Source organism: Shinella sp. GW835-FHT14H05 (genome assembly GCF_058793575.1).
In genome coordinates, this window is sequence record NZ_JBXAFY010000009.1 from 109120 (window position 1) to 220530 (window position 111411).

Consider the following 111411-nt stretch of genomic DNA (forward strand, 5'->3'; position numbering starts at 1 on the left):
TTATGATGAATCATTGGTTTCTGAGATTGGCCGGGTTTTATCGACGGGGTTTATCGGTTCAGGCGGGCGGACGAAGGATGGCCGTCCTCGATGAAGGACTGGCCGAGATAGTCGCGAACGCGCGCCTCCATGGCCTGCCACTGCGGCAAAAGTCTGCTCGAAAAACGATAAAGCACAGAAAGATCGCGACCGATGTGGATATCACGCTGGCAGTCGGCGCTCGTCGATTGCGACGGGTCGGCGGGCATCATGCAGCGCACCGCATAATCGGCGCCGTCCGGCAGCACGCCGGTGAAGAAGACTTCGCCGCCATAACCGGACGTGTCCTTCAGGGGCTGAAGGGTCAGGCCGGCCGGGCCGGGCTCGGGCCGGTCGTCGAAGAGGTGGCTGTATATCGGTTCCAGCCGACCGGACATGTCCTTCGACATTGTGCTTTGCGAAAGATTGAGGAAAATCAGGTTTTCGGGGCGGCTGGCATCGTTGAATTTTACGCGCTCGGCATTGGAATAGCCCTTCATTTCGGGCCAGGTCAGGTAGAGATCGACCCGTTCGGCGCGGCCGGTCTGGCGCTGTTCCTCGAAGCGGATCGTGTTTGCGGGAAGGCGAATCTGGTCCTGGCCGATGACGATATCCACCGGCTGTGCGCTTTCCGTATGGCCGGCAAGCGCGATGCGTTCGCCGAGCATGCGGCCGGCAATGCTGATGGCGACGGTCAGGCCGGCGAGAACCGCGACGGAAATCGTCAGGCGCGTCAGCAGGCGGTTGGAAAGCAGGGGGGCGTGTTCGTCACTGCCGGTCGCTGCCACTGTCATCTCGCATCCCTCGCTGTGCCTGGTCGGGGCCGGTTTCAAGGGACGGCGACCTTTGTCGGAGCGTCTGCCAACAGGGTTAATTTTCGGTTGAGATCGGGCAGGGGTGGGGTGCTGAAAAAGAAAGCGGCCGGTTCCGGGACAGCAGAACCGGCCGCAGGGCCATGGTCGGGACGGGGATTGGGGGACTGACCGGGCCCTTTATTGCCCGGCGGGGCCGCCGGGCAATCTCGTCATGCGGCGCCGCTCTGGCGCCGGGGATTACTTGACGCTACCGACGGCGTCGGCACGACCGTCTTGCAGCTTCACCCACTTGCCGGCATTCGCGGAGGACTGGCGCTTCAGGAAGCGGTATTCGGTCTGCGACCAGAGCAGGACCTTGTTGCGCATGTTGTCGAGCACGAAGTCGCCGCGGTCGGTGCGCACGGTCAGCACCGCATGGCCTTCGCCGTTCGGCTGGAGCACGACGGTGATCAGAAGGTTCGACGGCGAGATGCCGGCTTCGATCAGGCGCTTGCGCTTCAGGAGCACATAGTCCTCGCAGTCGCCGACGGTGTCCGGATAGGTCCACTGTTCCTCGACGCCGTAGATCTCCATGTCGGTCAGCGGCTGCACGTCCGTGTTGACCGTGTAGTTGACGTTGAGGATCGTCTTCCAGCTTTCCTGCGTCAGCGCCAAGGGTCCCTTGTCCTTGCCGGTCGGGCCGCATTCGTCGCTGTACTGCTTGCAGAATTCGTAGTGGCCGATGGGCTGGTTCGTGCTGCCCGCCAGCGGAATGTTGGCCGGCAGCGCCATCGCGGCGCCTGCGGCAGCCAGAGAGAAGAGAAAGGCAAACGTCCCTGTCTTGATCGTTTTTTTCATTGTGTGTGTCCCCGTTCGATGAGGTCACAATGACAGGGATGTTTTGAGCTTGCGCGAAAACCGGAAGTATAACTTAGTTCAAATCAAGATGGTATAAGTATAAAACAAGAATAAAATTCGAGATGAATTTGAGTTGTACTTGAAATGCATTTGATTAAAATCTGAATGAATTTTCGTTTGGACCGATCCCGGTGCGATCAGCGCAATATGTTGATTCCAAAGAAATTTCCGGCCGGGGTCAAAATGCCGTTCTGTGCGATAATGCGGAGCGATGCCGTTGGAGCACGTCTGACGAGGGCCGGCATTGCTATGGGCAATGGGGCTACAAAGGCCCTTTCGTCGTGCGAAGGGGGCCAAAGGCGCTTTTGGTGGCCAAAAATATTTTTGCGATTATTTTTGAGAAGGGCGCGCTGTCTCGTCCTGAAACAGCAAAGGGCCCCGCAGGGCCCTCATGGTACAATACGACCTGTGGCCGTCCCGAAATGCTACAGGAATGCGGTCAGCGCATCCTTCGACTGCACGGACGAAAACTCGATGGCGACGCCTTCCTGGAAATGGCGCACGACGCGGCCCTTCATGTGGCCGAGCTGCACGGGCGTGCCGAGCGCCGGCCGCACGTCGATATCGACCGCCGCGCCGGACATCGAAAGGTCGATGATGCGGCAGGGGTAGCGCCGGCCGTCGTCGAGCGTCAGGTCGGTGCTGGTGTTGCGCGGCGTCAGGCGGTTGTGGCGGCGGTCTTCCGGCAGGCCCAGCTCGTGTTTGTTCGCGATCCAGGTGAGCTGTGCCGCCAGCTTTTCGCGCTTGCGGTCCGTCGCATTGAGCAGAATAGCGAAGCCGGCGTCGCTGAGCGCGGCAACCGTGCCCTCGATACGGCCGAGATGATCGACATAGGCGATGATGCGTTCGCCCATGCGCGGACGACCCAGGCAGATGAAGCTGGCATCACCCGGCGACATGTCGAGCACGGTGCATTCATATTCTTCGTGATTGGCCAGCATCAGGCGGCCGGGCAGGTTCACCGAGACGCGCTGGAAGCTGCGCTGATCGGGCTGCGGTTTCCGGACGGCGGGCGATGCTTGCTGGAATGAATACATGTGCGCGCGTGCCTGATGATCTTATCTCTTTCCAACTCTTAATCTTTCGGGGTTAACAGAAGGTTTTCCCACACATTGAAAAGTCGTTACACGCGTGCATTTCGACAACTTAGAGGCGTTTCGGGTTGTAGTCCGGCGTTTCTGCCTTACCCATCGTCACCCTGGCGACCGCCCTCGAAGATCCTCAGATGCAGCACGCGGCTCATCGTCTGGCCGAGGCCGGCCGGCCGGACCGCCATGATCGAGGTTGGCATCGGCACAGCCGGCCGGTTGCCGCCGAGATTCTTCGCCCGGCTCGGATCGATGACCGAAAGCGCGCCCAACGTCGCATAGCGGAAGGCCGAAAGCGGCTGCCGCTGGCCGGGCAGGGGCGCGAAGGCACCGATGATGCGGTCTGCCGCCTTGCCCTTGGTGGCAAGCGGCAACAGCACGACTTCCGCCTCCGTCGTGTCCAGGCTGCCGTCGACCAGCGCGATCTGCATGACGGCAGGTGCCGAATGCGCCATCACATTTTCCGTGATCCGGGCGACGCGGTTGCGCAGGTCCGGCGCGAAAAGCTTGTCGAAACCGGACCCCTTGAGCTCGCGCCCGAACTGCGCACAGAGGCGCGTGCCGGCGAGGCGGAAGCGGGGATCGTCCAGCCTGTTGTGTTCCAGAATGAAGACATCGGGCAGGATGGGCGCGATGTCGGCGGGCTCTATGGCGCTGCGCAGCGGCACGGCGCGGTCGCCCCGCTGCCGTGTCCAGTAATCATAAAGTGCCGTGACGGCCTTCGTCTGCATGCGCGCTTCCAATCGATTCTGTTCCGTTCCGGCACGAAAGGCCGTGCGGACGGTGGTTTTTCGAAGAGAGGAGCGAGTTTCGTGCCAGAGCGCCGTTAAGGTTAACCAATGCTTTCGATTGCATCGTCGGCCGGCTTGGAGGAACATCCGGCCATCCCTCCACGAGGGAATGGTTTACTGCACATCATTTCAGCCCCGGGGATTGGGGGCACCGGCCGTCAGCGAAAGCTGCACGGCCTTTCTTTTCTCTGTATAAGCGCGACTCGTATTTTATGAATTTGGTGGATCGGTCATGACGGATGACGGCGGTGGAGTGCAGGGCGGCGGGATGGACCTCCGCAAGCGGGAGCCGGCATTCAATCTGCCGGGCAGCCTCGTCGCGATTCTGGCCCTGCTCACCGTCATCCATGTCGTACGCACCTATCTGATCTCCGCCCAGGCGGACGAGCTGGTGCTCCTGCATTTCGCCTTCATTCCCGGACGCTACTCCATTCCCTTTTCCGAGCAGGATCTTGGCTGGCTGTGGAGCCCGGTCACCTATTCGCTGCTGCATGGCAGCTGGGAACACCTGATCTTCAATGCCTTCTGGATGGTCGCCTTCGGCGCGCCGGTCGTGCGGCGCATCGGCCTTTGGCGCTTCTTTCTCTTCTGGTGTCTCTCGGCCATCGCCGCCGTTGCCTTTCACGCGGCGCTGCATTGGGGGGCGATGATTCTCGTCGTCGGCGCTTCCGGCGTGGTGTCCGGCCTGATGGGGGCGGCGGCCCGCTTCGTCTTCTCGCCGAGCGGCCGTATCAGCCGGCAGTTCGCCCATCTCAACCGCCGCCTTAGCATCCCCGAAGCGCTCTCCAACCGCTCCGTGCTGGTCTTTTCCGGCATCTGGTTCCTGACGAACTTTTTGATCGGCTTCGGCCAGATCTTCGGCTCTGTCGCCGGCGGCGCGATCGCCTGGGAGGCGCATATCGGCGGCTTCCTCTTCGGCTTCCTGTTCTTCCCGCTGTTCGACGTCGCAGTGGCCGAAAGCCGCCGGGATTAACGATAGTCCATTAGCGGTCTTGCAATCGCCTCTATCGTGGCGCACCATGGACGTGTTCCGGTTCGCACATGCACACCGGAACGGGAGCGGTATCACGCGGGAGGAAGCGGATGTCGCGCCGGTTACTGGCAGGGCATCCCTGCGCGGGTGTCCCGCCTCTCTGCGTTATGATGCACACGGGAGGTACGCATGTATGTAAAGACGATATTGGACGAAAAAGGCCGCAACGTCGTAACGGGCGGCCCGCAGCTCACAGTCAAGCAGGCTGCCGTCTATCTGCATGAAAACCATATCGGCGCCATCGTCATCGTCGATCGCAACGACCGCATCGCCGGCATCGTGACCGAGCGTGACATCGTCGCCGCCGTCGCCCGCAACGGGGCGGAATGCCTGGACAAACCCATTTCCTCCATCATGTGGGGCAACGTCCATCGCTGCGACGAGAACCAGACCGTCGAAGGTCTCATGGAAATGATGAGCAAGCTGCGTGCCCGCCATATCCCGGTGGAAAAGGAAGGGCGCCTTGTCGGCATCATCTCGATCGGCGACGTGGTGAAGTCCCATATAAGGGCGATCAAGCACGAAGCGGAGGCCATCAAGGCCTACATCTCCGGATAATCGCCAAACCCGGAACGATTTCGGGCGGACCGATGTCAATCGCTCCGCCCGCACGTGTCTTTGGCTGCTGAAAGCGCTCAGCGCATCAGCACGGCTTCCTGCATTCGCTTGATCTCGAAGATCCGCGCCTTGGCTTCGAGGTAACCGCGGTCGATCGCTTCGCCGGCGCGGTGGAATTCCGAAAGGCCGATATCCGACAGTTTGGGATGCAGCGAGAGATCCGGCGGGTCTCCGGCAAGGCGTGCACGGGAAATGCGGTCCTGGATGATGTTGAAGGACTGCACCATGACGCTCGTCAGCCCGAGGCGCGCAGCACTGTCTTCCTGCTTGTGATCGTCGATCTTCTGCTGGCTGGCGCTGTGCTTGATGACCGCCGAGCGGCCGTAGAGGTCGTAGTTGAGGTTGACGGCGACGACCAGCGGCTCCTCATGCGCGCGACAGACCGAAACCGGCACGGGATTGACCAGCGCGCCGTCGACCAGCGTGCGGTTGTTGCACTTGATCGGCTCGAAAATGCCGGGGAGCGCATAGGAGGCGCGGATGGCGGTGATCAGCGAGCCGCTGTTGATCCAGACCTCGTGACCGCTGTTGACTTCGGTCGCGACCGCCACGAAGGGCCGGTCGAGATCCTCGATCGACAGGTTTTCCAGATGCTCCTGCATGCGCTTCGTTAGCCGCATGCCGCCGAACAGGCCGGAACCGCGAATGGTGAAATCGAGCAGGCTCGCGATGCGCCGCATGGTGAGCGACCGGGCGAAGGCCTCCAGCTCGTCGAGCTTGCCGGCGAGGTAGCAGCCGCCGACGAGGGCACCGATCGAGGTGCCGGCGATCATGCCGACGGGGATGCCTTCCTCGTCGAGCGCCCGCAGCACGCCGATATGGGCCCAGCCTCGGGCGGCACCGCCGCCCAGCGCCAGAGCGATCTTGGGTTTGCGCGGCTGGGCCGGCGCGGGAATGTGAGACATGTCGTTCATGGAAGGGCCGCCCGGATCTGATGCATCCGCTGTTACGAGACTACGATTGAAACTCCAGTTCAGCATGCCGGGCCTCCGTTACGAAGAGGAATTCGCGCCGAAGCAATCAGTTCCAGAGCCTCGGGCCTATCCGCTACACAATAAATGACAGGATAGATGCAGACTGTGACGCGGGGAACTTTGGCGAGAAAAACCCGTCTGCGGAGTTTCCCGTGTGCGTCCTGTCGAAACGGAAGGCGGGCGCTTGCCCGTCGGATCGTCGTCCCCTGCGGGGCGGCGTTGGAAACCGGTCGTGACGCACTACAGCGATTGGGTTCCATGGTCCTGATCCGTGGCGGGGATAGAGGCCGCCATGGCGTGCATTAGGCGTCCCGACCGGTTGCCAATTGGTGAATGCGTGCCGGAACTGAACGGAATCCGCGCAGATGCTTAATTTTTACCGTAGATCGCCGCCGGATCGAACTGCGGTTCGCCGCCGGTAATGGTCAGCACCGCGCCCTCCGGGCCGGTCGAAACCGTGCGGTAGAAGCACGAGCGGCGCCCGGTGTGGCAGGTCGCGTCATGGCCGGCGACCGAGACTTTCAGCCACACGGCATCCTGGTCGCAATCGGTGCGCAGCTCCACGACCGTCTGGAGGTTGCCGGAGGTTTCGCCCTTCTTCCAGAGCGAGTTGCGCGAGCGGCTCCAGTAATGCGCGATGCCGGTCTCCACCGTGAGCGCCAGCGATTCGGCGTTCATGTGGGCGACCATCAGCAATTCGCCGTCCTTGGCGTCCGTGACCACGGCCGTCACCAGGCCGTGTTCGTCGAAGCGCGGCGTGAAATCCGGGCCGGTTTCGAGCTCGGCCTTGTCCTTGGACGGGGATTTGAAGGTGATCGGCATGGCTGTCGGCTCCGTCGCGCGGAGCCGGCTTGTCGCCTAGCTCCGGATCATCGTCATGAACCGCACCTGTTCGGTCGGTTCGGTCTTGAAGGCACCGGTAAAGGTGGTGGTGAGCGTTGTCGAGCCCTGTTTCTGGATGCCGCGCATCGCCATGCACATATGCTCGGCCTCGATCATCACGGCCACGCCGCGCGGGTTCAGCGTCTCGTCGATCGAGCGCGCGATCTGCGCCGTCATGGTTTCCTGCGTCTGCAACCGGCGGCCGAAGATTTCCACCACGCGGGCGATCTTCGACAGACCCAGCACCCGACCATTCGGCAGATAGGCGACATGCGCCTTGCCGATGATCGGCACCATATGGTGTTCGCAATGCGAGAAGAACGGAATGTCCTTCACCAGCACCATGTCGTCATAGCCGGCAACTTCCTCGAAGGTGCGGCCCAGCACATCCTCGGCGGCGAGGTCATAGCCGGAAAAAAGCTCGCGATAGGATTTTGCGACGCGCGCAGGGGTGTCGAGCAGCCCCTCGCGCTCCGGATCGTCGCCCGCCCAGCGAAGCAGGACGCGAACGGCATCCTCCGCCTCTTTCTGCGAGGGGCGGCCGGACGGATCGTCGACACGCGGAAAATTGGTGACTATGGCGTCCATGGACCCAATGACCTTTCTGCAGGCTACCTGACCTGTATATCGGACTCGCCACTGGCCATTCGCCTAACCCTGCAGGCTTGGGTTCCGTCGGCGGGCTCCGGGGCTTTCGGGTCTCGGCTTCTCAGTGCACTAGACCGTCCGGCACGGTTTCCCAAACAACAGGTGGTCGCCTCGCATCTTGCAAAACGCTCACCCCAATACGAGTTATCATATAGTATCGAAGGACGGCTGCGAAAGAGGCGCGATGCGACGCGGCATGCTTTTTTACCGACGACACCGGAATAATCTCCTCGGATCATTGAAGATTCCGCAAAAAATGCGAAAAACAGGGCCATGATGGACGATATCTACAACAGCCGCATCCTGGAATTCGCCGGCAATATCCCGCGCATCGGCACGCTGGCCGATGCGGATGCCGAGGCCGGCGCCCATTCCAAGCTCTGCGGCTCGCGCGTCAAGATCTACCTGAAGCTCGAGGGCGACCGCGTCACCGATTTCGCCCATGAGGTGAAGGCCTGCGCGCTCGGCCAGGCGTCCTCCTCGATCATGGCGCGCCACGTCATCGGGGCGACGACCGCGGAAATCCGCGACGCGCGCGAAAAAATGCTCGCCATGCTGAAGGCCGACGGCGAGGGGCCGGACGGCCGCTTCGAGGACATGCGCTTCCTGAAACCCGTCAAGGATTACAAGGCCCGCCACGCCTCCACCATGCTGACCTTCGATGCCGTGGTGGATGCCATCGGCCAGATCGAGGCGAAGCGGCTGGAAAAGGCGGGGTGAGGCGCGGTGTGCGACGCCCCAGATTGCCGGCATGCCGGCGCGCGGCTCGCCTATAGGGGCCGCAACTGGCCGGGGCCGTTCCGCCGCACGCCGGGCCGCCTTGCCGGCATGGGCTTCATCCGGCTCTACCAGCTCACACTCTCCGGCTTCATCGGCCATGGCTGCCGGCACCTGCCGACCTGCTCGGAATACGGCTACGAGGCGATCGCCCGCCACGGCCTGTGGCAGGGTGGGTTCCTCGCGCTGTTCCGCGTCGCCCGCTGCGGCCCCGGCGGCACGCATGGCTTCGATCCCGTGCCGGAAGCGCTGGAGAACCGCTTTCGCTGGTGGGCGCCGTGGCGGCTGTGGCGCGTTGCAAAAAGCCGGGAAGGGGCAAGGCCGTGACCGTGCCGATGGATTTTTGCCGCGCCGCGCACGCTGCCCCACGGGATGTCTGGCGCGCATGACGAGCCATGTCGCCCTCCTGCACTCGATCGTGCTTGGCCCCGGCCGCCGCGTCGTGATGGCGGAGCTGAAGGCGATGGCCGAGAGGCTCGGCTTTGCCAATCCCCGCACGCTGGTCGCGACCGGCAACCTCGTCTTCGATGCGCCGCAGGCGACCCTCTCGACGCTGGAAAACCGGCTGGAAACGGCGTTCCGCGAAACATTCGCCAAACATGTCGATATCATCCTGCGCCGGGCCGACGCCTGGAAACGGCTCGCCGCCGGGAATCCTTTTTCCGGGCCTTTCCCAGGCGACGACGGCGCCAATGTCTGCGTGCGCGTGATGCGCGAACCGCTCGGCCCCGCGGCCCTCGAAAAACTCCAAAAGCTGGCCGCCCCGGAACTGCGCCTCGCCCTCGTCGACGGCGACCTCTGGATCGACTTTCGCGGCAAGCCGAGCGAAACGAAACTGCTCTCGCACCTGACGACCAAAAAGCTCGGCATCGGCACGCTGCGCAACGCCAACACCGTCAACGGCCTCGCGGCGATGCTCGGCTGACGGGGCAGAGCGGATCGTCCGGCTCTCCCATCGCTTGGTACCCTTCTCCGAGATAATTAATTAGCTGGCTGGCAATGAGCACAAATATCAATAGTTCTCCAGTTGGTCTTCCCACATACTTCTGAGCCATGGCGAAAGCTCATCGTCGTAGTTTTCTTCACCCTCAAAATGGCTTTGCTTTAAATTCCATCCTTGAAAAGCACTTACTTCAAAATAATCTTGGTCAGTAATATAGAATTCAACTTGATGATTATTGATATTTTGATATAAATTGTCGTGGTCATCTTGAGTGCCAATCTTATTGAATGCTGCTGTCGCATCCCAACCGCGTCGTCCAATCTCATAAATAGGCAGCCAAGCTGTAGAGGAGAAATTACTACTTATATACCGGTTTCTCATGTCGGAAACTGAGAATATAAATAGATTTTTACTTCTTCCATGGTATAGCATCAAGTCTATTAATTCATTGGACATTCCTAAACACAAATTGCAGAGCATCGCTGAGAGGCGAATCTCCAGAAATATTGCCGCATACAAAAACCATATGAGACTGCCAACATCATTACGACGCACGCAGGTTTCGACTCCCCAACTGATTATGCGACGGACTTCGGCGTTGACGCCGTCAACGCGATAGATGCCGAGCAAAAGAGGTAAAATCCATTTAGCTTGCTGGGGCGCAGCAAAAATTAGCCTTTGAAAATATTCGCGAACTAGGCGATGCTCTTGGTTTCTAGCAAGAATTCGAGCAAAACGCTTAATAGCATAGCCCAAAACGTTTGTATTTGGGTGTAGCTGAATCTGAGTGTACAGTATTTCGAAAAAATGCTCTACAAATTTTTGTCCTGTTTGCTCCGATAAGCAATCAAAATTTCGTTGAAAATTCGAAGGGGAAAAAGAAATTCCATGATCTACTGATGTTTTAAAGTCGTTTAAACGTAGCTCGTAGCGACTTATTGTCCTAACAAACTGGCTTTGTGCGTCCTCAGACTCTCCTAGTCCCATGCACCCGATTTGGTAATCATCAATATTGTGGTAAATTTGCGACGATAATAGTTTTGATCCAGATAAGGTAAGCTCAGAGTCAATTCTTGATAGTATCAATTCGGAAATGATACGAGATGTATCGGGTCCAATTGGTATTCCTATAGTCTGTTGTTGATTGCAATTACGAACTAGCCTGTCGAGTGTGTCGCTCCAATGACCTCGTAAAGTCCCATTTTTATGCCTAAATTTTGCATCGCGCTTTCCTAGTGCCGCCCAAGGTATAGAGTGAGTGTAGATCGAGCCATAAAATCTGTTGATATCTAGGCCAAGAATCACCGGGTATACACTTGCCAAGTGTTGCTGACTTTTGCGTTTAACTGCGAGAGACCCAGTTTCAATAGCGCGACCTTCGGCATTTAAGGCTGGAAAAGTGGGGCGTGTGCCTGAAGAATTGCTAAGTCTAAATATTTTGGAAATATCTCCCCAAGCTTCCGCTATAAATTTGCTAAGTAAAAGGTAGTTAATTGGATTTATTACGCCAAATGTCCTTAGTGGACCGCGAAATGTAGCGCCATCAAAAAAAATTGTGCTACCGCTATAATTGTTTTGCGGCACCATATTATCTTTGATGGTAGAAAAATTTCGAGTTTTGAACGGTGGGGGAAGCTCCGCCGGATAAAACCCTTTATCTAGCAATCGTATCAATCGGGTCCGAGGTGAGGCCATGAATTAACTGCTTAATTATGTTTAACAAGGACTTGCCACTCACAATTCTAGATGATTTTTTCGAATCTTCAACGCCGCCGTGCAAATTCAGTTCGCATTTCGTAATAGGAGAATAAATTATAGAGATATCTCATTTTTACAAATAGAAGTTTGTTCTCTCTCAAGCTTAATTAATATTTAAGTGACGCTTGCGCCTAGCGAAAACGATCAAAAAAGTTGCAATTTGCTAACCTCTTCCAATCCACCTATTTTCCCCTTATACCGCGCGACGCACGCGCCGGCATTCCGGCTTTACCCTCGCATACCACCCGCATTCGTTGGCGGGACTGGATAGGAGATTTTTTGATGTCTGCACCCGTTTCCCTCACTTTTCCCGATGGTTCCGTCCGCGACTATCCCGCGGGCTCGACCGGGCGTGATGTTGCCGAGGCGATTTCCAAGTCGCTCGCCAAGAAGGCGATTGCGATTGCGCTCGATGGCGAGCTGCGCGATCTCTCCGAGACCGTTTCGAACGGCAGGATCGAGATCGTCACCCGCGAGGACGATCGCGCGCTGGAGCTGATCCGCCATGATGCCGCCCATGTGATGGCGGAGGCGGTGCAGGAGCTTTGGCCGGGCACGCAGGTGACCATCGGTCCGGTCATCGACAACGGCTTCTATTACGACTTTGCCAAGGACGAGCCTTTCACGCCGGACGATCTGCCGAAGATCGAAAAGCGCATGAAGGAGATTATCCAGCGCAACAAGCCGTTCACCCGGGAAGTGTGGTCGCGCGACAAGGCCAAGGACGTCTTTGCCGCCAAGGGCGAGAAGTACAAGGTCGAGCTGGTCGATGCGATCCCCGAGGGGCAGGACCTCAAGATCTATTACCAGGGCGACTGGTTCGACCTGTGTCGCGGTCCGCACATGGCCGCGACCGGCCAGATCGGCACGGCCTTCAAGCTGATGAAGGTCGCGGGCGCCTATTGGCGCGGCGACAGCAACAATCCGATGCTGACGCGCATCTACGGCACCGCCTGGCGCACGCAGGAGGAGCTCGACAGCTACCTGCACATCCTCGCCGAAGCGGAAAAGCGCGACCATCGCCGGCTCGGCCGCGAAATGGACCTGTTCCACTTCCAGGAGGAAGGGCCGGGCGTCGTCTTCTGGCACGGCAAGGGCTGGCGCATGTTCCAGACGCTCGTCGCCTATATGCGCCGTCGTCTCGCCGGGACCTATGAAGAAGTGAACGCGCCGCAGGTGCTCGACAAGTCGCTCTGGGAAACGTCCGGCCACTGGGGCTGGTATCGCGACAACATGTTCAAGGTGACCGTTGCCGGCGACGAGACCGACGACGAGCGCGTCTTCGCGCTGAAGCCGATGAACTGCCCCGGCCATGTGCAGATCTTCAAGCATGGCTTGAAGTCTTATCGCGAACTGCCTGTTCGCCTTGCGGAATTCGGCAATGTGCATCGCTATGAGCCCTCGGGCGCGCTGCACGGGCTGATGCGCGTGCGCGGCTTCACGCAGGACGACGCCCACGTCTTCTGCACCGACGAGCAGATGGCGGCGGAATGCCTGCGCATCAACGACCTCATCCTCTCCGTCTACAAGGACTTTGGGTTCGAGGAGGTCACGATCAAGCTCTCCACGCGTCCGGAAAAGCGCGTCGGCTCCGACGACTTGTGGGATCGTGCCGAGGGCGTGATGAAGCAGGTGCTGGACACGATCCAGCAGCAGTCGAACAACATCAAGACCGGCATCCTGCCGGGCGAGGGTGCGTTCTACGGGCCGAAGTTCGAATATACGCTGAAGGACGCCATCGGCCGCGAATGGCAGTGCGGCACCACGCAGGTCGACTTCAACCTGCCGGAACGGTTCGGCGCCTTCTATATCGACCAGAACTCCGACAAGAAGCAGCCGGTGATGATCCACCGCGCCATCTGCGGCTCGATGGAGCGCTTCCTCGGCATTCTCATCGAGAACTTTGCCGGCCACATGCCGCTGTGGATCGCGCCGATGCAGGTGGTGGTCGCGACCATCACCTCGGATGCCGACGACTATGGCCGCGAGGTGGCGGACCTGCTGCGCGAGGCGGGCCTGACGGTCGAGACCGACTTCCGCAACGAGAAGATCAACTACAAGGTCCGCGAGCACTCGGTCAGCAAGGTCCCGGTCATCGTGGTCTGCGGCAAGCGGGAGGCGGAGGAACGCTCCGTCAACATCCGCCGGCTTGGTTCGCAGAACCAGACGGCGATGTCGCTCGACGAGGCGATCGCTGCGCTGACGCTCGAAGCCATGGCCCCAGATCTGAAGCGCAAGCTCGGCAAGGCGTGAGCGTTTACGCCGATTGTCGGAAAACTGTAATGATCCCGTGCTAGCTAGTGCGGGATTATCTTTTTGGGGAATACCGTGCGGTTCAAGGAACTCTCCTACGCCAACGAAAACGATCCGCGCCTCAAACGATGGTTCATCCGCTCCATGGAAGGTCTCGCCGGTCGTAACCGCTACGCCCGGCTCTATGACATCTGGCGCAAATCCATCGTCGGGCACAGCGCGCGGGTCTTCGGCGACATGCTGGAACTCATCAATGTGCGGCTGCGCGTGCAGGGCTCCTGGCCGCCGCCGGACCTGCCGCAAGGCCCCGTCGTCATCGTCGCCAACCACCCGTTCGGCATCGGCGACGGCATCGCAGTGCTGGCGCTCGCCGAACAGCTCGGCCGGCCGTTCAAGGTGATGATCCACAACGATCTGCTCAAAGTGCCGGAAATGCAGCCCTATGCGCTGCCGGTTTCCTTCGAGGAAACCAAGGAGGCGCTTGCGCTCAACATGAAGACGCGGGCGGAAGCCGTGCGGCTCCTGAAGGAGGGCACCACGGTGATCGTGTTTCCGGCGGGCGGTGTGGCGACGGCGAAGAAGGTTTTCGGCCGCGCGGAAGACCTGCCGTGGAAGATGTTTCCGGCAAAGCTCATCCAGTCGGCGCAGGCAAACGTCATCCCCGTCTTCTTCGAGGGGCAGAACGGCCGGCTCTTCCACCTGGCGAGCAAGGTCTCGATGACACTGCGCCTGTCGCTCCTGATCCGCGAGTTCCAGAAACTCTCCGGCTCGACGATCGCCGCGCGCATCGGCGGCGTCATTCCCTGGGCGGAGCTCGATGCGGGCGACCGCAAGAACATCATGGCGCGGCTCTACGAAGCCGTCTTCGCGATGGCGCCGCTGCCGAAGCCAAAACCCTTCATGCGGCGGGCTGGTTAGTCCACAACATCTTCAGCGGCGGCCTTCTGCTCGTTGGCGTTTTCATCGAGCAGCACTTCCACATCGGTATTGACGCCGGCCTTCACCGCGAAATCGCGCTGGTAGATGCGGTTCTTGTTGCGGGCGACGGCGATGTAGCTGCCTTCCGCCAGAACCAGCGTCGGGAAGGCGCCCACACTTTCGCTGACCGTGTCGCCCGAAGAGGTGAGGATTGACCAGGCCGTGTCGGCGATCGCCTCGCCGCCGGGTTCGGAGACGAGTTTCAGCGTCAGTTTCGCAGCACGGTGCTGGATCGTCGCGCGCGTCAGCTTGCCGGCCTCCACCTGGATGTCCGCGCGGATCACGGCATTGACCGTGCCGTAGTCGGAGACGACGTGGTAGGTGCCGGCGTTGAGCCGCACCACGGAATTCGGCTTCACCTCGGCGACGACGAGGTTGCGCTCGCCATCCTCGCGGACTTCGGCGGCGAAGATGGAGAAGCTCAATTCCTTCGGCGGAATGCGCACGTCGGAGCCGGAGACGGCATTCAGCATGATGCCGCCGGCATCGAGCACCATGACCTGCTTGTCGACATCGCCGTCCGTGGGCACCAGCAGCTTCTTCGTCGCGCCGGCGCGGCCGAAGGCGACGTTGACGAAATATTCGCCGGGCACCAGCTGGAACGCGGCCGAGCCGCCCTCGGACGTGGCGAGCAGCGGCAGCTTGCCGTCGGCGCCCGGGATGGGCGAGAAGACGCGCCAGGTGAGGCCATGCTGCATGGGGCTGCCGTCCTTGGTCAGCAGCGCCTCGCAGGTCACGTCACGCAGGTTGTCCGGCGTTGCCTCGCCGGTGACGATCGGGTTGAACGAGGTGAGCTTGCCGCTCTTCAGCGGCGTGCCGATCTGGGAGAAACTGTCCAGCGCTTCCTGCGCGCGAGCCGGTGCGAACGACGAGAGAAGGGTCACGATTGCGACGCTCACGGCAATGCCGAAATGGGGGGCGGAATGGGGCGGCATGCGCATGGGGACGGTTGACTTCCTGACTGTAAGGCTCCACTTGAAGACCCGGCTAATGGCATTTTCAAGGCCGCATCCGCGGGCCAAGATATTGGAACTCCCTCCCGATGAAAACCGAAATCAAGCTGATCGATTATCTTTCGACCCGCCGGTCGATCCCTGCCTTCCAGATGGGCGAACCCGGCCCCTCGAAGGGCGAAGTGGAGGCGATGCTGACGCTCGCCTCGCGCGTGCCGGACCACGGCAAGCTCGCCCCCTGGCGCTTCATCGTCTATCGCGGCGAGGAGCGCCGGCGCATCAGCGAGGCGCTCGCCAAGATCGCGATCGGCGACAAGCCGGAGCTTTCCGAGGAGATGGTGAAGGTGGAAAACACGCGGCTGACCCGCGCGCCGGTCGTCGTTGCCGTCGTCAGCCGTGCCGCACCGCATTTCAAGATCCCGGAATGGGAGCAGCTCATGTCGGCGGGCGCCGTCTGCCTCAACCTGGTGATGTCGGCCAACGCGCATGGTTTCTCCTCGAACTGGCTGACCGAGTGGTATGCCTACGACCCGCGCGCCTATGCGATCCTCGGCGTCAACGAGGGCGAGAAGATCGCCGGCTTCATCCATATCGGCACGCCGACCGTACCGCCGACCGAACGGCCGCGGCCGGAACTGGCCGAGATCGTCACATGGGTGGGCGATGACACCTGACGCGCTGTTCTACGAGACGGCGGACAACGCCCACGGCCTGAAGCACGATCCCTTCAAGGCGATCGTTGCGCCGCGGCCGATTGGCTGGATCGGCACCAAGGCGGCGGATGGGCGGCTGAACCTCTCGCCCTATTCGTTCTTCAACGCGGTCAGCGACCGGCCGAAGCTCGTCATGTTCTCGTCGAGCGGCCACAAGGACAGCGTGACGAATATCGAAGGGACCGGCGTCTTCACCTGCTCGCTGGCAAGCCGGCATCTGGCCGAAGAGATGAATGCGAGCTCTGTTGCCGTTCCTTACGGCGTCGATGAATTCGACATCGCCAAGCTCACGCCGGTCACCGGCCGTCTCGTCGATGCGCCCTATGTCGGCGAGGCCTATGCGGCGCTCGAATGCCGCGCGACGCAGATCCTGCGGCCTGTCGATCTCGACGGGCGGGAATCGGACAACTGGGTGGTGTTCGGCCAGGTCGTCGGCATCCACATCAGCCCGGAAATCCTGCGCGACGGCAGGATCGACATGGCGGTTGCACGTCCGCTCGGCCGGATGGGCTATATGGACTATTGCGACGGCGGGGCGGATGTCTTCGCCATGGGGCGGCCGAAGGTCGGGTGAGGGTGGATCCTCGGGTCAAGCCCGAGGATGACGGGGGAGAGGTGGTGCCCTGTATCCGGGGAGCGCCGCGGCGCGGGGTAGTGCGTCTATCGATATACCCGACGCCCTTGATGAATCCCGCGCGACCGTGCTGTTTTGCCCGCTGTTCCCCCGCAATGCCGTCGTCCTCGCATGACGGTGCTGTTCGCCGGCCGTTCCCACACACTCCGTCATCCTCGGGCTTGACCCGAGGATCCACGGCCACCTGCGTACACTGTTTGGATGATGGCCATCTGTGCCGGGTCGCTTGTGAGCCGGCCGAAGAAGCCATCGGCCCGTGAGCGTTCGCAATCCGTCGCGAAAAGCTCTCCAGCGAGGTCCGAGGCCGAATCGTAGGCTGGGATGCCGGCGGCTGCGGCGGTGAGCAGGACGGCGGCGCGGGCTGCGGCGAAGGCGGTGGTCCATTCGTCGCTTTCGGTTCGGGTCGGTTCTACGGCGAGGGTTTTTACAAGGCCCCTCTGGTCCCAAACCAGACCGGCTAGCCGTGTGGTTTTGCCGGAAAAGCCTTGCGGCGACATGGGTGCCGGCAGGATGCCGTCGGTGATCGCGAGAATCGGGGCGCTGCCTTCGGCGAGGTTTTCCTCCGCTTCGGCTGCGGACAACAGGACGGCCAGCCGTTGGATGTCGGCACCCGTACGGCAGCCGGTGAGGGCGATGCCGGTGGCACCGCCTGCAATGGCTTGGCGAAGCGTTTCGAGGCTGGCGTCGGGGTGCACGACGACAAAACGACTCTCGATGCCTGAGTCGCCAATGCAGACCAGTGCGCCGCGTCCTGTGGGGGGCGGGGCGGTCTCAAGCAGGGCGTGGGGCAGCTTTTCCATGGCTTTTCATAAGGCTTTGCGGCCGGGTATGGCAACGACCATCCGGTTAACGGATATGGTGAACCAATCTTAAACACTTTGCCGCTAGCGTGTTTTCCGTAGCAGTTGTGGTGCAGGCGTTTGGGGCGTCCATTGATCGTTCATGCTTTCCTCCGTTGGGTCGAGACAGCCCGGGCCGCCGACAGGGCGAAGGCGGCCAGTGTGTTGGCGCGGGCTTACGCACGGTCGCGGATCTGTGCAGACGATCGCCGCGCCGCCGAGATGGCGATGATCTTCCTGCTCGACGATCCGGCGCCGAAAGTGCGGCTTGCACTGGCCGAAGCCTTGGCCGACTGCGAGGATGCGCCGCGCGCCGTGATCCTGCCGCTGGCGGAAGACCAGCCGGAAATCGCCGCCCATATCATTCTATGTTCGTCGCTGCTGACGGATGCCGATCTCGTCGATCTGGCCGCCAAGGGCAATGACGTGACGCGCATGCTGATCGCCAACCGCTCCTTCGTCTCGCGCGCCGTTTCGGCAGCGCTTGCGGAGATCGGCGAGGTGCCGGACGTGCTGGCCCTTTTGGAAAACGAAGGCGCGGTGGTTTCGCGGCGCAGCCTGACACGCATCGCCGACCGTCTCGGTGACGATGCGGAAATCCGCGCGCTGCTGCTCGACCGCGAGGACCTGCCGAGCGATGCGCGCCATGCGCTGGTCGAGAAGATCGGCACGGCGCTGGCCGGCTTCGGGCTCATCCAGGCCGCCGTCGGCACCGGCCGCGTCGAGCGCATCACGCGCGAAGCCTGCGACGTGGCGACGATCGGCATGGTGGGCGAGGTGGCCGCGGCCGAAATGCCGGCCCTGGTCGAGCACCTGCGCCTGACGGGGCGGCTGACGCCCGTCTTCCTCATGCATGCGCTCTGCACCGGCCGCGTCGAATTCTTCGCCTCGGCGATTACCAATCTTTCGGGGCAGGCGGAGCGGCGCGTCCGCTCCATCCTGTCGGATGGTCGCGAGGCGGCGGTGCGGGCGCTTTATGAAACGGCCGGGCTCGGCCGGGATATCAGCGCGCTCTTCGCCGAGGCGACCATGCTCTGGCGCCGCGAGGCGAAGGGCGAGGATGACGGGCTTTCGGTGTCCGAGCACCTGCTGTCGCGTGCGCGGGCGGCGGGCAATGCCTCCTGCCAGTCCATGCTGGAACTGGTCGAGCGGCTGGCAATCGCCGAGCAACGCCAGACGGCGCGCAGCTACGCGCTCATTGCGGCGCGCGAAGCGGCCTGATCAGTCCGCGAAGCGTTTTACGACCCAGGAATAACCGTCCTCCGCATAGCGCACCGGCGTTGTGACGGCGCTTTTCAGCGCGGCCTTGTCGGGGATGGCCTTTTTGACGAAATTCAGCGTGCGGGCGGCGAGGCCCTGCTTGGCCTCTGCGGTCTCGGCCGGTGTGGGCACTTCGGCCGTGGTCGCGGTTTCGGCGGGCTTGGCCTCGGGCGTCGGCTTTGCCACATCCGCGGTCATGCGGTCGCCGGAGCTTTCGCAGACGGCGACGATCACCGGATAGTTCTTGTCCTGGTGGCGGTTGATATAGGTCTCGGCCTGCGCGTCGCAGAGCGCCACGGTCTGCCAGCTCTTGCCGACCGTATCGATATAGTGGCACTGGGTCGCGCTGTCGTCGCAGCCCATGATCGTCATGACGATGAGCGCAGCTTTCATGGCCGTCCTTTCCGCCTTCGTTGCTGCCGGTTAGAGGCAGGCATTGCCGCGAAAATAAGGCGGCAATGCCTCAGATATCGAGGTTGTCGGCGAAGACCGCGCGCTCCTGGATGAAGCGGAAGCGGGCTTCCGGCTTGGTGCCCATCAGGTCGTCCACGGCGGTGCGGGTGCCTTCGAAGTCGACGTCGTCGATCGCGACCTTGAGCAGCGTGCGCTTCTTCGGGTCCATCGTTGTTTCCTTGAGCTGCGCCGGCAGCATCTCGCCGAGACCCTTGAATCGGCCGATTTCCACCTTGCCGTGGCCGTTGAACTCGGTGCGCATCAGCTCCTCGCGGTGCGGGTCGTCGCGGGCATAGAGTGTCTTGCCGCCCTGGCTGAGGCGGTAGAGCGGCGGCACGGCGAGGAAGAGGTGGCCGCCGCGCACGAGATCCGGCATCTCCTGATAGAAGAAGGTGATCAGCAGCGAGGCGATGTGCGCGCCGTCGACGTCGGCATCGGTCATGACGATGACGCGCTCGTAGCGCAGGTCCTCTTCGCGATATTTCGTGCGCGTGCCGCAGCCGAGCGCCTGCACCAGATCGGAGATCTGCTGGTTGGCGCCGAGCTTTTCACGGCCGGCGCTGGCGACGTTGAGGATTTTGCCGCGCAAGGGAAGGATGGCCTGGTTGGCGCGGTTGCGCGCCTGCTTGGCGGAGCCGCCGGCCGAATCGCCCTCGACGATGAAGAGTTCGGCGCCCTCGGCGGAATTCTGCGAGCAGTCGGCCAGTTTTCCCGGCAGGCGCAGCTTGCGCACCGCGGTCTTGCGGCTGACTTCCTTTTCCTTGCGGCGGCGCATGCGCTCTTCCGCGCGCTCGATCACCCATTCGAGCAGCTTGGCCGCTTCGCCCGGATTGTCGGCGAGGTAGTGGTCGAAGGGGTCGCGCAATGCGTTTTCAACGATGCGCTGGGCCTCGACGCTCGCGAGCTTGTCCTTCGTCTGCCCGACGAATTCCGGCTCGCGGATGAAGACGGACAGCATGCCGACCGCGGAAATCATCACATCGTCCGTGGTGATGTCCTTGGCGCGCTTGTTCTGCGTCAGGTCGGCATAGGCCTTGAGGCCCTTGGTGAGCGCGATGCGCAGTCCCGCCTCATGCGTGCCGCCGTCGGCCGTCGGGATGGTGTTGCAATAGGAGTGGATCAGCGAATCGCCGCCGTACCAAGTTACCGCCCATTCGAGCGAACCGTGACCGCCGGACTTTTCGCTTTTGCCGGCGAAGATTTCACGGGTGACGGTGTAGTCTTTGCCGAGCGTCGCCTGGAGATAATCCTTCAGGCCGCCGGGGAAATGGAAGACCGCCTTTTCCGGCGTTTCCGAACCTTCCAGCAGCAGCGACGGGTCGCAGCTCCAGCGGATTTCAACGCCGCCGAAGAGGTAGGCCTTGGAGCGGGCCATGCGGAAGACGCGGCCGGGATCGAAACGGGCGTGGGCACCAAAAATTTCCGGGTCGGGGTGGAAGCGTACCTTGGTGCCGCGGCGGTTGTGCACATCGCCGAGCTCTTCCAGGCCGCCGACCGGCTTGCCGCGCGAAAAGCGCTGGCGGTAGAGCTTCTTGTTGCGGGCGACCTCGACTTCGAGATGGTCGGACAGCGCGTTGACGACGGAAACGCCGACGCCGTGCAGACCGCCCGAGGTCTCGTAGGCCTTGCCGTCGAACTTGCCGCCGGCATGCAGCACGGTGAGGATGACTTCGAGCGTCGATTTTCCCGGCATCTGGGGATGGTTTTCCACCGGGATGCCGCGGCCGTTGTCGGTGACGGTCAGGTAGCCCTCGGCGTCGAGGTTGACGTCGATGAAGTTGGCGTGGCCGGCGACCGCTTCGTCCATCGAGTTGTCGATGACTTCGGCGAAGAGGTGGTGCAGCGCCTTCTCGTCCGTGCCGCCGATATACATGCCTGGCCGCATGCGCACGGGCTCCAGGCCCTCCAGCACGCGGATCGCCGAGGCATCATAGCCGCCGGAGCCCTCGCTGATGGGCTGGACGGCGCGCGCCTCGCGCGGCGGCGCGGCAGCCGGCTTTTCCGCCGGTGCGGGCGACGCGGCGGCGGGTTGAGGGGGAACGTTGGCGAAAAGGTCGTTGCTGTCGTCTTGCATGGGCCGTTCAGATTTTGTTCCGTTTGCCATTTTCTCCCGCCGATCCGGGAAGATCGGGGTTTGGCACAAATGAGGTCGCGGGCGAATCACTCGCGACTCTGCCAGATTCCGTGGGTTTTCGCGATGCCGGGCCGCGCCAACCGCTGGGCGAGGATTGCGTTGCGCGCAGGCGGATGGCAAGTATCGCCAGCCCCAGGGAACGACAGTTCATGCCTCAGTCCACAGTTCATTGCCTTCGCCGGCTGGTTTTCGCCGCGGTTTTCACCGCGCTTGCGGTTCAGGATGCGGCGGCGCTGACGCTGAACCCCTGGAAGGACGAGCTTTTCCGCTATGGCACGGTGATCGAGACGTCCGACGACGGCGCGCTCAGCGTCGTCGATTACCAGGAAATGCGCGATATCAACGGGCGCGACCAGGTGCCGGAGCGCCGGGCGAAATCGGCCTATGTCTCGACGGCGGTGAAGAAGGCGCAGAAGAATACGACGCTCGACACGCCGGCCGGGCCGATCGACGTGGCGATGACCGGCAAGGGCGAGGGGGCGGCCTTCACCGTCATCTTCATCCACGGTCGCGGCGGCGACCGGCGGCTCGGCAACAACGACTGGAATTTTGGCGGCAATTTCAACCGGCTGAAAAACCTCGCGGTGCGGGGTGGCGGGGTCTATTACGCGGCGAGCGTGCCCTCCTTCGACGACAAGGGGGCCGCGCGCATTTCCGGCCTCATCCTCACCGCCAAGGCGCTCTCGCCGGATGCGCCGGTCATCCTCGCCTGCGCCTCGATGGGCAGTTTCATCTGCGCCCGCGTCGCGCGCGATCCGGTGGCGGTGAAAAGCCTCTCGGGCATGGTGCTGATGGGCGGGGCGGCGGATGGCGATTATGCCAAGACCGCGGCCTTCAAGGCGAAGCTTCCGGTCTTCTTCACCCATGGCGACAGCGACAGCGTCTACCAGGCGAACGACCAGATCGCCGTCTTCCGCAAGCTCAGGAAGGCGGGCATCCCGGCGCGCTTCGTGCTGTTCCAGACCGGCGGCCACGGCACGCCGGTGCGCATGACCGATTGGCGCGAAACGCTCAACTGGCTGTTTGCGCAGTAGGCTTCGATTTGCTACGCCGCAAGCCAACAATCTTTAAGGACAGGGAGGCCTCATGACACCGGACGTAACCCCGCTCGTTGCCGGGAACTGGAAGATGAACGGCACGCGCGCGTCGCTCGACCAGATCAAGGCGATGGCCGAAGGCGTGAAGGGACCGCTTTCCGAAAAGGTCGAGACGCTGATCTGCCCGCCGGCAACGCTGCTGTATGTGGCGACGGCGCTTTGCGACGATAGCCCGCTGCTTATCGGCGCGCAGGATTGCCATGAAAAGGCTTCTGGCGCGCATACCGGCGATGTTTCCGCCGAAATGATCGCCGACTGCTTCGGCAGCCACGTCATCGTCGGCCATTCCGAGCGCCGCACGGACCACAAGGAAAGCGACGCGCTGGTGCGCGCCAAGGCCGAGATTGCGCATGCAAACGACCTCGTCGCCATCGTCTGCATCGGCGAGACCGGCGACGAGCGCAAATCCGGCAAAACGCTGGACGTGCTGAAGACGCAGCTTGCCGGCTCCGTGCCGGATGGTGCGACGGCGGAAAACACCGTGATCGCCTACGAGCCCGTCTGGGCGATTGGCACCGGGCTGACGCCGACGGCGGCCGACGTCGAGGAGGCGCATGCCTTCATGCGCGCGGAACTCACGGCGCGTTTTGCCGGCGAGGGCGCCACGATGCGCATTCTCTATGGCGGTTCGGTGAAGCCGGGCAATGCCAAGGAACTGATGGGTGTGACCAATGTCGATGGTGCGCTGATCGGCGGCGCGAGCTTGAAATCCGACGACTTCCTTGCCATCTACCGGGCATACGAAGAGCTCACGGCCTGAGGCGCCAATGGCCTGCCCGCAAAAGGGCGGGCGGATTGGCCGGTAAGGGCTTGGAATGGTGCGCGGCTTGGTATATTGAGCCGCAAACCTGAAATTTGGGCCGTCTGGCCGGGATCCTGAAACATGCAGACCATCTTGCTCGTCATCTATCTCATGGTCGTCGTCGCGCTGATCGGCGTCGTGCTGATCCAGCGGTCTGAAGGCGGCGGCCTCGGCATCGGCGGCGGCTCCGGCTTCATGTCGGCCCGCGGCACGGCCAATGCCCTGACGCGCACCACCGCGATCCTGGCCGCACTGTTCTTCGTGCTGGCGCTCGGCATGGGCATCCTCGCCCGTTACGAAACGCAGCCGACCGACATTCTCGACCGTATTCCGGGCACGACCGGCACGGGCGGCGTCCTCGACGCGCTCGGCGGGGCCGAGCAGAACCAGGGCACGCAGAACAACAACCAGACGCCTGCGACGACCGGCACCGACACCGTTCCGACCGAAGGCGGCGCTGCGACCGGTACGGGTACGGGTACGGGCAACACCACGACCGGCACGGGCAACACGACGACGGGCACCGGCACGACCGGTGGCGCAACGGGTACGGAGCAGAACTCCGGCGTCCCGAGCGGCCAGTAAGCCGCAGGGGCTGAAAAACAAACCGGCCGGTTGGCGAAATCCAACCGGCCTTCTTCTTGTGTAAAACGACGATTGCGTCTTCCGAAATCACGCCCAAGGTGATTTTTCGGTGGCGGAATCGATTTTGAAAAGGTATCCGGTGACTCCCATGGCGCGATATGTATTCATCACAGGCGGCGTGGTTTCTTCCCTCGGAAAAGGCATTGCCGCCGCTGCACTCGGAGCTCTCCTTCAGGCCCGCGGTTATCGCGTGCGCCTCAGGAAGCTGGACCCCTATCTGAACGTCGATCCGGGCACCATGAGCCCGACGCAGCACGGCGAGGTGTTCGTCACCGACGACGGTGCGGAAACCGACCTCGACCTCGGCCACTATGAGCGCTTCACCGGCCGCTCGGCCACCAAGACCGACAACATCACCACCGGTCGCATCTACAAGAACATCATCGACAAGGAACGCCGCGGCGACTATCTCGGCGCGACCGTGCAGGTCATTCCGCACGTCACCAACGAGATCAAGAACTTCGTCACCGAAGGCAATGACGACTACGACTTCGTGATCTGCGAGATCGGCGGCACGGTGGGCGACATCGAGGCCATGCCCTTCATGGAAGCGATCCGCCAGCTCGGCAACGACCTGCCGCGCGGCACGGCGGTCTATGTCCACCTGACGCTGATGCCCTACATTCCGGCCGCAGGCGAACTCAAGACCAAGCCGACGCAGCACTCCGTCAAGGAGTTGCAGGCGATGGGCATCCATCCGGATATCCTGCTGGTGCGCGCCGACCGCGAAATCCCGGAAGCCGAGCGCAAGAAGCTCTCGCTGTTCTGCAACGTTCGCGCGACCGCCGTCATCCAGGCGCTTGACGTCGCTTCGATCTACGACGTGCCGCTCGCCTACCATAAGGAAGGCCTGGACGACGAAGTGCTCGCCGCCTTCGGCATCGAGCCGGCGCCGAAGCCGCGGCTTGAAGCCTGGCAGACGGTTTCCGATCGCATCAAGACGCCGGAAGGCGAGGTGACGATCGCCATCGTCGGCAAATATACCGGCCTCAAGGATGCCTATAAGTCGCTGATCGAGGCGCTCTACCACGGCGGCATCGCCAACCACGTCAAGGTCAAGCTCGAATGGATCGAGTCGGAGGTCTTCGAGAAAGAAGACCCGGCGCCGTACCTTGAGAAGGTGCATGGCATCCTCGTTCCCGGCGGTTTTGGCGAGCGCGGCTCCGAGGGCAAGATCAATGCGGCGCGCTTTGCCCGCGAGCGCAAGGTGCCCTATTTCGGCATCTGCTTCGGCATGCAGATGGCGGTCGTGGAAGCGGCGCGCAACCTCGCCGGCATCGAGAAGGCCTCGTCCACCGAATTCGGCAAGACCGCCGATCCGGTCGTCGGCCTGATGACGGAATGGGTGAAGGGCAACGAGCTGGAAAAGCGCTCGGCCTCCGGCGATCTTGGCGGCACGATGCGCCTTGGCGCCTATCGCGCCTCGCTGAAGGGCGGCACGAAGATCGCCGACATCTACGGCTCGACGGATATTTCCGAACGCCACCGCCACCGCTACGAAGTGAACGTCGACTACAAGGACCGGCTGGAAGGCTGCGGCCTGGTGTTCTCCGGCATGTCGCCGGACGGCGTGCTGCCGGAGACGGTGGAATATCCGGATCACCCGTGGTTCATCGGCGTGCAGTATCACCCGGAACTGAAGAGCCGCCCGCTCGATCCGCACCCGCTTTTCGCGAGCTTCGTGGAAGCGGCGCTGGAGCAGAGCCGGCTCGTCTGACACCGGATATGGGAGAATGACAAAAGCCCGGCCTTGTGCCGGGCTTTTTGCGTCAGGCCGATTCCAGCGTGAGGCTGCGGGCTGTCTGGGTTTCCTGCGCCGGCGGCAGGCCGAACATGCGGCGGTATTCGCGCGTGAACTGCGGTACGCTCTCATAACCGACGGCATAGGCGGCGGTGCTGGCATTGGCGCCTTGCGACAGCATCAACCGCCGCGCCTCGATCAGCCGCAACTGCTTTTGGAATTGCAAGGGTGAGAGCGAAGTGACGTTGCGGAAATGCTGGTGGAAGGAGGACGGGCTCATGCCGGCAATGGCGGCGAGCTTGTCCACCGGCAGCGGCTGGGCGAACTCCGCCCGCAGCAGCGCGACGGCGCGGGCGACACGCTGTGCCTGTCCATCCGGATAGCCGAGCTGGCGGATGGCCGCGCCGTGGCGGCCTTCGAGCAGCCAGTAATGCAGTTCACGCACGAGCTGCGCATGCAGCACCGGCACGGCGGCCGGACGATCGAGCAAGCGCATCAGGCGCAGCGCCGCGTCACTTACCTCGCTGTCCGTCGGTGCGGAGCGTATCGCCAGCCCGCCGGGCGCGGCCGTTGCCTGCATCTCCACGCAGAGTTCGGCGATGACCGCTGGGTTCAGGTCCAGCACCAGGGAGAGGTAGGGCGCTTCGGGGCTTGCTTGCAGGATCTGGCTGACGGTCGGCACGTCCGCGGTAATCAGCAGCGAATCCCCGGCATGGAAGGTGAAGCTGTTCGCCCCCATCGTCACATGCTTGCTGCCCTGGAGCACGAGGCAGACCAGCGGGCGGGCAATCATATAGTCGAGGCCGGTGGGCTGCGTGGTGCGAATGGTGGTGAGGCCGGGCACGGGTGTGCGGGCGATGCCCGTGGCATCGGCATTGGCCTCGACATAGCGGCGGACGGTGGCAAGGAGCGTCTCTGTCATGCCGGCATCCTAGCGGCGTCCGGCGCCCGCGTAAATCGGTTTGGAGGATCAGGCAAGGATCGGCGAGCTTCCGGTAACGACCGGCGGCGGGGGCGCTTGGTATCAATCGGTCATTCCAACCGAAGGAGTTTCCCATGACCAAGATCGCTCTCGTCACCGGCGGCAGCCGCGGCCTCGGACGCAATACCGCCCTCAGCATCGCCCGCCGCGGCGGCGACGTCATCATCACCTACCGGAGCCGCGAGGAGGATGCGCGCATCGTCGTCGCCGAAATCGAGGCGCTGGGCCGCAAGGCCGTCGCGCTGCGGCTCGATACCGGCGTGGTTGCCGGATTTGCGGCTTTCGTCGAAGCGCTGCGCAAGGCGCTCGCCGAGACGTGGCAGCGCGAGAACTTCGACCATCTCGTCAACAATGCCGGCCACGGCGACATGGCGGCGATTGCCGAGACGACGGAGGCGCAGTTCGACAGCCTGGTCGACGTGCATTTCAAGGGCGTGTTCTTCCTGACGCAGGCGCTGTTGCCGCTGATTGCCGATGGCGGGCGCATCGTCAATCTGTCGACGGGTCTCACCCGCGTCTCCTATCCCGGCTTCTCGGCCTATGCCGCGGCCAAGGGGGCGGTGGAAATCCTCAGCGTCTATCTCGCGAAGGAGCTTGGCAGCCGTGGCATTGCGGTGAACACGGTGGCGCCGGGCGCCATCGAGACCGATTTCCTGGGCGGTGCGGTGCGCGACATGCCGGATCTCAACACGGTGTTCGCCGACATGACCGCGCTGGGCCGGGTCGGGGTGCCGGACGATATCGGCCCGATGATCGCGAGCCTTCTGTCGGAGGACAACCGCTGGATCACCGGCCAGCGCATCGAGGTGTCCGGCGGCCAGGTGATCTGACGCCATCGTCAAAACTGAAAAGCCCGGCGCAGGCCGGGCTTTTTGTGTTCAGGGGCGAGGGCTACTCGGCGGCCTGCACCAGCGGGCAGACGCTGTCGTCGCAATCCTCTCCGGCGAGCGTGCGCTGGCCGAGGCTGATGGTCAGCAGGGCGCCGATGCCGGCGGCGACGGAGACCCAGAAGCCGTTCTGTGCACCGAAATTATCGACCGCCCAGCCCGCGACGAAGGCGCCGAGTGCCATGCCGATGCCGATGCCGGTGGTGACCCAGGTGACGCCTTCCGTCAGCATGGCGCCAGGCACGCGGCGCTCGACCAGGCCGAAGGCGGTGATGAAGGTCGGCGAGATGGCGATGCCGCTGACGAAGACCGCGACGGCCAGCAGCGGCACCGAGCCGGCAAAGGGCAGCGGCAGGGCGGTCAGCGCCAGCACGGCGACGGCGATCAACAACTGCTTTTGCAGCGCCATCTTCGGGTTCAGCGCGCCGAGGACGAGGCCGACGACGAAGGAGCCGATGGCATAGACGCCGATGACGAGGCTTGCGGCATTCGGCTGGCCGAGTTCCTTGGTGATGGCGACCGCGCTCACTTCAGCCGTGGCGAAGGTGGAGCCGACGAAGATCAGCGCCAGCGTGATGATCTGCACCGGGCGCAGGCGGATCGCCGATTTCTGCGGCTTACTGCCGGCGACATAGTGTATGCGCGGTTCCGTGCCGCGTTGCAGCAGGAAGAAGAAGCTACCGACGGCGAGAAAGGCGGTGCTGATCAGCATGCCGGCTTCCGGAAACAGCGCGACGGCAAGGCCGACCGACAGCGAGGCGCCGGCGATGTAGACCAGCTCGTCCGCGGCCGATTCGAAGGCGAAGGCGGTGTTGAGCTCGGGCCGATCGCGAAAAATCTCGCTCCAGCGGGCGCGCAGCATGGCAGGGATGCTCGGCATGGCGGCGGCGAGGAAGGCGCTGGCGAAGAGCGTCCAGACCGGCCAGCCCTGGTTGGTGCCGGCAATCAGCAGCAGGAAGGCGACGACCGAGACGATGGTTGCCGGGGTGAGCACCGCCGCCTGGCCGTAGCGGTCGACGAGGCGGGAGACCTGCGGCGAGATGAGGGCGTTGGTCAGCGCGAAGGTGGCGGAGACGGCGCCGGCGAGCCAATATTCGCCGCGCGTCTGCGACAGCATGGCGACGATGCCGATCGGCGCCATGGCGATGGGAAGGCGTGCGAGGAAACCGGCGGCGGAGAAGCCCACGGTTCCTGGGACGCTGAAAATCTCTTTATACGGGTTGGCCATGGCCTGCTCCTCGCAAATGAATGGTCAGCCACTTACATACGTGGCGTATGTCGAAGAGATAGTTGCATACGCAGCGTATGTCAAATAAAATACGCGGCGTATGTAAAAAGGAGCTGCCATGCGCAAGCCGCGCGAGGAAATGATCGCCGAAACGAGAGCCAAGCTGATTGCCGCGGGGCGGTTTGCCTTTGGCACCGTCGGCTATGCGGAGGCGTCGATGGATGATTTCACCGCGGAGGCGGGGCTGACGCGCGGCGCGCTCTATCATCATTTCGGCGACAAGAAGGGGCTGCTCCAGGCGGTCATCCAGCAGATCGACGCGGAGATGACGGCGCGGCTGCACACGATTTCGGCCGGGGCACCGAGCCGATGGGACGGGTTCGTCGAGGAATGCGTCGCCTATATCGAGATGGCGCTGGAGCCGGAAATCCAGCGCATCATGTTTCGCGACGGGCCGGCGGTGCTCGGCGACGTCTCGCAATGGCCGACCAGCAATGGCTGCATTGCGGCGCTGAGCCACAGCATCGAGCAGTTGAAGGGCGACGGCGTGATGGCCGATATCGACACGGAAACGGCCGCCCGCCTGATCAACGGGGCGAGCAGCCATGCGGCACTGTGGATCGCCAAGTCCGAGACGCCGGAAGAGACGTCGAAGCGGGCGGTCCGCGGGTTCCGGACCTTGCTGGACGGTCTGCGGGTGAAAGGCTGACGGGTTACGAGCCCGCCGGCGCTTCCTTCAATTCGCAGGCGGTCGTGCCGATCGTCATCGTGTTGCCGCGCCAGTCGATATTGCCGCCGACCCAGCTTCGCAGCCAGACGGCCGGCATCATGCAATCGCGCACGATCATCGCCGGCACCGACCAGACGGAAAGCCGCCAGCCCTTGGCCAAGGCAAGGGCGACTTCCGGCAGGTAGATGGCGGCCAGCACCAGGAGGGCGGCGGGCGCGAGCGTTGCGTCGCCGATCAATGCCGCGACCAGCGCCAGCAGCAGCGGCGGCAGGGCGCCCAGAAGAATTTCCGGGGTGAAGAAGCCAGGGAAGGTGACGCGGCGCAGGCGCGACCAGCGGCATTGGCGCGACCAGATCTCCTGCCCGGTGCGCCGCCCAAGCGGCTGCTCGAAGGGCGAGGAGACGAGGTGCACTTTCAGGCCGAGACGGCTCACGAGCTTCGTCGAGGCGGCATCCTCGGCGATCTCGGCGTTCAGCGCATGGATGCCGCCGTTTGCGTCCAGCATCGGCTTGTACCAGAGCATGCTCTTGCCCTGCGCGAAGCCGAGGCCGATCGCCTCACCGGCATATTGCCAGCGCGCCTGCTGGGTGTTGAGAAACATGCATTCCACCTCCGCCCAGAACCCGTCCGGGCGCGAGCCGAGCGGCGTCGAGCAGACAAGGCCCGAATCGATCCGCCAGCCGCCCATCAGATGCTGGATATAGTCCGGCGGCATCAGCACGTTCGAATCGGCGAGCACCACCCAGTCGTGGCGCGCCGCCTGCCAGCCCTTGACGCAATTGTTGAGCTTCGGATTGGCGCTGATGCGGTCGTCGCCGATCAGGATGCGGGCAGCGACATGCGGATGCGCCGCCGCCGTCTTCTCGATTTCCGGGATGATCGGATCACCGGCATGCGCCACGCAGAACAGCAGTTCATAGTCCGGCCAGGTCAGGCGGAAGGCGCGGGCGAGCGTCTCGGCGGAAAAGTTCTCGATGCCGCGCACGGGAACGACGATCGATACCGGCGGCTTTTCCTCGATTTCCGGCGGAGCGGCATCGACGGCTTTCAGCCGCCTTCCGGCGATAAGGATGCTTGCGGCATTGGTGGCGACGAGAGCGCCCGAGGCAAGGGCGAAGGCCTGAGCCATGTCCATTCACGCGTACTCCGAAGGGCGCCGGGCCATGCTGGCGGCTGCCGGGTTCATTCACGCGGGAAGAAACACCATTGTCACATGACACGGGAATGACGGGCCGCCCTGGAGCGGCCTGAAGCGCGTCGGCGGACAGGCGGCAGCCACCCCCGCCGAGGGCGGAGGTGACGGTTTTCGTCCGGTTTTCCAGGCCTATGCGAGGAAATCTGCGGTCGTCGTGACCTTGCCGTAGCCGAATTCCAGCGCCGACATGATCGTGGCATGGACCTGGGCGGCCGGCACGACCGAATCACCAAAGGCCTTGTCGCGCGTGGCGCAGGCATCGTGCACGACGGTGAGGCCGTAGCCGAGATCGGCCGCCGCGCGCGCCGTCGCATCGATGCAGACGTCGCTCATCGCGCCGACGACCACCACCTCCTCGATGCCGTCCGCCTGCAAGGCCTGCTGCAGCGTCGTTTCGCGAAACGAGTTCGGATAGTTCTTGACGATGACGGTATCGCCATCCTGCGGCCTGATGGCCGGGATCGGATTGATGCCATCCGTGCCGGGGGCGAAGAGCGGCGAATCGGCGTCCTTGGCGATGTGGTGGACATGCACGATCCGGTCGCCCTTGCCGCGGGCCGCCTCGACGACGCGGGCCGCATTGGCGGCGGCGGCGTCGATGCCGGTCAGCGCGAAATTGCCGGTGGCGAGATAGTCCTTCTGGAGGTCGACGATGATGACGGCGCGTTTGCTCATGGGGTGTCCTTTCCCTGCTGCTTGATGTCATGGACATTGTGCCTCTGCCCTGCCATGTCTCGCCATTGGCGATACCGACATAATACAGGGTGAAAGTGACATGGCAGACGCGGCCGAGATCGGACTGGTGCTTTATCCCGGTGTGCAGATGGCCGCCGTGCTCGGCATGACCGATCTGTTCAATTCGGCGACGGAACTGGCGGGCGAGAAGGGCCGGGCGGGGCCGACGCTGGTGGTCAGCCATTGGCGGCTGGAGGACGGCGCGCCGGTGCGCATCGACGCCAGCGGCGCCATCGACGGGGCGTCGCGGCCCTGCGTGCTCGTGCTGCCGCCCGCACTTGGCGATCCGATCCGGCGGGAGGATGCAGCACCTTTCGCCGCCTGGCTGCGTGAATGCCACGCCTCCGGCATCCAGTTCGCCTCGATCTGCGCCGGCGCCTTCCTGCTCGGCGAGACCGGGCTTCTGGCCGGCCGCACGATCACCACCAACTGGGTGATCGCGGAGACGTTCGAGATGCGCTTTCCGGATGTCCACGTCGATACGGACCGCCTGCTCAACGACGACGGCGATATTTTCACGGCGGGCGGCGTCATGGCCTGGGTGGATCTGGGGCTGAAACTGATCGACCGTTTTCTCGGGCCGACGATCATGCTGGAGATCGCCCGGCAATTCGTCATCGACCCGCCGGGCCGCGAGCAACGCTACTACAGCACCTTCTCGCCGCGCCTGCTGCATGGCGACGCGGCAATCCTGAAGGTGCAGCACTGGTTGCAGGCGAGCGAGGCGAAGGAGATCGGCCTCGATGGGCTTGCCGCGCAGGCTGGGCTGGAGGCGCGCACGTTCCTGCGGCGTTTTCGCAAGGCGACGGGGCTGACGACGACCGATTATTGCCAGCGGCTGCGCGTGGCAAAGGCGCAGGAGATGCTGCAATTCACCACGCGTTCTGTCGAGAGCGTCGCCGTCGATGTCGGCTATGTCGATCCCGGCGCGTTCCGGAAGGTTTTCGCCCGCATCGTCGGGCTGACGCCCGGGGAATATCGCAAGCGCTTCCGCTCCTGACGATCAGTCCGGCCGCGGCCGGTTGCGCACCCAACCATTCGACGGAAGGGGAATATCGCGCCGGTGATCCTGCCGATCGTCAGGAATCGGCGTTGCGGATGGCGAAAAGGTCGGCATCCGCATCACCGTGGCCGGCAATTTCCGACGACACGATCTCGGCGGCGATCTGGCTGAAGGTGATGCCGTTGCCGCCGAACCCCATGACCGCAAAGACATTGTCCATGCCGGGGACGCGGCCGATGAGCGGCAGGCCGGTGCGGGTGGTGCCGAAGGGTGCGGCCCAGGAATAGTCGGGCTCCGGCAGCGAAAAGCCCAGCAGGGCTTCGGCCTTCTTGCGGATGATCTTGGCCTTGTTCTTCAGCTTCTGCGGCGAGGCGAAGGCCTCTTCGTCCTCCTCGTCCTCGCCGCCGGCGATCAGCCGGCCGTCGCGGGAGCGGCGAAGATAGAGATAGGGATCGGCGCCCTCCCAGACGATGCATTCCTTCAGCCAGTCGGGCAGGTCGATGGCCGGCGGGGTGGCGATCGCCCAGGTGGAGATGATGGCGTGGTCCTTGTGCGCGACGGCTTCCAGGAATTCATAACCGGAGCAGAAGACGGCATGGCCGGCGGAGACAATCTTGCCGTCGGCGGTGGCGAGGAAGACGCCTTGGGTTGTCGAGCGCACGTCGGTGATTTCCAGCGGGCTGACCACCTCGACGCCGCGCGACACGGCGGCGCGCAGGATGCCGGCGGCCATCTGGGCCGGGTTGGCGGAGGCGGAAATATCGCTGAGAATCGCGCCGGTGCGGTCTATGGCGAAGCCGTCCCGAAGTGCCGCGGTGTCGAGGAAATCCGCCTTGATGCCGGCGGCGTGCCGGGCGTCGAGCTCCGTGCGCAGGGCGCGGCTGCCATATTCGTCGCCAGCCAGAAACAGCGTCTTCTTGCGCTCGAAGCCGCAGGAAAAGTCGAGGTCCGCGACGATGCGCGTCAGTTGCTCGACGGCGCGTCCCGAGCGTTGCCAGGCGCGGCGCGCCTTCTCCTCGCCGATCATGCCGGTGAGCACATGCAGGGGAATGTCGATTTCGTGCTGGATCATCGCGGTGCTAGCGAGCGTGCTGCCATGCACCGGGCGGCGGCGGTCGACGACGAGCACGGAGCGGCGCCCGTCCGCCAGCGCATGCGCCATCAGCGCGCCGGAAATGCCGGCGCCGACGATGATGACGTCATAGGTGTCACGGGCGGGCTTCTTGCGGGTGCGGAGCGTAATGCGCGGCGAACCGGCCCAGACAGGGCGTGACTCGTGGAGATCGCGCTGCCGAGTAATCTCGTTGTTCTTGAGAATGGGAGTGCTCCGGTCAAGAGGGGTCTTCCGGAATGGCCGGGCGACGGAAAAGTTCCAGCGGCCCGCCGCGCGCGGCGCTGGTGCTTGCATTGCGGGCGGAAAGCAGGCAAAGCACGAGGCGCCTGAAACACGACCGGATTTTTACCCATGACCGTGAGTTCGAGAACGCCCCGCCCGATCGATCATCTGGTGCTGCCGGTGTCCGACCTCGGAATTGCCCGTGAACGCCTGACGGCGCTCGGCTTCACCGTCGCCAAGGATGCCCGCCACCCGTTCGGCACGGAAAACTGTTGCGTTTTCCTCGCCGACGGCAGCTATCTGGAGCCGCTCGGCATCGCCAATCGCGAGGAATGCGAAGAGGCCGCGCGCGGCGGCAATGTCTTCGTCGCGCGCGACCAGGCCTTTCGTTTCCGCCGCGGTATCGAAGGTTTTTCCGCCATCGCCATGGCCAGCGGCGATGCCTGGGAAGACGACCAGCGCTACACGTCGTCCGGCATTTCCGGCGGCGAGGTTCTGGAGTTTTCCCGCGATATGCTGCTGCCCGACGGCACGTCGGCGACCGGCAGCTTCCGCCTGGCCTTTGCTGCCGACCTGCGCAGCCCAGATTTCTTCTTCTTCGCCTCGCAGCGCATCCTGCCGCTGCCCTCCGACCGCAAGGCGCTGGAAAGCCATGAAAACGGCGTGATCGCCCTGTCTGAAGTCGTGCTCTCGGAGCAGAACCCGACCGATTTCCAGTATCTCGTGCAGGAAGCGGCCGACGAACGCGAGGTCGAGGCCCTGTCCTTCGGCATGTCCGTCGATACGCCGCGCGGCCGCATCACGGTGCTGAACGATGCGGGGCTCGAAGGGTTTTACGGTCTCTCGCCGCTTGCCGGCACGGATCGCGGACTCAAGGGACGCGCGGTCGTGTTCACTGTCGAGAATCTATCGGAATGTCACCGCCTGCTGACGGAGCGCGGTGTCACCTTCCATCAACGGGACAACCGCCTTCTGGCGCCACCGGCACCGGGGCAGGGCGTCCTTTTTGTCTTCGGAGAATGAGATGAAAGCCAATACCACAGTCGTCGTCGGCGAAGGCGCCAAGAAGGTCACCTTTGCCCAGGACAAGCGTTTTGCGCTGATCGCCGGCCCCTGCCAGATGGAGAGCCGCGACCATGCCTACATGATCGCCGGCACGCTCGTCGAACTCTGCGACAAGCTCGGCCTCGGCCTCGTATACAAGTCCTCCTTCGACAAGGCGAACCGCACCTCGCTGTCCGGCAAGCGCGGCATCGGGCTTGAAAAGGCCATGGAAATCTTCGCCGACCTCAAGAAGGATTACGGCTTTCCCGTGCTGACCGACATTCATACGGAAGAGCAGTGCGCGATCGTCGCCGAAACTGCCGACATCCTGCAGATCCCCGCTTTCCTGTCGCGCCAGACGGACCTGCTCATCGCTGCCGCCAAGACCGGCCGCACGATTAACGTCAAGAAGGGCCAGTTCCTGGCCCCCTGGGACATGAAAAACGTGCTGGCGAAATTCACCGAGAGCGGTAATCCGAACGTGCTGCTGTGCGAACGCGGCGCCTCCTTCGGCTACAACACGCTGGTCTCCGACATGCGCTCGCTGCCGATCATGGCCTCGCTCGGCGCGCCGGTCGTCTTCGATGCGACCCATTCGGTGCAGCAGCCGGGCGGGCAGGGTGGTTCTTCCGGCGGCCAGCGCGAATTCGTCGAGACTTTGGCCCGTGCAGCGGTCGCCGTCGGTGTTGCCGGCCTGTTCATCGAGACGCATGAGGACCCGGACAACGCGCCTTCGGACGGCCCGAACATGGTGCACCTGAAGGACATGCCGCGGCTTCTCGAAAAGCTCATCGCCTTCGACGACATCACCAAGGCGTGACGGCTTCAAACGGATGACACAGAGGCGTGTCATCCGTTGCCGCTCGTCGCGGCTCAGCCATTGTAATTTCCGCATCATCGATTAAGAGAGATTTTAATCGATTTATAAACCCAGAAACAGGACGATATCCATGACCGCTATCATCGACATCATCGGCCGCGAGATTCTCGACAGCCGCGGCAATCCCACCGTCGAAGTGGACGTGCATCTGGAAGATGGCAGCTTCGGCCGCGCCGCCGTTCCCTCGGGCGCCTCGACCGGCGCGCACGAAGCCGTCGAACTGCGTGACGGTGGCAAGCGCTACCTCGGCAAGGGTGTCGAAAATGCGGTCGCCGCCGTCAACGGCGAAATCTTCGAAGCGGTCGGCGGGCTCGAAGCCGAAGACCAGATCCTGATCGACCAGGCGCTGATCGAGCTCGACGGCACGCCGAACAAGGCCCGCCTCGGCGCCAACGCCATTCTCGGCGTGTCGCTCGCCGTCGCCAAGGCTGCCGCCGAAGCCGCCAACCTGCCGCTCTACCGCTATGTCGGCGGCCCGAACGCCCGCATCCTGCCAGTGCCGATGATGAACATCATCAACGGCGGCGCGCATGCTGACAACCCGATCGACTTCCAGGAATTCATGATCGTGCCCGTCGGCGCCGACAACATCCGCGACGCCGTGCGCATGGGTTCGGAAGTGTTCCACACGCTGAAGAAGCAGCTCGCTGCCGATGGCCATAACACCAATGTCGGTGACGAAGGCGGCTTCGCGCCGGGTCTCGCATCCGCGCCGGCCGCCCTCGATTTCATCATGAAGTCGATCGAGAAAGCCGGCTACAAGCCCGGCGAAGACATGTATATCGCGCTCGATTGCGCCTCGACCGAATTCTTCAAGGACGGCAAATACGTGCTCGAAGGCGAAGGCCGCACGCTGGAGCCGGAAGCCATGGCCGATTACCTGGCGGAACTTGCCGCAAAATACCCGATCTTCTCGATCGAGGACGGCATGGCGGAAGACGACTGGGACGGCTGGAAGTCGCTGACCGACAAGATCGGCAAGAAGGTCCAGCTCGTCGGCGACGACCTGTTCGTCACCAACTCGGCGCGCCTGCGCGACGGCATCAAGATGGGCGTTGCCAACTCGATCCTCGTCAAGGTCAACCAGATCGGCTCGCTCTCCGAAACGCTCGACGCCGTCGAGACCGCGCACAAGGCGAGCTATACCGCCGTCATGTCGCACCGTTCGGGCGAAACCGAGGACTCGACGATCGCCGACCTCGCGGTCGCCACGAACTGCGGCCAGATCAAGACCGGCTCGCTCGCCCGCTCCGACCGTACCGCCAAGTACAACCAGCTGATCCGCATCGAGGAGCAGCTCGGTCCGCAGGCGAAATTTGCCGGCCGAGGCATCCTGCGCGGCTGATCGACAAACAGTTTCTCCAAAATGGCAAAACCCGCATCGCAAGGTGCGGGTTTTGTTTTTTAAGCGCCCTGAGGGGTCTTTTTTCTCGTCGCGGGAGGGGTGTGGATCCTCGGGTCGAGCCCGAGGATGACGGAGGGGAGGGACTGTTTCCCCCCCCAGCGAACGGTGCGGCATGCGGCGCAGTGTTCCGTGCGCGCCTAGGTATCGCGGGCATCTGGAGATATCCTCTGGCCTCCTCAAGTCCGATCTCTCGACGAGTTCTCTCTCCTACTTCTTGTCCTCACCACCTCTCCTTCGTCATCCTCGGGCTTGACCCGAGGATCCATGCTGCGCGCACGACGCTGCCCGTCTCGCGCTGCGTGCCGCATGGCTTTTTCCGCGCCCCGCCCATCATGGTCAATGATCGGTTAACCCCTTGGCGCTAGTATGAAATCCGTATTGCGTATCGGGGCACTTGCATGTGGACCAAACATCATAAAAAGCGGAAATTCGGCCGGCTTACCCTGCCGGTAATTACGGTCGCATTCCTTTCCTACTTCGGCTATCATTCCGTGCACGGCGATTTCGGCCTCAGGGGGATGGAGGATTTCGAACGGCAGAGAGTGGAGCGTCAGGCGCGCCTGGACATACTCGTGCGTCAGCGCCAAATCCTGGAAAAAGAAGTGGCTCTGATGAGCGACGGCTCGCTGGAGCGCGACATGCTGGATGAAAAAGCACGCTCCTATCTCAACATGTCCAGAGCCGACGAAATCGTGATTTTCCACTAGGAGTGTGGATTAACTGAAATCAGGTTAATCGTAAATCTCCCTTACTAATCAGCGACTTACAAAGAATATAAGCCATGCATTTATGGCATTGCTGATGCGGAATTTCTCCCCTATGGTTTCCAACAAGAGGCAAACATAGGGAGGAACGCATGGCTCCGCGTAAAACCGCGTCCACGTCCAGCCGCAAGACAGCGGCTAAGCCTGTCAAAAAAGACTTCACCGGCGGCACCATCGCCGAATTCTCCAAGGAAGACGACCTCAAAGCCTACCGCGAGATGCTGTTGATCCGGCGTTTCGAGGAGAAGGCCGGCCAGCTCTACGGCATGGGCTTCATCGGCGGCTTCTGTCACCTCTATATCGGCCAGGAAGCTGTCGTCGTCGGCATGCAACTGGCGCTGAAGGAAGGTGACCAGGTCATCACCGGTTATCGTGACCACGGCCATATGCTCGCTTGCGGTATGAGCCCGCGCGGCGTGATGGCGGAACTGACCGGACGTCGCGGCGGCCTTTCCAAGGGCAAGGGCGGCTCCATGCACATGTTCTCCAAGGAAAAGAACTTTTACGGCGGCCACGGCATCGTCGGCGGACAGGTTTCGCTCGGCACGGGTCTCGCCTTCGCCAACCGCTACCGCGGCAACGACAATGTTTCGCTCGCCTATTTCGGCGACGGCGCTGCCAACCAGGGCCAGGTCTACGAGAGCTTCAACATGGCGGCTCTCTGGAAGCTGCCGGTCGTCTACGTGATCGAGAACAACCGCTACGCCATGGGCACGTCCGTTTCGCGCGCCTCCGCCCAGACCGATTTCTCGCATCGCGGCGCGTCCTTCAACATCCCCGGTTTCCAGGTGGATGGCATGGATGTGCGCGCGGTGAAGGCTGCCGCCGACGAGGCCGTGGAACATTGCCGCGCTGGCAAGGGTCCGGTCATCCTCGAAATGCAGACCTACCGCTATCGCGGCCACTCCATGTCCGACCCGGCGAAGTATCGCTCGAAGGACGAAGTGCAGAAGATGCGCTCCGAGCACGACCCGATCGAGCAGGTGCGCGCCCGTCTTCTGGAAAACAAGTGGGCAAGCGAAGACGATCTCAAGAAGATCGACAAGGACGTCCGTGACATCGTCGCCGACAGCGCCGATTTTGCGCAGGCCGATCCGGAGCCGGATGCATCCGAGCTCTACACCGACATCCTGCTGTAAATCCGGGGAGGGACGAAAAATGCCAATCGAGATTCTCATGCCCGCCCTGTCTCCGACCATGGAGGAGGGCACGCTCTCCAAGTGGGTCAAGAACGAGGGTGACACCGTCAAGTCCGGCGACGTGATCGCCGAAATCGAAACCGACAAGGCGACGATGGAAGTCGAAGCCGTCGATGAAGGCGTGATCGGCAAGATCCTGATCGCCGCCGGCACCGAGGGCGTCAAGGTCAACACGGCGATCGCCGTGCTGCTGCAGGACGGCGAAAGCGCCGATGCCGCTGCCGCACCGAAGGCCGCCGAAAAGCCGGCGGAAGCCGAGGCGCCCAAGGCTTCCGAGCCGGCACCGGCTGCCGCAGCACCCGTTCCGGCTGCGCCGAAGACCGAAGCTGCCGCCGATCCGGATATTCCGGCCGGCACCGAAATGGTGATGACGACGGTGCGCGAAGCGCTGCGTGACGCCATGGCGGAAGAAATGCGCCGCGACCAGGACGTCTTCGTCATGGGCGAGGAAGTGGCCGAATATCAGGGTGCCTACAAGATCACCCAGGGCCTTCTCCAGGAATTCGGCGACCGCCGCGTCATCGATACGCCGATCACCGAACACGGCTTTGCCGGCGTCGGCGTCGGTGCGGCGATGACAGGCCTGAAGCCGATCGTCGAGTTCATGACCTTCAACTTCGCCATGCAGGCGATCGATCAGATCATCAACTCCGCCGCCAAGACGCTCTACATGTCGGGCGGCCAGATGGGCGCGCCGATCGTCTTCCGCGGCCCGAATGGGGCAGCGGCGCGCGTCGCGGCCCAGCACTCGCAGTGCTATGCCGCCTGGTACAGCCACATTCCCGGCCTCAAGGTCGTCATGCCCTACACGGCTGCCGACGCCAAGGGCCTCTTGAAGGCGGCGATCCGCGATCCGAACCCGGTCATCTTCCTCGAAAACGAAATCCTCTACGGCCAGCAGTTCGAAGTGCCGAAGCTGGATGATTTCGTGCTGCCGATCGGCAAGGCGCGCATCCACAAGAAGGGCAGCGACGTCACCGTCGTCTCCTTCGGCATCGGCATGACCTATGCGCTGAAGGCGATTGCGGAACTCGAGAAGGACGGCATCGACGTCGAATTGATCGACCTTCGCACCATCCGCCCGATGGACCTGCCGACCGTAATCGAATCGGTCAAGAAGACCGGCCGTCTCGTCGTCGTCGAGGAAGGCTATCCGCAGTCCTCCGTCGGCACCGAGATCGCGACCCGCGTCATGCAGCAGGCCTTCGACTATCTCGATGCGCCGATCCTGACGATCGCCGGCAAGGACGTTCCGATGCCCTATGCCGCAAACCTCGAAAAGCTGGCGCTGCCGAATGTCGGCGAAGTCGTCCAGGCGGTCAAAACCGTCTGCTACAAATAAGGGGAGGGCGCATCCATGCCGATCAACATTACGATGCCCGCCCTCTCGCCCACCATGGAAGAGGGCAACCTCGCCAAGTGGCTCGTCAAGGAAGGCGACACCGTGAAATCCGGTGACGTCATCGCCGAGATCGAGACCGACAAGGCGACGATGGAAGTCGAAGCCGTCGACGAGGGCGTTGTCGCCAAGATCATCATTCCGGCGGGCACGGAAGGCGTGAAGGTCAATAGCCTGATCGCCATCCTCGCCGCCGACGGTGAAGATGTTTCGGCAGCCGCTGCCGGCGGTGGTTCGGCAAAGGCCGAGGCCCCGAAGGCGGAAGCCAAGGCCGAAGCGCCGAAGGAAGCGGAAAAGCCTGCCGCCGCCGCAGCGCCGGCCGCTGCTGCGGCGCCGGCTGCTGCTGCTTCGGCGCCTGCCAAGGACGGCAGCGGCCTGTTCTCGTCGCCGCTCGCCCGCCGCATCGCCAAGGATGCCGGCATCGACATCAAGGCGATCACCGGTTCCGGTCCGCATGGCCGCGTGGTGAAGAGCGACGTGGAAAAGGCGGTCGCCTCCGGCGGTGCAAAGCCTGCCGCTGCCGCAGCCCCGGCTGCTGGCGCCTCGGCCGCCCCTGCCGCAGCCCCCAAGGGCATGTCGGAAGAGGCCGTTCTCAAGCTGTTCGAGCAGGGCTCCTACGAACTCGTGCCGCATGACGGCATGCGCAAGACGATCGCCAAGCGCCTGCAGGAATCCAAGCAGACGATCCCGCACTTCTACGTCTCGGTCGATGTGGAACTCGACGCGCTGCTGGCGCTGCGCGCCCAGATCAACGATTCCGCACCGCGCAAGGACGACAAGCCGGCCTACAAGCTCTCGGTCAACGACATGGTGATCAAGGCCATAGCGCTTGCCCTGCGGGATGTTCCGGATGCCAACGTCTCCTGGACCGACACCAACATGGTCAAGCACAAGCACGCCGATGTCGGTGTTGCCGTGTCGATCCCGGGCGGCCTGATCACGCCGATCATCCGCAAGGCCGAGCTCAAAAGCCTGTCGGCCATCTCCAACGAGATGAAGGATCTCGGCAAGCGGGCCAAGGAACGCAAGCTGAAGCCGGAAGAGTACCAGGGCGGCACGACTGCGGTGTCCAACATGGGCATGATGGGCGTCTCGAATTTCGCCGCCGTCGTCAACCCGCCGCATGCGACGATCCTGGCGGTCGGCGCCGGCACGGAGCGGGTCGTGGTCAAGAAGGGCCAGATGGTCATCGTCAACGCGATGACGGTCACGCTCTCCACCGACCACCGCTGCGTCGACGGCGCGCTGGGTGCCGAACTGCTCGGCGCCTTCAAGCGCTACATCGAAAGCCCGATGGGGATGCTCGTCTGATAGCGGAGTGCGGCCATGAAAACGGTTCTCTGCTACGGCGACAGTCTCACCTGGGGCTACAGTGCGGAAACGCTCGACCGGCATTCCTTCGAGGATCGCTGGCCGAGCGTGCTCGCCAAGGCGCTGGGGCCGGAGGTCACCGTCATTGCCGAGGGCCTCAATGGCCGCACCACCGCCTATGACGATCACCTGGCGGATTGCGACCGCAATGGCGCGCGCATCCTGCCGACGATCCTGCACAGCCACGACCCGATCGACCTCGTGATCATCCTGCTCGGCGCCAATGACATGAAGCCGGTGATCTGCGGCACGGCCTTTGGCGCGGTGCAGGGCATGGAGCGGCTGGTGGATCTGGTGCGCCACCATGCTTGGTCGTTCGGCGGGCAGGAGGGGCCGGAGATCCTGCTCGTCTCGCCGCCGCCGATCTGCGAGACGGCGAACACCGCTTTCGCGGCGATGTTTGCCGGCGGCGTCGAGCAATCGGCGATGCTGGCGACGCTGTATGCGGACCTTGCGGACGAGACCGGCTGCGGCTTCTTCGATGCCGGTTCGGTGGCGCAGACGACGCCGCTCGACGGCGTGCATCTCGATGCGGAAAACACGCGGGCGATTGGCCGCGGGCTGGAGCCCGTCGTGCGCATGATGCTCGGACTGTAAACAAGAGAACATAGACGCGGTGTTTGTGCCCGCGCGAAAAAACAAGGCAGGAAACGACATGGCTCAGACTTACGACGTCATCGTTATCGGTTCGGGTCCGGGCGGCTATATCGCCGCGATCCGCGCCGCCCAGTTGGGCCTGAAGACGGCCATCGTTGAGCGCGAGCACCTCGCCGGCATCTGCTCCAACTGGGGCTGCATTCCGACCAAGGCGCTGCTGCGCTCCGCCGAGATTTTTCATTACGCCCAGCATCCGGGCGACTACGGCATCAAGATCGAAGGCTCCGTGACGCCGGATCTGAAGGCGATCGTCGCCCGCTCGCGCGGCATCGCCCAGCGCATGAATGGCGGCGTCGGCTTCCTGATGAAGAAGAACAAGGTCGACATCATCTGGGGTGAAGCAAAGATCACCAAGCCGGGCGAGATCGTCGTGTCCAAGACGACCAAGGCGATCCAGCAGCCGCAGGCGCCTTTGCCGAAAAACGTGCTGCCCGAGGGCACCTACACCGCAAAGCATATCGTCATCGCGACGGGTGCCCGTCCGCGCGCGCTGCCGGGCATCGAGCCGGATGGCAAGCTGATCTGGACCTATTTCGAAGCGATGAAGCCGGAAGAGATGCCGAAGTCGCTGCTCGTCATGGGCTCGGGCGCCATCGGCATCGAGTTCGCCTCCTTCTACCGCACGCTCGGTGTCGACGTGACGGTCGTCGAGGTGATGAAGACGGTGATGCCGGTCGAGGATGCGGAAATCTCCGCGCTCGCCAAGAAGCAGTTCGAAAAGCAGGGCATGAAGATCCATCTGGAGGCCAAGGTCACCAAGGTGGAGAAGGGTGCCAACTCGATCACCGCCCATGTCGAGATGAAGGACGGCAAGGTCGAGAAGATCACCGCCGACCGGATGATTTCCGCTGTCGGCGTGCAGGCCAATGTGGAAAATATCGGTCTTGAAGCGATCGGCGTGAAGACCGACCGCGGCTTCATCGCCATCGACGGCTACGGCACGACGAACGTGCCGGGCATCTACGCGATCGGCGACGTCGCCGGCCCGCCGATGCTCGCCCACAAGGCCGAGCATGAGGCTGTCATCTGCATCGAAAAGATCGCAGGTCTGCCGAACGTGCACCCGATGGACAAGTCGAAGATCCCGGGCTGCACCTATTGCCATCCGCAGGTCGCCTCCGTCGGTCTCACGGAAGCCAAGGCCAAGGAACAGGGCCGCGACATCCGCGTCGGCCGCTTCCCCTTCGTCGCCAACGGCAAGGCCATTGCGCTCGGCGAAGACCAGGGTCTCGTCAAGACGATCTTCGACAAGAAGACCGGCGAACTGCTCGGCGCGCATTTGGTCGGCGCGGAAGTCACCGAACTGATCCAGGGTTTCGTCATAGCCATGAACCTCGAAACCACCGAGGAAGAGCTGATGCACACGATCTTCCCGCATCCGACGATTTCCGAAACGCTGAAGGAAAGCGTGCTGGATGCCTATGGGCGTGCGCTGAACGCTTGAACGTGCTAAAGCCCGCCTCCACATGAGGCGGGCTCACTCTTTCAGGGTCCGCAGGGCAGGCGCTTGAGCCCGCCAGGAAAGTGGAAACGACATGGTCACGATTCTCGACCGCACCAATCCTTCGCCCGATGCCAAGCGGGTGCGCCATCCGGAAAAGGCCAACCGGCCGGACACGGAAGTGCTGCGCAAGCCGGAATGGATCCGCGTGCGCGCACCGGTCTCCAAGGGCTACCAGGAGACGCGCGATCTCGTGCGCTCCCACAAGCTGGTGACGGTGTGCGAGGAGGCGGGCTGCCCGAATATCGGCGAGTGCTGGGACAAGAAGCACGCCACCTTCATGATCATGGGCGAGATCTGTACCCGCGCCTGCGCCTTCTGCAACGTGGCGACAGGCAAGCCGAACGCCCTCGACATGGCGGAGCCGGAAAACGTCGCCAAGGCCGTCAAGCAGATGGGCCTTTCGCACGTCGTTATCACATCGGTGGACCGTGACGACCTCGCCGATGGCGGCGCCGAGCATTTCGAAAAGGTGATCTGGGCGATCCGTGCCGCTTCGCCGCTGACGACGATCGAAATCCTGACGCCCGACTTCCTGAAGAAGCCCGGTGCGCTGGAGCGCGTCGTCGCCGCCAAGCCGGACGTTTTCAACCACAATATGGAGACTGTGCCGGGCAACTACCTGACGGTTCGTCCGGGTGCGCGCTACTTCCATTCCGTTCGCCTGTTGCAGCGCGTGAAGGAACTGGACCCGACGATGTTCACCAAGTCGGGCATCATGGTGGGCCTCGGCGAAGAGCGCAACGAAGTGCTTCAGCTGATGGACGACCTGCGCACCGCCGATGTCGACTTCCTGACCATCGGTCAGTATCTCCAGCCGACCCGCAAGCACCACGCGGTCATGAGCTTTGTGACGCCGGAGGAGTTCAAGTCCTACGAGACGGTCGCCTATAGCAAGGGCTTCCTGATGGTCTCGTCGAGCCCGCTGACGCGCTCCTCGCACCATGCCGGCGATGATTTCGCCCGCCTTCGCGCCGCCCGCGAGCGCAAGGTTCTGGCCGCCGCGGAATAGACTTTTCCGCGAACCTCCTTTAAGCCCCGCCGTCGCAAGACGGCGGGGCTTTTCGTTTCGGGGGATGGCGATGACGGTTTACGTTTCGATCGAGGACGCAGCAGAGCGGCTGAAGTCTGCCCACCGTGTTCTGGTCATCGGCTGTTCGGGCGGCGGGAAAAGCACGCTGTCAAACCGCCTGTGCGAGCGTCTTGGCCTACCCTATGTTTCGATGGACCGTGATTTCTATTGGTTGCCGGGCTGGGTAAAGCGCGACAAGGCCGAAGAGAGGGTGCTGATCACGGAAACGGTCGCGCGAGCGCGCTGGCTCATGGATGGGACCGGACAATCGACGTTCGATTTGAGACTGCCGCGCACGAATATGGTGATCTGGGTCCGTCTTCCTCGCTGGAGGTGTCTGCTTGGCGTGACGAGGCGAGGTTTCCGGTATTCCGGAAAAACCCGACCGGAGATGGCCGAAGGTTGTCTCGAACAAATACCCGACAGAGAATTCCTGTCTTATATCTGGAATTTCGAGAAGCGCACGGTGCCACAAATTCTCCTGCAGTTGCAAAGGCGTGGGCCGGACGTTCCGGTTTTGCAGCTGAAAAGCCACGCGGAAATGCGCTGTCTTCTTGATCTTCTGGGCGCTCCCGCTTAATTGGCCCTCCATGCCTCAGTTCGAAACGCGCCGCCCGGTTCCCCATACGCCCGACCAGATGTTCGACCTCATCGCCGATGTCGAGCGCTATCCGGAATTCCTGCCGCTCTGCGAGGGGCTCGCCGTGCGCTCGCGCAGGGAGCGCGACGGCAAGGAACTGCTCGTCGCCGACATGACGGTTGGTTACAAGGCGATCCGCGAGACCTTTACCACGCAGGTGCTGCTCAACCGGGCGGAGCGCGCGATCGACGTGAAATATCTCGACGGGCCGTTCCGCTATCTCGACAACCGCTGGCGCTTCGAGCCGCTGCCGGATGGCGGCTGCAACGTGCATTTCTTCATCGACTACGAGTTCAAGAGCCGTATTCTGGGTGCCTTGATGGGCTCGATGTTCGACCGCGCCTTCCGCATGTTCACCGACGCTTTCGAAAAGCGGGCGGCGGCGATCTATACCGCCGGCTGAATTTTTCGATCGGCTCGCCCGTTACCGGGTCATGATCACCCGGTTCGCTCCCTTCGTCCTGATCGCCTTCATCTGCACGCCTGCGGCCGCGCAGGAAGCGCCGGGAGACTACATTCTTCTTCTCGACGACCAGAACCGGCCGCTCGCCGGCAGTTATCGTATCGGGCCGGATGTGAAGATGACAATCCAGGGCAGAGAGGACGGCTTGCCTCGAAATCCGGTTTATCTGGATCGCGCCTTCTTCCCCACCCGTGAAGCGGAAATGCTGGCCTTCTACAACGCGCGCCATGCCTATTCCTCCGATCCGGCGGCGATCGACGTCGGCGGCGAAATGCGCATCGTGGACACGGAGACGCTGCAGCCTCCGCTCTTCAAGGACCAGAACCCGGAGCGCGAGAAGGCGCTGAAAGTGAAGGTCTCGGCGCGTCTAGCCTTCGAGGTGAGCGGCTACAAGCTTGTCGGCAAGGCCTACACCGTCGAGGGGGCTGAACTCGGCGACGAGGACCGGCGCCTCGGTGATTTCTTCCATGTCGAGACGTTCGATATCGTGCTGTCCGCACAGGCGGCCCGCAAGATTGCTGCCCTCGAGACCGGCAAGGCGTTGAGTTCCAGCGATTTCGAGGCGCTCTTCGTGGAGCGGACAAGCCCCATTCCGGATTTCACGAAATGCGTGAGCGAAAAGCGCAAGACACCGGAGTACAAGGCGCTCGCCGAAAAGCAGAGGGCGCTCGTCGATGCGTTCCTCGCGAAGAATTTTCCAGCGGGCCAGGCTTTCTGGGGAGATACGGCGCTCTATGAGGCGAATTTCGCCATGAACATCTATTCGCTCTGCCCGAATTAACCCTGCGATATCTCGATCAGAATTTCCAGCGCGGTGCGCACCGTCGCAAGCCTGACGGCGCTGCGGCCGATATCGCCGTAGCGCATTTCCCGATGCAGCGTCTCGTAGCCAGTGCGCGCGGCGGCGAGGTGAACCAGGCCGACCGGTTTTTCCTCCGTGCCGCCGCCGGGGCCGGCGATGCCGGTCACGGCAATCGAGATATTGGCGCCGGAGTTTCCGATTGCGCCTTGGGCCATTTCGAGGGCGGTCTCTCGTGAGACGGCACCGTGCGCCTTCAGCGTTGCATTGGCGACGCCGATCATCTCGCGCTTCGCCTCGTTGGAATAGGTGACGAAGCCGCGGTCGAAGACATTCGAGGAGCCGGGAATCTCCGTGATCACGCTGGCAATGAGGCCTGCCGTGCAGGATTCGGCGGTGGCGATCAACAGCTTGCGCTCGGTGAGATCGGCGACGATGCCGCGGGCGGTGTCTTCGATGTCCTTCGGCCAGATGCTCATGCGTCGGTTCCCCTGTAGACGACGGTGGCGGTGGCGATGGCTGCAATGCCCTCGCGCCGGCCGACGAAGCCGATCTTCTCGTTGGTCGTGGCCTTGACCGAACAGCGATCGAGCGAAATGCCGAGCATGTCGGAAAGGTTTTTGCGCATCGTCTCGCGGTGCGGGCCGATTTTTGGGGCTTCGGCGATCAGCGAGACGTCGGCATTCATGATCGTGCCGCCGTTCTTGCGCACGATGGCCGCGGCGTGTTCGAGGAAGATGCGCGAGGCTGCGCCCTTCCACTGCATGTCGGACGGCGGAAAATGGTCGCCGATATCGCCTGCGCCGCAGGTGGCGAGCAGGGCGTCGGTCAGCGCATGCAGGGCCACGTCGGCGTCGGAATGGCCGGAGAGCTTCTGGTCGTGCGGGATGAAGATGCCGCAGAGCGTCACGCCGTCGCCTTCGACGAGCTGGTGCACGTCGTATCCGTTTCCGGTGCGCACATCCGGCAGGCCGTGGGAAAGGCGCTGGTCGGCCATGGCGATATCCTTCTGCAATGTAAGCTTGACGTTGCCGGCGCTGCCTTCGACGAGATGCACGCGCACGCCCGCCCATTCGGCAATGGCGGCATCGTCGGTGAAATCGCTGTGGCCGGAGACGCTTGCGCGGCGGTGGGCTTCGAGGATTGTGGCGAAGTGGAAGGACTGCGGCGTCTGGGCGGCGAAGAGGCCGGAGCGGGAGACCGTTTCGGCGACATTGCCATTGGCGTCCGCGCGTTTCAGCGTGTCGGCGACGGCGACGGCGGGCAGCACGGCGCGCGCGCCGTTGTGGAAGGCGGTTAGCGTACGCTCCAGGATGGCGGGTTCGACGAAGGGGCGCACGGCGTCCTGGATGAGGACGTGGGTGATGTCCTCGTCGGCGAGCGCTTCGAGGCCGGCGAGCACGGATTGCTGGCGCGTCGCGCCGCCATGCACGACGGTGAGGCGGTCGCCGGCGGGGAGGGCAGCGGCACGGGCCGCCTCGAACAGCGTCTCGTCATCCTTGTGTATCACGACCACGATACGCCGGGCCGGCTGCCAATTGACAAAGAGATCGAGCGTATGGGAGATGACCGGCCTTCCGCCGATGCGGCGGTACTGCTTGGGGCCTTCGGCGTGGCTGCCCGCCCGCTCGCCGCGCCCGGCGGCAACGATCACCACGCCGCAGGATAGCGTCTTTTCCGCCAGCATTTCGGTTCTACATCTCCCATTTCAAAGCGTTTTGGTTGGTTTAGCCGGAAGGAAGGCGCAATTCCAGCGTCCCGCGGAAAATTGCAGTCCGATGTGATTGCGGCTTGGCAAGAACGACAACAATGGCTAAAAATAGTGCAGAGAGATGACCTGCTTGAAAGATGAGCATTTGACGATCCCCACCCTGTCAGCGCCCCTTGCGATCGGCGGCCGGACCCTCCGGAACCGGGTCGTGCTGGCGCCGATGTCCGGCGTGACGGACCTGCCGTTCCGCGATCTCGCCTGGCGATTTGGTGCGGGGCTGGTGGTGACGGAGATGGTAGCGAGCCGCGAACTGGCGCTGAACGCGCGCGAAAGCTGGTCGCGCATCCGCAATTGCGGCATCCGGCCGCATATGGTGCAGCTTGCCGGCCGCGAGGCGCATTGGATGGCCGAGGCAGCAAAGATTGCCGAGGGCGAGGGCGCCGACATCATCGATATCAACATGGGCTGCCCCGCCAAGAAGGTGATCGGCGGCTATTCCGGTTCCGCGCTGATGCGCGATCCCGACCATGCATTGGGCCTGATCGAGGCGACCGTGAACGCGGTGAAGGTGCCGGTGACGGTGAAGATGCGGCTTGGCTGGGATCACGATTCGATCAATGCGCCGCACATCGCCCAGCGCGCCGAGGCGGCGGGGGCCGCGATGATCACGGTGCACGGGCGCACGCGCATGCAGTTCTACGAAGGCCGGGCCGACTGGGACGCGATCCGCGCGGTTCGTGATGTTCTGACGATTCCACTCATTGCGAACGGTGACGTGGAAACGGCGGCGGACGCCGAGGAGATCCTGCGGCGTTCCGGGGCCGATGCCGTGATGATTGGCCGTTCGGCGCAGGGCCGGCCGTGGCATCCCGCGGTGCTGGCCGGCGCTGCGGCGCATCCTTCGACGGAAGAGATTGCAGCGGTCGCGGTGGAGCACTACCGCATGATGCTCGATTTCTACGGCGTCGAGGCAGGGCTGCGCCATGCGCGAAAACACGTCGGCTGGTATCTGGAGCGTTTTGCGCCGGGCCTGCCGGGCGCGGCAAAGGCGGAGATCATGACGGCGCGCGACAGCGATTTCGTCGCCGATCGCCTGGCGGCCGCGCTGCTCGGCGCTGAAACCGTGAAACTCGGGGAGGCTGCATGACGGGAAAGACCGCAGAGCCGCATGCCGCAGCACCCGAACTGGCGCTCGCCGTGCTTAACGCCATCCAGAACCCGGTGATCCTCGTCGATGCGAGCGGCCTGATCGCCTTTGCCAATTGGGAGGCCGAATCGTTTTTCGGAGCGAGCGCCAGCCATCTCGCCCGCCACAACGTCTCCACCGTCATTCCCTTCGGCAGCCCGCTGCTGACGCTGATCGACCAGGTGCGCGAGCGCAAGGCGCCGGTCAGCGAGTACCGTGTCGACCTTTCCTCGCCGCGGCTGGGGGCGGAAAAGCTCGTCGATATCTATGTGGCGCCGGTGACGACCGAGCCGGGTTCGGTGGTGATCGTCATCCAGGAACGCTCCATGGCGGACAAGATCGACAGGCAATTGACCCATCGCGGTGCGGCGCGCTCGGTGACGGGGCTCGCCTCCATGCTGGCGCACGAGATCAAGAACCCGCTGTCCGGCATTCGCGGTGCCGCACAGCTTCTGGAAACCTCCGTCATCGACGAGGACCGCGCGCTGACGCGGCTGATCTGCGAGGAGACCGACCGCATCGTCTCGCTGGTCGACCGCATGGAGGTGTTTTCCGACGAGCGTCCGGTCGACCGCGTGCCGCTCAACATCCATGCCGTGCTCGACCATGTGAAGGTCGTCGCCCGGGCGGGTTTTGCACGCAACATCAAGATCACAGAGCTCTACGATCCGTCGCTGCCGCCGGTCTTCGCCAACCGCGACCAGCTCGTGCAGGTCTTCCTGAACCTCATCAAGAACGCCTCGGAAGCGATCGGCGACCGGCCGGACGGCGAGATCCAGCTCACCACCGCCTATCGGCCGGGCATCCGGCTCTCGGTGGCCGGCACGCGGGAGAAGATTTCGCTGCCGCTGGAATTCTGCGTGCACGACAACGGACCGGGCGTGCCATCGGACCTGCTGCCGCATCTCTTCGATCCCTTCATCACGACCAAGACCAACGGCTCCGGCCTCGGCCTTGCGCTCGTTGCAAAAATCATCGGCGGCCATGGCGGCATCGTGGAATGCGACAGCCAGGGTAGCCGCACCACCTTCCGCGTGCTGATGCCCGCGTCGCGCGGCGTCAGCGAAGAAGACGACTTTCCCAAGACCAAAGGACATATCTGATGACAGGCGCCACAGTCCTCGTTGCCGATGACGATGCCGCGATCCGCACGGTTCTCAATCAGGCACTGAGCCGCGCCGGATATGACGTGCGCATTACCTCCAACGCGGCGACCCTGTGGCGCTGGATTGCCGCCGGCGAGGGCGACATCGTCGTCACCGACGTCGTGATGCCGGACGAAAACGCCTTCGACCTCTTGCCGCGCATCAAGAAGGCGAGGCCGGACCTGCCGGTGCTGGTAATGAGCGCGCAAAACACCTTCATGACGGCGATCAAGGCCTCGGAGAAGGGCGCTTACGACTACCTGCCGAAGCCGTTCGACCTCACCGAACTGATCGCGATCATCGGCCGGGCGCTGTCCGAGCCGAAGCGCAAGCCCGCCCGCCTCGACGACGACACGCAGGACGGCATGCCGCTCGTCGGCCGCTCGGCGGCGATGCAGGAAATCTACCGCGTGCTCGCCCGCCTGATGCAGACGGACCTGACGCTGATGATCACCGGCGAATCGGGCACCGGCAAGGAACTCGTCGCCCGCGCGCTGCACGATTATGGCAAGCGCCGCAACGGCCCCTTCGTCGCGATCAACATGGCGGCGATCCCGCGCGACCTCATCGAATCGGAACTGTTCGGCCACGAGAAGGGCGCCTTCACCGGCGCGCAGACGCGCTCGACCGGCCGCTTCGAGCAGGCCGAGGGCGGCACGCTATTTCTCGACGAGATCGGCGACATGCCGATGGACGCGCAGACACGGCTGTTGCGCGTGCTCCAGCAGGGCGAATACACGACCGTCGGCGGCCGCACGCCCATCCGCACCGACGTGCGTATCGTGGCGGCGACCAACAAAGACCTGAAGCAATCTATCAACCAGGGCCTTTTTCGCGAGGACCTGTATTACCGCCTGAACGTCGTGCCGCTGCGCCTGCCGCCGTTGCGTGATCGCGCAGAGGACATTCCCGATCTCGTGCGCCATTTCGTGCAGCAGGCGGAGAAGGAAGGGCTCGACGCCAAGCGCTTCGACCAGGAGGCGCTGGAGCTGATGAAGGCGCATCCCTGGCCGGGCAACGTGCGCGAGCTGGAAAACGTTGTGCGCCGGCTGACCGCGCTCTATCCGCAGGATGTCATCTCCCGCGAGATCATCGAGACGGAGCTGCGCGCCGATATTCCCGACAGCCCGATCGAAAAGACCGTGGTGCGCGGCGGCTCGCTCTCGATCTCGCAGGCGGTCGAGGAAAACATGCGGCAGTATTTTTCGAGTTTTGGCGATGGGCTGCCGCCGGCCGGGCTCTATGACCGCGTGCTGGCCGAGGTGGAATACCCGCTGATTCTGGCCGCACTTACCGCCACGCGCGGCAACCAAATCAAGGCCGCCGACCTGCTTGGCCTCAACCGCAACACGCTGCGCAAGAAAATTCGCGAACTGGGTGTATCTGTGTACAGAAGTTCGCGCTCTGCTTGACTTAACGGCAAGCGGCGTTGCATTTTGGCCACAATCTGTTGCTTGAGGGTAACAGAGGGGTTTTGCGGCCGAATAGGTCCGCGTGCCTGATCGTCATGGATCCGGGTGCGACAAGCGGCCGGTTCCTCGCGCGGTCGGCGCTACTCCCAAAACACGAGAACAACGCCGGCACCTTTCCAGGGTGTACGGTGGGGAAGCGATGCGGCAGATGACGGACGGCGTGAGCCTGCTTTCGAGCGGAAATGAGAAGGGAACGGGTGCCGACCGGCGCGCCTCCTTCGCCTTGCCGGGCCTGGTGCTTGCGGGCGGCGCGCTCGTTGCCGCGACGATCTCCCTGTTCATCCTGCTCGGCCTGACGCCGATCAAGCCGGAAGCCAATGTCGTCATCGCCTCGGCGGCGATCAATGCGGTCTTCATCGTCGGCCTGATGTTCCTTATCGGCCGCGAGATTTTGCGGCTGCTGCGCGCCCGCAGCCGTGGCCGTGCGGCCGCGCGGCTGCATGTGCGCATCGTGGCGCTCTTCTCCATCGTCGCGATCACGCCCGCGGTGCTCGTGGCGATCTTCGCCTCCATCACGCTCGACGTCGGCCTCGACCGCTGGTTCTCCATCCGCACCCAGTCGATCGTCAGCTCGTCGCTCAATGTGGCGCAAGCCTATGTGCTGGAAAATGCGAGCTATCTGCAGGGCCAGACGGCCTCGATGGCCAACGACCTCGACCGCAACCGCCAGCTCTACAGCCTCGACCGCACCGGCTTCATCGAGTTGATGACGCGGCAGGCGCGGGGGCGCAACATGCTCGGCGCCTTCCTGCTGCGCGCCGATGGCTCGACCATTCTGCAGGCGAACATCCAGATCGAAAATCCGCTGCCGGCAGTGCCGGAAGATGCGCTGAAGGCGTCCGCGGCCGGCCAGCCGACGCTGATCCCGCCGGGCACGACCAACCTCGTCGGCGCCATCATCAAGCTCGACAACATTCCCGACGCCTTCCTCTATACGATCCGCACGGTCGATCCGGAAGTCATGCGCTCCATGCGGCTGATGGAGGAGAACACGGCGGAGTACCGCGCGCTGGAAGCCGGGCGCACGACCCTGCAGATCGCCTTCGGTGTGCTCTATCTCGGCTTCGCGCTGATCGTGCTGCTCGCCGCGATTTGGACGGCGATCGCGGTCGCCGACCGTATCGTGCGGCCGATCCGGCAACTCATCGGCGCTGCCGACAGCGTGGCATCCGGCAACCTCGATGTCAGCGTGCCGGTGCGCACGGCGGATGGCGACGTCGGTAACCTTTCGCGCACCTTCAATAAGATGATCGCGGAAATCCGCGCGCAGCAGGACCAGATTCTCGACGCGAAGGACGAGGTCGACCACCGCCGCCGCTTCATCGAAGCGGTGCTGTCGGGGGTCACGGCCGCCGTCATCGGTGTCGAGGACGACGGGCGCATGACGATCGCCAATCTCTCGGCGGAAATCCTGCTCGGGCGCAATGCCAACGACCTGATCGGCCAGCCGCTGACGGACGTGGCGCCGGAAATCGCGGCCGTGCTGGCAGAGGGCTCCACCCGCCACCGGAGCAATTACCGCAAGCAGATCAACATCATGCACGGCGGCAAGGAGCGGACGCTGAACGTGCAGGTGACGCGCGAAGAGGCGAAGGACGCCAAGGATTCCTACGTCGTGACCATCGACGACATTACCGATCTCGTCATCGCCCAGCGCTCGACCGCCTGGGCCGATGTGGCGCGGCGCATCGCGCACGAGATCAAGAACCCGCTGACGCCGATCCAGCTTTCCGCCGAGCGCATTCGCCGGCGTTATGGCAAGCAGATCGACCAGGAAGACCGCGCGGTCTTCGACCAGTGTACGGATACGATCGTGCGCCAGGTCGAAGATATCGGCCGCATGGTCGATGAATTCTCCGCTTTTGCGCGCATGCCCAAACCGACCAAGGAACGGTCAGACCTGCGCAACATCCTGAAGGATGCGGTTTTCCTGCGCGAGATGGGCAACAACCATGTCGTCTTCCGCAAGGATTTTGGCGACGAGCCGCTCGAAGGTCTGTTCGATGCGCGCATGCTCGGCCAGGCCTTCGGCAACCTCATCAAGAACGCCGTGGAGGCGATCGAGGCATTGCCTCCGGACGTGACGCGCGACGAGCGCAAGGTCCTCGTGCGGGCGACGCCCGACGACGCAGGACGGCGGTTCGTCGTTGATGTGATTGACAACGGCAAGGGTTTGCCGATGGAGAACCGGCACCGGATTCTCGAACCCTACATGACGATGCGCGAGAAGGGCACGGGGCTTGGCCTCGCCATCGTGAAGAAGATTATCGAAGACCATGGCGGGCAGCTGGAACTGCATGACGCGCCTGCGGAATTCGACAACGGCCATGGGGCGATGATCCGCGTGATCCTGCCCTACGAGGAAACGGCGGCCGTCGATGCAGACAATAAAAGCAAGGAAGTGAGCCATGGCGTCTGATATTCTTGTGGTGGACGACGAACAGGATATTCGCGAGATCGTCTCCGGCATTCTATCCGACGAGGGCCATGAGACGCGCACGGCCTTTGACAGCGACAGTGCGCTGGCCGCCATCAGTGACCGCGTGCCGCGCCTCATCTTCCTCGACATCTGGATGCAGGGCAGCAAGCTCGACGGGCTCGCGTTGCTCGACGAGATCAAGAGCCGCCATCCCGACCTGCCGGTGGTGATGATCTCCGGTCACGGCAATATCGAGACCGCGGTTTCGGCGATCCGCCGCGGCGCCTATGATTTCATCGAGAAGCCGTTCAAGGCCGACCGCTTGATTCTCATCGCCGAGCGGGCGCTGGAGAATTCGAAACTGCGCCGCGAGGTGACGGAGCTGAAGAAGCGCTCCGGCGATCCGGCCGAGCTGATCGGCACCTCCGTCGCCGTCTCGCAACTGCGCCAGACGATCGACAAGGTTTCACCGACCAACAGCCGCATCATGATCCTCGGCCCCTCCGGGTCTGGCAAGGAGCTGGTGGCGCGAATGATCCACCGCAAATCCACTCGGGCGGCCGGTCCGTTTGTGGTGCTCAACGCCGCGGCAATCACGCCGGAGCGCATGGAGGTTGCCCTCTTCGGCACCGAGGGCACGCCCGGCCAGTCGCGCAAGACGGGTGCGCTGGAGGAATCGCACGGCGGCATCCTCTATCTCGACGAGATCGGCGAAATGCCGCGCGAGACGCAGAACAAGATCCTTCGCGTGCTGGTCGACCAGCAGTTCGAGCGCGTCGGCGGCTCGAAGCGGGTGAAGGTGGATGTGCGCATCATCTCGTCCACCGCCTACAATCTCGAAAGCCTGATCGCCGAGGGCGGTTTCCGCGAGGATCTTTACCATCGCCTCGCCGTGGTGCCGGTGCGCGTGCCGCCGCTCGCCGAGCGGCGCGAGGACATTCCCTTCCTCGTCGACATGTTCATGCGCCAGATCAGCGAACAGGCTGGCATCCGCGCGCGAAAAATCGGCGACGACGCGCTGGCCGTTCTCCAGGCGCACGACTGGCCCGGAAATATCCGCCAGTTGCGCAACAATATCGAGCGGCTGATGATTCTCGCCCGCAGCGACGGTCCGGACACGGCGATCACCGCCGACATGCTGCCGACGGAAGTGGGCGACATGCTGCCGAAGATTTCGACGCAGGGCGACCAGCACATCATGACGCTGCCGCTGCGCGAGGCGCGCGAAATGTTCGAACGCGACTATCTCATCGCCCAGATCAACCGCTTCGGCGGGAACATTTCCCGCACGGCCGAATTCGTCGGCATGGAACGTTCTGCGCTCCATCGCAAACTGAAATCGCTTGGCGTATAAGGCCCTCAGGGTTTTGAGGGATTCTTGGGCATGAAGGTCATCATCTGCGGCGCCGGTCGCGTCGGTTACGGTATCGCAGAGCGTCTCTCGGAGGAGGGCAACGACGTCTCGGTGATCGACACGCAGCCGTCGCTGATCGCCGCTATCACCGAGACGCTGGATGTCAGCGGCATCGTCGGCCATGGCGCGCATCCGGAGGTGCTGGCGAAGGCCGGCGCCGACCAGGCGGACATGCTGATCGCCGTTACGCTGTTCGACGAGATCAACATGGTCGCCTGCCAGGTGGCCCATTCACTGTTCAATGTGCCGACCAAGATCGCGCGCATTCGGTCGCAAAGTTATCTCGCGCCGGAATATTCCGACCTGTTTTCGCGCGAACACATGCCGATCGACGTCACCATCTCGCCGGAAGTCGAGGTGGGCAAGATGGTGCTGCGGCGCATCTCCTTCCCGGGCGCGACGGATGTCGTGCGCTTTGCCGACGACCGCATCGTCATGGTCGCGATCGAGTGCATGGAGGACTGCCCGGTCGTCGAGACGCCGCTGAAGCAACTGAGTGAACTCTTTCCGGACCTGAACGCCACCGTTACCGGCATCTTTTCCAGTGGAAAGCTCTTCGTGCCGAATTCCTCGGACCAGCTGCATTCCGGCGATCTCGCCTATGTGGTCTGCGACAAGGGGCATGTGCGGCGCACACTGGCGCTGTTCGGCCATGAGGAGCAGGAAGCAGCCCGAATCGTCATCGCCGGCGGCGGCAATATCGGCTATTTCGTCGCCAAGGCGATCGAGGATTACCAGCCGAAGACCCGGCTGAAGATCATCGAGAACGACCGCGAGCGCGCGGTGGCGGTTGCCGACAAGCTGCGCAACACCGTCGTGCTGCATGGCTCGGCGCTCGACCAGAAGATGCTGCTCCAGGCCGATATCCAGGATGCTGACCTGATCGTCGCGCTGACCAACAACGACCAGATCAACATCCTGGGCAGCGTGATGGCCAAGCGACTTGGCTGCAAGCAGAACCTCGTTTTGATCAACGATCCGAGCTACCAGGATTTCACCAAGACGCTCGGCATCGATGCGCATATCAATCCACGCGCCGTGACGATCTCCGGCATCCTGCAACATGTCCGCAAGGGCCGGATCCGCTCGGTCTATGCGGTGCAAAAGGGGTCTGCGGAAGTGATCGAGGCGGAAGCGCTGGAGACTTCCCCGCTTGTCGGCAAGCCGCTACGCGAGCTTGAACTGCCGCCCGGTATTCGCATCGGCGCGATCTATCGCGACAAGACGGTGATCCGCCCGGATGGCGAGACGAAGATCAAGGCGAAGGATCGCGTCGTGCTGTTCGCCGCCGCCGCGGCCGTGCGCCATGTCGAGCAGCTCTTCCGCGTCAGCATTCAGTATTTCTAGGATCTCCGATGCCGCGTATCGCCTATGTCAACGGCCGATATGTCCGCCATGCCGATGCCGCGGTGCATATCGAGGACCGGGGTTTTGTCTTTGCGGACGCGGTCTACGAGGTCTGCCAGGTGCAGCGCGGCTTTATCGTCGATCTGACGCGCCATCTCGACCGGCTTGATCGCTCGCTTAGTGAAATCCGCATCCGCCCGCCCATGCCGCGCGCAGCACTTTCGGGAATCATGCGGCAGGTGCTGCGCCGCAACCATGTCGTTAACGGCATGGTCTATCTCCAGGTAACGCGCGGCGTCGCCAAGCGCGACCACGTCTTTCCGTCGCCGGATGTGCGGGCCTCGCTGGTCGTTACGGCCAAGAGCCTGAACCCGGCGGTGAATGCCGCGAAATATGCGGCGGGAATCAAGGCGATCACGGTCAAGGACAACCGCTGGGGCCGGGTCGACATCAAGACCGTCGGCCTGCTGCCGAACGTGCTGGCACGCCAGCAGGCGAAGGAGGCGGGGGCGCAGGAGGCGATTTTTGTGGACGGCGAGGGCAATGTGACCGAGGGTGGCGCGACGAATCTCTGGATCGTCGACAAGGCCGGAAACCTCGTCACAAGGCCCGCGGACCATGGCATTCTTAGCGGCATCACCCGCAGGACGCTGATGGATGTCGCGGAAAGGCTTGGCCTGCCGGTCACAGAGCGTCGATTCTCCGTTGCGGAGATGCTGGAGGCGCGGGAAATCTTCGTCACCGGCGCCACGACGATCTGCCTGCCGGTCGTTTCCGTCGATGGCGTGACCATCGCCAACGGCCATCCCGGCATGGCGGCGCAGAAAATCCGCGAAGCCTTTTTCGCCGTTGCGGAGAAGACTGCGATTTGATACCAAAATCGACGGTCCGGCAGTTTCTGCCGGGCAAGGGGACAATTTATTTTCAGGCAACCGGTCTCAAGGGCCGGCAATCAGAAAGAAGCGGCGCGATGGCGGAACGTTCTCAGAACCTGCAGGATCTTTTTCTTAATACCGTTCGCAAGCAAAAGATTTCTCTCACGATCTTTCTCATCAACGGGGTCAAGCTGACTGGGGTTGTCACGTCGTTCGACAATTTCTGTGTGCTGCTCCGTCGCGACGGTCATTCGCAGCTCGTGTACAAACACGCGATCTCCACCATCATGCCGGGCCAGCCGTTGCAGATGTTCGAGACCGAGGAAAGCGGCTCCTGACAGGACCCACGAAAATTAAAAAATCCGATTCAAACAAGGATTCCATCGTTCCGGAGGCTGAAAAGCACCGGGACGATATGCGCGCTGTCGTGATAGCCCCCGTGTTGAAGGGCGCACGCGGCCAGTCCGACCAGGGCGCCATGGCGCGCTCCGAAGAGGCACGGCTGGAAGAGGCCATCGGCCTTGCGCGGGCGATCGACCTCACCATCACCCATTCGGCGCTCGTGCCCGTCAGCCAGCCGAAGCCCGGCACGCTGCTCGGCAGCGGCAAGATCGCGGAGATCAAGGCGGCGCTCGATGAAAACGACGCCGGCCTCGTGATCGTCGACCATCCACTGACGCCGGTGCAGCAGCGCAATCTCGAAAAGGAATGGAACGCCAAGGTCATCGACCGCACGGGCCTCATTCTGGAAATCTTTGGCCGCCGCGCCTCCACCAAGGAAGGCACGTTGCAGGTCGAGCTTGCGCATCTCAACTATCAGAAGGGCCGGCTGGTGCGCAGCTGGACCCACCTTGAACGCCAGCGCGGTGGTGCGGGCTTCATGGGCGGTCCGGGTGAAACGCAGATCGAAGCTGACCGCCGGCTGCTGCAGGACAAGATCATCAAGCTGGAGCGCGAGCTGGAGCAGGTGCGCCGCACCCGCCAGCTTCACCGCTCCAAGCGCAAGAAGGTGCCGCATCCGATCGTGGCGCTCGTCGGCTATACCAATGCCGGCAAGTCGACGCTGTTCAACCGCATCACCGGGGCAGGCGTGCTGGCCGAAGATATGCTCTTCGCCACGCTCGACCCGACGCTGCGCCGCATGAAGCTGCCGCAGGGCCGCACGGTCATCCTGTCCGATACCGTGGGCTTCATCTCCAACCTGCCGACCCATCTCGTCGCCGCCTTCCGCGCGACGCTGGAAGAGGTGCTGGAAGCCGATCTCATCCTGCATGTGCGCGACATGTCCGACCCGGACAACGGCGCGCAATCGGCGGACGTTCTTCGCATTCTTACCGATCTCGGCATCGACGAGAAGGACGGCGCGGAGCGCATCCTTGAAGTCTGGAACAAGATCGACCGGCTGGAGCCGGAGGGGCGCGCCGCGCTCGTGCAGAAGGCGGAAACACAGCCGAACGTCATCGCCGTCTCTGCGATCTCGGGCGAGGGCGTCGATACGCTGCTCGCCGAGATCAACCAGCGGCTTTCCGGCGTGCTCGTCGATCGCGATATCGTCGTGCCGGTGATGCAGCTACAGCTGCTGCCGTGGATTTACGATCATTCGATCGTCGATCATCGCGAGGATATGGAAGACGGCAATGTGCGGCTGGAACTGCGGCTGACCGAAACCGAAGCCGCCGAACTCGACCGCCGCCTCGGCATTGGCCAGAGGACTGCACGCGAAGACTGGGAACGCTGACGTTACGTCATTCTGTTGACGATGCGTTATCCAGGCTGCGCTCGATCTGCTTGGCGGCCTGCCACAGTTCTTCCATGCGCTCCAGCGTCGCCGCTTCGAGGCTTTCGCCGTTGGCGGCGAGGCTGTCCTCGATATGGGAGAAGCGGTTGCGGAATTTCGTGTTCGTGCCGCGCAGCGCCATTTCCGGATCGGCGCCGACATGGCGGCCGATATTGACCAGAGCGAAGATCAGGTCGCCAAGCTCGTCGGCGACAGCCGCCTCGTCGTCATTGCGCAGCGCCTCGCGCAATTCGCCGATTTCTTCCTCGATCTTGTCGAGGATGGGGGCCGGTTCCGACCAGTCGAAGCCGACCTTGGCGGCGCGTTCCTGAAGCTTCAGGGCCTCGACCAGCGCCGGGAACGAGCGCTGCACCGAGCCGAGATGGCCGCGCAACGGATCCTCCGGCAGGCCGCGCTTGGCGCGCCGTTCCTTGCGCTCGCGCTTTTCCGCCTGCTTGATGTCGTCCCATTGCAGCTTCACCGCCTCGGGCGTGTCCGCATCCGAGCGGGTGAAGACATGCGGATGGCGGCGAATCATTTTGCGTGTGACGGCTTCGACGACGCTGCCGAAATCGAATTCGCCGCGCTCCTCCGCCATCCGGGCATGAAAAACCACCTGCAACAACAGGTCGCCCAGCTCCTCGCAGAGGTCGTCCATGTCGTTGCGCTCGATCGCATCGGCGACCTCATAGGCCTCCTCGATCGTATAAGGTTTGATCGTCTCGAAGGTCTGGACGACATCCCAGGGGCAGCCGGTCTCCGGCTGGCGCAGCGCCGCCATGATCTCGATCAGGCGTTCAATCTCGCGGCTCGGTTCCATCGCCATCACTCAGTTCAGTGGAATGCTGTTGCCGGCCTTGCCGGACTGGTAGCTTTCCGACAATCCGTCATAGGCGGCGCGGATTTCGGCGTCCTGTTTTTGAAGGTCCGCCTTTGCGGCGTCATCCGAGGTCGCAATGAGATCGGCGATCGCCGCTGAGCGCCAGAAGGCGTTGGTCTTGGCATAGCCGCCGGGATCAAGCCGGAAAACCTCCTTCAGGATGCGCAGGTCGTGCGGGATGGCAAAGGCGTCGCGCGAATCCTCGTGGCTGAAGAAATAATAGAAATTGTCGAAGCCGGCCCAGGTGATGGCCGAAAGGCACATGGAACAGGGCTCGTGCGTGGAGAGGAAGACGAGGTCTTTCGTATCCGGCTTTTCCGCCCGTTCGTAGAAGCGCTTCAGCGTGTGCACTTCGCCGTGCCAGAGCGGATTTTCCGTCTCGTTGTTGGTTTCGGCTAGCACCAGCGAGAGGTCAGATTTGTTCAGGATCGCCGCGCCAAACACCTTGTTGCCGGCGGCGACACCATCGCGCGTCAGCGGCAGGATGTCGAATTCGATGACGTCGAGAAGGCGCTTTGCGAGGGCAGCCTGATCCATGATGGGAATCCCGGTTGGTCTTATGGCGCATCCTTACCGGTCGGCGCGGCGGGCAGGCAAGGGCGGCCGGTGACTTATGCTCAAAATGCGGGAGGTGCGAGCAAAACAATACGCACCTCCATAAGGTTCAGGATTTATGTTTCTTTCGTTTATGGTCATTTTTCGCGATAGTGCGCACACTCCCAACGGACGTGACCATGACTGAACCGCAGCAGAAGCTTTCGACATTCCCGGCGTTCTTCCGCACGAGCGGCAGGACGGTCGTTGTCGTGGGCGAAGGCGACGAGGCTTTCGCCAAGGCCCGCCTGCTGTTCAACACGGATGCCCGGATCGTCGTTCTGGCGGAAGCGCCGGAAGCCGATTTCGCCCGCTTCATCGCCGACAAGGGCCTCGTGCTCGTCCGCGAACCCTTTTCCAGCGAGGCGATTGCCGGCGCGACGCTCGTCTTCGCCGCAACGGGCGATGCGGCCGCTGACCGCGCCATCTCGACGGCCGCCCGAACCCTCGGCATTCCGGTCAATGCCGTCGACCAGCCGGATTACTGCGATTTCTTCACGCCTGCGCTCGTCAACCGCGCGCCCGTCGCCGTCGCCATTGGCACGGAAGGCGCCGGCCCTGTGCTGGCGCAGATGATCCGCGCGCAGGTCGACCAGATCCTGTCGCCGTCGCTTGGCCGGCTGGCAAGCCTCGCCAGCGGCTACCGCGAGGCCGTCGATCGCCTGCTGCCGCGCGGCGTGACCCGCCGCGTCTTCTGGCGCCGCTTCTTCCAGGGCGCCGTCGCCGATGCCGTCAACAATGGCGATATCGATCTCGCCCGCCACGCTGCCAACACGCTGCTGAATTCGCAGGGCAAGGCCGCCGGCCATGTCTGGCTCGTCGGCGCCGGCCCGGGTGCGGAAGACCTGCTGACGCTGCGCGCCCAGCGCGTGATGATGGAAGCCGACGTCATCGTCTTCGATGCGCTGGTGCCGCAGGCGATCGTCGACATGGGCCGCCGCGATGCGGAGCGCCTGTCCGTGGGAAAACGCAAGGGCTGTCATTCCAAGTCGCAGGAAGAGATCAACGACCTGCTGGTCGAGCTCGGCAAGGCCGGCAAGCGCGTCGTGCGGCTGAAATCCGGCGATCCGCTGGTCTATGGCCGTGCCGGCGAGGAAATGGCGGCCCTGCGCCAGGCGGGCGTGACCTATGAGATCGTGCCGGGCATCACCTCTGCCTTCGCCGCCGCCGCCGATTTCGAACTGCCGCTGACCCTGCGCGGCGTCGCCTCGTCCCTGGTCTTCACGACGGGCCACGACCTGACGGGCGCCGTGCTGCCGGACTGGGCGCGGCTTGCGATTTCCGGCGCCACCGTCGCCGTCTATATGGGCCGTACCGTCGCGGCCTCCGTTGCCGCGCGCCTGATGGATGCCGGCCTGCCGGCGGAAACCACGGTCGCCGTGGTGGAAAATGCCAGCCGTCGCGACAAGCGGCTGCTGCACGGCACGCTCAAGGACCTGCCGGGGCTCGAACATCGCGACGAGCTTTCCGGTCCGGTCATGGTGATCATCGGCGACGCCGTCGCCGGCGCCAATTTCGAACATTCCGCACCGCTCGCCATCCGCGAGAGCGTGCGCAGCACAGCAGTATTGGGAGCATGACATGGCCGACAAGGTTCTGACAGCCAACCGCCTTTCCGACGGCATTTCCGTCTGGCTGGATGCCGCCGGCACCTGGAACGAGCAGCTCCAGGCCGCCTTCGTGGCGCGCCACAAGGAGGCAGTCGATGCGCTCGAAGCCACCGGCAAGCAGGCGCTGGCCGACAACAAAGTGGTTGACGTCAACGTCGTCGACGTCGAAGAAGTCGATGGTGTGCTGCGGCCGCTGCGCATGCGCGAACGCATCCGCGCCGAAGGCCCGACCATTGTCTATGCCGCCGGTTATTCCGGCTTGACCGCGACGGCCGCACCGGCGGCTTGAGGATCTCTGCATGTATCGCTACGACGAATTCGACCACGCCTTTGTTTCCGACCGCGTTGAGCAGTTCCGCGACCAGGTCGGCCGCCGCCTGTCCGGCGAGCTTGCCGAGGACGCGTTCAAGCCGCTTCGCCTGATGAACGGCGTCTATCTCCAGCTTCATGCCTATATGCTGCGCGTCGCGATTCCCTATGGCACGCTGAACGGCCGCCAGATGCGCATGCTGGCGCATATCGCGCGCAAATATGACCGCGGTTACGGCCATTTCACCACGCGCCAGAACATCCAGTACAACTGGCCGAAGCTGAACGAGTTGCCGGATGCGCTGGCCGATCTCGCGATGGTGGAGATGCATGCGCTCCAGACGTCGGGCAACTGCATTCGCAACGTCACGGCCGACCATTTTGCCGGTGCCGCCGCCGACGAGGTCGCCGACCCGCGGCCCTATGCGGAAATCCTGCGCCAGTGGTCCTCCGTGCATCCGGAATTCTCCTTCCTGCCGCGCAAGTTCAAGATCGCCGTCACCGGCGCCGAGCGTGACCGCGCGGCCATCCAGGTGCACGATATCGGCCTGCACCTGAAGAAGGACGACGACGGCCGCATCGGCTTTGCCGTCTATGTCGGTGGCGGGCAGGGGCGCACGCCGATGATCGCCAAGAAGATCCGCGACTTCCTGCCGGAAGAGGACCTCCTGTCCTACACGACCGCGATCATGCGCGTGTACAACCTGCACGGCCGGCGCGACAACAAGTACAAGGCGCGCATCAAGATCCTCGTGCACGAGACCGGTGCGGAAGAACTGGCGCGGCAGGTGGAGGTCGAGTTCGCCGAACTCAAAAACACCGAGCTGAAGCTACCGGAAAAGGACATCGCTGCCATTACCGCCTATTTCGCCCCGCCGGAACTGGCGCCGCGCGCGGAAGGCTGGGCGAGCCTTGCGCAGTGGAAGAAGGCGGATGCGGAATTCGCCCGCTGGGTGCAGCAGAACGTGCAGCCGCACAAGCACCCCGACTACGGCATGGTGACGATCTCCCTGAAGCCGATCGGCGGCATTCCGGGTGATGCGACGGACGTGCAGATGGAGGCGGTGGCCGACATCGCGGAGGAATACGCCTTCGACGAGATCCGCGTGAGCCACGAGCAGAACCTGATCCTGCCGCATGTGGCGCTGGCCGACCTGGAGCCGATCTACCGCGGCCTCGTTGCCGCCGGCCTTGCGACGGCGAACGCCGGTCTCATCACGGATATCATTGCCTGTCCGGGCCTGGACTATTGCGCGCTGGCTAATGCCCGCTCGATCCCCGTCGCGCAAGAACTGTCGCTGCGATTCGGCGCGCCCGAGCGGCAGGCCGAGATCGGCGAGTTGAAGATAAAAATCTCCGGCTGCATTAATGCCTGCGGCCATCACCATGTCGGCCATATCGGCCTGCTCGGCGTCGAGAAGAAGGGCGAGGAGCTTTACCAAATCACGCTCGGCGGCTCCGGCGACGAGAACACGTCGATCGGTGAAATCATCGGCCGCGGTTTCGAGCCGGAAAAGGTGACGGATGCCGTCGAGGTCATCGTCGACACCTATCTGCGCCTGCGCCTCGATCCGTCCGAAATCTTCCTCGATGCCTATCGCCGCGTCGGACCGCAGCCCTTCAAGGATGCGCTCTACGGTGATAAGACGGCCGCGGCAGCCTGAGGAGTTTGGCGATGACGAAAATCTGGAACGAAGCCGGCTTCGTGACCGACGATCCCTGGATCCTCGAAACCGAAGAGGTCAAGGCCGGCTCGAACGAGAAGGCGGTGCTCTGTCTCGACGACTTTCTGGCGAAGACGGACGAAACGGGCCTCGGCGTGCTAATCAACCCGGCGGATGACGTGCGCAAGCTGGAAGGCCATCTCGACCGGCTGGCGCTGGTCGCCGTCGCCTTTCCGGCCTTCAACGACGGCCGCGCCTTCAGCCATGCGTCGCTGCTGCGTTCGCGGCTTGGATTCACCGGCGAGGTGAGGGCGGTCGGCGACGTGCTGATCGACCAGATCCCGCTGATGCTGCGCTGTGGCATCGACAGCTTTGCCGTGACCAACGCGACCGCGCTGAAGCGGCTTGCGGAAAACCGGCTGCCGGGCATCGACAACCACTACCAGCCGACGGCGCGGGCATCGGAAGATGCCGGTTCCTACAGTTGGCGGCGCCGGGCCTGATTTCGCTCTCGACCGGCGAAACGCCGCAATCGTATTTTAGGCTCGCGCCGGAATAAAAACGACCGCCAAGCGTTGTTAGAAAAGAGATGCGCGGCCAATCGGCGCATTGGAACGGAATACCTTCCTTTGCCGCTCAACATGTAATATCTGCCTATCGTCAAGAATTTCCGACGCAGCCAGGATCGATCCCGAAATGAACGCACCTGCCAAGACCGAAGATTTCGTGCCCGCCATTCCCGCCGGCGTATTCGCCGAGACGGTGACGAGCGTGCAGCATTATACGGATCGCCTGTTCCGCTTCCGCATGACGCGCCCCGAGAGCTTTCGTTTCCGCTCCGGCGAGTTCGCCATGATCGGCCTGATGGTCGGCGAAAAGCCGGTCTACCGCGCCTATTCGATCGCAAGCCCGTCGTGGGACGAGGAGCTGGAATTCTTCTCGATCAAGGTGCCGGACGGCCCGCTGACCTCGCATCTCCAGCAGATCCAGCCGGGCGACACCGTGCTGATGCGCAAGAAGCCGACCGGCACGCTGGTGCTCGATGCGCTGACACCCGGCAAGCGGCTCTACATGTTCTCGACAGGCACCGGCATTGCGCCCTTCGCAAGCCTGATGCGCGATCCGGAAACCTATGAAAAATTCGACGAAGTCATCCTGACGCATACCTGCCGCGAAGTCTCCGAGCTGAAATACGGCTTCGACCTCGTCGAGGAAATCCGCAACCACGAATTCCTGGCGGAAGTCGTCGGCAACAAGCTGCGCCACTATGCGACGGTGACCCGCGAGGACTACCCGTTCCAGGGCCGCATCACAGACCTTATCAGCAACGGAAAAATGTTCGCCGATCTCGGCGTGCCGCATTTCGATCCTGCGGTGGACCGTGGCATGATCTGCGGCTCGTCGGCGATGCTGAAGGAAACCAAGGGGCTGCTGGAACAGGCAGGTCTCATTGAGGGCTCCAACAACAAGCCCGGCGAATTCGTCATCGAGCGGGCCTTCGTCGATTGAGCGAAGGCCATATGGGATAACAAGGGCGGCTTCGGGCCGCCTTTTTTCGTTTCAGGCGGACAGCGAATCGAGCAGATCGGCCATCGCGGTCGCCGCCGCCGGGCCGTCGCCGTTGCGGATGGCGCGGATGACCTTCACATGCAGATCCACCGCCCGGTCCATCTGCCTATTGTCGGCGCGGGCGAACCAGAGCCGGCGCGCATGGGTCTGCAAGGGGGCGAGCGCGGCGGTCACGAAGCGGTTGGGGCAGGCCTGCTCCATGATCTCGTCGAAGGTCTTATCGGCCGCAAGAAACCCTTCCATGTCGGAATGGATCGAGCAGGCCGTCATCGTCTGCGCGCAGGCGACGAGCTGTTCGCGGTGTTCGTCACTCGCGTGCCGGGCGACGAGGTCGGCGGCGAGCGGTTCGAGCTGCCGGCGCGTCGCCATGACATGCGCATGATCCTCCGGGCGGATTGCCGTGATCTGCAGGCCGGCGCGCGGGCGCACGGCGATCAAGCCTTGCCATTCCAGCTTCTGGATCGCTTCGCGCACCGGCGTGCGGCCATGGCCTGCGAGCTCGATGAGCTGGCGTTCGGTGACCAGCGAACCCGGCTTCAGCTTCAGCGTGACGATCAGCCCTTCGAGGGCGAGATAGGCGAGGTGGGCTTGCGACGCCGCGGTTTCCTTCATTCTCGAATCCCAATTGATATATCACATGGTTGCATGTCGCAAAACGGATGTCCAATGCGCTGATATATCAGAGGCGTTTTGCGTGATGGCGAGCAATAAAAAAGGCCGGAACCTCAGGGGTTCCGGCCGTGCTGTGCTCGGATTGTTGCTGGAAATCAGAGCAGGAAGTCGCGCGCGTCGAGATCTTTCAGCTTGAAGTCGTCGAGGATGAGGATGTCCGTGCTGGCAAGCTTGATGTGCACGTCGTCGCCGACCTGCGTTGCCTTGTTGAGCACGGCATTGACGCTGGCGAAATTGTAGCTGCGCAGGTCGATGTCGTCGATATTGTTCTTGAAGTCCAGGATCGTGTCGCGGCCGTAGCCCTTCTTGAACACGAAGTCGTCGGCGCCGGCGCCGCCGGTGAGCTGGTCGGCGCCCCTGCCGCCGTCGAGCTTGTCATTGCCCACCATGCCGAAGAGCTTGTCGCTGCCGGCATTGCCCTGGAGCGAATTGGCGGCCTGGTTGCCGCGCAACACGTCATTGCCGCTGCCGCCCTTGGCGTTCTCGATCAGCGAGCGCGTGTCGCCCTTGAAGAGCAGAGCGTTGAAGATGTTGCCGCGCGAATAGGTGTCGCTTTCGAAGTTGAGGAGCGCCAGCTGGACGTCGCTGAACTTCGAGTGCGAGCCGGGGCGCAGGTCGACGTTGACGCCGTTCTTGTAGGAAGACAGGTCGTAGGTGTCCCGGCCGCCGCCGTCCCAGATGGTCGCGAAGATGCGGTTGGCACCGGCATCGATGGCGACCTTGCCGTTGACGAGCGTATCGCCGCTGCCCGGGTTCCACTTGTAGACGGTGTTCGTCGCGTTGGTGGTGAAGTCGGCGCCATACATGCGCTGCAAGGCGGCGATGTCGGACATCATGTAGGACTGCGCGTAATCGAACTCGCCGTTGCGGTAGCCGTCCGCCGGCCCGCCGACATTGGAGCGGTAGGTCATGATGGAATATTCCATCGAATCTCGGTTGGCGGGCAAAGCGGGGAAGCTGCCTTCGAATTCATGGCCGTGCTTGAGGCCGAGCGCATGGCCGATCTCGTGCAGCATCGTCGCCCAGGCATAGTTGCCGGCGACCGGCGAGCGGTAGTCGAACTGCCGGCCGAACCACAGATCGCCGCTCTGACTGCTGTTTCCGGGATAGTAGGCCCAGGCCGTGGACGGCATGTCCGATTCGGCAAAGCGCAGGTTGGCTGTCGTGGTGCTGCCCTGCGAGACCGCCAGGTTGGTGAAACCCTCGACGGAAAAGCCGTTGTTGGCGGCATTGCCGAAGGCCGTGTCCAGCGCGAAGCGGGCGGCCGACTGTTGAAGGGAGGAGATCGTGCCGAAGCCGCTATTGGGTTCGCCCGTGTAATCGTAAGCGCTCGACGACGTCGGGAAAGCATAGGTCAGGGATCCTGACCAGGCGGAGCCGGACAACACGCCGTCAATGGTCGTTATGCCAGTCTTGTTGATGGTCTTGATGACCTTACCAGTGCCTGTCATGTCAAAATTCTCCTACTATGCTGGACGTTTTGTTTGCGTGCCTTGGATAGACCGCAATTCACTCCGATTCTGACGATGCTTGAACATCCACTCCGCCCATGATGGGATGGACACCTCGTAGCACAGAACGGATGATCGCCGAATGCTATTCGACCGGAGGTTAAAATTGTTCTCGAAGATAACCATTGTCGCCACGACTTGCCTTGTCCTCGCCGCAGCCGGGGAGGCGCCGGAAGGCACCGGCGGCATCATGGCGCGACCGTCTGATCCGGAAAAAGCCGTACAGGGGGAATATGAAAATCTGAAGTCCAAGGGCACGCGCGACGCGCTCGAGCTTTTCATCGCGCGCCATCCCAAACACCCGCTCGCCGACAGGGCGCGCGAGGATATCAAGCGGCTCGGCAAGTAGCCGCACTTTTGAAACCGCAGATTGAAGGGCGCCGCGAGGCGCCCTTTTTGCGTCTGTTTTCGCGCTCCTGATGTTCCCTGGGTGACCTTTTCCGACCTTCTTCCCGCGCATGCGAAACCAACCCGAATAAAGCCGGACGCCCACGCGTCGATAGGACGAATGCGGTTGACGAACGTCATGGGCCTTGCCAGCATGCCCCTGGAATTCGGACCGTCCAGTTGAATTGTGGGGGCATACGTTGACTGCGGGTTCCATCATCGCAACAATCCTGATCGTTTTCGCCGGCCTGCTGGCCGTGCCGGCCGTCAGCCATACCAATGCGGGCACGACTTTTTCGCTGATGGCCTCGTCCATGGCCTTCGTCGCCATGGGGATCGCTCAGTTCATGGCGACGCGCCCGCCCTTCATCGAGCGGCTTTTCGGCGGGCTCGACCGCATCTACCAGTTCCATCGCAAGATCGGCATCGCAGTGCTCTGTCTTATCCTGGTGCATTATTTCATTGCACCGGATTTCCAGGGCCTTGCCGTCACCAGCGGGTTGAACATCCTCGCAGCGACCATGGGCGAGTGGGCCTTCTACGGCTTCGTCTTCCTGCTCATCCTCAGCATCGTGAAGGTGATCCCGAAGACGCGCTTCCAGATTCCCTATCAATACTGGCGCATCACGCACCGCTTCATCGGCCTGCTCTTTGTTATGGTGGCTTTCCACCAGATGTTCATCAAGCGGCCCTATGACGGCACGGCATTCCTCGCGACCTACCTGAACCTCTTCGCGGCCGTCGGCATCGTCAGCTACGCCTATACGCAGCTGCTGCCCTGGCTTCGCACCCGCCGCTACGAGGTGGTGAATGTCGAGCGCCACGAGGGCGCGACGATCATTTCCGCAAGGCCGATCAACCGCAAGCTCAGGGCCATGCCCGGCCAGTTCGGCTTCTTCCGCGTCAACAAGGCGGGGTTGCGCGAGCCGCATCCCTTCACCATCGCCGGCATCGACGAGGACGGTTCGGTTCGCTTCGCCATCAAGCCGCTCGGTGACTATACCAAGGCGCTGCGCGAGGGCGTCGCCGTCGGCGATGCGCTGACGCTCGAAGGCGGCTACGGGCATTTCAACCACAAGCGCGGCGGCAAGAAGCAGATCTGGCTTGCCGGCGGCATCGGCGTCACGCCGTTCCTCGCCATGGCGAGCCGGCTGAAGGGCGACGAGGGGCAGGATATCCACATGGTCTACTGCGTGCGCGACGGGGCGGAGGCGATCGGCCTCGACACGTTCCGCGCGCAGGCGGAAAAGCTCGAGAACTTCAACTTCGTCCTGCACAATTCGGCGGTCGACGGCCGCTTCGATGCGACGAAGCTCGTGGCGGGGACCAGCATGAATCCGGCAGAAGCAGACCTGTGGTTCTGCGGACCGCCGCCCTTGCGGCTGGCGATCGAAAAGGGGTTGAGGGAACTCGGCAAGGCGCCGCGCCGCGTCGAGTTCGAGCGTTTCGAGTTTCGGTAGAGCAGTTTCGGCGAAAGCGCGCAAAGCGGTTTCGCCTTTGGAATTGTGTGAAAGAAATGGATTTCCAGCCGGTTCGCCGGCCTTTTGGAGCGAAGGGAACAAGCCATGCGCATGTTCAAGACATCATTCGTCCGTTCGGGTGCCCGGCTTGCCGCCGCTCTCGGCCTTGCGTTGGCGATCTTCTGTCCCGCGGGGGCTTATGCCATCGACCAGTTCGCGGCCGATGCCTACGGCACCTACCAGGCGAATGCCGATAACGGCAAGATCCTGTTCGGCGCCGCCGGCTGCGGCGCCTGCCATGGCTCGGGCGACAATATCGAACTGCTTTCGGGCGGCATGGAAATGCAGACGGCGATCGGAAAGTTCTTCGCGCCAAACATTTCCGCCCATCCGAACGGCATCGGCGGCTGGTCCAATGCGGACTTCCTGAACGCCGTGATGGTCGGCCTCAAGAAGAACGGCGACAACCTCTACCCGGTCATGCCCTATACCTCCTACGGCGGCATGAAGCCGGAGGACGTGCTGGACATCAAGGCCTACATCGATTCGCTGCCGCAATCGGATGCCGCCTCGAAGGAACACGAGATCGCGTTCCCCTTCAGCCGCCAGACGACGATCACGCTCTGGAAGCGCAGCCATTTCACCGTGCAGGCCTTCCAGCCGCGCGAGGAAACGCAGATGGAGCGCGGCCGCTACCTGATCGAGAATGTCGGCGGCTGCGGCGATTGCCACACGCCGCGCACCACGACCTACGGTCTTGATCTCACCCGCGCCTATGAGGGCGAGAAGGGCCTGACCGGCGCGGTCGCGCCCGATATCACCAAGGCCCGCATCAGCGGTCTTGCTTCGCATACAGTCTTCACCAAGGGGCTTATTGACGAGGGCAAGAAGCTCTCCGGTTCGCCGCTGTCCGATCCGGTCATGCGTCGAATCGCCCAAGGCCTTTCGACGCTGCCCGATGAGGACAAGCAGGCCATGTACGCGTTCCTTGCGGATCGCGAGATACCCGTAGAGGCACCTGTCGAGCAGAGCCAAACGCCTGTCTGCAGCGAATCGACGCCTGAAACGGCGCTGAGTGCTGGCGGTGGCAACGCGGAATCCGCTTCCGCCGCCGATGCCTTCATCGGCAAATATTGCCGCAACTGCCACGGCCCGGGCGAAAGCTCGCAAGGGTCCTTCCCGGCGGGCGACCTTGCCTCGATCGCCGCCAATCCGGCCTTCGTGACGCCCGGCGACGCCGCCAAGTCGCTGCTCTATACCAGCGTCACCAGCGGCCGCATGCCGCTCGGCAAGCGTCCTAGCGACGAAGAAGTGCAGAGCCTCGCCACCTGGATCAACTCGCTGAACCAGTCGGATATCCCGACGGCAGTCGCCGCGACGGAGGCCAAGCGCTCGCGGCCGATGCTGAAATACCTCGATTTCGTCGAATTGGCGCTGCGCGACATCTCCAAGGTCGACGAACACGACCAGCCGTTCATGCGTTACTTCAGCTATCGCGACCAGTATAACGGCATGATGAGCTGCGAATCGCACGAGACCTTCCTGAAGCGCATGAAGGTTCTCGCCGGCGGCTTCAAGAAACTGCTCAACTCGCTCTCCTACGGGCCGGAGCTCGTGCTTCCGGAAGAAGTCGAAGGGACCGACGGCCTGCTCGTGCGCGTCGACCTGCGCGATCTCGAATGGAGCGAGGACGACTACAACTTCCTGATCAACGAGTATTTCTACGGCGTTGACCCGACGAGCGATGCGCAGCTTCACTCGCTTGCCAAGGCAACGCAGACGCAGCTGCCGATCATGCGTGTCGACTGGTTCATGAGCAACGGCGCACGGCCGAAGGTCTATAACCGCCTCATGAAGCTGCCGACCAACATCGCCGAGCTCGAAAAGCGCTTCGGGGTGCCGGTCAACCAGAACATCGAACGCCGCCGTATTGTGCGGGCCGGCTTTGCGGATGGTTCCTCGGGTGTGTCCGACCACAACCGCATGCTGGAACGCCACGATATGCCGTTCGGCGGCTACTACTGGAAGTCCTATGACTTTGCCGGCGACGTCGGCAAGCAGGTGCTGAAGCGCTTCCCCGCGGGTCCGGAGGGCATTCGCCTGAAGGCCGGCCTGGAACCCTTCGACCATGACGGCGGCGAAATGATCTTCTCGCTTCCGAACGGCATGCAGGGCTACTATCTCTCGACCGACAAGGGCGACCAGCTCGACATCGGCCCGACGGCGATCGTCTCCTTCCGCAAGCGGCCGATCGGCAAGGGCGTCGAGATCATCAATGCCCGCTCGTGCTTCGACTGCCACTTCGACGGCATCCTTTCCAAGCGCGACCAGCTGCGCGAGCATATCGAGACGTCCACGCTGTTCTCCAAGGACCAGCAGGACGAGCTGCTCGCCGTCTACGTGCCGCAGGAGGAGCTGAACGAGGTCTACAAGCGTGACACGGACCGCTTCGTCGCGGCCCTCGATCGTCTCGGCATCACCGAGCCGACCTCGGGTGGCGGCCTGACCAGCCTGAAGGCTCCCGGCGGTGCCGAGATCTTCACCTACTTCGCCGACAAGTATGAGGACGAGCTGAACTTCGAGCAGCTTGCCGCCGAGTTCGACATGACGCCGGAGGAATTCTCCTCCGACATCCGTCGCCTCACCGACGTCAATGCCCTGCGCATCGGCCTCGACTGGGTTGCAACGCTTGAAGCCGGTTCCACGATCCCGCGCGTCGAGGTCGAGGAGCAATATGCCTTCATGCTCCAGCCGCTTCTCCAGCTCGATCCGCTGAAGCGCGGCGTCAACCCGGATGCGAACGCCGCCAATGCGGGCCAGCAGACGGCTGACAACAACTACCAGCAGCCGGTCGACAACAATGCCGGCTACCAGCAGCCCGAGCAGAAGCAGGAACAAAAGCAGGAGCAGGCCGTCAACAACGACGCCTACCAGCAGCAGAGCCAGGGCCAGGCAACTCAGGGCCAGGCAACGGGCGACCAGTATGCCGGGGCGAGTGCCAACACGGCTTATGCCGTGCCCGCCTACAAGCAGGACGACAAGGCGCAGGCCGACAAGGTGAAACTTGCCGTGCATGTGGCATCGACAAGCGCCAAGGTTGGGGATTATCTGAGCTTCGAACTCAGCACCAACCACGCCTGCGAACTTCAGCTGATGTATGTCGAAGACACCGGCAATGTCGAAATCGTGCCGGATGTGATGATCGGCTCGACGACGCTGAATGCCGGCGAAAAACGCCTGATCCCGCAACCGGGAACGGGTAACCTGACCTTCGATTCGCCGTCGCCCGGCGAAACGATGATCGCCTTCTGCAAGATCGGCGGTCTCGGCGACCAGAAACTGACGGCCGAAAAAGCCAAGGAACTGGTCGCCAACTCGAAGCAGCCGCTGACGCGCGGCCTCGCCATCAATCTCGCCAAGCAGGCCGAGAAGGACAACGGGGCAAGCGGTCTGCAGATGGTGACCTTCGAGATCAAGTGACAAACCGGGCAGGGGTCCTTTGGATCCCTGCCTGATCTTTTCCACGAGGACATGAGGGCTGGACCGACAATGCTGCTGCGATCTCTTTGCTTTGACGCGATAGCGGGCGCAAAACCGCTTCGCACTTTTGCTGGAATTGCTCTTGCGTCGACAGTCTTCGCACTGGCCGGAGCAGCACCCGCCGCTGCCGCCTGCGATGCCTACACCGGCGTCACCGAAGCGTTCAATGCGGGCGACGAGCAGAAGGCCCGCTCGATCGCCGAGACCGCGAGCACGGCCAATTGCAGCGCCAACGAGCGCACGCTGACCGGCCGCGTCGCCTCGCTCACCGCCTTCAACCGCATCGCGACCACCGTCGGCAATGGCGGAAAACTCGCCGATCACCAGCAGGAGCTGGAAGACCTCCAGCGCCAGTATGGCGGCCCCTGGCAGGTCTATGACGCGCTCGGCGATCTCGCCCGTGAGCGCAAGGACTACGAACAGGCTGCGCGGTTCTACCAGCTGGCGCTGGAAGACGGCTCGAACGAGACGATGACGCCGGACTGGATGGCGCCGGACGAGCAGTACATCCTGCGGCTCGACAAGCTCGCGGGCGAAATGCGGCTTGCCTCGCCCCGGCCGGTGCAGCTCGCCATGCGCGGCGGCTGCAAGGTCTCCTTCCGCGGCGTGAAGATCAAGAAGAAGTCGACGCCGGTGCGCTACGTCTTCGGCACGGCGGATTTCACGCCCGAGGGCGTCGAGGCCGCAAAAGACCTTGCGGAATGCCTGAAGACGATGAAGCCCGGTTCGATCAAGCTGATCGGCCACACCGACCCCGTCGGCTCGGCTGATGCCAATTACAAGCTGTCGCTTGCCCGCGCCGAGACGCTGAAATCCTATCTCTCCACCGCCGGTTATGCCGGCGCGATCACCACCGAAGGCAAGGGCGAGGACCAGCCCTTCAAGCCGGACGATGCCAGCGCCTATGATACGGATACGATGAACCAGCTGCATCGCCGCGTGGAAGTGGACGTGGAATGATGAAAATGCTGCCTCGATTGCTGGCGCTTTCCCTCGCCGTCGCCCTGCCGGGTCCCGCCTTCGCGGCGCAGACTTTCGCGCTCGTCGTCGGCGTCGACCAATATCCGAACGACGTCAGCCTCGATGGCGCCGTGCGCGACGCCGAGGACGTCTATCGCTCGATGAGCGCGGCGGGCTTCACGGTCACGAAATTCACGAACGCCGAGGCACGCAAGGACGATATCCGGAAGGCCTGGACCGACATGGTGGCGCAGGCCGCCTCCGGCGATACGATCATCTTCACCTATGCCGGCCACGGCGCGCAGATGCCCGAGCTCATCGCAGGCGACGAGGCGGACGGTCTCGACGAATTCCTCCAGCTGCCAGGCTTCGACCGCAACCGCTACGAGGAAACCTCCAAGGAAATCATCGTCGACAACGAGATGAACGCCTGGTTCGGCGAAGCGGAAGGCAAGGGCGTGCATGTGCTCTTCGTTTCCGACAGCTGCTTTTCCGGGGGCATGAGCCGCTCGGTCACGGGCAAGACCCGGCTGGCGCCCGCCGTCACGGTCAAGCTCGCGCCGCCCTCGCAGGAGGCGATCGCCGGCGCGAACCTCAAGGACATCGACTTCAAGCAGGTGACGGTTCTGGCCGCCTCGCTGGAAAGCCAGCCGACGCCGGAGGTCATCATCGACGGCGAGCCGCGCGGCGCGCTCAGCTGGAGTTTCGCCCGTGCGGTGGAAGGCAGCGCCGACCGCGACGGCAACGGCATCATCACGCGCATCGAGCTCGAAGACTACATCTTCTCGAACGTGAAAAACCGCTCGGAAGCCTTGCAGGTGCCGAACTTCATGCCGCAGGTGGCCCGTTCGGAAAGCGAAGTCGTCGTCACGCTGACGCGCGGCATTCCGGTCAACAACGGCACGACGACCGAAACGGCCGACAATGACAACGGCGCCACGACGCCGGTCGTGGAAAAGACCATCAAGTCCGCAAAAGACCTCGGCTGGACCGGCAACATCGCCTTGCAGATCGATGGCGCCGGCGACAAGCCGAAGAATGCCGACGGCACCGGCACGCCCTTCCGCTGGGATGTGGCAAGCGGCGTCTTCTACACGCCGAACGGCGACGTCGCGGCGGAAAATGTCGATGCGGAGCGCATCCAGTCCGTGGTCGACAAATATGTCCTGCTCGATTTCCTGAAGGCGCTGGCAAGCCAGAATCCGGGCTCCGTTTCGCTCACCCCGGTCAAGGACATTTATGCCGCCGGCACGCGCCTGCGCTTCGACGCGCCGCCCGGCCGTTATCCGAACATGCTGGTCTTCAACCTCGCCAATACGGGTGAGGTGCAGTTCCTCGACATGCAGGCGGCCGGCACCAGCAGTTCGCAGTTCAAGCTGACCGATGTCGAGATCGTCAAGCCCTTCGGCGCCGACCACCTCATCACGATCTGGACCGCCGAGCCGGTCGATGCGATCGGCGCGGTGCTCGCCGACCGTACCGTGACCTCGCAAACCCTGCTGCAGGCGCTTCTGACGCGGCTCGACGGCAAGGAGGCGAGCGTCGCCATCCAACCTCTTTATACGCGGGAAACGCTCTGATGATCCGTTACGCGGCAGCCCTTCTCCTTTCGCTCTGCCTGTTTTCAGGCGCCGAAGCCGCCGACAAGGCGCTGCTGATCGGCATCGGCACCTATGCCACGCTGCCTGAAAAGATGTTCCTCGAGGGGCCGAAGAACGACGTGCCGCTGATCGAAAAGCTGCTGAAGGAAAAACAGGGCTTTGCGCCGGAAGCGATCCGCGTGCTGCTTGACAAGGATGCGACCCGCGCCGCGATCCTCGCCAGCATCGACGAATGGCTCGTCAACGGCACGCAGCCGGGCGACCGCGTCTATTTCTACTTCTCCGGCCATGGCCTCCAGGTGAAGGATACCAGCGGCGACGAGGAGGACGGGCTCGACGAGGCGCTCTCCACCTTCGATATCGCCGCCGGCGATGGCGACTGGACCAATGTCATTCTCGACGACGAGATCGACGCGATGCTGGCAAAGCTGAAGGACCGCGCTGTCTCCATCGTCATCGACGCCTGCCATTCCGGCACGATCTCGCGTTCGCTCTCGACGGATGTCGGCGAATCGCTGGAGAGCGCGCGCTTCCTGCCGCGTCCCTTCGCCAAGCCGGTGGATGCGGTGAAGATGCGCGGCCTGCGCATCGACGTCGCCGTGGTCGACAAGCCCGACATCGCCAAGCAGAACGGCGTGGAAGCCTGGAGTGCCGCGTCCTCCTACCAGGTCGCCTGGGATGACACGCGCCTGCCGCCGGAAGAGCGCCACGGCGTCTTCACGCTCTCCTATGTGAACGGCCACGACATCACCGCCGGTGACAGCAACGGCAACGGCATCGTCTCCAATGCCGAACTGCTGGAATATGTGAAGAAGCAGTCGCAGACCTATTGCGCCGCACAGACCCAGTGCCAGGGCCTCGATCCCCAACTGGAGGTCAACTACGCGCTGCTCGGCGCCAGCGCCGTGACACCCACCGCCGACACCACCGCCCAGCAGACGCAGCAACAGACGCCCGATTACGGCAAGGTCGAGGAGGTGAAGGTCGAGAACACGCAGCAGACCGCCTATGTCGCTGCCGATCCGGTCGACGCCGTCGGCGACATCCTCGGCAAGCCGGAGACCGGCGACGTCAAGGTCGTGCTCTCCTCCGACTACCTGAAACACGGCGACGTCTTCAAGATCACCGTGACCAGCAGCACCGGCGGCCACCTCATCCTCTACGACGTCGCCAAGGACGGCAAGGCGACCCAGATCTTCCCGAACGAATCGGCCCAGAAGATCACGCCGCTCACCGCAAACATGCCGATGACCATCCCGGACGACTATTACGGCTTCGACTTCGAGGCAGAAGGCCCGAGCGAAAACGTGCTCGTCGCCATCGTCGTCGCCGACGACGTCGACCTCACCAAGGTCGCGCCCAGCGATTACGGCCTGACCAAGGAACTCGACGCCCGCACCACCATCGCCGACATCGCCGGCACGCTGAAGCAGACCTGGACAAGGGATACCGAAAACCGCAGCGTGAACTGGTCACTGGGATTGTTGAAATACACGATCTACTGACAAGGGCTTAGCGGGCCGATTTCTGCATGCGATAGGTTGTGGCCCTGCCTGTGGCCACCGCATATTTTTTGACTTGTCTAAAGCATATTTTTTGTTGACCTTCGGGCTGTCGCGACCCCGCTAAGGGTCTGCCGCGCGTATGAATTCAAAGTCATAATGCGAGGGATAGTATGACCATCAGATATTCGAGTGCAGAGGCCGCTATAAAGGCCCTACTGGCGTGCAATGCTGGCGAGATGTTCGAAAAAATCAGAGGCAACCAGCATTCCATGGAGAAGCATTTTTCCAAGCAAAGTGCATATGAGGCCGCGGGACAGACGGGATATCCGCAAGGATATTTTAAGAGAATCGCCAACATCTCCATAAAATCCTCAGACGACCTAAACAGAAGCAATCTATTCGACAAAACAATTCGCGCGGCTCTGCTGAAAGTAGGAGCGAAAAAGAAGGCCGAATTCGGCAAAAAGCTTCGCGGCAGAGAAATCGTCGTTCCGCAGAAAAGCATGGCGGCAAAGGACGATATTCTGGGCCTGGTGCAACAGGTGATAGGATCGGAGCATTGCGAACTTCGCGAGAACAACACTGATCCAAACACGCGGTTTCTGGCTGTATCGCCGATCCCGAATGGGTTTTATGGCCGGGCAATCGATGCAGGGAACGTCAAATCCATGGATTGCACCATGGCAGTGGTCGTCATCAACGCAACGTCCACCACGAACCCGCAGATCGTTACAATATTCCCCGCCTCAGACCAGTACGTGAATGGCCGACCATTGCTTGTATAGTGGCATCGCCACAACAGCGACTCCCGAAGGAAGCTAACGTGTCGAAAACCCACCGAATGCGGGGAACGCCCACTAGTTATTTCTCTAAATTACAATCTGCTAAGTTTTATGTGGTGAGCGCGCAGGGATTCGAACCCTGGACCTACTGATTAAAAGTCAAAAGGTAAATGCTGGTTTATTAGGCGCTTCAGCGTGCCGTGTGCCGCGTATGTGCCAATCATGCTAGCGCCTCTGCTAGCCTGTCGAAGGCCTCGTGGTGGCTGTCGCTGGGGAACAGATGGCCGTACCTGTTCATGGTAATGGCGTAGCTCGCGTGGCCCGCAAGGGTCTGCACCGCTTTCGGCTGGAGACCGGCCTCAATCCAGGTGCTGACGGCGAAGTGGCGAAGGGCGTGCCATCCAATCGGCTCGATCCCAGTAGCCTTTACCAGCGGGTTCCATAAGCGTTTCGTGTGGTTGGTGTGGCGGGTAAAGTTGCCGCGGCTGTCGGGGAACACGTAATCTTCATCGGCCGTGAATTTGGCTGTGTCGCGATGGCAGGCGAGCGCGGTTACCATGGCCTTCCCCAATGGGACGTTCCGCTTCCCGGCCGCGCTCTTGGTGACGTCGATCCCGCCGAAGGCATCAAGACGCTGCTCGACCTTCACCAGCGCCTTGTCGAGATCGACATGCTTCCATTGCAGCGCCCACTGCTCCGAAGCGCGAAGGCCAGTGGTCGCCGCGAAGGTTACGCGAAGCTTGGCACCGCCTTCCGCCTTGGCAAGCAACTTTGCGATATCGGCCTTCGATGGAGGTGTCACCTTCTCACCGTCCTCATCGCGCGTGCCGATGACGCGGATTCCCTTGGCGACGTTGATGGTTGCGAGATCGCTTTCAACCGCATGCTTCAAAATCCGCGACAGCGTTCCGAGAACGCGGCGGGTTGTCACGACGCCGGCGCCATGCTTTCGCATCTCATCGCGGAACTTGATCACTCGCGCGGCGGTCAGATCCGGCAGCTTGATCGCACCGATGCCACCCTTAAAGCCGATCGTGTCTTTCCGCTCCAAACCTTGTCGACGAAGGACATATTCGTTGGCTGGATCAATCCAGTTCTCGCAGTGCTGGCGGGTCGTGCGCAGGTAGGTCTCCGTGACCTTCTCACCGCGGTCACGGCGATCGGTCATGTAGGCGCAGAACGCCTCGCATGCCTTAGCCACGTCAGCCTTGTCCGCGAGGGGACGGTAAGTGCCGGCTCGGGTGGTTCCCTGCAATTCGGCCAGGCGATTCTCGGCATCGCGCTTAAGGTTGAACTGTTCGCGATGGCGCTTTCCGTGTCGGTCGGTGAAGTCCATCTGCCAAGCCTCGTGCTTGCCGCTGGCATTGGTCCACGACCGCTTCTTTATCTTCGCCACTTTGACCTCCTGAAAATTCCGGCACACAATGGCACATGACGGAGAGAAAGAAAAGGCTTGACAAACGATGTCAAATTCAACTATAAGGCGCATATTCGAATCTCTATGGTGGATTCGTGTTCGCGGGGTGGTTCCCGCCGAGGTGAGGCTCGCAAGGTAAGCCCTCTCCTCGATAGCTGAGGTCCTTAAGGACCGCGCCGTGAATGGCGTGTCGCAACTCAACCCGACCATCGGTCGGTTACCGAACCTTCTCATTTCACGCTATTGGACCGACGTTCGGACTCTGTACCGACCTCGGCAGAGGAGACACCATGATTCCGTCTAACGACAATATCTCTGGCGACCTGTTGCTCGGCGCCAAGGCCATCGCCGACTACCTGGGAATTTCCGCTAGGCAGACATATCGCCTGACATATGACGGGCTGTTGCCGCATTTTAAGTTGGGCGGCACCGTTGCGGCACGCCGATCCGCTCTCACCAAATGGCTCGATGAGCAGGGAAGGGCAGCAGCATGAGCCTGCCCGCACCAGAGCTTTTTGAAATTCCGGTTGCGGCAAACCAGAATTCAGCAAGCTTAATCCCCTCTTCGAAAATACCAGAATTTCAATTTGAGCGCCAAGACTGGGTTCTGTTCCGTTCGATCGGAACCTTGTCCCAGAAGGCCGGTGTCCCCGTGCGCCACCTACGCCGTCTCGTATTGAAGGAGCTCGTCGACAATGCCCTTGATGCTGGTGGCAAGGCATCTATTCATGTCGATGACACCGATACCTACATGATAGAGGATGATGGTCCGGGCATTGAAGGAAGCCCGACCGATATCGCGCGCATGTTCTCGATCAATCGACCCATGGTGTCGTCCAAGCTCTGGCGACTACCGAAACGTGGTGCGCTGGGCAACGGCCTTCGTGTCGTCGCAGGTGCCGTGCTGGCCTCCGGCGGGAAGCTAACCGTCACCACGCGGAACGCGGAGCATCGCCTTACACCGCGAGATGATGGCGGCACATCGGTGTCATCTTCGCTGGCCGTTTATCCGATCGGCACACGCGTCTGTATTTCCTTCGGTCAGGACATGCCGCACGACCCCCTGGCAATGCGATGGGGCGAGGAGGCTATCCGCATGGTCGCAGGAGAGTCCTACGGCGGGAAAGCTTCACCGTTTTGGTATGACGCCGATCATTTCTTCGAGCTACTACAGGCAGGCCGCGAGCGCCCTGTACGTGAACTGATTGCGCAGTTGGATGGGTGCTCGGGCGCAAAGGCTGGCCTGATCGCCGAAACGTTCAAAGGCATGCCTTGCGCGTCACTTGATCGCGACCAGGCCGTAGCCCTATTGGGCGCAGCTCGATCCCATGCGAAGCCCGTGTCGCCAAAGCGTCTCGGAAGCGTGGGCAAGGTTGACTCGCTGCCGAAATGGCACGCTGTAGAAATGGGGTCGGTACAGATCGGCGCACGCAATCCGAAGGCGGAAATACCCTTCGTAGTAGAAGCGTGGTGCGAGTATCATGGGGCCTCCGAGGACAGAGTCTCTATCAGCGCCTTTGTGAATCGGACTCCCATCGCAGGTGAGATCCGAGGTTACAGGAACAAGAAGATTGTCAGTATCCACGGCTGCGGTCTGGGTCACAGGTTCGATGCAGAGCGGGGCGAATACAATATCGTCTTCAACATCATCGCCCCTCATGTGCCCATCACCACCGATGGAAAGGAGCCGGATCTCACGCCGTTCGTCAAGGAGATCGCGGCCGCCATCCAGTCGGCCGTCAAGCGTGCCAAACGAGCGGCGCCGAAGGCTCCCGCGAAACGCTCCCAGAAGGAGATCGTGCTGTCCGTCGTGGATGAAGCGATTGCCAAGGTCAGCGATGACGGGAAGTACCGATTCAACTGCCGTCAGCTCTACTACGCGGTTCGACCATACATCATTTCGGAACTTGGTGCCGAGCCCACATACGGCAACTTCAACGCGATCATCACGGCCTATGAGGAAGACACGGGGATGATACCTGGCATGTATCGCGACGCTCGTGGCACGCTCTATCATCCGCATACCGGGCTGGAGTTTCCGATCGGCACATTGACCGTCGAAGGTTATCGCCGACCGAAGTGGGCCTTCAACAAGGTGCTCTTCATCGAGAAGGAGGGCTTCTTCGAAGCGCTCAAGTCGGCAGAATGGCCTGAGCGCTATGATTGTGCGTTGCTAACATCGAAGGGTTTCAGCACTCGAGCCGTGCGAGATTTCCTGGACATGCTCGCGGACGACGCCGAGGAAGACATCACGGTGTTCTGTGCGCACGATGCCGACGCCTTTGGAACTATGATCTTCCAGACGCTGCAGGAGGAAACGCGGGCGCGGGGGCGCAGAAAGGTCGAGATCATCAACATCGGTCTCGAGCCCTGGGAGGCGTACGAGATGGGTCTCGATCCAGAAGACCGCGAGAAAGACGGGAAGACCGCTCCGGTCGCCGATTACATCAAGAACCGGATCGATGGCACTGACTGGACGGCATGGCTACAAGGTAAGCGCTTCGAGTTAAACGCGATGACCATGCCCCAGTTCATTGCATGGCTCGACCGCAAGATGGAAGAGCACGGTGTCGAGAAGGTAATCCCGCCCACCGACTATGTGCTCGATACGATCATAGACGACACCAGCGACTTTCTCCGCGAGTCCATCCGTGAGCGCATTCTGGCGGAGGCCGATATCGAAGGGCAGGTGGAGGCGGCGGTAGCGGAGGTTTCGTTCCCATCTGCACAGGACATCGAGCGGATCCTGCCCGCTTACCTCGAAGGCAGCCCGGCCGAGCATTGGTCAGACTGGGCATCGGAAACTGCGAGGACGATCGCGGCTTAAAGATCTGCCGTCTCTGAGATCGAAATAAGCAAGCTGAATCCGGCGCCGATTATGCCGGTTCTTCAAAATCGCCGGCAACAGTCGGCGGGCAGCGCCGTCGTGCGCGCAGACAGGAGGAAACATTGGAAGTTCTATCCATCAACCGGCTCGACGGGACCGGCAACACGCTGGCGGTCGCCTGTGTTCAAGTGACACCAGAGATCCGCGTCAATGGCCTGCGCCTCGTACGCGCCGGCAATGGCGATCTTCGAGTCTATTCCCCGAACGCAGGCGGTCTGTCCGTGTTGAGCTTTGCGCCAGCCGCAGTTGCTGAGCTCAAGTCCATTCTCATCGATGCCTACAGGAGCGAGACCGCCCATGACCGCAGCCGCGCAGCCTAAAGTCTACCTCGATCCGCATACCGTCGCCAAGGCGATCGGTGGCAAGGTCATCGCGGGAACTAGCCGGATCGTTGCCCATGCTCCTGGCCACAAGAAGGGTGCTCCGGAAATCTCCATCACCATTGACCCGTCCGCTCCCCGCGGTTTGCTCGTGAACTGCTTCAGCGGCGAAGATCCGGTGGCTATGAAGGACTGGGTCCTCGAGCGCTGCGGCGAGCCCGCCTTCGCGCCAGGCCAGAAGGCAGAGGGGCCGATCGCGCACGCCGGCCTCCTGAAATCCAAGGATACCCCAAGGGCATTCTACGACGGACACCTGACGCGGCAGGGGTATTCGGCCAGGGCCGAATACGATTATGCGACGCCGGACGGCGAAGTGCTATTTCAAGTGCTGCGCTATGAGCACGCGACCGAATCTAAGACCTTCCTTCAGCGCCAGCCTGACGGCAAGGGAGGCTGGCTCTCAGGGCGCCCCGATCCCATCATCTATAGGTGGCCAGAAATAGCCTCTCGGCCCGGCGAACCGGTCTATGTCGTTGAGGGCGAGAAAGACGTCGATGCATTGATCGCCGTCGGTCTGCTCGCCACGACAGCGCCGAACGGCTCGTGGCCGTCGGACCTTTCGCCCCTGAAGAGTCGGACTGTCTTCGTGATCCCCGACAAAGATTTGCCCGGCGCCGAAAAGGCTGACAAGGTCATTGCCTTGCTACAGGGCATCGCCACGGTCAAGCGCGTCGTGCTTCCGGGGCTGCCGGACAAGGGCGACGTGACCGACTGGCTGGCGGCCGGCCACACCGCTGAGCAGTTGCAGGCTCTCGCCAAGGCCGCGATCCCTGCACCGGCCAATGACAACCGTCCCGCTGGTCCCGAACTCATCCACAGCGGCGACTTCGTCCGCGGTTTCGTGCCGCCGGATTACGCGGTCGACGGCATCATGCAATCCGGCTTTCTGTATTCACTCACGGGGCAGACAGGGTCCGGCAAGACGGCCGTCGCGCTCTTGCTTGCACTCTGCACGGCGCTAGGCTCACCATTTGCGGGACGCGAAACGAAGGGCGGGCGAGTATTTTACTTCGCCGGCGAGAATCCTGACGACGTTACTATGAGGTGGATCGGCCTCCTTCACGAACATGCTCTGGATGCTGACGAACTCGACGTGCATTTCATCCGCGGCGTGTTTTCCGTGTCGGAGTTTCTGGGGCACATTGGAGAGCGTGCGCGCGACCTCGGCGGCGTGGATCTGATCATCGTCGACACCACCGCAGCCTATTTCACCGGCTCGGACGAGAATTCGAACGTGGAGATGGGGAACTACGCCCGCCAACTCCGCGAGTTGGCCAAGCTCGAGTGGCGCCCCGCCATTCTTGCTGCAAGCCATCCCGTCAAGAATGCTGGTTCCGACAACCTTCTCCCGCGAGGCGGCGGGGCGTTTCTGAACGAGGTCGACGGCAACCTGACCCTAGCGAAACGAGGCGAGATGTCTGTCATGCATTGGCAAGGTAAACATCGTGGCCCTGATTTCCTGCCGCTCACCTTCGATCTGAAGACCATAAGCGCTCCGGCGCTGGTGGACAGCAAGGGACGGCCGATCCCGACCGTCATGGCTGCACCTGTCGGCGATGAAGAGGTGGCGCAGCGGTCTGATACAGACAACCGCGACGACAAGGTGATGCTGCTAGCCATCCGACAAAACGGGAATCGTTCGCTACGGGAACTCGCCGAGTTTCATGCCTGGACGAATGCGAAGGGAGAGCCCGACAAGAAGCGGGCGCAGAACTCTACCGATCGCCTCAAGCGTGTGCAGTTCATTGTCTACGAGCTTCAGCAATGGAAACTCACGAAAAAGGGGGAGGAAGCGGCGTCAGCTGCGGCTGCCGACCTGCACCAGCAGGAGGCGCAAGCTCGGTCTACCAAGGCGTTCGTCGAACGAGCACGGCAAAAACAGGATCGTACTGCGAAACCGCGTACTCAGGAACAATGATGTTGGTACGGCGTGTCTAAAAATCATTCTATTTCAACAGCTTGAAGCCGTACCGCTGAATTTTTTCACTTAAAGCAAACCAATATACTGGGACAGAGGGGGGACTTCGTCCCCTCCTGTCCCATGGTCGAGATCAACCCGTACCGTACCTCTCCTTTCTCTAGGGGGGCACATTTCATGGTACGGCAGTGATTACGTAGAAATATCAATTAGATACGCCGTACCGCATCAGGATTTTGCCGGTACGGGTACGACGACGAGGAGGAAGCAGCATGATCACCATCGGACACGCCAAATTCGCATCCAGCGCCACCCATGCTGGCGAACCGTGGCGAGGCTGGTCCATCTCGAAGACCCTTCAGCCTTACCGCCCCAAACCCGCCAATGACAACGCGCCTGAGCGCTTCCGCGGCGGATATCCGGCCCTCTCATGGCTCGCCGAGCGGAACCCCGAAGCCGTGGCGGCCATCGCCAACATAATGGGCGGCTTCCAGCCGATCTATCGGGACAATGGCGACGGAGCGGACGACCTCGGCAGCAGTGATGACCGCATGCGCATTCACCCGCATATCGATGACCTTGTGGAAGCGGCCAATGATGGACGCGCCATCGTCCCCAAGGGCAGGCTGGCTGCTCGCACCGGCGCCTTGCGGTCCGGCTTACCAGCAGCGGACAAAGAACATCGCGTCGGCGGCACCCGCTACCGTCTGGGCCGCGCCGTGTTCAACGTGGACTCGACGGCAGCGCAGCAGGGCCTGCTCACCTACTGGCTCGACGAGAAGGGCGTCGTCCAGCTTCCGAGAGAAGAACAGTCGCCGCGTAAGGGCAGCCGGGTTCCTATCTGCTGGCAGGTCGAGCGCTACATGCGCTCCTGGAACGACCGTCCGCGCAATGATCGCGATGCGGCGATGGAGAAGTTATACGAGTCCGAGTGCTTGGCTTTCCATCTTCGCCGTCGCGGCACGCCGGTGCCGGCTCAAGTGTACAGCTCGGCCGGTCATTCCCGCGTAGAGATACCGGAAGAGAAGGCGACGCTGCGCGCCTGGTTGGCGGAGCAGATGGAGGGGAAGCCCGTCACTCGCTGTCCTGATGGTGTCGCTCAATCTACGACATGGTTTGGCCGCGTTGGCGGCGGGAAGCAGGGGCTCTCGGTTCCCGAAATCTGGCGTGAACCCGAGGCCGCTCCGGACCTACCGGATGACGTCTTGCTGACAATCGAGACAATGCTGGCGCGTGGTGACCTGACCGACGTTGCGGACGCGCACAAGGTGAAAACAACACGTCCCGATCGCGCCGGTAAGCGGCTGATTCGAGCGGCCGGAAAAGCCGCGCTGGCCTTGATGCCGGCGAACGACAACAAAAAATCGAAAAAAGTCGCGGCGTAGAGTCCATATCGTGGCGCGCCGTTCGGCTTCTAAATGAAGAGATAATTTCACAATCGCCGCCGTTTCCTTCCTTTGCCGGCGGTGGTCTCCCGAGTGCGCGCGTCTTCCGCGCACCGGGCCAGTTTCTGAAATTCTGGGGTTTAAACCAACGCTCGCCGCGAACTCCTGGCCACTCCCTTCTGGGAGTGGTCTTTTTTTTACCACCCAAAACCGTGACGCCCATCGCCCGTCACTGAAAGGAGGCCGAAGTGACCTTCGCCAACAGCGACCTTGCAGGCCTTCTTGGCCTGTCGGAAGCAGCCATCCGGCAATGGCTCTGCCGCGCCCCAGCATTCCACATCGGGGCCGTTCGCGGCAAAGCCCGGCACTACAATCGCGTGGAGGCGCTCACCATCGCCATCGCCGCCGAACTCTTCCGCCACCACCTGGGCCGGCCGCATGAGGTGTTGCCCGTAGCACGGCAAGTCGCAACCTCCGGCGCCGATGCGATCTGGGTCCACCGCCCTGCCGGCGGCCCCATCATCACCAGCAATGAAAAGCCCGCCAGCACCGCTGTCCATCTGCCTCTTGCAGATCTGCGGCGCCGGCTCGTCAACCAGTGAAAAGGAACAACATGAGCAAAATCTTAAATAAGTTGCTCGGCAAGTCGTCGAGCACAGACATTGCCGCCGCCATCGAAAAGGCAAAGGCCGAACTGGAAGCTGCCGAAGCCGCCGTAACGGCAGCAGAAGAGCAATACGACGCCAACTTGCTGTCAGCGGACAAGAAGTCCTTGCGTGGTTTCCTTGATGCGAAGACGGAAGCCGGCATCGACGTCGATCAAGCGCGCGCTCGCATCCACCGTCTCGAGCGGGATCATGAAATCGCGCTCGAGACCGAAGCCGCTGACCAGCGCCAGCGGAAGTACGACGAGGCCAAGACCGCTAGCGAAGCCGCCGAAAAGCGGTTGCGTCGGGAATATCCGAAGGCTGCCCTCCAGATCCGCGACCTTCTCGCCGAGGTCGCTGCCGCATCGATCGCCGTGCAGGCTGCGAATGAGGATCGCCCCGAAGGAAAACCCCCGCTGCTCGGCCCCGAACACAGCCGTTCGCAGCACCAACTTTACCGAGAAGTGCTCGGCGAAGACGCGGTCTGGATGTGGTGCGAGATCGATGGCGCGCGGCCCGTTCGCGACGAACTCCAACGCCACGTTCGCGCGCATGACAAGCATCGCCGTGGCATGATGACCGATCGCTCTGATACCGTCGAAAACCCACTGACATACGGCGTGGTCCAGACCGAGCACGGGTTCCTTGAGGTTGTGCGCAAGCCCTTCCGCCGCTCGAAAATCCTCCCCGACCAGAGCGGGTACAACATCGCCCCTCTGGGATGCGAGATTATGCTGCCCGCGCTCGACGCCGGCGCCACGCCGTTCTGGACGCCCTCGTACGACCAACGCGATGCCGCAGCGCAGGCTGTCTCCGAACTGAAGCCCGCGCCGAAGCGCGCCGAGCGCAGCCCGGAATTTGAATACAGCCTTGCCCCAAAGGAGACCGCCCTTGCGTCTTGATCTGTTTGGCGTCGTCGGGGAGGACTTCACCCCGACGACCGTCCGCGCCGCGCTGCCGTACAGCGGTGATATCACCGTCACCATAAACAGCGGTGGCGGCATCGCCGTCGATGGCAGCGCGATCTACAACATCCTCGCCGCTCACCGCGGCAAGGTGCATGTCGAAATCATTGGCATTGCCGCTTCGGCCGCCAGCCTGATAGCCATGGCGGGCGACACCATCACTATGCTCGACGGATCGATCCTTATGATTCATGAGCCGATGAATATCACGATCGGCGACTCGGCTGCGCATCAGAAGACGGTGGAGCAGTTGGAAGCGCATGCCGTTGCGTACGCCAAGGTGTATGGCAAGCGCGCAGGGATCACCGAGACAGCGGCGCGCACGATCATGAAGGCGGAGACGTGGTACACACCCGACGAAGCGGTAGCGGCACGGTTCGCCACTGCCGTAGCCGACCGCCGTGCAGCGCCTTTCGCTTATGTCGATGAGAAGTATGAAGCACGGATGCAGGCCGTGCATGCGCGTGCCGCGGCCTCGCCTCGCGGCTTAAAGAAGGTAGCCGAGGCCAAGGAGTCGTGGGCGCGAGTTGTCGCGGCCATGAATAAGTCAATGGGCTTCGCGCCTGCCGTGAAGCCGGAGGAGGCGAAGCCGAAGGTTGAGCTGACCGGGTGGGCGAAAATCGTCGCCGAGCAAAACGCGTTCGCCCGGCGCCACCGGTAGCCCCCCAGGACAGGGACCGTTCTCATTTCGTTCCTCCGGGCGGTGACGCAGCCGCGAGGATTCGAAAATTATCTAGCTCGAAAAGGGGGTAACAACTTGTTACCTGCTCAAAACCCACCGCCCGCGTTCTGCAAACAGAGCGTTTACGCGCGGTATCGCGGAGTCAGCCGCAAAACTGTCACCGTCTGGAAAGCTAAAGGATTACTTGTGCTTAACCAGTACGGGGTCGTCGATGTGGCCGCAACCGACAAGCTTCATTTGGGTCATTTCGGCGTCCTGAAGCTGGCGAAGGACCGGTAACATTCGCGGACATTGAGGTGTCCGCACTTGTTACCACTGCGGACACTTTTGCGTAATCCGTCATTCGGCCGCTGGGAACCATATATCCTGTCCAGATCGGGAAACGCTGCCGACCCGGAACTCGGCCACTTCTCAGCTGCCGAGCAAAATGTATGGCGGTATTCCGATCATCACCAAGCCGGCGAGAATCAGCGTCGCGGCGGCGACAAGCGTGCTGTCGGTGTCCTTAAGACGTCTTACGCGATCGAGCATGGCAGACCTCGTCGGGTTGAAAAATCTGACGCTGAAATCCCGGCCGCCAACTTTTGTTCCGCGCCCGCCATCCCATCCATCATCCCCACCATCGCCCGACCTTCGAGCCGGGCTTCTTCATGGAGACGAAATGACTAGCATCAAACTCACCGTGCCCGTCGCGAACGGCCCGGAAATCATCCGCTCGATCTCGCTCCGCAAGATCAAAATGAGCGATTTCCCGGTCCTAATGCGAGGAGCAACCCTCTTCGCTACTGGGGACCTCAATAACCTGGGCGAAAATGTCCTCGAGATCCTTGAACGGCTCTCCGGCCTTCCGCGCCGCATCATTGATGAGATCGACGCTGACGACATTGAGGCGGTCCTCGGCGGCGTGACCGAGCACATCAAAGCTTACAACGACAAGAAGTAAGGAGCCTCGAGCATGGCCTCACTGAGTAGCGTCCTCAAACTTACTCTTCTGGATGGCGTCACGGGTCCGGCGCGCCGTATCCAGGGGGTGTTGTCCGGCTTGCAACGTCAGCAGACGGCCATGCTCTCGCCCCTCCGCGGTATAACCGGTTCAGTCCTGGCATTCGGGGCCGGTTATGTCGGGCTGCGCGAAGGCATCGGTGCGACCGTCGGCGCGGCAATTAAGTTCGAGTCGGCCTTCGCGGACGTGAAAAAGGTCGTCGACGGTTCGGATGAGCAGCTTGCCGGGATCGCGCGCTCCATCAAGCTCATGTCGCGCGAACTGCCGATGGCGAGCACGGAAATTGCCGCGCTGTACGCGGCAGCGGCGGAAAGCGGCGTCGCGACCAATGACCTTCAGGCCTTCTCGCTGATGGCCGGCCGGGTCGCTATCGCGTTCGATATGTCGGCAGACGCGGCGGGCGAGAGCTTGGCGAAGCTGAAGACGCAGTTCGGTTTGACGGTTGCCGAAACCGGTGACTTGGCCGACTCGATTAATCATCTCTCAAATGGCATGCCATCCAAGGCCAGCGAAATCACCGAGTACCTTTTGCGCGTTGGCTCCCTAGCCGAAATGGGCGGCTTCGCGAAAGAAGAGGTGGCGGCGCTCGGCTCGGCCATGATTGCCGCAGGGGCAGACGCCTCCACGGCCGGCACAGCGATGCAAAATGTTGTGAAGGCGATGACGCGGGGCGGCTCCGCGAAGAAGTCGCAGAAGGACGCGGCCCGCGCCCTTGGCCTGGATCTTCCGACCATCGCCAAGGAGATGCAAAAAGACGCCCCTGGGGCACTGAAGAAGGTTCTTGGCGCCATCGCAAAGGCTCCGAAGGATCGGCACATTTCCCTCCTCTCCGACTTTTTCGGGGACGAGGCGAAGGCGTTTTTGCCGCTTGTTGGCAATATCGGGCTGCTAGATCAGGCGCTCTTCGCTGTGGCGGACCGCAGCAAATATACCGGCTCGGCCTTCAAGGAGTTCGTCGCTCGCGCCGGCACAACCGGCAATGCCCTGCAGATCCTGCGGAACAAAATAGACTTCGTTTTCGAGGACATTGGCGAGGGCTGGCTCCCGACAATCAAGGAAGGCACCACCGCCATTGGTGAAGTGCTCGATACGCTCGGGGATCGGGCCTCGATCTTCGATGAGGCGGGTGCTGGCGTGTCCGGCTTGATGCAGGGGCTCGGCTATAAGGGCGGCGTCAAGGAAGGAATTAAGGGCTTAGGCGACCTCCTGTTCGGTGAGGTCGATCCAGATGGAGCTGCCGATCGAATTGGCGGAATCTTCGCGAAGTTCGAGGGATACGGGAAGGCAATCCGTGAATTCAATGAAGATTTGAAGAACAACCCAATCGCACAATTTTTGGGCGACATAGCCGGCAAGGGTCTGAAACTCACCCTCGCGGCTGGGGGCATCGCGCTTGTTGCCGGTGCAATCACTACCCTTGCCACCGCTCTCGCCAAGATCACCGGCGTCACGACCGCGATCGGCATCATGAGGGCCGTGGGCAAGATCAGCGGAATCCTAAAAGACGTTCCGATTCCAAACGTGCCGGGAGATGGCAAAAACAAGCCGGCGCCCGACAACAAACCCGGTAGTTGGGGCATAGGTTGGAAGGGCCTGCTCGCGGCCTTCCAGATGGTCGATCAAGTCGCCGGCATACCCTCTACTAAAGAGGGTGTGGAAGAGCTCTATGCGAAGAACCGCAAGGATGCTGGTCGCCTTAACAGGTGGCTAGATGAGCGGATCACCACGCCTTCGAAGTGGTTCCAGGATACCGTCGTTCCCCTTCAGCCGTCCGCAGACGATGACGGTGGTCGTGCGGCAAGCATGGACTCATATCTCGCGGGTCCGCAACAGACCGGTGGAATGCCCAAGACGGTAGACCAGTTGATGGGCGGGTTGAACAGCAAGCCGATGTCGCTTGATGCCGGCACTATCGTTCAACTGCTACAGCCGTCTCGCGGCGTGCAGGAGGTGCGTGACGTCAATCGTCAGCAGCCGGTAGTCAACGTCCACGCGCCGGTCTCGATCAGCAATATATCGTCGCCTCAGGAGGCGGTAGACGCTGCCGCGTCTCAGTTGGGTCAACGTGTGAAGGCCGCGGTGGAGTCGGCGTATTCCGACTAAGTCATCAGCCGGCGAAATTGAACAGCGCGGCGGCAACCGCCAGCAGCGGCATTAGGAAAAATGTCGCAGCAACGGCCCGCCGCGCGGTTTTCATGCGCCGGGTTCTCTGCCCTGTCCAATCATAATCCATGACCCACCTCCGATCGGCACGTAGAAAACAGCGTCGCGTGAGGGAGGTCAAGTGTCCAAAGGAGGTAGCCGCCGGGTCGCAGACAACGCCCCTGAAGGCACACCCGCCACGCCTGCGGAATGGGCTAAAACCAGGCGCTATGGGCGCACGGACGAGAACTAGGCGGGGCAACGGCTCGGCAACACCCTCAATGCGCTGAAAACCCGGCAACGCGGCACGGCAGCAACCCGTTGCCGAGGTTGCCGGGCTATGCCTGGAGCAAGGCCGGGCCTCACGACCCGCAAGTGGTCGTTTTTAGCCTGGAAAGGGACCCGACCCAGGGGGGGGCAATCACGCAAGCTGGGACTGGTTGGGCATGTCTTCAGGTTCCTCATCGAGAGCACTGCGTCGCTCTTCGATCCGGTCGCTCAGCTCTCTTGCCTCGTCGGCTAGCTGGCGCAGGCGGGCCACTATCTCGTCCAGTGTCAGGCGTGTACTCATCTCCAAGGCCCCTCGCTTCTCTGCGAGAAACTCACCGGAGGCGATATAGTTCCCTCCAGCCGCCCATCGTAGCTACCAATCGCAATCCGGATCCACCATGAACACAGGGACGGCTGCCCGGTCTCCAGTCGCTGCGACAAATAAGTCGACGCAGCGACGGCGCTCTTCCTCGATTGCCTCGCAGATCATTTTAACGGGGTCCTTTTGGCCCGCGGCCAAGTGACGGGCGGCAATCGACCAGGCGGTTCGTTCCGTTCCGGAATTGAAAACACTGGCTCGTTCCTCCACGGTGCACCCTCCCGACCGATGAACAATCAGCGCGCACCATCTCCATCTTCGCTTGCGCGAACGTTACCAATGAATACGGAATTTCAATGATAAAGATCACCAACATGAATCCGTCCGGTGGACGGATTGCCGCGACATTCACAGCTACGGTCGGCGACCTGGTATTGCCGGGGTGCGCGCTGATCAGGCGTGGCGACGGCTATGTGCTGTCGGTGCCCCGGATCGGTACGCCAGGCGATACCAGACCGGCGCCGTTGACGGCACTCAAGGAGGCGGAACTGCTGCGCGTTGCGGTGGCGCATTATGGGGAGATGACATGATCAGAATCGGAAACATGCGCAAAGGTTCTCGCGGCGCCAAGACGATCTTCGACGTCGAAATCGACGGGTGGACCATCCGGGGCTGTGCTGTCGTGCAGCGGCCGGATGGCAAGCTCGCGGTTCGTCCGCCCCTGCTGCGAGATGGCCGCCAAGCCGTGCAGTTGCCGGCCGAATTGTGGCCCGCTTTCGTCCAGGATGGCCTCGCGGCATATCGGCGGATCAGCCGTGAGGAGGGTTGGGTCGAGGTCTGCGCCGGCGAGCAAGAGGCGTTGGCGGCGGGGATTTAGTTATCGCCGAATCTCGCCTCGAATGCTTCAACGGCCGATATCGCCGCACCTTTCAATGCATCTATTTTCTCTTTCTTTGGCAAATACCCGGCCTTCAGCAGATAGTCGGAAAAATCGCTGCAAGTAGTTTGGATCTTTTCGACCATATCGTCACCACGCGCGCTGGGATTCCATTCCAGCCAGTCGGCGAGGGCACTTTTGACATTGGTCTCAAAGCTGCTGACGCCGTTGCTCGAGAGAGCATTGACTGTGTGGATGCTAGTTCGAAGCAGCGCTCCCGTCGAACTGGTCCCCGTGTGCATCCCTTTCCCCTCCTAAAAATGGATATTTCATGCCATCATATGAAGCCGCGACCCTTCGGGCAAGGCACCACCCTGACATGCATTCACTCTCTCTGGTGCCAGTTACGGATGAAGGCCCAATCTTCCTTCCATGCTTTAGACTTCCAGATTCACAATACGGTCGCGACATGACTTCGGCAATCTGTGCAGCGATCGGCGTCGTCAACAAGAAGTTCGACATCAAGCACTACTGTGAAGACGGCGTGACTGAGAGGTGGGTTGGCCGCGGTTGCGTCTAGACTGGGAAGCGTCCTCAATCCCTCCGCATCTTCGCGAGCACGAAGGCGTTGGCGAGGGACGCGGAGATGAATGTCCCGAAATGGCATGACGCGTCACCCAGATCACCTTGTGCGCCTCGTCCGAAAGACGTAGTGCACCGCGGCAATTCCTTAATCGCTCTCTAATCGTTTAGTGGACGTTCACTTTACATTAGACTTGAGTAATATTCATTCCGGATTTCGCCGTACCGGGAGTATAATTCCCGTATGGAAAGCTTGTCGCGCTATCACCTAGCTCAAGACGAAAACGGCACTTGGCATGTTGTGGATGCCAGGACGAAAGGCCCGGTCGAAATACAGGTGGACGGGGAGCTTTGTCTTCTATGGGAAATGGCAAGGGTTGACGCCGAGTCCTGGTCAATCCTTCTTAATCAGTTCGCACGCCGTCGCCACTAGCGGTGTGGTCAGGTTTGCGTTTGAAAGTCGACCGGTCGCCCTATGGCGGTACGCTCAGGAGGAGGATGGGGTCCGCATTTTTAGCCACATTCACCATACCGCGGTCTGCGGCAATTGTTCCACGGAAAGTCACTTCGCCTACGTATCGGCTTCGCGATCCAATAGAATCTTCATGGTGCGAATCATTTCGGCGGCGTCGAGGAGAAGTGCTCTGACGTCCTGGTCTGACAGGGCGCCGACCAGCCCCGTGGCCGATGCCAAACTGATTGCTGTACTCGCCGTGGGCTGGTCGCGATGGGTAGAAAGCTGCTCTCGCGCCTCCACAATAGTAACGTAAGCGCGTCCGAGCAAACGGCGCGCTTCGTCTTCGGTCATTTTCGCTGACCCATTAGCGGCTTTCACCAGCTCGGCTACAAACACCGCCATTCCCGTGTTGGGTGTTCCGATCATGGGGACCTAATGCAAGGTCGCTATATGGACCACGGGATGGTCGCCGTTTAGAACGTCCATGACCATGTCTGCTTCATCAAGCGAGAGGCCTGACATCAGCCGACCGTCGCAAACGACTGATCTACCCGTATTGCGATCGAAAACCTCCCAATCACCTTGTGTATCTCTTCGCAGCCCAAACGGCTTTTTAGGTAAATTGAGCTCTCGCATTAGACGCCTCCTCATTTACCGGATCATTTCATTTTACGCCGACCGACGTGCCTCGCAAGCCTCCAGGCTCAGTCGTTGCATGGTTTCGAAGTCTGCAAGTGCTCGAACCGATAACGGAAACCCTCGATCTCGGAGTCGGCGTACCGCCCAGTCGTCTTGAGTACGATCATCGCAACTGCGATGAATTCAACTTCAGAAAGCCCGTTCGTACTGTCCAATGGGATGATCGCAATTAGCTCCCGGTCCCCGTCTATCCTGTACACTTTCACTGTTATATCGGCCATGCGCAGCCTCGATGATACGCAGGTCCAAACCATACACATGCTGCTCTTAAAATTGATTTACACCTCATCAAACAACTTTGAGAAGTGCGGCCTGGGCATAAACCAATCGCCCATCGAGGATGCAAGCGGTTCTATTCGCGACGCTGCGAAGCCTTTTACGGCTTCCATCCCGCCGGATGACCCCAACCCAACCCCTGGCTCTCCAGCCACCGGGTGACTTCCCCAAGGGTTCGCCGCCTGCGAGACTTGCGGAGCAACTCCATCATGCGCGAAGATACGATTTCCGCCGTCGCCGGCGATGGCCAGACGCCCAGCAGCGCCCTTACCTCTCGGGCGGTCGTCACCGACATTACATCCGGAACGTCCTCGTCTCCAGGTTTCGCGCAGTTTTGATAGTAGAGGATGTTTACGTATCCAACGGAGATTCCCAGATCACGGGAAATGTCATTGAATGTCCAACCCTGGTCGCGGAGGGCGACTATGCGCTTGTCGCGCTCTACTGCCATGTCAGGTTTGTTCACGCTCAGGGTTCCGTTTTCAACCATTGAAGCCGAAGAATGCCTTCCCGACAAGTTTCTGAGCCTAGTGAGATTTTTTCGGGCTGACTATGTTGTTTAGCAAGCTGGACAGCATTGCCGCCATCCGGCGACGATCAAGGGCAACCCTGAACGGCGGTAAGCCCTTGCCCTTAAATGCCAGGTGAAGGCGGGATGCCTCATCGAGCTTTCCAGAGACCTGGGGATCCAATAAGAATACCGCAGGCTGCTGATCGAGTGCGTCAAGCCCAGCGGCTTCAGGATCTTCAAGGCAGGAATACATCGAGATCAACGCGTCGCGCGCTCCATCTCCCACCAAGTTTACCGACAGCAGTTCACCACTCGGGCTTGCGATTTCCAGGCGGAGACCGCCCTCGATAGAAACCACGTTCAGGATGTTGCCGATGCTCTCAGTCATTTAGCCAGCGTATAGGAACACCGCTGCCGGCGCTAAGCAAAAAAAAGGCGCCACTGGGAGGTCGGCGCCCGTAGTTTGGGGGGAAGCACTCAGTTGGCGACTGGTGCAAGTGTCAAACCACGAATAGGCGGAAAGGTTCCGGTAGCATGCTCGGGGCCTGCACGACTTGTCAATGTCATATTCGGGGAGCATACTTCCCTCATCGGTGGCAGTTGTATAGGGCGTCACCGGCAGGGAGGTCACCCCTTTCGCCCCGACACAGGAGGAGGGCCCGGTGGATCTTCCAGATAAACTGTCTCGTGAAGGCATTTTCCAGCCTGACGAAGTCAAAGTAATCGCTGAAGTTGTTGGTCACCTTGCAACTGACCGCCTCGAAGCGCGGGAACGTGAGGATTTGGCTCTTTTTGTGCTCCGAGTCTATCAGGAAAACCCGGTCGATGGCGATAACCTGCTCGACCGATGCCAGATTGCGTTGGGTCATTAATTGAAAAGCCGGCCGCCTCGAGTGGAGGCGGACGGCAACACGGTTAGGCGCTCATAGCTGGTGGCGCAGACGGCCCGGAGCGGTGCCAGACGGGCGGGAGCCCCTCAACAGGCATCCCGGCCTCCAAGCATGCAGCAACAAACGCCTCGCGCGCCACGTGGGCAGGCGTGCGGAACTGCAGCGCGGCGCGGCACCTTTCGCAAGCGCGCTTATAGCGCTCTCCGTTGCGTAGTGGCCATTCGTTTTCGAGAAAGTCGAGCGCATCGTGGACGCCGTGGAAAGTGCGGGCAGTGCCATTGGAAAAGCGCACATAAAGTGGGGTAGCGAAGTAAATCTCAGCCAGCATCGGAATCCTCCTTTCAAATGCGAATCTGGCGCCTCCGATATGGATTTGGAGTTTTCGCGATTCAAGATTTCATCGTGCGAAAAACAGAAAAACCGCCCGCCTTGATGGGGCGAGCGGCTATTAAAGTCCGGTGCCGGCAAGAAGCGACTACGCAGCCTTCTTGGCGGCCGACGTCTTGTTTATCGACGTGACGGCGAGGTTCGTCAGCTTGTTGTTGGTCGCTTTCTCCTGGTCAAGGATCTCGCTTAGAAGCTTGTGCGCTTCGTCGTGGCCGAGGTCCTTGGCCCATTCGCGGAGCGAACCGTAACGTGCGATCTCATAGTGCTCCACAGCCTGGCAGGCAGCGAGCAGGCCGGCATCGAGCGCGATGCCTTCCGCCTCTTTCATCAGGCCATCGGCTTCTTTGATTAGCCCCTCGATGGCGTCGCACTTCTCACCGGAAGCCTTCTTGCCGATCGACTGGAAGACCTGCTCCAGCTTCTTGATCTGCTCCTTTGTTTCCGCAAGATGCGCCTCGGCCGCTTTTTTGAGCTCGGCGCTCTTCGCAGCCTTTGCCACCTTCGGCAACGCCTTCGTGATAGCGTTTTCAGCGTAATAGACGTCCTGCAGTGTGTGCTCGAAAATGTCGGCAAGCGTTTTCATGGGGGTGCTCCCTTTTCTGTGAATTAGAGCATCAAGAATGAAAAGGCCGCGAATTTGTTCCGGCGATGAGGCGGCCAAGACGTCCGGCAGGCAATCCTGGAAAATGAAACGTAAAAGCCGCCCGCCAGTGAAGGCGGACGGTCTTCATATGCCAGCGCTCGGTGGGCGGCGGCCTCCTGGTAAGAAAAAGGCCGCGCGACAAAGCCCCCTCGGGCGCGCAGCGGCAAGGCCTACCGGGACATGCGGGGCCGGGTCGGCTCAACTGGTGGGTGCCGCCGGCGACGGTTCAAGCGCCGCGGCGACACCCGCCATCCGTCTCTCGGCGGATTGGAAACTTATGCTGCTACTTTTACCCCCGCGGCCGCCAGAACCTTCGCGGCCCGCGTTGATGGCTTCGGAACATCGCGCCAATCAACGCCGGGCGGAAAGTGGAAGGTCTTTGCGAAAGTATTGCAGGGCGTGAATTCTCTGTCGCCGAAGTCGTCACCGTAAAGTTCGATACGGAGCATTCTTGCTTCCATGGCCAGCCATTCTAGATAAGCGAGCCTTGGATCGGACCGGTCGTCGGGAAGATCTGCGATAGGTCTTCTCGGCAACAGCCGGCGCGGTTCGAGCCTTCTATCCGTAAGAGAGTCGTGCGTGGTGGTGGCCATTGCTGGTGGTCCTTCCTCTTGATTAGTTTCGCTCAATGCGATAACAATTACCATTAACTGGGGACGCGTCAAGCGCTTTTTATCATTGTGAGCGAATTTAATCACATCTCGGGCAAGCAGATCGCTGCGGCCCGCGTGCTGCTGGACTTGGGACAAGTGGACCTAGCTGACTTGGCAAAAATTTCTGCACCGACATTGCGGCGCATGGAGGCTGCTAAAGGCGCGATGCCTGGCATGCGCAACAACGTCGCAGCGGTCATAGCGGCCCTCGAGTCGGCCGGCATCGAATTTATCGAAGGTGGCGTTCGCCTTCGGGATCGGCAGGAATGACCGCGGCGAAAAGAGAACGCCTTGAGACCGAACTCGCGCGCTTGGTCGTGCGGAACATGGCGGCTGTAATGGAGCGAGAGCAGGTCCGTCGCGGGCTCAACAAGGTGGAGTTCGCGAAGCTGTGCGGCATCACAGCGCCTTCGTATATTTCGATCCTGGAGGGCAAGGCGAATCCCACCATGTTCATGGTGGCCAGGATCTCGTGGAATACCGGGCTGACTCTGCATCACCTTGTTCACGGCGACGATAAGACGCCTAACCCGAGCTAGCCGAAGGATCAAAATCGTCCCTCACGCATTCTTTTTCCATCAACGTCCTAATGAAGGAGACCACGATGGACTGGAACCGTGTTGAAGGTAATTGGAAGCAGGTCAAGGGCAAGATCAAAGAGCAGTGGGGCAAGCTCACTGACGACGATCTGGACGTCATTGACGGCAAGCGCGACCAGCTGGAAGGCAAGATCCAGGAGCGCTACGGCTACGCGAAGGATCAGGCCACGAAAGACGTCGACGATTGGTACGGCCGCCAGACTTGGTAGTTCATAAAAAGGCCCGCCTAAAAAGCGGGCCTTTCCTCTTAGCGCTGCTTGTCGCCAGCGCTCTTGCCGTCTGAGCTCTTAGAGCGCTCCTCGAAGCGATCCGCGCCCTTGGCCAGATCTGAGCCCTTCTCGGCTTCAACCTTGCGCTCTTCGGCCCGTGTGGACTTATGGAGGCCCCTCGCGCCTTCCTTGCCCTTATCCGTCGGTGCGTTCTCGATTGCCATTGCACGTCCTCCTGTGGGGGAAAGGAAACGGCGCAGAGGCGGCTGGGTTCCGCAAGGGAACAACTTTGGTTTGGCAGCGTTTCGAAAGCCATCGATCAAACGTAGGAGAGCGATCATGAACAACATCATTTATCTCGTCGGCCTAGTCGTTGTTGTCCTCGCCGTTCTGTCATTCTTCGGCCTTCGGTGAAGCCCATGAGCGACGAACGAGAACAGCGCATCAAGGCGAGGGCTTTTGAACTGTGGCAGCAGGAAGGTTCACTCGATGGCCGGACGCTCGGCCATTGGCTGCAGGCTGAGCGCGAGATTCAGAAAGAGGAGGCCGCGGCAGCAGCGCGGAGAGATCAGGCCAATGACAAAGATCTGACGACGGCAAAACGGAGGCGTTGAGTCTGCGCAGCCGACTGACTCGAAAGTGAAGGGCGGCTTTCCGTGTGCCATGTGCCAATCATGTGCCGTAAATTCTCGCAAAACCGAGGTAAACGGCGGTAAATGCGCGCAAGAATTACGTTGAATTACCTAGTCTACAGCGTTGATTTTATTGAGACCTCGGTGGTGAGCGCGCAGGGATTCGAACCCTGGACCTACTGATTAAAAGTCAGTTGCTCTACCGGCTGAGCTACGCGCTCCCAGGCGGTGCAAATGGAGCCCCGCGGAAGTGCGCGGAACATATGCAGGAGGGTTTGCCGGGTCAACCCGGAAAATGCGGCGAAAAACAGGTTTTGCTGCATTTCGCCGCGTTCTCCAAAAGGTGATTGGCAGGAGGGGGGCACGGGGGATATCAGAAGGCGCAAATGCGGGAGCGGGCGAGGCCATGTTGGTGGGCTCGGCCGGTTCCGGCTTGCCGTCGCGGAGTAGCCCTTGTCGATCGCCGATATTTCCCTGTTGAGCGCACTCCTGGCCGGGGCGCTCTCGTTTCTGTCGCCCTGCGTACTGCCGCTCGTGCCGCCCTATCTCTGTTACATGGCGGGCATTTCGGTCGAGCAGTTCCGAGGCAACGATGCGGTGGCGGTGCAGCGGGATACGCGCGGCGCGGTGCTGTTGGCGGCGTTCTGTTTCACGCTCGGGTTTGCGACGGTTTTCGTGGCACTTGGGGCTGGCGCCTCGACGATCGGCATGGTGCTGCGGCGGCATCTCGACATTCTCGCGCAGATCGGTGGCGTCATCATCATATTGATGGGGCTGCATTTCCTCGGGCTGCTGCGCATCGGGCTTTTTGCCCGCGAGGCACGGTTCCAGGGCGGCGGCAAGCCGGCGACGGCGTCGGGCGCTTATATCATGGGGCTCGCCTTCGCGTTCGGCTGGACGCCGTGCATCGGGCCGGTGCTGGGGGCGATCCTCGGCGTGGCGGCGGCGCGCGAGACGGTTGGCGACGGGGCGGCGCTGCTGGCGGTCTATTCGCTGGGGCTTGCGGTGCCGTTCTGGATCGCGGCCGGTTTTTCCGGCGCCTTCATGCGCTTCCTCGTTCGCTTCCGTCGCCATCTCGGCACGGTCGAAAAGGCGATGGGCGTGCTGCTCATCCTCACCGGCCTTGCCTTCATCTTCGGCTATATCAGCGCGGTCGCCATCTGGTTCCAGCAAACGTTTCCCATTCTCTCGCAAATCGGCTAGGTCGAAACATCATCCTCGGCAAGCGGGAATAGACGACGGCGCATGGCTGACATCATCGGACTGGTCCTGCCGTTCTTCGGCATGATCCTGCTGGGTTATGTGGTCGCGAAGATCACCCGGCAGCCGGTCGAGGCGCTCGGCTGGCTCAACACCTTCATCATCTACATCGCGCTGCCGGCGCTGTTCTTCAAGCTGGTGGCCAAGACGCCGATCGAGCAGCTGACCCGCGTCGATTTCATCGTCGCCAATATCAGCGCGACATACCTGATCTTCGGCCTCGTCTTCGCCGTCGGGCTCTGGCTGCGGCGCGCGACGATCGGCGAGGCGACGATCCAGGGGCTGGCGGCCGCCTATGGCAATATCGGCTATATGGGGCCGGGGCTGGCGCTGCTGGCCTTCGGGGAGCCGGCGGCGGTGCCGGTGGCGCTGGTCTTCTGCTTCGAGAACATGCTGCACTTCATGGTCGCGCCGGCGCTGATGGCGCTGGCCGGCGGGGAAAAGCGGCCGGCGATCCAGATTGCCGGCGGCATCGTGCACAAGATCGTCACGCATCCCTTCATCATCGCCACGGCCGCGGGCTTTGTCGCGGCCTTTGCCGGCTTCGAGCCGCCGGCGCCGCTGCAACGGCTGATCGACTACCTGGCGCAGGCCGCGGCCCCTTGCGCGCTGTTCGCCATGGGCGTCACGCTGGCGCTGCGGCCCTTGAAACGCGTGCCGATGGAGATCGGCTATATCGTGCCGGCAAAACTCCTGCTGCTGCCGGTCACCATGTATTTCGTGCTCGGCCTTGCCGGTAATTTCGATCCGGTCTGGGTGTTCACGGCGGTCCTTCTCGCCGCACTTCCGACAGCGACGAATGTCTTCGTCATCGGCCAGCAATATGGCGTGTGGCAGGAGCGGGCTTCCGCGACGATTCTGATCACGACGGTGCTGTCCGTCGCGACGGTGACCATCCTGCTTTACCTGATCAAGTCAGGCCTGCTTGCGGGCGACCCGTTCCCGTAAACCGTCGCGAAATGCCTTGAGTGAGCCGCCGGGCTCGATGCCTTCGCGCATGACGATGCTGCGCAGCGGCCCGAGTGCCGAAAGCAGGTGCAGGCCCGCCGAGCGCAGGAACTGCACGGGCAGGAAATCGGACAGCAGCGAGCGGTTGAGCAGGTCGACACTCATGGTGCGCGTGCGGATGTCCGCCTGTCGCTTGCGATCGAAACGCTCGCCGATGCCGCCATCGCCCTCCTGGATGAGGTCCTTCAGCGCCATGATGTCGCGCAGGCTGAGATTGAGGCCCTGGGCGCCGATCGGCGGGAAGGCGTGGGCGGCTTCGCCCACCAGCACGAAACGCCCCTTGCCGAAATGCCGGGCCGTCATGCCGGAGAGCGGAAAACTCTGCGGCGTGCCCTCGACGGTGACCTTGCCGAGCATGGATTGCATGCGCTCCTCCACGGCGCGGCCAAGATCGGCGGCGGGGAGTTCGCGCAGCCGCGCCGCTTCCTTCGGCGGCAGGACCCAGACGAGGCTGGAGCGGCGGCCGGGAAGGGGGACCTGTGTGAAGGGGCCGCTTTCCGTGTGGAACTCCGTCGAGACATTGCCGTGCGGCCGTTCATGCGCAAAATTGAGCACGAGGGCGGCCTGGGGATAGGACCAGGCGCTGACGGCGATGCCGGCGCTGTCGCGGATCTTCGATTTCTTGCCGTCTGCGCCGACGACGAGGCGTGCCGTGACATGTTCGCCATCGTCGAGCACGAGTTCGACGCCGTGCTCGAAGGCGGTGGCCGCCGTCACCCCGCTTTCCAGCCGGACGATATTCTCGCGGGCGGCGATTTGCGTGTTCAGCACGTCGAGGAAAGGCGCATTTGGGATGTTGTAGCCGAAGGCGGGAAGGCCGACCTCGGTGGAGCGGAAGGCGACCGGCGGCGCGCGCAGGAGCCGCGTCGTGCCGTCGAGGATCTGCATAGTTTCGAGGGCCGCGGCATGGCGCGCGATCTCGTCCCACAGGCCGAGTGCCTTCAGGAAGGCGATGGACTGGTCCATCAGCGCGGTCGTTCGGCCATCGGCGGCGCGCGTCGGCGGGGCGATCAGCGCGACGCTGCGCCCCGAATCGGCGAGCGCCAATGCCGCGAGGTTGCCGGCAAGGCCGGCGCCGACGATCGCGATATCGAATTCCTTCATGACCGACCTCTCAGACAGCGAAGCGTTACCCACAGGTTTGGCTGCTTCTACTGCGGGAAGACTAGGCCCGCAAAGAGGCAATTTCCATGGGATGAATCGGCGCAGGCGCCGGAACCGCCCGGCAGGCAGCCGATTTTCACTGGCGATGCCGGGCAATCAATGCATATTACCGGCAGTGACCGCGTAAGAGGGCGTGTTCGGCAAACCGCGGCCGATGAAAGCCCCTCAAGGGATGGACAGCCAAAGGCGATGAAGTTTTTCAACTACAAGCGCGTGCCCTACGCGGAAATCCGTGCCTTTTCCGTCCATATCCTGACGGCATCCGGGTCGTTCCTGGCCTTTCTCGGCGTCGTGGCGGCAGCCGAACACCGTTTCGTCGACATGTTCTGGTGGCTCGGCTTGGCGCTCGTCGTCGACGGCATCGACGGGCCGATCGCGCGAAAAGTGCGGGTCAAGGAAGTGCTGCCGAACTGGTCCGGCGACACGCTGGACAATGTCATCGACTACGTGACCTACGTGCTGCTGCCGGCCTTTGCGCTCTACCAGAGTGGCATGATCGGCGAACCGTGGTCCTTCGTGGCGGCCGGCGCCATTGTCGTCTCCAGCGCCATCTATTATGCCGACATGGGCATGAAGACGGACGAATATTTCTTCTCCGGCTTTCCCGTCGTCTGGAACATGGTGGTGTTCACGCTCTTCGTCATCCAGGCGAGCGAACTGACGGCATCGATCATCGTCTTCGTTTCCGTCTTCCTCACCTTCATGCCGATCAATTTCCTGCATCCCGTGCGCGTCGAGCGGCTGAGGGCGATCAATCTCGGCGTCTTCTTCCTGTGGGCGCTGCTCAGCGGCTACGCGCTTCTGCTGCATTTCGACACGCCGGCCTGGGTGGTCTGGGGTGTCGTGGCGACGGGGCTCTATCTCTATGTCATCGGCGCCGTCCTGCAGGCCTTTCCCAGCCTCGGGCGGTAGCCAACTCTCGGGAGAACCAGCATGACCAAGGCGATTGTCATCCGCAGTCTCGGCGGACCGGAAGTCCTGAAGCTGGAGGATGTGCCGCTTGCCGCACCCGGCCCCGGCGAGGTGCAGATCAAGCAGGCCGCCATCGGCCTCAACTTCATCGACGTCTATTTCCGCACCGGCCTCTACAAGACCGAGCTGCCCTTCGTCCCCGGCAAGGAAGGCGCCGGCACGATCACGGCGCTCGGTGACGGCGTCACGGATTTCGCCATCGGCGACCGCGTCGCCTATGCCTCGGCGGATGGCGCCTATGCGGTGGAACGCAATGTCGCGACCAGACATCTGGTGAAGGTGCCGGAAGGCATTTCGCTCGAAACGGCAGCCGCAATGATGCTGAAGGGCATGACGGCGCAGTATCTGCTGCTCCAGACCTACCAGGTGAAGCCAGGCACCGTGCTGCTGTTCCATGCGGCCGCGGGCGGCGTCGGCCTCATTGCCGGCCAGTGGGCGAAGGCGCTCGGCGCCACGGTGATCGGCACGGCCGGCTCGCAGGCGAAGATCGACCTCGCGCTGGCGCATGGCTATGACCACGTCATCGATTACGGCAAGGAAGACTTCGTCGCGCGGGTGCGCGAACTGACCGGTGGGGCAGGCGTCGATGTCGTCTACGATTCCGTCGGCAAGGACACGTTCCCGCAATCACTGGACTGCCTGAAGCCGCGCGGCCTGTTCGTCAGCTTCGGCAATTCCTCCGGCCCGGTCGATGCCTTCAACCTCGGCCTGCTGTCGCAAAAGGGCTCGCTCTACACGACGCGGCCGACGCTCTTCGCCTACATCCCGACGCGCGATGCGCTCGATGCATGTGCAAACTCGCTCTTTGATATTGTGCAAAGCAACAAAGTGCGTATCAATATTAATCAGACTTATCCGTTGTCCGAGGCAGGACGGGCGCACACGGATCTGGAAGCAAGAAAAACGAGTGGAACGACGTTGCTCATTCCCTGACACGACCCGAATGGGCGGCAAGGGCTGAGACCGCAGGAAAGAGGGGCAGAGTGTCAGCCGTTGGAGCGTCCGAGGGCAGCCCGTTGCTGGCTGTCCGCAGCCTGACGAAACTTTTTGGTTCGTTTGCCGCATGCAACGGCATCGATCTCGATATCCGGCCCGGCGAAATCCACGCCCTGCTGGGCGAGAACGGCGCCGGAAAATCCACCCTCGTGAAAATGCTCTTCGGCGTGCTTTCGCCGACCAGCGGGCAGATCCTGTGGAAGGGCGAGCCTGTGCGCATCCCGAGCCCCGGCGCTGCACGCCGCCTCGGCATCGGCATGGTTTTCCAGCATTTTTCGCTGTTCGAGGCGCTGACGGTCGCCGAAAACATCGCCCTGTCGCTGAGCCCCGGCATTTCGCTCTCAAAGGTCGCGGAAGAGGCCTCGCGCCTGTCGCATCTCTACGGCCTGCCACTCGATCCGAAGGCCCATGTCGCGGACCTTTCGGTGGGCGAACGCCAGCGCATCGAGATCGTGCGCGCGCTGTTGCAGAACCCGGAGCTCATCATCCTCGACGAGCCGACCTCGGTGCTGACGCCGCAGGAGGCCGACCGGCTGTTCGAGACGCTCGCCAAGCTCAAGGCCGAGGGCCGCTCGGTGCTCTATATCAGCCACCGGCTGGAAGAGGTGCAGCGCATCTGCGACCGCGCGACCGTGCTGCGCCACGGCAAGGTGACCGGCGCCTGCGATCCGCGCCAGGAAACGCCGGCCTCGCTTGCCCGGATGATGGTCGGCAGCGACGTTGCCTCGGTGACGGCCGCCGGCACCAACACCAAGGGCGAGGTGCTGCTCGAAGCCAGTCATCTGAGTGTTCCGGCGCGCACACCCTTTGCCGTTACGCTGAAGAATGTCTGTCTCAAGGTGCGCGGCGGCGAGGTTCTGGCGATCGCCGGCGTTGCCGGCAATGGCCAGGGCGAGCTTTTCGATGCGCTCTCCGGCGAATATCCGGTGGCAGAAGCCTCCGCCGTCACCATCCGCGGCAAGGCGGCCGGCAATCTCGGCATCACGGCGCGGCGCCTGATGGGTGCGGGTTTCGTGCCGGAGGAACGCCATGGCCACGCCGCGGTGCCGGCTTTGCCGCTGTCGGACAATCTCGTGCTGGCGCGCAACCAGTCGGACCGGAAAACCTTCCTTGCCGGCGGTGTTCTCGGCATTATCAAGCACGCTGTCGTGCGCATCGCCTCCAAGCGCATTTCCGAGACGATGGACGTGCGCAAGAGCGGCGAGGACCCGGCGGCCGGTTCGCTTTCCGGCGGCAACCTGCAAAAGTACATTGTCGGACGCGAACTGGACCGCCAGCCGGCCGTGCTGATCGTCAACCAGCCGACCTGGGGCGTGGACGCCGGAGCGGCGAGCCGCATCCGCCAGGCGCTCGTGGATCTCGCGAAATCGGGCTCGGCGGTGCTGGTGATCAGCCAGGATCTCGACGAGATTTTTGAAGTGGCAACGGAAATCGCCGTCGTCAGCGAAGGGCGGCTGTCGGATGTTTACCCGGCTCATGACCTGACCCGCGAAAAGATCGGTCTGCTGATGGGCGGCATGTACGGCAAGACGGAAGGCGGCGAGGTGGCCCATGCGCATTGAACTTGAAAAGCGCGCCAGTCCCTCGACGCTCTTCTCCATCCTGTCGCCATTCTTGGCGCTGGCGCTGACGGTCGTAGCCGGCGGCATCATGTTCGCGCTCATCGGCAAGAGCCCGGTCGCGGCACTCTACTCCTTCTTTATCGAGCCGCTGCTCGACATCTGGTCGCTGCACGAGATCGCCATCAAGGCGGCACCCCTGATCCTGATCGGCGCCGGGCTCTCGGTGTGCTACCGCTCGAACAATTGGAACATCGGCGCCGAGGGGCAGTTCATCGCCGGTGCCATTGCGGGCGCCATCGTGCCGGTTGTCTTCCACGACTGGCACTCGTCACTTGTCCTGCCGCTGATGCTGATTTTCGGCATGATCGGCGGCGCGCTCTATGCCGCCATTCCCGCCTTCCTCAAGGCGCATATGAACACCAACGAGATCCTGACGAGCCTGATGCTGGTCTATATCGCCCAGCTCTTCCTCGACTGGCTGGTGCGCGGGCCATGGCGCAGCCCCGATGCCTATAACTTCCCGGTGACGCGCGATTTCGTGCCGGAGGCCATCCTCCCCGAACTCATCTCCTCGGGCCGCGCCAATCTCGGCTTCGCCTTCGCCATCATCGCCGCCGTCGGGCTGTGGATCATGATGCGCTACACGCTGAAAGGCTTCGAGATCACCGTGCTCGGCCAGTCGGAGCGGGCAGGGCGCTTTGCCGGCTTCTCGTCTAAGCGTATGATATGGTTCTCGATGCTGCTTTCCGGCGCGCTTGCCGGGCTTGCCGGCATTTCGGAGGTCAGCGGCACCATCGGCAAGCTCCAGCCGATCATTTCGCCCGGCTATGGCTTTACCGCCATCATCGTCGCCTTCCTCGGCCGCCTCAATCCGCTCGGCATCATCGCCGCCGGCCTGTTCCTGGCGCTGACCTATGTGGGGGGCGAGGCGGTGCAGTTGACGCTCAGCGTCTCCGACAAGGTCACGCGCGTCTTCCAGGGGCTGCTGCTGTTCTTCGTGCTCTCCTGCGATACGCTGATCCAGTACAAGATCCGGCTGGTCTTCTCGCGGTTCGGCCAGACCACGGAAGGGAGCGCGCACTGATGGGTATCATCGAAGCGATCCTCTTGACCGTCATCACCGCCGCAACACCGCTGGTGCTGGCTTCCCTCGGCGAACTCGTCACCGAGCGGTCGGGCGTGCTCAATCTCGGCGTCGAGGGCATGATGGTGATGGGCGCCGTGCTCGCCTTTGCCGCCACGCAGGCCACCGGCTCGCCCTATATCGGCATTCTCGCCGGCATTGCCTGCGGCGCGGTGTTCTCGCTGCTCTTCGGCTTCCTGACCTTGACGCTCGTCGCCAACCAGGTGGCGACCGGCCTTGCGCTTACCATTCTCGGCCTCGGCGTTTCCGGCCAGATCGGCGAGCCCTATGTCGGCATGTCGGGCATCAAGCTGCAACCGATCGTCATCCCGCTGCTCGCCGATATTCCGTTCCTGGGGCCGCTACTCTTCAAGCAGGACCTGATCTTCTACCTGTCGATCGCGCTGGTCATCGGCGTCAACTGGTTCCTGTTCAAGAGCCGCGCCGGCCTGAAGCTGCGCGCCATCGGCGACAGCCATGGCTCGGCGCATGCGCTCGGCATCCATGTCATCCGCACGCGCTATCTCGCGGTGATGTTCGGCGGCGCCTGTGCCGGGCTTGCCGGTGCGCAGCTCTCGCTCGTCTATACGCCGCAATGGGTGGAGAACATGTCGGCCGGGCGCGGCTGGATTGCGCTGGCGCTCGTCGTCTTCGCCTCGTGGCGGCCCTGGCGGCTGCTTGCGGGCGGCTATCTTTTCGGCGCGGTCTCGATCAGCCAGCTACACGCCCAGGCGTTCGGCATCGGCATTCCCTCGCAGTTTCTGTCGGCGCTTCCCTATGCCGCCACGGTGATCGTGCTCGTCCTGATATCGCACAATCGGCGCACCACGCTGATCAACACGCCCGCCTCGCTCGGCAAGCCCTTCGTGCCCGATCGATAGGAAAACAAGAAAAAGCAACCACTTCTAACCACAGAGGATAAAATGAAGAAAATCATTCTCGCTCTCGCCACCTCGACCGCTGTTCTCGGCTTTGCCGCAGCCGCCAACGCCCAGGACGCCACAAAGATCTGCTTCATCTATGTCGGCTCCAAGACCGACGGCGGCTGGACGCAGGCACATGACATCGGCCGCCAGGCCCTCCAGGCCGAATTCGGCGACAAGATCGAAACGCCGTTCCTGGAAAACGTGCCGGAAGGCCCGGATGCCGAGCGCGCCATCGAGCGCATGGCCCGTTCCGGCTGCGCGCTGGTCTTCACCACGTCCTTCGGCTTCATGGACGCGACCGTCAAGGTTGCCGAAAAATTCCCGGACGTGAAGTTCGAACATGCGACCGGCTTCAAGTCCGGCCCGAACGTCGCGACCTACAATTCGCGCTTCTATGAAGGCCGTTACATCCAGGGCCTGATCGCCGCGAAGATGTCCCAGAAGGGTGTTGCCGGCTACATCGCCTCCTTCCCGATCCCGGAAGTCGTGATGGGCATCAATTCCTTCGTGCACGGCGCGCAGTCGATCAACCCGGACTTCAAGGTCAAGGTCATCTGGGCCAACACCTGGTTCGACCCCGGCAAGGAAGCCGACGCCGCCAAGGCGCTGATCGACCAGGGCGTCGACATCCTGACGCAGCACACCGACACGACCGCGCCGATGCAGGTTGCCGCCGAACGCGGCATCAAGGCCTTCGGCCAGGCATCCGACATGATCAAGGCCGGCCCGGAAACGCAGCTGACCGCCATCGTCGACACCTGGGGCGCCTACTACATCAAGCGCACCAAGGCCGTTCTCGACGGCACCTGGAAGTCGGAGCAGGTCTGGGACGGCCTGAAGGACGGCATCCTCACCATGGCGCCCTACACCAACATGCCGGACGACGTGAAGAAGCTTGCGGAAGAGGCAGAAGCCAAGATCCGCTCCGGCGAACTGCACCCCTTCACTGGCCCGATCAAGAAGCAGGACGGCTCGGATTGGCTGGCTGACGGCGCCGTCTCAGACGACGGCACACTGCTCGGCATGAACTTCTACATCGCCGGCGTCGACGACCAGCTGCCGAAGTAAGGGCTCCGACCCACGACGATACAGGGGCGCCTCGCAAGAGGCGCCTTTTTTCATTGTGAAAGCGGGATGACGCGAACAGACTTTGCGGAATCGGCGACGCACTTTATACCTGCCAGACTGCCCCGGAACAAAATGGGTGTTTTGGGGCGCAGGAGGGGACATACTTGCGCAGGGGTTTGCTTGAGACCGTGATCAGCGGGATGAACACGCGCACCAGCCACGCGCAGGTCGTCAACGAGCTCGGAAGAGCCATCATCGCCGGCGAGTATCCGGTCGGCGCGACTTTGCCCGGCGATGCCGATCTCGCCGCCCGCTTCAAGGTGTCCCGCACGGTCCTGCGCGAGGCGATGAAGACGCTCGCGGCCAAGGGCCTCGTCGTGCCGCGCGCGCGCATCGGCACGCGGGTGACGCCGAACACCCAGTGGAACCTCTTCGACAGCGATATCCTCACTTGGTATTTCGCCGTCGGTGTCAACGA

At 62.3% G+C, this 111411-nt stretch carries 111 protein-coding genes and 1 tRNA gene (1 of these 112 only partly in view); 77 read left to right on the forward strand and 35 right to left on the reverse strand.

Going from position 1 to position 111411, the window contains the following annotated elements; genetic code table 11:
• Positions 1–50 precede the first annotated feature (50 nt).
• The 4 genes from AC1Q6Z_RS24020 to AC1Q6Z_RS24035 form a co-directional block, all read right to left on the reverse strand.
• Positions 51–812 carry a hypothetical protein gene (locus AC1Q6Z_RS24020; RefSeq protein ID WP_492649549.1) on the reverse strand — a complete coding sequence of 254 codons (762 nt, stop codon included), beginning with the start codon at positions 810–812 and terminating at the stop codon, positions 51–53.
• Between the two features lie 258 nt (positions 813–1070).
• On the reverse strand, positions 1071–1670 hold the full coding sequence (locus AC1Q6Z_RS24025) for a transglutaminase-like cysteine peptidase (protein ID WP_256115810.1): 600 nt from the start codon (positions 1668–1670) through the stop codon (positions 1071–1073).
• A gap of 485 nt (positions 1671–2155) precedes the next feature.
• Complete coding sequence (locus tag AC1Q6Z_RS24030) at positions 2156–2767, reverse strand: PilZ domain-containing protein (RefSeq protein ID WP_256115811.1); 612 nt, start codon at positions 2765–2767, stop codon at positions 2156–2158.
• Positions 2768–2913: 146 nt separating this feature from the next.
• Positions 2914–3549, reverse strand: a complete 636-nt coding sequence (locus AC1Q6Z_RS24035; protein WP_439616826.1) for a PAS domain-containing protein — start codon at positions 3547–3549, stop codon at positions 2914–2916.
• 292 nt (positions 3550–3841) lie between these two features.
• On the opposite strand from AC1Q6Z_RS24035, the gene AC1Q6Z_RS24040 reads away from it, so the two are divergent.
• Positions 3842–4582 carry a rhomboid family intramembrane serine protease gene (locus tag AC1Q6Z_RS24040; RefSeq protein ID WP_439616825.1) on the forward strand — a complete coding sequence of 247 codons (741 nt, stop codon included), beginning with the start codon at positions 3842–3844 and terminating at the stop codon, positions 4580–4582.
• Between the two features lie 189 nt (positions 4583–4771).
• Positions 4772–5200 carry a CBS domain-containing protein gene (locus AC1Q6Z_RS24045; RefSeq protein WP_256115814.1) on the forward strand — a complete coding sequence of 143 codons (429 nt, stop codon included), beginning with the start codon at positions 4772–4774 and terminating at the stop codon, positions 5198–5200.
• A 77-nt stretch (positions 5201–5277) separates the two neighbouring features.
• Here AC1Q6Z_RS24045 and AC1Q6Z_RS24050 read toward each other — a convergent pair whose 3' ends face one another.
• The 3 genes from AC1Q6Z_RS24050 to folE all read right to left on the reverse strand — a co-directional run bounded on the left by AC1Q6Z_RS24050 (position 5278) and on the right by folE (position 7704).
• Complete coding sequence (locus AC1Q6Z_RS24050; RefSeq protein ID WP_256115816.1) at positions 5278–6240, reverse strand: patatin-like phospholipase family protein; 963 nt, start codon at positions 6238–6240, stop codon at positions 5278–5280.
• 363 nt (positions 6241–6603) lie between these two features.
• The gene (gene hisI / locus AC1Q6Z_RS24055) at positions 6604–7056 is read right to left on the reverse strand and encodes a phosphoribosyl-AMP cyclohydrolase (RefSeq protein WP_492649550.1); all 453 of its coding nucleotides are present in this window, start codon (positions 7054–7056) and stop codon (positions 6604–6606) included.
• 36 nt (positions 7057–7092) lie between these two features.
• A complete protein-coding gene (folE, locus tag AC1Q6Z_RS24060; RefSeq protein ID WP_256115818.1) occupies positions 7093–7704 on the reverse strand; it encodes a GTP cyclohydrolase I FolE in 612 nt (203 codons plus the stop codon).
• Between the two features lie 333 nt (positions 7705–8037).
• Here folE and AC1Q6Z_RS24065 point away from each other — a divergent pair, with 333 nt between their 5' ends.
• The 3 genes from AC1Q6Z_RS24065 to AC1Q6Z_RS24075 are packed head-to-tail and all read left to right on the forward strand — an operon-like array spanning position 8038 to position 9466.
• The gene (locus AC1Q6Z_RS24065; RefSeq protein WP_492649551.1) at positions 8038–8484 is read left to right on the forward strand and encodes an iron-sulfur cluster assembly scaffold protein; all 447 of its coding nucleotides are present in this window, start codon (positions 8038–8040) and stop codon (positions 8482–8484) included.
• Positions 8485–8490: 6 nt separating this feature from the next.
• Positions 8491–8868, forward strand: a complete 378-nt coding sequence (yidD, locus tag AC1Q6Z_RS24070) for a membrane protein insertion efficiency factor YidD (RefSeq protein ID WP_492649552.1) — start codon at positions 8491–8493, stop codon at positions 8866–8868.
• A 58-nt stretch (positions 8869–8926) separates the two neighbouring features.
• Positions 8927–9466, forward strand: coding sequence for a DUF1697 domain-containing protein (locus AC1Q6Z_RS24075; protein ID WP_492649553.1), 540 nt, complete (start codon positions 8927–8929; stop codon positions 9464–9466).
• 87 nt (positions 9467–9553) lie between these two features.
• Here the strand turns inward: AC1Q6Z_RS24075 and AC1Q6Z_RS24080 are convergent, their stop codons facing one another.
• Positions 9554–11179: an RNA-directed DNA polymerase gene (locus tag AC1Q6Z_RS24080; RefSeq protein WP_492649554.1), complete on the reverse strand. Its 1626-nt coding sequence runs from the start codon at positions 11177–11179 to the stop codon at positions 9554–9556.
• Positions 11180–11524: 345 nt separating this feature from the next.
• Between AC1Q6Z_RS24080 and thrS the strand changes: the two genes are divergently transcribed.
• Positions 11525–13495 carry a threonine--tRNA ligase gene (gene thrS / locus AC1Q6Z_RS24085; protein ID WP_492649555.1) on the forward strand — a complete coding sequence of 657 codons (1971 nt, stop codon included), beginning with the start codon at positions 11525–11527 and terminating at the stop codon, positions 13493–13495.
• Positions 13496–13570: 75 nt separating this feature from the next.
• Positions 13571–14413, forward strand: a complete 843-nt coding sequence (locus AC1Q6Z_RS24090) for a lysophospholipid acyltransferase family protein (protein WP_256115826.1) — start codon at positions 13571–13573, stop codon at positions 14411–14413.
• On the opposite strand, the gene AC1Q6Z_RS24095 is transcribed toward AC1Q6Z_RS24090, so the two are convergent.
• Entirely contained in the window at positions 14410–15414 is a 1005-nt protein-coding gene (locus tag AC1Q6Z_RS24095; RefSeq protein WP_492649556.1) for an RgsD C-terminal domain-containing protein, read from the reverse strand. The genes AC1Q6Z_RS24090 and AC1Q6Z_RS24095 overlap by 4 nt on opposite strands.
• Before the next feature lie 101 nt (positions 15415–15515).
• On the opposite strand from AC1Q6Z_RS24095, the gene AC1Q6Z_RS24100 reads away from it, so the two are divergent.
• Positions 15516–16100, forward strand: a complete 585-nt coding sequence (locus AC1Q6Z_RS24100; protein WP_492649557.1) for a nitroreductase family protein — start codon at positions 15516–15518, stop codon at positions 16098–16100.
• Positions 16101–16104: 4 nt separating this feature from the next.
• Complete coding sequence (locus tag AC1Q6Z_RS24105; RefSeq protein ID WP_492649631.1) at positions 16105–16713, forward strand: flavin reductase family protein; 609 nt, start codon at positions 16105–16107, stop codon at positions 16711–16713.
• 209 nt (positions 16714–16922) lie between these two features.
• Here the strand turns inward: AC1Q6Z_RS24105 and AC1Q6Z_RS24110 are convergent, their stop codons facing one another.
• Positions 16923–17573, reverse strand: coding sequence for a hypothetical protein (locus AC1Q6Z_RS24110; RefSeq protein ID WP_492649558.1), 651 nt, complete (start codon positions 17571–17573; stop codon positions 16923–16925).
• Between the two features lie 132 nt (positions 17574–17705).
• On the opposite strand from AC1Q6Z_RS24110, the gene AC1Q6Z_RS24115 reads away from it, so the two are divergent.
• On the forward strand, positions 17706–18833 hold the full coding sequence (locus tag AC1Q6Z_RS24115; protein ID WP_256115830.1) for a DUF2336 domain-containing protein: 1128 nt from the start codon (positions 17706–17708) through the stop codon (positions 18831–18833).
• Here AC1Q6Z_RS24115 and AC1Q6Z_RS24120 read toward each other — a convergent pair whose 3' ends face one another.
• Entirely contained in the window at positions 18834–19265 is a 432-nt protein-coding gene (locus tag AC1Q6Z_RS24120) for a hypothetical protein (RefSeq protein ID WP_492649559.1), read from the reverse strand. It abuts the gene before it with no gap.
• A 70-nt stretch (positions 19266–19335) separates the two neighbouring features.
• The gene (gene parE / locus AC1Q6Z_RS24125; RefSeq protein ID WP_492649560.1) at positions 19336–21399 is read right to left on the reverse strand and encodes a DNA topoisomerase IV subunit B; all 2064 of its coding nucleotides are present in this window, start codon (positions 21397–21399) and stop codon (positions 19336–19338) included.
• Positions 21400–21608: 209 nt separating this feature from the next.
• Between parE and AC1Q6Z_RS24130 the strand changes: the two genes are divergently transcribed.
• From AC1Q6Z_RS24130 to pyrG, 4 genes are all read left to right on the forward strand, one after another.
• Complete coding sequence (locus AC1Q6Z_RS24130; protein ID WP_492649561.1) at positions 21609–22493, forward strand: alpha/beta hydrolase; 885 nt, start codon at positions 21609–21611, stop codon at positions 22491–22493.
• Positions 22494–22545: 52 nt separating this feature from the next.
• Positions 22546–23316 carry a triose-phosphate isomerase gene (tpiA, locus tag AC1Q6Z_RS24135; protein WP_492649562.1) on the forward strand — a complete coding sequence of 257 codons (771 nt, stop codon included), beginning with the start codon at positions 22546–22548 and terminating at the stop codon, positions 23314–23316.
• Positions 23317–23439: 123 nt separating this feature from the next.
• Positions 23440–23943 carry a preprotein translocase subunit SecG gene (gene secG, locus AC1Q6Z_RS24140; RefSeq protein WP_256115836.1) on the forward strand — a complete coding sequence of 168 codons (504 nt, stop codon included), beginning with the start codon at positions 23440–23442 and terminating at the stop codon, positions 23941–23943.
• 148 nt (positions 23944–24091) lie between these two features.
• Complete coding sequence (pyrG, locus tag AC1Q6Z_RS24145) at positions 24092–25720, forward strand: CTP synthase (protein WP_256115837.1); 1629 nt, start codon at positions 24092–24094, stop codon at positions 25718–25720.
• A gap of 52 nt (positions 25721–25772) precedes the next feature.
• Here pyrG and AC1Q6Z_RS24150 read toward each other — a convergent pair whose 3' ends face one another.
• The gene (locus AC1Q6Z_RS24150; protein WP_492649563.1) at positions 25773–26666 is read right to left on the reverse strand and encodes an AraC family transcriptional regulator; all 894 of its coding nucleotides are present in this window, start codon (positions 26664–26666) and stop codon (positions 25773–25775) included.
• A 134-nt stretch (positions 26667–26800) separates the two neighbouring features.
• On the opposite strand from AC1Q6Z_RS24150, the gene AC1Q6Z_RS24155 reads away from it, so the two are divergent.
• Positions 26801–27556 (forward strand): SDR family NAD(P)-dependent oxidoreductase, encoded by a 756-nt coding sequence (locus AC1Q6Z_RS24155; RefSeq protein ID WP_492649564.1) that lies wholly within the window; start codon positions 26801–26803, stop codon positions 27554–27556.
• A 61-nt stretch (positions 27557–27617) separates the two neighbouring features.
• On the opposite strand, the gene AC1Q6Z_RS24160 is transcribed toward AC1Q6Z_RS24155, so the two are convergent.
• Positions 27618–28841, reverse strand: coding sequence for an MFS transporter (locus tag AC1Q6Z_RS24160; RefSeq protein ID WP_492649565.1), 1224 nt, complete (start codon positions 28839–28841; stop codon positions 27618–27620).
• 118 nt (positions 28842–28959) lie between these two features.
• On the opposite strand from AC1Q6Z_RS24160, the gene AC1Q6Z_RS24165 reads away from it, so the two are divergent.
• Complete coding sequence (locus AC1Q6Z_RS24165; protein ID WP_492649566.1) at positions 28960–29550, forward strand: TetR/AcrR family transcriptional regulator; 591 nt, start codon at positions 28960–28962, stop codon at positions 29548–29550.
• Positions 29551–29554: 4 nt separating this feature from the next.
• Here the strand turns inward: AC1Q6Z_RS24165 and AC1Q6Z_RS24170 are convergent, their stop codons facing one another.
• Together AC1Q6Z_RS24170 and AC1Q6Z_RS24175 are read right to left on the reverse strand one after the other, a co-directional pair.
• Entirely contained in the window at positions 29555–30700 is a 1146-nt protein-coding gene (locus AC1Q6Z_RS24170) for a ceramide glucosyltransferase (protein ID WP_492649632.1), read from the reverse strand.
• Between the two features lie 195 nt (positions 30701–30895).
• Positions 30896–31441, reverse strand: coding sequence for a cysteine hydrolase family protein (locus AC1Q6Z_RS24175; RefSeq protein ID WP_492649567.1), 546 nt, complete (start codon positions 31439–31441; stop codon positions 30896–30898).
• Between the two features lie 100 nt (positions 31442–31541).
• Between AC1Q6Z_RS24175 and AC1Q6Z_RS24180 the strand changes: the two genes are divergently transcribed.
• Positions 31542–32501: a GlxA family transcriptional regulator gene (locus AC1Q6Z_RS24180; protein WP_492649568.1), complete on the forward strand. Its 960-nt coding sequence runs from the start codon at positions 31542–31544 to the stop codon at positions 32499–32501.
• 79 nt (positions 32502–32580) lie between these two features.
• Here the strand turns inward: AC1Q6Z_RS24180 and AC1Q6Z_RS24185 are convergent, their stop codons facing one another.
• Complete coding sequence (locus tag AC1Q6Z_RS24185; protein WP_492649569.1) at positions 32581–33912, reverse strand: NAD(P)/FAD-dependent oxidoreductase; 1332 nt, start codon at positions 33910–33912, stop codon at positions 32581–32583.
• A gap of 57 nt (positions 33913–33969) precedes the next feature.
• On the opposite strand from AC1Q6Z_RS24185, the gene AC1Q6Z_RS24190 reads away from it, so the two are divergent.
• The 13 genes from AC1Q6Z_RS24190 to AC1Q6Z_RS24250 all read left to right on the forward strand — a co-directional run bounded on the left by AC1Q6Z_RS24190 (position 33970) and on the right by AC1Q6Z_RS24250 (position 47016).
• Positions 33970–34863 (forward strand): VOC family protein, encoded by an 894-nt coding sequence (locus AC1Q6Z_RS24190; RefSeq protein WP_492649570.1) that lies wholly within the window; start codon positions 33970–33972, stop codon positions 34861–34863.
• Between the two features lies 1 nt (position 34864).
• Positions 34865–35704 carry a 3-deoxy-8-phosphooctulonate synthase gene (kdsA, locus tag AC1Q6Z_RS24195; RefSeq protein ID WP_256115847.1) on the forward strand — a complete coding sequence of 280 codons (840 nt, stop codon included), beginning with the start codon at positions 34865–34867 and terminating at the stop codon, positions 35702–35704.
• A gap of 130 nt (positions 35705–35834) precedes the next feature.
• Positions 35835–37109, forward strand: a complete 1275-nt coding sequence (gene eno / locus AC1Q6Z_RS24200; protein WP_256115848.1) for a phosphopyruvate hydratase — start codon at positions 35835–35837, stop codon at positions 37107–37109.
• Positions 37110–37567: 458 nt separating this feature from the next.
• Complete coding sequence (locus AC1Q6Z_RS24205; protein ID WP_256115849.1) at positions 37568–37876, forward strand: FtsB family cell division protein; 309 nt, start codon at positions 37568–37570, stop codon at positions 37874–37876.
• A 149-nt stretch (positions 37877–38025) separates the two neighbouring features.
• Entirely contained in the window at positions 38026–39072 is a 1047-nt protein-coding gene (gene pdhA, locus AC1Q6Z_RS24210; protein ID WP_256115850.1) for a pyruvate dehydrogenase (acetyl-transferring) E1 component subunit alpha, read from the forward strand.
• A gap of 19 nt (positions 39073–39091) precedes the next feature.
• A complete protein-coding gene (locus AC1Q6Z_RS24215) occupies positions 39092–40474 on the forward strand; it encodes a pyruvate dehydrogenase complex E1 component subunit beta (RefSeq protein ID WP_435268432.1) in 1383 nt (460 codons plus the stop codon).
• Positions 40475–40489: 15 nt separating this feature from the next.
• Positions 40490–41842: a pyruvate dehydrogenase complex dihydrolipoamide acetyltransferase gene (locus AC1Q6Z_RS24220; RefSeq protein WP_492649571.1), complete on the forward strand. Its 1353-nt coding sequence runs from the start codon at positions 40490–40492 to the stop codon at positions 41840–41842.
• 15 nt (positions 41843–41857) lie between these two features.
• Positions 41858–42499 carry an SGNH/GDSL hydrolase family protein gene (locus AC1Q6Z_RS24225; RefSeq protein WP_256115853.1) on the forward strand — a complete coding sequence of 214 codons (642 nt, stop codon included), beginning with the start codon at positions 41858–41860 and terminating at the stop codon, positions 42497–42499.
• Between the two features lie 58 nt (positions 42500–42557).
• Entirely contained in the window at positions 42558–44003 is a 1446-nt protein-coding gene (gene lpdA, locus AC1Q6Z_RS24230; protein WP_492649572.1) for a dihydrolipoyl dehydrogenase, read from the forward strand.
• 91 nt (positions 44004–44094) lie between these two features.
• Complete coding sequence (gene lipA, locus AC1Q6Z_RS24235) at positions 44095–45072, forward strand: lipoyl synthase (RefSeq protein ID WP_256115855.1); 978 nt, start codon at positions 44095–44097, stop codon at positions 45070–45072.
• A 70-nt stretch (positions 45073–45142) separates the two neighbouring features.
• Positions 45143–45712, forward strand: coding sequence for a P-loop NTPase family protein (locus AC1Q6Z_RS24240; protein WP_492649573.1), 570 nt, complete (start codon positions 45143–45145; stop codon positions 45710–45712).
• 10 nt (positions 45713–45722) lie between these two features.
• A complete protein-coding gene (locus AC1Q6Z_RS24245) occupies positions 45723–46175 on the forward strand; it encodes a type II toxin-antitoxin system RatA family toxin (RefSeq protein WP_492649574.1) in 453 nt (150 codons plus the stop codon).
• A 31-nt stretch (positions 46176–46206) separates the two neighbouring features.
• Positions 46207–47016 carry a hypothetical protein gene (locus AC1Q6Z_RS24250; RefSeq protein ID WP_492649575.1) on the forward strand — a complete coding sequence of 270 codons (810 nt, stop codon included), beginning with the start codon at positions 46207–46209 and terminating at the stop codon, positions 47014–47016.
• Here the strand turns inward: AC1Q6Z_RS24250 and AC1Q6Z_RS24255 are convergent.
• Both AC1Q6Z_RS24255 and AC1Q6Z_RS24260 read right to left on the reverse strand, forming a co-directional pair.
• Positions 47013–47507, reverse strand: a complete 495-nt coding sequence (locus tag AC1Q6Z_RS24255; RefSeq protein WP_492649633.1) for a CinA family protein — start codon at positions 47505–47507, stop codon at positions 47013–47015. The two genes, AC1Q6Z_RS24250 and AC1Q6Z_RS24255, sit on opposite strands and share 4 nt — an antisense overlap.
• A gap of 2 nt (positions 47508–47509) precedes the next feature.
• Positions 47510–48721, reverse strand: a complete 1212-nt coding sequence (locus AC1Q6Z_RS24260; protein ID WP_492649576.1) for a bifunctional 2-C-methyl-D-erythritol 4-phosphate cytidylyltransferase/2-C-methyl-D-erythritol 2,4-cyclodiphosphate synthase — start codon at positions 48719–48721, stop codon at positions 47510–47512.
• Between the two features lie 145 nt (positions 48722–48866).
• Between AC1Q6Z_RS24260 and dusB the strand changes: the two genes are divergently transcribed.
• From dusB to hflX, 9 genes are all read left to right on the forward strand, one after another.
• On the forward strand, positions 48867–49892 hold the full coding sequence (gene dusB, locus AC1Q6Z_RS24265; RefSeq protein ID WP_492649577.1) for a tRNA dihydrouridine synthase DusB: 1026 nt from the start codon (positions 48867–48869) through the stop codon (positions 49890–49892).
• Positions 49889–51034, forward strand: coding sequence for a two-component system sensor histidine kinase NtrB (locus tag AC1Q6Z_RS24270; RefSeq protein WP_492649578.1), 1146 nt, complete (start codon positions 49889–49891; stop codon positions 51032–51034). The genes dusB and AC1Q6Z_RS24270 overlap by 4 nt, the downstream gene beginning before the upstream one ends.
• Positions 51034–52488, forward strand: coding sequence for a nitrogen regulation protein NR(I) (gene ntrC / locus AC1Q6Z_RS24275; protein WP_256115862.1), 1455 nt, complete (start codon positions 51034–51036; stop codon positions 52486–52488). The genes AC1Q6Z_RS24270 and ntrC overlap by 1 nt, the downstream gene beginning before the upstream one ends.
• 208 nt (positions 52489–52696) lie before the next feature.
• On the forward strand, positions 52697–54967 hold the full coding sequence (locus AC1Q6Z_RS24280; RefSeq protein ID WP_492649634.1) for a sensor histidine kinase NtrY-like: 2271 nt from the start codon (positions 52697–52699) through the stop codon (positions 54965–54967).
• Positions 54957–56321, forward strand: coding sequence for a nitrogen assimilation response regulator NtrX (gene ntrX, locus AC1Q6Z_RS24285; protein ID WP_492649579.1), 1365 nt, complete (start codon positions 54957–54959; stop codon positions 56319–56321). Before AC1Q6Z_RS24280 ends, ntrX begins: the two co-directional genes overlap by 11 nt.
• Before the next feature lie 30 nt (positions 56322–56351).
• Positions 56352–57728 carry a Trk system potassium transporter TrkA gene (gene trkA / locus AC1Q6Z_RS24290; RefSeq protein ID WP_492649580.1) on the forward strand — a complete coding sequence of 459 codons (1377 nt, stop codon included), beginning with the start codon at positions 56352–56354 and terminating at the stop codon, positions 57726–57728.
• Positions 57729–57736: 8 nt separating this feature from the next.
• Positions 57737–58600 (forward strand): D-amino-acid transaminase, encoded by an 864-nt coding sequence (locus AC1Q6Z_RS24295; RefSeq protein ID WP_492649581.1) that lies wholly within the window; start codon positions 57737–57739, stop codon positions 58598–58600.
• A gap of 98 nt (positions 58601–58698) precedes the next feature.
• A complete protein-coding gene (hfq, locus tag AC1Q6Z_RS24300) occupies positions 58699–58941 on the forward strand; it encodes an RNA chaperone Hfq (protein WP_023514954.1) in 243 nt (80 codons plus the stop codon).
• Positions 58942–59018: 77 nt separating this feature from the next.
• A complete protein-coding gene (gene hflX, locus AC1Q6Z_RS24305; protein WP_435268445.1) occupies positions 59019–60341 on the forward strand; it encodes a GTPase HflX in 1323 nt (440 codons plus the stop codon).
• A gap of 7 nt (positions 60342–60348) precedes the next feature.
• On the opposite strand, the gene mazG is transcribed toward hflX, so the two are convergent.
• Both mazG and AC1Q6Z_RS24315 read right to left on the reverse strand, forming a co-directional pair.
• Positions 60349–61200: a nucleoside triphosphate pyrophosphohydrolase gene (gene mazG / locus AC1Q6Z_RS24310; protein ID WP_492649635.1), complete on the reverse strand. Its 852-nt coding sequence runs from the start codon at positions 61198–61200 to the stop codon at positions 60349–60351.
• 9 nt (positions 61201–61209) lie between these two features.
• Complete coding sequence (locus AC1Q6Z_RS24315) at positions 61210–61797, reverse strand: deaminase (RefSeq protein WP_492649582.1); 588 nt, start codon at positions 61795–61797, stop codon at positions 61210–61212.
• Positions 61798–61994: 197 nt separating this feature from the next.
• Here AC1Q6Z_RS24315 and cysG point away from each other — a divergent pair, with 197 nt between their 5' ends.
• The 5 genes from cysG to AC1Q6Z_RS24340 all read left to right on the forward strand — a co-directional run bounded on the left by cysG (position 61995) and on the right by AC1Q6Z_RS24340 (position 66946).
• Complete coding sequence (gene cysG / locus AC1Q6Z_RS24320) at positions 61995–63434, forward strand: siroheme synthase CysG (protein WP_492649583.1); 1440 nt, start codon at positions 61995–61997, stop codon at positions 63432–63434.
• 1 nt (position 63435) lies between these two features.
• Positions 63436–63753 (forward strand): DUF2849 domain-containing protein, encoded by a 318-nt coding sequence (locus tag AC1Q6Z_RS24325; protein WP_256115871.1) that lies wholly within the window; start codon positions 63436–63438, stop codon positions 63751–63753.
• A gap of 10 nt (positions 63754–63763) precedes the next feature.
• Positions 63764–65437 (forward strand): nitrite/sulfite reductase, encoded by a 1674-nt coding sequence (locus AC1Q6Z_RS24330; RefSeq protein WP_492649584.1) that lies wholly within the window; start codon positions 63764–63766, stop codon positions 65435–65437.
• Positions 65438–65448: 11 nt separating this feature from the next.
• Complete coding sequence (locus AC1Q6Z_RS24335; RefSeq protein ID WP_492649585.1) at positions 65449–65940, forward strand: DUF934 domain-containing protein; 492 nt, start codon at positions 65449–65451, stop codon at positions 65938–65940.
• 193 nt (positions 65941–66133) lie between these two features.
• Positions 66134–66946: a ferredoxin--NADP reductase gene (locus AC1Q6Z_RS24340; protein ID WP_256115876.1), complete on the forward strand. Its 813-nt coding sequence runs from the start codon at positions 66134–66136 to the stop codon at positions 66944–66946.
• 51 nt (positions 66947–66997) lie between these two features.
• On the opposite strand, the gene AC1Q6Z_RS24345 is transcribed toward AC1Q6Z_RS24340, so the two are convergent.
• Together AC1Q6Z_RS24345 and AC1Q6Z_RS24350 are read right to left on the reverse strand one after the other, a co-directional pair.
• The gene (locus AC1Q6Z_RS24345; RefSeq protein WP_492649586.1) at positions 66998–67618 is read right to left on the reverse strand and encodes a GntR family transcriptional regulator; all 621 of its coding nucleotides are present in this window, start codon (positions 67616–67618) and stop codon (positions 66998–67000) included.
• Positions 67619–67773: 155 nt separating this feature from the next.
• A complete protein-coding gene (locus AC1Q6Z_RS24350) occupies positions 67774–69129 on the reverse strand; it encodes a M10 family metallopeptidase (protein ID WP_492649587.1) in 1356 nt (451 codons plus the stop codon).
• 166 nt (positions 69130–69295) lie between these two features.
• Here AC1Q6Z_RS24350 and AC1Q6Z_RS24355 point away from each other — a divergent pair, with 166 nt between their 5' ends.
• From AC1Q6Z_RS24355 to AC1Q6Z_RS24385, 7 genes are all read left to right on the forward strand, one after another.
• Complete coding sequence (locus AC1Q6Z_RS24355) at positions 69296–69538, forward strand: hypothetical protein (RefSeq protein WP_492649588.1); 243 nt, start codon at positions 69296–69298, stop codon at positions 69536–69538.
• 238 nt (positions 69539–69776) lie between these two features.
• Positions 69777–71036 (forward strand): ferredoxin reductase family protein, encoded by a 1260-nt coding sequence (locus AC1Q6Z_RS24360; protein ID WP_439630963.1) that lies wholly within the window; start codon positions 69777–69779, stop codon positions 71034–71036.
• A gap of 105 nt (positions 71037–71141) precedes the next feature.
• Positions 71142–74516, forward strand: a complete 3375-nt coding sequence (locus tag AC1Q6Z_RS24365) for a c-type cytochrome (protein ID WP_492649589.1) — start codon at positions 71142–71144, stop codon at positions 74514–74516.
• 69 nt (positions 74517–74585) lie between these two features.
• Complete coding sequence (locus AC1Q6Z_RS24370) at positions 74586–75536, forward strand: OmpA family protein (RefSeq protein WP_492649590.1); 951 nt, start codon at positions 74586–74588, stop codon at positions 75534–75536.
• A 5-nt stretch (positions 75537–75541) separates the two neighbouring features.
• A complete protein-coding gene (locus tag AC1Q6Z_RS24375) occupies positions 75542–77116 on the forward strand; it encodes a caspase family protein (protein WP_492649591.1) in 1575 nt (524 codons plus the stop codon).
• Entirely contained in the window at positions 77116–78642 is a 1527-nt protein-coding gene (locus AC1Q6Z_RS24380; protein ID WP_492649592.1) for a caspase family protein, read from the forward strand. The genes AC1Q6Z_RS24375 and AC1Q6Z_RS24380 overlap by 1 nt, the downstream gene beginning before the upstream one ends.
• 170 nt (positions 78643–78812) lie before the next feature.
• The gene (locus AC1Q6Z_RS24385; RefSeq protein WP_492649593.1) at positions 78813–79427 is read left to right on the forward strand and encodes a hypothetical protein; all 615 of its coding nucleotides are present in this window, start codon (positions 78813–78815) and stop codon (positions 79425–79427) included.
• 217 nt (positions 79428–79644) lie between these two features.
• Here AC1Q6Z_RS24385 and AC1Q6Z_RS24390 read toward each other — a convergent pair whose 3' ends face one another.
• Complete coding sequence (locus AC1Q6Z_RS24390) at positions 79645–80820, reverse strand: tyrosine-type recombinase/integrase (RefSeq protein WP_492649594.1); 1176 nt, start codon at positions 80818–80820, stop codon at positions 79645–79647.
• 311 nt (positions 80821–81131) lie between these two features.
• Between AC1Q6Z_RS24390 and AC1Q6Z_RS24395 the strand changes: the two genes are divergently transcribed.
• The 10 genes from AC1Q6Z_RS24395 to AC1Q6Z_RS24440 all read left to right on the forward strand — a co-directional run bounded on the left by AC1Q6Z_RS24395 (position 81132) and on the right by AC1Q6Z_RS24440 (position 92811).
• Positions 81132–81335 carry a helix-turn-helix transcriptional regulator gene (locus AC1Q6Z_RS24395; RefSeq protein WP_492649595.1) on the forward strand — a complete coding sequence of 68 codons (204 nt, stop codon included), beginning with the start codon at positions 81132–81134 and terminating at the stop codon, positions 81333–81335.
• Positions 81332–83668, forward strand: coding sequence for an ATP-binding protein (locus AC1Q6Z_RS24400; protein ID WP_492649596.1), 2337 nt, complete (start codon positions 81332–81334; stop codon positions 83666–83668). Before AC1Q6Z_RS24395 ends, AC1Q6Z_RS24400 begins: the two co-directional genes overlap by 4 nt.
• 122 nt (positions 83669–83790) lie before the next feature.
• Positions 83791–84048: a hypothetical protein gene (locus AC1Q6Z_RS24405; RefSeq protein WP_492649597.1), complete on the forward strand. Its 258-nt coding sequence runs from the start codon at positions 83791–83793 to the stop codon at positions 84046–84048.
• Positions 84026–86026: an AAA family ATPase gene (locus AC1Q6Z_RS24410; protein WP_492649598.1), complete on the forward strand. Its 2001-nt coding sequence runs from the start codon at positions 84026–84028 to the stop codon at positions 86024–86026. The genes AC1Q6Z_RS24405 and AC1Q6Z_RS24410 overlap by 23 nt, the downstream gene beginning before the upstream one ends.
• Before the next feature lie 272 nt (positions 86027–86298).
• Positions 86299–87411 carry a hypothetical protein gene (locus AC1Q6Z_RS24415; RefSeq protein ID WP_492649599.1) on the forward strand — a complete coding sequence of 371 codons (1113 nt, stop codon included), beginning with the start codon at positions 86299–86301 and terminating at the stop codon, positions 87409–87411.
• Positions 87412–87659: 248 nt separating this feature from the next.
• Complete coding sequence (locus tag AC1Q6Z_RS24420) at positions 87660–88013, forward strand: hypothetical protein (protein WP_492649600.1); 354 nt, start codon at positions 87660–87662, stop codon at positions 88011–88013.
• An 11-nt stretch (positions 88014–88024) separates the two neighbouring features.
• Positions 88025–88960 (forward strand): hypothetical protein, encoded by a 936-nt coding sequence (locus AC1Q6Z_RS24425; RefSeq protein WP_492649601.1) that lies wholly within the window; start codon positions 88025–88027, stop codon positions 88958–88960.
• Positions 88950–89684 carry a head maturation protease, ClpP-related gene (locus tag AC1Q6Z_RS24430; protein WP_492649602.1) on the forward strand — a complete coding sequence of 245 codons (735 nt, stop codon included), beginning with the start codon at positions 88950–88952 and terminating at the stop codon, positions 89682–89684. The genes AC1Q6Z_RS24425 and AC1Q6Z_RS24430 overlap by 11 nt, the downstream gene beginning before the upstream one ends.
• A gap of 550 nt (positions 89685–90234) precedes the next feature.
• Entirely contained in the window at positions 90235–90648 is a 414-nt protein-coding gene (locus AC1Q6Z_RS24435; RefSeq protein ID WP_492649603.1) for a hypothetical protein, read from the forward strand.
• 12 nt (positions 90649–90660) lie between these two features.
• Positions 90661–92811: a phage tail tape measure protein gene (locus AC1Q6Z_RS24440; protein ID WP_492649604.1), complete on the forward strand. Its 2151-nt coding sequence runs from the start codon at positions 90661–90663 to the stop codon at positions 92809–92811.
• 4 nt (positions 92812–92815) lie between these two features.
• On the opposite strand, the gene AC1Q6Z_RS24445 is transcribed toward AC1Q6Z_RS24440, so the two are convergent.
• Positions 92816–92941 carry a hypothetical protein gene (locus AC1Q6Z_RS24445; RefSeq protein WP_256116086.1) on the reverse strand — a complete coding sequence of 42 codons (126 nt, stop codon included), beginning with the start codon at positions 92939–92941 and terminating at the stop codon, positions 92816–92818.
• A gap of 330 nt (positions 92942–93271) precedes the next feature.
• On the reverse strand, positions 93272–93421 hold the full coding sequence (locus tag AC1Q6Z_RS24450) for a hypothetical protein (RefSeq protein WP_256116085.1): 150 nt from the start codon (positions 93419–93421) through the stop codon (positions 93272–93274).
• A gap of 374 nt (positions 93422–93795) precedes the next feature.
• On the opposite strand from AC1Q6Z_RS24450, the gene AC1Q6Z_RS24455 reads away from it, so the two are divergent.
• Together AC1Q6Z_RS24455 and AC1Q6Z_RS24460 are read left to right on the forward strand one after the other, a co-directional pair.
• Positions 93796–94029, forward strand: a complete 234-nt coding sequence (locus AC1Q6Z_RS24455; RefSeq protein WP_256116083.1) for a hypothetical protein — start codon at positions 93796–93798, stop codon at positions 94027–94029.
• On the forward strand, positions 94026–94316 hold the full coding sequence (locus tag AC1Q6Z_RS24460) for a hypothetical protein (RefSeq protein WP_492649605.1): 291 nt from the start codon (positions 94026–94028) through the stop codon (positions 94314–94316). Before AC1Q6Z_RS24455 ends, AC1Q6Z_RS24460 begins: the two co-directional genes overlap by 4 nt.
• Here AC1Q6Z_RS24460 and AC1Q6Z_RS24465 read toward each other — a convergent pair.
• The 3 genes from AC1Q6Z_RS24465 to AC1Q6Z_RS24475 form a co-directional block, all read right to left on the reverse strand.
• Entirely contained in the window at positions 94313–94618 is a 306-nt protein-coding gene (locus AC1Q6Z_RS24465; RefSeq protein WP_492649606.1) for a hypothetical protein, read from the reverse strand. The two genes, AC1Q6Z_RS24460 and AC1Q6Z_RS24465, sit on opposite strands and share 4 nt — an antisense overlap.
• A gap of 851 nt (positions 94619–95469) precedes the next feature.
• Positions 95470–95781, reverse strand: a complete 312-nt coding sequence (locus tag AC1Q6Z_RS24470; RefSeq protein ID WP_492649607.1) for a hypothetical protein — start codon at positions 95779–95781, stop codon at positions 95470–95472.
• A gap of 1076 nt (positions 95782–96857) precedes the next feature.
• Positions 96858–97229 (reverse strand): hypothetical protein, encoded by a 372-nt coding sequence (locus AC1Q6Z_RS24475; protein ID WP_256116077.1) that lies wholly within the window; start codon positions 97227–97229, stop codon positions 96858–96860.
• A gap of 274 nt (positions 97230–97503) precedes the next feature.
• Between AC1Q6Z_RS24475 and AC1Q6Z_RS24480 the strand changes: the two genes are divergently transcribed.
• Positions 97504–97713 (forward strand): hypothetical protein, encoded by a 210-nt coding sequence (locus AC1Q6Z_RS24480; RefSeq protein WP_492649608.1) that lies wholly within the window; start codon positions 97504–97506, stop codon positions 97711–97713.
• A 43-nt stretch (positions 97714–97756) separates the two neighbouring features.
• Here AC1Q6Z_RS24480 and AC1Q6Z_RS24485 read toward each other — a convergent pair whose 3' ends face one another.
• The 3 genes from AC1Q6Z_RS24485 to AC1Q6Z_RS24495 form a co-directional block, all read right to left on the reverse strand.
• Entirely contained in the window at positions 97757–98059 is a 303-nt protein-coding gene (locus AC1Q6Z_RS24485; RefSeq protein WP_256116075.1) for a DUF982 domain-containing protein, read from the reverse strand.
• A 147-nt stretch (positions 98060–98206) separates the two neighbouring features.
• Positions 98207–98701: a ferritin-like domain-containing protein gene (locus tag AC1Q6Z_RS24490; protein ID WP_256116202.1), complete on the reverse strand. Its 495-nt coding sequence runs from the start codon at positions 98699–98701 to the stop codon at positions 98207–98209.
• A gap of 335 nt (positions 98702–99036) precedes the next feature.
• On the reverse strand, positions 99037–99354 hold the full coding sequence (locus tag AC1Q6Z_RS24495; RefSeq protein WP_492649609.1) for a hypothetical protein: 318 nt from the start codon (positions 99352–99354) through the stop codon (positions 99037–99039).
• An 87-nt stretch (positions 99355–99441) separates the two neighbouring features.
• On the opposite strand from AC1Q6Z_RS24495, the gene AC1Q6Z_RS24500 reads away from it, so the two are divergent.
• From AC1Q6Z_RS24500 to AC1Q6Z_RS24510, 3 genes are all read left to right on the forward strand, one after another.
• The gene (locus AC1Q6Z_RS24500; protein WP_492649610.1) at positions 99442–99684 is read left to right on the forward strand and encodes a transcriptional regulator; all 243 of its coding nucleotides are present in this window, start codon (positions 99442–99444) and stop codon (positions 99682–99684) included.
• Complete coding sequence (locus tag AC1Q6Z_RS24505; protein WP_492649611.1) at positions 99681–99953, forward strand: helix-turn-helix domain-containing protein; 273 nt, start codon at positions 99681–99683, stop codon at positions 99951–99953. The genes AC1Q6Z_RS24500 and AC1Q6Z_RS24505 overlap by 4 nt, the downstream gene beginning before the upstream one ends.
• 65 nt (positions 99954–100018) lie before the next feature.
• The gene (locus tag AC1Q6Z_RS24510) at positions 100019–100222 is read left to right on the forward strand and encodes a CsbD family protein (protein ID WP_256116072.1); all 204 of its coding nucleotides are present in this window, start codon (positions 100019–100021) and stop codon (positions 100220–100222) included.
• A gap of 38 nt (positions 100223–100260) precedes the next feature.
• On the opposite strand, the gene AC1Q6Z_RS24515 is transcribed toward AC1Q6Z_RS24510, so the two are convergent.
• Positions 100261–100446 (reverse strand): hypothetical protein, encoded by a 186-nt coding sequence (locus AC1Q6Z_RS24515; RefSeq protein WP_492649612.1) that lies wholly within the window; start codon positions 100444–100446, stop codon positions 100261–100263.
• Positions 100447–100641: 195 nt separating this feature from the next.
• On the opposite strand from AC1Q6Z_RS24515, the gene AC1Q6Z_RS24520 reads away from it, so the two are divergent.
• Positions 100642–100836 carry a DUF2934 domain-containing protein gene (locus AC1Q6Z_RS24520; RefSeq protein WP_492649613.1) on the forward strand — a complete coding sequence of 65 codons (195 nt, stop codon included), beginning with the start codon at positions 100642–100644 and terminating at the stop codon, positions 100834–100836.
• Between the two features lie 163 nt (positions 100837–100999).
• Here AC1Q6Z_RS24520 and AC1Q6Z_RS24525 read toward each other — a convergent pair.
• Positions 101000–101075 (reverse strand) — tRNA-Lys (locus AC1Q6Z_RS24525).
• Between the two features lie 232 nt (positions 101076–101307).
• On the opposite strand from AC1Q6Z_RS24525, the gene AC1Q6Z_RS24530 reads away from it, so the two are divergent.
• A complete protein-coding gene (locus tag AC1Q6Z_RS24530) occupies positions 101308–102057 on the forward strand; it encodes a cytochrome c biogenesis CcdA family protein (protein WP_492649614.1) in 750 nt (249 codons plus the stop codon).
• A gap of 42 nt (positions 102058–102099) precedes the next feature.
• Positions 102100–103062, forward strand: coding sequence for an AEC family transporter (locus AC1Q6Z_RS24535; RefSeq protein WP_439630951.1), 963 nt, complete (start codon positions 102100–102102; stop codon positions 103060–103062).
• On the opposite strand, the gene AC1Q6Z_RS24540 is transcribed toward AC1Q6Z_RS24535, so the two are convergent.
• Positions 103030–104226: a UbiH/UbiF family hydroxylase gene (locus AC1Q6Z_RS24540; RefSeq protein WP_492649615.1), complete on the reverse strand. Its 1197-nt coding sequence runs from the start codon at positions 104224–104226 to the stop codon at positions 103030–103032. The two genes, AC1Q6Z_RS24535 and AC1Q6Z_RS24540, sit on opposite strands and share 33 nt — an antisense overlap.
• A 249-nt stretch (positions 104227–104475) precedes the next feature.
• On the opposite strand from AC1Q6Z_RS24540, the gene pcsA reads away from it, so the two are divergent.
• From pcsA to AC1Q6Z_RS24575, 7 genes are all read left to right on the forward strand, one after another.
• Complete coding sequence (gene pcsA, locus AC1Q6Z_RS24545) at positions 104476–105198, forward strand: phosphatidylcholine synthase (RefSeq protein WP_256115890.1); 723 nt, start codon at positions 104476–104478, stop codon at positions 105196–105198.
• Between the two features lie 21 nt (positions 105199–105219).
• Positions 105220–106191 (forward strand): quinone oxidoreductase family protein, encoded by a 972-nt coding sequence (locus tag AC1Q6Z_RS24550; protein ID WP_492649616.1) that lies wholly within the window; start codon positions 105220–105222, stop codon positions 106189–106191.
• A gap of 50 nt (positions 106192–106241) precedes the next feature.
• Positions 106242–107816 (forward strand): ABC transporter ATP-binding protein, encoded by a 1575-nt coding sequence (locus AC1Q6Z_RS24555; RefSeq protein WP_492649617.1) that lies wholly within the window; start codon positions 106242–106244, stop codon positions 107814–107816.
• The gene (locus tag AC1Q6Z_RS24560) at positions 107806–108900 is read left to right on the forward strand and encodes an ABC transporter permease (RefSeq protein ID WP_492649618.1); all 1095 of its coding nucleotides are present in this window, start codon (positions 107806–107808) and stop codon (positions 108898–108900) included. Before AC1Q6Z_RS24555 ends, AC1Q6Z_RS24560 begins: the two co-directional genes overlap by 11 nt.
• Positions 108900–109820 (forward strand): ABC transporter permease, encoded by a 921-nt coding sequence (locus tag AC1Q6Z_RS24565; protein ID WP_492649619.1) that lies wholly within the window; start codon positions 108900–108902, stop codon positions 109818–109820. The genes AC1Q6Z_RS24560 and AC1Q6Z_RS24565 overlap by 1 nt, the downstream gene beginning before the upstream one ends.
• Before the next feature lie 42 nt (positions 109821–109862).
• Positions 109863–110933: a BMP family ABC transporter substrate-binding protein gene (locus tag AC1Q6Z_RS24570; protein ID WP_439630939.1), complete on the forward strand. Its 1071-nt coding sequence runs from the start codon at positions 109863–109865 to the stop codon at positions 110931–110933.
• A gap of 200 nt (positions 110934–111133) precedes the next feature.
• Positions 111134–111411 carry the start of a FadR/GntR family transcriptional regulator gene (locus AC1Q6Z_RS24575; RefSeq protein ID WP_256116185.1) on the forward strand. 430 nt of this gene lie beyond the right edge of the window, so the window shows 278 of its 708 coding nt (coding positions 1–278); the start codon lies at positions 111134–111136; the stop codon falls past the right edge of the window.

Excerpts from the sequence above, each read along its gene's own strand:
- AC1Q6Z_RS24020 (WP_492649549.1), bottom strand. The coding sequence starts at position 812 with ATGACAGTGGCAGCGACCGGCAGTGACGAACACGCCCCCCTGCTTTCC.
- AC1Q6Z_RS24025 (WP_256115810.1), bottom strand. The coding sequence starts at position 1,670 with ATGAAAAAAACGATCAAGACAGGGACGTTTGCCTTTCTCTTCTCTCTG.
- AC1Q6Z_RS24030 (WP_256115811.1), bottom strand. The coding sequence starts at position 2,767 with ATGTATTCATTCCAGCAAGCATCGCCCGCCGTCCGGAAACCGCAGCCC.
- AC1Q6Z_RS24035 (WP_439616826.1), bottom strand. The coding sequence starts at position 3,549 with ATGCAGACGAAGGCCGTCACGGCACTTTATGATTACTGGACACGGCAG.
- AC1Q6Z_RS24040 (WP_439616825.1), top strand. The coding sequence starts at position 3,842 with ATGACGGATGACGGCGGTGGAGTGCAGGGCGGCGGGATGGACCTCCGC.
- AC1Q6Z_RS24045 (WP_256115814.1), top strand. The coding sequence starts at position 4,772 with ATGTATGTAAAGACGATATTGGACGAAAAAGGCCGCAACGTCGTAACG.
- AC1Q6Z_RS24050 (WP_256115816.1), bottom strand. The coding sequence starts at position 6,240 with ATGCTGAACTGGAGTTTCAATCGTAGTCTCGTAACAGCGGATGCATCA.
- hisI (WP_492649550.1), bottom strand. The coding sequence starts at position 7,056 with ATGCCGATCACCTTCAAATCCCCGTCCAAGGACAAGGCCGAGCTCGAA.
- folE (WP_256115818.1), bottom strand. The coding sequence starts at position 7,704 with ATGGACGCCATAGTCACCAATTTTCCGCGTGTCGACGATCCGTCCGGC.
- AC1Q6Z_RS24065 (WP_492649551.1), top strand. The coding sequence starts at position 8,038 with ATGATGGACGATATCTACAACAGCCGCATCCTGGAATTCGCCGGCAAT.
- AC1Q6Z_RS24075 (WP_492649553.1), top strand. The coding sequence starts at position 8,927 with ATGACGAGCCATGTCGCCCTCCTGCACTCGATCGTGCTTGGCCCCGGC.
- AC1Q6Z_RS24080 (WP_492649554.1), bottom strand. The coding sequence starts at position 11,179 with ATGGCCTCACCTCGGACCCGATTGATACGATTGCTAGATAAAGGGTTT.
- thrS (WP_492649555.1), top strand. The coding sequence starts at position 11,525 with ATGTCTGCACCCGTTTCCCTCACTTTTCCCGATGGTTCCGTCCGCGAC.
- AC1Q6Z_RS24095 (WP_492649556.1), bottom strand. The coding sequence starts at position 15,414 with ATGCGCATGCCGCCCCATTCCGCCCCCCATTTCGGCATTGCCGTGAGC.
- AC1Q6Z_RS24100 (WP_492649557.1), top strand. The coding sequence starts at position 15,516 with ATGAAAACCGAAATCAAGCTGATCGATTATCTTTCGACCCGCCGGTCG.
- AC1Q6Z_RS24110 (WP_492649558.1), bottom strand. The coding sequence starts at position 17,573 with ATGGAAAAGCTGCCCCACGCCCTGCTTGAGACCGCCCCGCCCCCCACA.
- AC1Q6Z_RS24120 (WP_492649559.1), bottom strand. The coding sequence starts at position 19,265 with ATGAAAGCTGCGCTCATCGTCATGACGATCATGGGCTGCGACGACAGC.
- parE (WP_492649560.1), bottom strand. The coding sequence starts at position 21,399 with ATGCAAGACGACAGCAACGACCTTTTCGCCAACGTTCCCCCTCAACCC.
- AC1Q6Z_RS24130 (WP_492649561.1), top strand. The coding sequence starts at position 21,609 with ATGCCTCAGTCCACAGTTCATTGCCTTCGCCGGCTGGTTTTCGCCGCG.
- tpiA (WP_492649562.1), top strand. The coding sequence starts at position 22,546 with ATGACACCGGACGTAACCCCGCTCGTTGCCGGGAACTGGAAGATGAAC.
- secG (WP_256115836.1), top strand. The coding sequence starts at position 23,440 with ATGCAGACCATCTTGCTCGTCATCTATCTCATGGTCGTCGTCGCGCTG.
- pyrG (WP_256115837.1), top strand. The coding sequence starts at position 24,092 with ATGGCGCGATATGTATTCATCACAGGCGGCGTGGTTTCTTCCCTCGGA.
- AC1Q6Z_RS24150 (WP_492649563.1), bottom strand. The coding sequence starts at position 26,666 with ATGACAGAGACGCTCCTTGCCACCGTCCGCCGCTATGTCGAGGCCAAT.
- AC1Q6Z_RS24155 (WP_492649564.1), top strand. The coding sequence starts at position 26,801 with ATGACCAAGATCGCTCTCGTCACCGGCGGCAGCCGCGGCCTCGGACGC.
- AC1Q6Z_RS24160 (WP_492649565.1), bottom strand. The coding sequence starts at position 28,841 with ATGGCCAACCCGTATAAAGAGATTTTCAGCGTCCCAGGAACCGTGGGC.
- AC1Q6Z_RS24165 (WP_492649566.1), top strand. The coding sequence starts at position 28,960 with ATGCGCAAGCCGCGCGAGGAAATGATCGCCGAAACGAGAGCCAAGCTG.
- AC1Q6Z_RS24170 (WP_492649632.1), bottom strand. The coding sequence starts at position 30,700 with ATGGCTCAGGCCTTCGCCCTTGCCTCGGGCGCTCTCGTCGCCACCAAT.
- AC1Q6Z_RS24175 (WP_492649567.1), bottom strand. The coding sequence starts at position 31,441 with ATGAGCAAACGCGCCGTCATCATCGTCGACCTCCAGAAGGACTATCTC.
- AC1Q6Z_RS24180 (WP_492649568.1), top strand. The coding sequence starts at position 31,542 with ATGGCAGACGCGGCCGAGATCGGACTGGTGCTTTATCCCGGTGTGCAG.
- AC1Q6Z_RS24185 (WP_492649569.1), bottom strand. The coding sequence starts at position 33,912 with ATGCAAGCACCAGCGCCGCGCGCGGCGGGCCGCTGGAACTTTTCCGTC.
- AC1Q6Z_RS24190 (WP_492649570.1), top strand. The coding sequence starts at position 33,970 with ATGACCGTGAGTTCGAGAACGCCCCGCCCGATCGATCATCTGGTGCTG.
- kdsA (WP_256115847.1), top strand. The coding sequence starts at position 34,865 with ATGAAAGCCAATACCACAGTCGTCGTCGGCGAAGGCGCCAAGAAGGTC.
- eno (WP_256115848.1), top strand. The coding sequence starts at position 35,835 with ATGACCGCTATCATCGACATCATCGGCCGCGAGATTCTCGACAGCCGC.
- AC1Q6Z_RS24205 (WP_256115849.1), top strand. The coding sequence starts at position 37,568 with ATGTGGACCAAACATCATAAAAAGCGGAAATTCGGCCGGCTTACCCTG.
- pdhA (WP_256115850.1), top strand. The coding sequence starts at position 38,026 with ATGGCTCCGCGTAAAACCGCGTCCACGTCCAGCCGCAAGACAGCGGCT.
- AC1Q6Z_RS24215 (WP_435268432.1), top strand. The coding sequence starts at position 39,092 with ATGCCAATCGAGATTCTCATGCCCGCCCTGTCTCCGACCATGGAGGAG.
- AC1Q6Z_RS24220 (WP_492649571.1), top strand. The coding sequence starts at position 40,490 with ATGCCGATCAACATTACGATGCCCGCCCTCTCGCCCACCATGGAAGAG.
- AC1Q6Z_RS24225 (WP_256115853.1), top strand. The coding sequence starts at position 41,858 with ATGAAAACGGTTCTCTGCTACGGCGACAGTCTCACCTGGGGCTACAGT.
- lpdA (WP_492649572.1), top strand. The coding sequence starts at position 42,558 with ATGGCTCAGACTTACGACGTCATCGTTATCGGTTCGGGTCCGGGCGGC.
- lipA (WP_256115855.1), top strand. The coding sequence starts at position 44,095 with ATGGTCACGATTCTCGACCGCACCAATCCTTCGCCCGATGCCAAGCGG.
- AC1Q6Z_RS24240 (WP_492649573.1), top strand. The coding sequence starts at position 45,143 with ATGACGGTTTACGTTTCGATCGAGGACGCAGCAGAGCGGCTGAAGTCT.
- AC1Q6Z_RS24245 (WP_492649574.1), top strand. The coding sequence starts at position 45,723 with ATGCCTCAGTTCGAAACGCGCCGCCCGGTTCCCCATACGCCCGACCAG.
- AC1Q6Z_RS24250 (WP_492649575.1), top strand. The coding sequence starts at position 46,207 with ATGATCACCCGGTTCGCTCCCTTCGTCCTGATCGCCTTCATCTGCACG.
- AC1Q6Z_RS24260 (WP_492649576.1), bottom strand. The coding sequence starts at position 48,721 with ATGCTGGCGGAAAAGACGCTATCCTGCGGCGTGGTGATCGTTGCCGCC.
- dusB (WP_492649577.1), top strand. The coding sequence starts at position 48,867 with ATGACCTGCTTGAAAGATGAGCATTTGACGATCCCCACCCTGTCAGCG.
- AC1Q6Z_RS24270 (WP_492649578.1), top strand. The coding sequence starts at position 49,889 with ATGACGGGAAAGACCGCAGAGCCGCATGCCGCAGCACCCGAACTGGCG.
- ntrC (WP_256115862.1), top strand. The coding sequence starts at position 51,034 with ATGACAGGCGCCACAGTCCTCGTTGCCGATGACGATGCCGCGATCCGC.
- AC1Q6Z_RS24280 (WP_492649634.1), top strand. The coding sequence starts at position 52,697 with ATGACGGACGGCGTGAGCCTGCTTTCGAGCGGAAATGAGAAGGGAACG.
- ntrX (WP_492649579.1), top strand. The coding sequence starts at position 54,957 with ATGGCGTCTGATATTCTTGTGGTGGACGACGAACAGGATATTCGCGAG.
- trkA (WP_492649580.1), top strand. The coding sequence starts at position 56,352 with ATGAAGGTCATCATCTGCGGCGCCGGTCGCGTCGGTTACGGTATCGCA.
- AC1Q6Z_RS24295 (WP_492649581.1), top strand. The coding sequence starts at position 57,737 with ATGCCGCGTATCGCCTATGTCAACGGCCGATATGTCCGCCATGCCGAT.
- hfq (WP_023514954.1), top strand. The coding sequence starts at position 58,699 with ATGGCGGAACGTTCTCAGAACCTGCAGGATCTTTTTCTTAATACCGTT.
- hflX (WP_435268445.1), top strand. The coding sequence starts at position 59,019 with ATGCGCGCTGTCGTGATAGCCCCCGTGTTGAAGGGCGCACGCGGCCAG.
- mazG (WP_492649635.1), bottom strand. The coding sequence starts at position 61,200 with ATGGAACCGAGCCGCGAGATTGAACGCCTGATCGAGATCATGGCGGCG.
- AC1Q6Z_RS24315 (WP_492649582.1), bottom strand. The coding sequence starts at position 61,797 with ATGGATCAGGCTGCCCTCGCAAAGCGCCTTCTCGACGTCATCGAATTC.
- cysG (WP_492649583.1), top strand. The coding sequence starts at position 61,995 with ATGACTGAACCGCAGCAGAAGCTTTCGACATTCCCGGCGTTCTTCCGC.
- AC1Q6Z_RS24325 (WP_256115871.1), top strand. The coding sequence starts at position 63,436 with ATGGCCGACAAGGTTCTGACAGCCAACCGCCTTTCCGACGGCATTTCC.
- AC1Q6Z_RS24330 (WP_492649584.1), top strand. The coding sequence starts at position 63,764 with ATGTATCGCTACGACGAATTCGACCACGCCTTTGTTTCCGACCGCGTT.
- AC1Q6Z_RS24335 (WP_492649585.1), top strand. The coding sequence starts at position 65,449 with ATGACGAAAATCTGGAACGAAGCCGGCTTCGTGACCGACGATCCCTGG.
- AC1Q6Z_RS24340 (WP_256115876.1), top strand. The coding sequence starts at position 66,134 with ATGAACGCACCTGCCAAGACCGAAGATTTCGTGCCCGCCATTCCCGCC.
- AC1Q6Z_RS24345 (WP_492649586.1), bottom strand. The coding sequence starts at position 67,618 with ATGAAGGAAACCGCGGCGTCGCAAGCCCACCTCGCCTATCTCGCCCTC.
- AC1Q6Z_RS24350 (WP_492649587.1), bottom strand. The coding sequence starts at position 69,129 with ATGACAGGCACTGGTAAGGTCATCAAGACCATCAACAAGACTGGCATA.
- AC1Q6Z_RS24365 (WP_492649589.1), top strand. The coding sequence starts at position 71,142 with ATGCGCATGTTCAAGACATCATTCGTCCGTTCGGGTGCCCGGCTTGCC.
- AC1Q6Z_RS24370 (WP_492649590.1), top strand. The coding sequence starts at position 74,586 with ATGCTGCTGCGATCTCTTTGCTTTGACGCGATAGCGGGCGCAAAACCG.
- AC1Q6Z_RS24375 (WP_492649591.1), top strand. The coding sequence starts at position 75,542 with ATGCTGCCTCGATTGCTGGCGCTTTCCCTCGCCGTCGCCCTGCCGGGT.
- AC1Q6Z_RS24380 (WP_492649592.1), top strand. The coding sequence starts at position 77,116 with ATGATCCGTTACGCGGCAGCCCTTCTCCTTTCGCTCTGCCTGTTTTCA.
- AC1Q6Z_RS24385 (WP_492649593.1), top strand. The coding sequence starts at position 78,813 with ATGACCATCAGATATTCGAGTGCAGAGGCCGCTATAAAGGCCCTACTG.
- AC1Q6Z_RS24395 (WP_492649595.1), top strand. The coding sequence starts at position 81,132 with ATGATTCCGTCTAACGACAATATCTCTGGCGACCTGTTGCTCGGCGCC.
- AC1Q6Z_RS24400 (WP_492649596.1), top strand. The coding sequence starts at position 81,332 with ATGAGCCTGCCCGCACCAGAGCTTTTTGAAATTCCGGTTGCGGCAAAC.
- AC1Q6Z_RS24410 (WP_492649598.1), top strand. The coding sequence starts at position 84,026 with ATGACCGCAGCCGCGCAGCCTAAAGTCTACCTCGATCCGCATACCGTC.
- AC1Q6Z_RS24415 (WP_492649599.1), top strand. The coding sequence starts at position 86,299 with ATGATCACCATCGGACACGCCAAATTCGCATCCAGCGCCACCCATGCT.
- AC1Q6Z_RS24425 (WP_492649601.1), top strand. The coding sequence starts at position 88,025 with ATGAGCAAAATCTTAAATAAGTTGCTCGGCAAGTCGTCGAGCACAGAC.
- AC1Q6Z_RS24435 (WP_492649603.1), top strand. The coding sequence starts at position 90,235 with ATGGCAGACCTCGTCGGGTTGAAAAATCTGACGCTGAAATCCCGGCCG.
- AC1Q6Z_RS24440 (WP_492649604.1), top strand. The coding sequence starts at position 90,661 with ATGGCCTCACTGAGTAGCGTCCTCAAACTTACTCTTCTGGATGGCGTC.
- AC1Q6Z_RS24445 (WP_256116086.1), bottom strand. The coding sequence starts at position 92,941 with ATGGATTATGATTGGACAGGGCAGAGAACCCGGCGCATGAAAACCGCG.
- AC1Q6Z_RS24450 (WP_256116085.1), bottom strand. The coding sequence starts at position 93,421 with ATGAGTACACGCCTGACACTGGACGAGATAGTGGCCCGCCTGCGCCAG.
- AC1Q6Z_RS24455 (WP_256116083.1), top strand. The coding sequence starts at position 93,796 with ATGATAAAGATCACCAACATGAATCCGTCCGGTGGACGGATTGCCGCG.
- AC1Q6Z_RS24460 (WP_492649605.1), top strand. The coding sequence starts at position 94,026 with ATGATCAGAATCGGAAACATGCGCAAAGGTTCTCGCGGCGCCAAGACG.
- AC1Q6Z_RS24465 (WP_492649606.1), bottom strand. The coding sequence starts at position 94,618 with ATGCACACGGGGACCAGTTCGACGGGAGCGCTGCTTCGAACTAGCATC.
- AC1Q6Z_RS24470 (WP_492649607.1), bottom strand. The coding sequence starts at position 95,781 with ATGATCGGAACACCCAACACGGGAATGGCGGTGTTTGTAGCCGAGCTG.
- AC1Q6Z_RS24475 (WP_256116077.1), bottom strand. The coding sequence starts at position 97,229 with ATGACTGAGAGCATCGGCAACATCCTGAACGTGGTTTCTATCGAGGGC.
- AC1Q6Z_RS24485 (WP_256116075.1), bottom strand. The coding sequence starts at position 98,059 with ATGCTGGCTGAGATTTACTTCGCTACCCCACTTTATGTGCGCTTTTCC.
- AC1Q6Z_RS24490 (WP_256116202.1), bottom strand. The coding sequence starts at position 98,701 with ATGAAAACGCTTGCCGACATTTTCGAGCACACACTGCAGGACGTCTAT.
- AC1Q6Z_RS24495 (WP_492649609.1), bottom strand. The coding sequence starts at position 99,354 with ATGGCCACCACCACGCACGACTCTCTTACGGATAGAAGGCTCGAACCG.
- AC1Q6Z_RS24505 (WP_492649611.1), top strand. The coding sequence starts at position 99,681 with ATGACCGCGGCGAAAAGAGAACGCCTTGAGACCGAACTCGCGCGCTTG.
- AC1Q6Z_RS24510 (WP_256116072.1), top strand. The coding sequence starts at position 100,019 with ATGGACTGGAACCGTGTTGAAGGTAATTGGAAGCAGGTCAAGGGCAAG.
- AC1Q6Z_RS24515 (WP_492649612.1), bottom strand. The coding sequence starts at position 100,446 with ATGGCAATCGAGAACGCACCGACGGATAAGGGCAAGGAAGGCGCGAGG.
- AC1Q6Z_RS24520 (WP_492649613.1), top strand. The coding sequence starts at position 100,642 with ATGAGCGACGAACGAGAACAGCGCATCAAGGCGAGGGCTTTTGAACTG.
- AC1Q6Z_RS24535 (WP_439630951.1), top strand. The coding sequence starts at position 102,100 with ATGGCTGACATCATCGGACTGGTCCTGCCGTTCTTCGGCATGATCCTG.
- AC1Q6Z_RS24540 (WP_492649615.1), bottom strand. The coding sequence starts at position 104,226 with ATGAAGGAATTCGATATCGCGATCGTCGGCGCCGGCCTTGCCGGCAAC.
- pcsA (WP_256115890.1), top strand. The coding sequence starts at position 104,476 with ATGAAGTTTTTCAACTACAAGCGCGTGCCCTACGCGGAAATCCGTGCC.
- AC1Q6Z_RS24550 (WP_492649616.1), top strand. The coding sequence starts at position 105,220 with ATGACCAAGGCGATTGTCATCCGCAGTCTCGGCGGACCGGAAGTCCTG.
- AC1Q6Z_RS24560 (WP_492649618.1), top strand. The coding sequence starts at position 107,806 with ATGCGCATTGAACTTGAAAAGCGCGCCAGTCCCTCGACGCTCTTCTCC.
- AC1Q6Z_RS24565 (WP_492649619.1), top strand. The coding sequence starts at position 108,900 with ATGGGTATCATCGAAGCGATCCTCTTGACCGTCATCACCGCCGCAACA.
- AC1Q6Z_RS24570 (WP_439630939.1), top strand. The coding sequence starts at position 109,863 with ATGAAGAAAATCATTCTCGCTCTCGCCACCTCGACCGCTGTTCTCGGC.